Annotated in this window: 93 protein-coding genes, 2 rRNA genes and 3 pseudogenes (2 of these 98 running past the window's edge); 60 read left to right on the top strand and 38 right to left on the bottom strand. The window is 72.9% G+C overall.

The window, feature by feature from the left end; all coding sequences use genetic code 11:
• The 4 genes and pseudogenes from R4Z63_RS06925 to R4Z63_RS06910 form a co-directional block, all read left to right on the top strand.
• Positions 1 to 1033, top strand: a 23S ribosomal RNA gene (locus tag R4Z63_RS06925) (it extends 2090 nt beyond the left edge of the window).
• A gap of 108 nt (positions 1034 to 1141) precedes the next feature.
• Positions 1142 to 1258, top strand: a 5S ribosomal RNA gene (gene rrf, locus R4Z63_RS06920).
• 105 nt (positions 1259 to 1363) lie between these two features.
• Positions 1364 to 2302: pseudogene (locus R4Z63_RS06915) on the top strand (hypothetical protein); the annotation flags it as partial.
• Positions 2303 to 2845: 543 nt separating this feature from the next.
• Positions 2846 to 3697: a tetratricopeptide repeat protein gene (locus tag R4Z63_RS06910; protein ID WP_384454994.1), complete on the top strand. Its 852-nt coding sequence runs from the start codon at positions 2846 to 2848 to the stop codon at positions 3695 to 3697.
• An 89-nt stretch (positions 3698 to 3786) separates the two neighbouring features.
• Here the strand turns inward: R4Z63_RS06910 and R4Z63_RS06905 are convergent, their stop codons facing one another.
• Entirely contained in the window at positions 3787 to 5058 is a 1272-nt protein-coding gene (locus tag R4Z63_RS06905) for a DUF1015 family protein (protein WP_037925601.1), read from the bottom strand.
• Between the two features lie 87 nt (positions 5059 to 5145).
• Between R4Z63_RS06905 and R4Z63_RS06900 the strand changes: the two genes are divergently transcribed.
• From R4Z63_RS06900 to R4Z63_RS06885, 4 genes are read left to right on the top strand one after another with little or no spacing between them, the layout of a single operon-like run.
• Complete coding sequence (locus R4Z63_RS06900; protein WP_037925604.1) at positions 5146 to 6252, top strand: HAD-IIA family hydrolase; 1107 nt, start codon at positions 5146 to 5148, stop codon at positions 6250 to 6252.
• Between the two features lie 48 nt (positions 6253 to 6300).
• The gene (locus R4Z63_RS06895; RefSeq protein WP_384454986.1) at positions 6301 to 7359 is read left to right on the top strand and encodes a FecCD family ABC transporter permease; all 1059 of its coding nucleotides are present in this window, start codon (positions 6301 to 6303) and stop codon (positions 7357 to 7359) included.
• Between the two features lie 41 nt (positions 7360 to 7400).
• Positions 7401 to 8402 (top strand): FecCD family ABC transporter permease, encoded by a 1002-nt coding sequence (locus R4Z63_RS06890; protein ID WP_384454991.1) that lies wholly within the window; start codon positions 7401 to 7403, stop codon positions 8400 to 8402.
• Positions 8399 to 9253, top strand: coding sequence for an ABC transporter ATP-binding protein (locus R4Z63_RS06885; RefSeq protein WP_106967648.1), 855 nt, complete (start codon positions 8399 to 8401; stop codon positions 9251 to 9253). The genes R4Z63_RS06890 and R4Z63_RS06885 overlap by 4 nt, the downstream gene beginning before the upstream one ends.
• Before the next feature lie 32 nt (positions 9254 to 9285).
• On the opposite strand, the gene R4Z63_RS06880 is transcribed toward R4Z63_RS06885, so the two are convergent.
• On the bottom strand, positions 9286 to 9639 hold the full coding sequence (locus R4Z63_RS06880) for an SCP2 sterol-binding domain-containing protein (protein WP_037925612.1): 354 nt from the start codon (positions 9637 to 9639) through the stop codon (positions 9286 to 9288).
• A 65-nt stretch (positions 9640 to 9704) separates the two neighbouring features.
• Between R4Z63_RS06880 and R4Z63_RS06875 the strand changes: the two genes are divergently transcribed.
• From R4Z63_RS06875 to R4Z63_RS06855, 5 genes are all read left to right on the top strand, one after another.
• Positions 9705 to 10016 carry a hypothetical protein gene (locus R4Z63_RS06875; RefSeq protein ID WP_236647768.1) on the top strand — a complete coding sequence of 104 codons (312 nt, stop codon included), beginning with the start codon at positions 9705 to 9707 and terminating at the stop codon, positions 10014 to 10016.
• Positions 10017 to 10023: 7 nt separating this feature from the next.
• On the top strand, positions 10024 to 10839 hold the full coding sequence (locus tag R4Z63_RS06870; protein WP_037925614.1) for a TlyA family RNA methyltransferase: 816 nt from the start codon (positions 10024 to 10026) through the stop codon (positions 10837 to 10839).
• Entirely contained in the window at positions 10836 to 11744 is a 909-nt protein-coding gene (locus R4Z63_RS06865; protein WP_037925616.1) for an NAD kinase, read from the top strand. Before R4Z63_RS06870 ends, R4Z63_RS06865 begins: the two co-directional genes overlap by 4 nt.
• Positions 11745 to 11949: 205 nt before the next feature.
• Entirely contained in the window at positions 11950 to 13674 is a 1725-nt protein-coding gene (gene recN, locus R4Z63_RS06860; protein ID WP_037925618.1) for a DNA repair protein RecN, read from the top strand.
• 256 nt (positions 13675 to 13930) lie between these two features.
• On the top strand, positions 13931 to 15043 hold the full coding sequence (locus R4Z63_RS06855; RefSeq protein WP_037925621.1) for a glycosyltransferase family 4 protein: 1113 nt from the start codon (positions 13931 to 13933) through the stop codon (positions 15041 to 15043).
• A 178-nt stretch (positions 15044 to 15221) separates the two neighbouring features.
• Here the strand turns inward: R4Z63_RS06855 and R4Z63_RS06850 are convergent, their stop codons facing one another.
• From R4Z63_RS06850 to R4Z63_RS06840, 3 genes are all read right to left on the bottom strand, one after another.
• Positions 15222 to 16841: a PucR family transcriptional regulator gene (locus R4Z63_RS06850; RefSeq protein ID WP_384454980.1), complete on the bottom strand. Its 1620-nt coding sequence runs from the start codon at positions 16839 to 16841 to the stop codon at positions 15222 to 15224.
• Positions 16842 to 16863: 22 nt separating this feature from the next.
• Complete coding sequence (locus tag R4Z63_RS06845; RefSeq protein WP_384454978.1) at positions 16864 to 18249, bottom strand: FAD-binding oxidoreductase; 1386 nt, start codon at positions 18247 to 18249, stop codon at positions 16864 to 16866.
• A gap of 123 nt (positions 18250 to 18372) precedes the next feature.
• Positions 18373 to 20202: a glycoside hydrolase family 15 protein gene (locus R4Z63_RS06840; protein WP_172671373.1), complete on the bottom strand. Its 1830-nt coding sequence runs from the start codon at positions 20200 to 20202 to the stop codon at positions 18373 to 18375.
• A 446-nt stretch (positions 20203 to 20648) separates the two neighbouring features.
• On the opposite strand from R4Z63_RS06840, the gene pyrG reads away from it, so the two are divergent.
• The 12 genes and pseudogenes from pyrG (at position 20649) to R4Z63_RS06780 (ending at position 34285) form a co-directional block, all read left to right on the top strand.
• The gene (gene pyrG, locus R4Z63_RS06835) at positions 20649 to 22301 is read left to right on the top strand and encodes a CTP synthase (protein WP_384454976.1); all 1653 of its coding nucleotides are present in this window, start codon (positions 20649 to 20651) and stop codon (positions 22299 to 22301) included.
• 84 nt (positions 22302 to 22385) lie between these two features.
• Positions 22386 to 23018, top strand: a complete 633-nt coding sequence (locus tag R4Z63_RS06830; RefSeq protein WP_304949920.1) for an NUDIX domain-containing protein — start codon at positions 22386 to 22388, stop codon at positions 23016 to 23018.
• A gap of 285 nt (positions 23019 to 23303) precedes the next feature.
• Entirely contained in the window at positions 23304 to 25280 is a 1977-nt protein-coding gene (locus R4Z63_RS06825) for a tetratricopeptide repeat protein (RefSeq protein WP_384454973.1), read from the top strand.
• Positions 25281 to 25433: 153 nt separating this feature from the next.
• On the top strand, positions 25434 to 26549 hold the full coding sequence (gene ald / locus R4Z63_RS06820; protein ID WP_037925632.1) for an alanine dehydrogenase: 1116 nt from the start codon (positions 25434 to 25436) through the stop codon (positions 26547 to 26549).
• 449 nt (positions 26550 to 26998) lie between these two features.
• The gene (locus R4Z63_RS06815) at positions 26999 to 28036 is read left to right on the top strand and encodes a ParA family protein (protein WP_225884681.1); all 1038 of its coding nucleotides are present in this window, start codon (positions 26999 to 27001) and stop codon (positions 28034 to 28036) included.
• Positions 28033 to 28561: pseudogene (locus R4Z63_RS06810) on the top strand (hypothetical protein). The gene R4Z63_RS06815 and the pseudogene R4Z63_RS06810 overlap by 4 nt, the downstream one beginning before the upstream one ends.
• A gap of 195 nt (positions 28562 to 28756) precedes the next feature.
• Positions 28757 to 29776, top strand: a complete 1020-nt coding sequence (locus R4Z63_RS06805) for a segregation and condensation protein A (protein ID WP_491522523.1) — start codon at positions 28757 to 28759, stop codon at positions 29774 to 29776.
• Positions 29773 to 30405 (top strand): SMC-Scp complex subunit ScpB, encoded by a 633-nt coding sequence (gene scpB / locus R4Z63_RS06800; protein ID WP_384456486.1) that lies wholly within the window; start codon positions 29773 to 29775, stop codon positions 30403 to 30405. The genes R4Z63_RS06805 and scpB overlap by 4 nt, the downstream gene beginning before the upstream one ends.
• On the top strand, positions 30405 to 31646 hold the full coding sequence (locus R4Z63_RS06795) for a pseudouridine synthase (protein ID WP_384456484.1): 1242 nt from the start codon (positions 30405 to 30407) through the stop codon (positions 31644 to 31646). Before scpB ends, R4Z63_RS06795 begins: the two co-directional genes overlap by 1 nt.
• Positions 31647 to 31776: 130 nt before the next feature.
• Complete coding sequence (locus R4Z63_RS06790) at positions 31777 to 32541, top strand: AAA family ATPase (RefSeq protein WP_384456481.1); 765 nt, start codon at positions 31777 to 31779, stop codon at positions 32539 to 32541.
• Entirely contained in the window at positions 32538 to 33278 is a 741-nt protein-coding gene (locus R4Z63_RS06785; protein ID WP_384456478.1) for an NUDIX hydrolase, read from the top strand. The genes R4Z63_RS06790 and R4Z63_RS06785 overlap by 4 nt, the downstream gene beginning before the upstream one ends.
• Positions 33275 to 34285, top strand: coding sequence for an ADP-ribosylglycohydrolase family protein (locus R4Z63_RS06780; RefSeq protein ID WP_384456475.1), 1011 nt, complete (start codon positions 33275 to 33277; stop codon positions 34283 to 34285). Before R4Z63_RS06785 ends, R4Z63_RS06780 begins: the two co-directional genes overlap by 4 nt.
• Before the next feature lie 13 nt (positions 34286 to 34298).
• Here R4Z63_RS06780 and R4Z63_RS06775 read toward each other — a convergent pair whose 3' ends face one another.
• The 3 genes from R4Z63_RS06775 to R4Z63_RS06765 all read right to left on the bottom strand — a co-directional run bounded on the left by R4Z63_RS06775 (position 34299) and on the right by R4Z63_RS06765 (position 35969).
• The gene (locus tag R4Z63_RS06775) at positions 34299 to 34979 is read right to left on the bottom strand and encodes a nucleotidyltransferase domain-containing protein (RefSeq protein WP_384456472.1); all 681 of its coding nucleotides are present in this window, start codon (positions 34977 to 34979) and stop codon (positions 34299 to 34301) included.
• A gap of 79 nt (positions 34980 to 35058) precedes the next feature.
• Complete coding sequence (locus R4Z63_RS06770; protein WP_037925645.1) at positions 35059 to 35544, bottom strand: Rieske (2Fe-2S) protein; 486 nt, start codon at positions 35542 to 35544, stop codon at positions 35059 to 35061.
• A gap of 83 nt (positions 35545 to 35627) precedes the next feature.
• Positions 35628 to 35969, bottom strand: a complete 342-nt coding sequence (locus R4Z63_RS06765) for a DUF952 domain-containing protein (protein ID WP_384456469.1) — start codon at positions 35967 to 35969, stop codon at positions 35628 to 35630.
• A gap of 129 nt (positions 35970 to 36098) precedes the next feature.
• Here R4Z63_RS06765 and R4Z63_RS06760 point away from each other — a divergent pair, with 129 nt between their 5' ends.
• The 4 genes from R4Z63_RS06760 (at position 36099) to der (ending at position 40251) form a co-directional block, all read left to right on the top strand.
• The gene (locus tag R4Z63_RS06760) at positions 36099 to 37187 is read left to right on the top strand and encodes a prephenate dehydrogenase (protein ID WP_384446894.1); all 1089 of its coding nucleotides are present in this window, start codon (positions 36099 to 36101) and stop codon (positions 37185 to 37187) included.
• A 173-nt stretch (positions 37188 to 37360) separates the two neighbouring features.
• Complete coding sequence (gene cmk, locus R4Z63_RS06755; RefSeq protein WP_037925648.1) at positions 37361 to 38068, top strand: (d)CMP kinase; 708 nt, start codon at positions 37361 to 37363, stop codon at positions 38066 to 38068.
• A complete protein-coding gene (locus R4Z63_RS06750) occupies positions 38023 to 38712 on the top strand; it encodes a lysophospholipid acyltransferase family protein (protein WP_078556842.1) in 690 nt (229 codons plus the stop codon). The genes cmk and R4Z63_RS06750 overlap by 46 nt, the downstream gene beginning before the upstream one ends.
• Before the next feature lie 75 nt (positions 38713 to 38787).
• Entirely contained in the window at positions 38788 to 40251 is a 1464-nt protein-coding gene (gene der, locus R4Z63_RS06745) for a ribosome biogenesis GTPase Der (protein WP_037925650.1), read from the top strand.
• Between the two features lie 13 nt (positions 40252 to 40264).
• Here the strand turns inward: der and R4Z63_RS06740 are convergent, their stop codons facing one another.
• Both R4Z63_RS06740 and R4Z63_RS06735 read right to left on the bottom strand, forming a co-directional pair.
• Positions 40265 to 40639: a hypothetical protein gene (locus tag R4Z63_RS06740; RefSeq protein ID WP_063890635.1), complete on the bottom strand. Its 375-nt coding sequence runs from the start codon at positions 40637 to 40639 to the stop codon at positions 40265 to 40267.
• A 212-nt stretch (positions 40640 to 40851) separates the two neighbouring features.
• Positions 40852 to 41664, bottom strand: coding sequence for a DUF8842 C-terminal domain-containing protein (locus R4Z63_RS06735; RefSeq protein ID WP_384446897.1), 813 nt, complete (start codon positions 41662 to 41664; stop codon positions 40852 to 40854).
• A 294-nt stretch (positions 41665 to 41958) separates the two neighbouring features.
• On the opposite strand from R4Z63_RS06735, the gene R4Z63_RS06730 reads away from it, so the two are divergent.
• Positions 41959 to 42696, top strand: coding sequence for a LysM peptidoglycan-binding domain-containing protein (locus R4Z63_RS06730; protein WP_491522522.1), 738 nt, complete (start codon positions 41959 to 41961; stop codon positions 42694 to 42696).
• A 31-nt stretch (positions 42697 to 42727) separates the two neighbouring features.
• A complete protein-coding gene (locus tag R4Z63_RS06725; protein ID WP_037925653.1) occupies positions 42728 to 43717 on the top strand; it encodes a helix-turn-helix transcriptional regulator in 990 nt (329 codons plus the stop codon).
• 274 nt (positions 43718 to 43991) lie between these two features.
• Here R4Z63_RS06725 and R4Z63_RS06720 read toward each other — a convergent pair whose 3' ends face one another.
• Together R4Z63_RS06720 and R4Z63_RS06715 are read right to left on the bottom strand one after the other, a co-directional pair.
• Positions 43992 to 45062 (bottom strand): phosphatase PAP2 family protein, encoded by a 1071-nt coding sequence (locus R4Z63_RS06720; protein WP_037925654.1) that lies wholly within the window; start codon positions 45060 to 45062, stop codon positions 43992 to 43994.
• Between the two features lie 240 nt (positions 45063 to 45302).
• On the bottom strand, positions 45303 to 46418 hold the full coding sequence (locus tag R4Z63_RS06715; RefSeq protein ID WP_052031144.1) for a glycosyltransferase family 39 protein: 1116 nt from the start codon (positions 46416 to 46418) through the stop codon (positions 45303 to 45305).
• A 282-nt stretch (positions 46419 to 46700) separates the two neighbouring features.
• Here R4Z63_RS06715 and R4Z63_RS06710 point away from each other — a divergent pair, with 282 nt between their 5' ends.
• On the top strand, positions 46701 to 48356 hold the full coding sequence (locus tag R4Z63_RS06710) for an MFS transporter (protein WP_384446902.1): 1656 nt from the start codon (positions 46701 to 46703) through the stop codon (positions 48354 to 48356).
• A 203-nt stretch (positions 48357 to 48559) separates the two neighbouring features.
• Positions 48560 to 49729, top strand: a complete 1170-nt coding sequence (locus R4Z63_RS06705) for an acyl-CoA dehydrogenase family protein (RefSeq protein ID WP_384446904.1) — start codon at positions 48560 to 48562, stop codon at positions 49727 to 49729.
• 9 nt (positions 49730 to 49738) lie between these two features.
• Here R4Z63_RS06705 and R4Z63_RS06700 read toward each other — a convergent pair whose 3' ends face one another.
• Positions 49739 to 50188: a cell division protein SepF gene (locus tag R4Z63_RS06700; RefSeq protein WP_030030440.1), complete on the bottom strand. Its 450-nt coding sequence runs from the start codon at positions 50186 to 50188 to the stop codon at positions 49739 to 49741.
• A 284-nt stretch (positions 50189 to 50472) separates the two neighbouring features.
• Between R4Z63_RS06700 and R4Z63_RS06695 the strand changes: the two genes are divergently transcribed.
• The 3 genes from R4Z63_RS06695 (at position 50473) to R4Z63_RS06685 (ending at position 54493) form a co-directional block, all read left to right on the top strand.
• On the top strand, positions 50473 to 51819 hold the full coding sequence (locus tag R4Z63_RS06695) for a DUF5685 family protein (RefSeq protein ID WP_384446906.1): 1347 nt from the start codon (positions 50473 to 50475) through the stop codon (positions 51817 to 51819).
• 1211 nt (positions 51820 to 53030) lie between these two features.
• Entirely contained in the window at positions 53031 to 53915 is an 885-nt protein-coding gene (locus R4Z63_RS06690; RefSeq protein ID WP_384446908.1) for a S1 family peptidase, read from the top strand.
• Between the two features lie 98 nt (positions 53916 to 54013).
• On the top strand, positions 54014 to 54493 hold the full coding sequence (locus R4Z63_RS06685; protein WP_037925660.1) for a hypothetical protein: 480 nt from the start codon (positions 54014 to 54016) through the stop codon (positions 54491 to 54493).
• Positions 54494 to 54517: 24 nt separating this feature from the next.
• Here R4Z63_RS06685 and R4Z63_RS06680 read toward each other — a convergent pair whose 3' ends face one another.
• From R4Z63_RS06680 to R4Z63_RS06650, 7 genes are all read right to left on the bottom strand, one after another.
• Positions 54518 to 55414 carry a DUF4231 domain-containing protein gene (locus R4Z63_RS06680; protein ID WP_384447013.1) on the bottom strand — a complete coding sequence of 299 codons (897 nt, stop codon included), beginning with the start codon at positions 55412 to 55414 and terminating at the stop codon, positions 54518 to 54520.
• A gap of 74 nt (positions 55415 to 55488) precedes the next feature.
• The gene (fxsT, locus tag R4Z63_RS06675; protein ID WP_384446911.1) at positions 55489 to 59490 is read right to left on the bottom strand and encodes an FxSxx-COOH system tetratricopeptide repeat protein; all 4002 of its coding nucleotides are present in this window, start codon (positions 59488 to 59490) and stop codon (positions 55489 to 55491) included.
• A complete protein-coding gene (locus R4Z63_RS06670; RefSeq protein WP_157840305.1) occupies positions 59474 to 60865 on the bottom strand; it encodes a TIR-like protein FxsC in 1392 nt (463 codons plus the stop codon). The genes fxsT and R4Z63_RS06670 overlap by 17 nt, the downstream gene beginning before the upstream one ends.
• A gap of 43 nt (positions 60866 to 60908) precedes the next feature.
• On the bottom strand, positions 60909 to 61751 hold the full coding sequence (locus R4Z63_RS06665) for an AAC(3) family N-acetyltransferase (protein WP_037925663.1): 843 nt from the start codon (positions 61749 to 61751) through the stop codon (positions 60909 to 60911).
• Positions 61748 to 64000: a radical SAM/SPASM protein FxsBH, inactivated beta-hydroxylase extension form gene (gene fxsBH, locus R4Z63_RS06660; RefSeq protein ID WP_384446914.1), complete on the bottom strand. Its 2253-nt coding sequence runs from the start codon at positions 63998 to 64000 to the stop codon at positions 61748 to 61750. Before fxsBH ends, R4Z63_RS06665 begins: the two co-directional genes overlap by 4 nt.
• A gap of 28 nt (positions 64001 to 64028) precedes the next feature.
• Positions 64029 to 64250 (bottom strand): FxSxx-COOH-like cyclophane-containing RiPP peptide, encoded by a 222-nt coding sequence (locus R4Z63_RS06655; RefSeq protein WP_384446916.1) that lies wholly within the window; start codon positions 64248 to 64250, stop codon positions 64029 to 64031.
• A gap of 236 nt (positions 64251 to 64486) precedes the next feature.
• Complete coding sequence (locus tag R4Z63_RS06650) at positions 64487 to 64804, bottom strand: hypothetical protein (RefSeq protein WP_384446918.1); 318 nt, start codon at positions 64802 to 64804, stop codon at positions 64487 to 64489.
• 341 nt (positions 64805 to 65145) lie between these two features.
• Here R4Z63_RS06650 and R4Z63_RS06645 point away from each other — a divergent pair, with 341 nt between their 5' ends.
• Positions 65146 to 65838, top strand: a complete 693-nt coding sequence (locus R4Z63_RS06645; RefSeq protein WP_384446920.1) for a hypothetical protein — start codon at positions 65146 to 65148, stop codon at positions 65836 to 65838.
• A gap of 50 nt (positions 65839 to 65888) precedes the next feature.
• Positions 65889 to 66422 (top strand): potassium channel family protein, encoded by a 534-nt coding sequence (locus R4Z63_RS06640; RefSeq protein WP_384446922.1) that lies wholly within the window; start codon positions 65889 to 65891, stop codon positions 66420 to 66422.
• A 428-nt stretch (positions 66423 to 66850) separates the two neighbouring features.
• Here the strand turns inward: R4Z63_RS06640 and R4Z63_RS06635 are convergent, their stop codons facing one another.
• A complete protein-coding gene (locus R4Z63_RS06635; protein WP_037925666.1) occupies positions 66851 to 67753 on the bottom strand; it encodes an alpha/beta fold hydrolase in 903 nt (300 codons plus the stop codon).
• Positions 67754 to 68082: 329 nt separating this feature from the next.
• On the bottom strand, positions 68083 to 69123 hold the full coding sequence (locus tag R4Z63_RS06630) for a YhgE/Pip domain-containing protein (RefSeq protein ID WP_037925668.1): 1041 nt from the start codon (positions 69121 to 69123) through the stop codon (positions 68083 to 68085).
• A gap of 163 nt (positions 69124 to 69286) precedes the next feature.
• Between R4Z63_RS06630 and R4Z63_RS06625 the strand changes: the two genes are divergently transcribed.
• The 3 genes from R4Z63_RS06625 (at position 69287) to R4Z63_RS06615 (ending at position 74849) form a co-directional block, all read left to right on the top strand.
• Positions 69287 to 72832, top strand: a complete 3546-nt coding sequence (locus R4Z63_RS06625; RefSeq protein WP_384446924.1) for a DNA polymerase III subunit alpha — start codon at positions 69287 to 69289, stop codon at positions 72830 to 72832.
• Positions 72829 to 73833: a DNA polymerase Y family protein gene (locus R4Z63_RS06620; protein WP_384446926.1), complete on the top strand. Its 1005-nt coding sequence runs from the start codon at positions 72829 to 72831 to the stop codon at positions 73831 to 73833. Before R4Z63_RS06625 ends, R4Z63_RS06620 begins: the two co-directional genes overlap by 4 nt.
• A 155-nt stretch (positions 73834 to 73988) precedes the next feature.
• Positions 73989 to 74849 carry an esterase/lipase family protein gene (locus tag R4Z63_RS06615; protein ID WP_384446928.1) on the top strand — a complete coding sequence of 287 codons (861 nt, stop codon included), beginning with the start codon at positions 73989 to 73991 and terminating at the stop codon, positions 74847 to 74849.
• A 43-nt stretch (positions 74850 to 74892) separates the two neighbouring features.
• On the opposite strand, the gene R4Z63_RS06610 is transcribed toward R4Z63_RS06615, so the two are convergent.
• Together R4Z63_RS06610 and R4Z63_RS06605 are read right to left on the bottom strand one after the other, a co-directional pair.
• Positions 74893 to 75984 (bottom strand): lytic polysaccharide monooxygenase auxiliary activity family 9 protein, encoded by a 1092-nt coding sequence (locus tag R4Z63_RS06610; protein WP_491522521.1) that lies wholly within the window; start codon positions 75982 to 75984, stop codon positions 74893 to 74895.
• 234 nt (positions 75985 to 76218) lie between these two features.
• Entirely contained in the window at positions 76219 to 76701 is a 483-nt protein-coding gene (locus R4Z63_RS06605; RefSeq protein ID WP_384446932.1) for a ribonuclease FAU-1 family protein, read from the bottom strand.
• 184 nt (positions 76702 to 76885) lie between these two features.
• On the opposite strand from R4Z63_RS06605, the gene R4Z63_RS06600 reads away from it, so the two are divergent.
• Positions 76886 to 77275 (top strand): GntR family transcriptional regulator, encoded by a 390-nt coding sequence (locus R4Z63_RS06600; protein WP_384446934.1) that lies wholly within the window; start codon positions 76886 to 76888, stop codon positions 77273 to 77275.
• Positions 77276 to 77373: 98 nt separating this feature from the next.
• Here the strand turns inward: R4Z63_RS06600 and R4Z63_RS06595 are convergent, their stop codons facing one another.
• Positions 77374 to 78504 carry a DUF5925 domain-containing protein gene (locus R4Z63_RS06595; protein WP_370466586.1) on the bottom strand — a complete coding sequence of 377 codons (1131 nt, stop codon included), beginning with the start codon at positions 78502 to 78504 and terminating at the stop codon, positions 77374 to 77376.
• A 169-nt stretch (positions 78505 to 78673) separates the two neighbouring features.
• Here R4Z63_RS06595 and R4Z63_RS06590 point away from each other — a divergent pair, with 169 nt between their 5' ends.
• Positions 78674 to 79477 carry an SGNH/GDSL hydrolase family protein gene (locus R4Z63_RS06590; RefSeq protein WP_037926423.1) on the top strand — a complete coding sequence of 268 codons (804 nt, stop codon included), beginning with the start codon at positions 78674 to 78676 and terminating at the stop codon, positions 79475 to 79477.
• On the opposite strand, the gene R4Z63_RS06585 is transcribed toward R4Z63_RS06590, so the two are convergent.
• Complete coding sequence (locus R4Z63_RS06585; RefSeq protein ID WP_384446936.1) at positions 79447 to 81156, bottom strand: serine/threonine-protein kinase; 1710 nt, start codon at positions 81154 to 81156, stop codon at positions 79447 to 79449. The two genes, R4Z63_RS06590 and R4Z63_RS06585, sit on opposite strands and share 31 nt — an antisense overlap.
• A 290-nt stretch (positions 81157 to 81446) precedes the next feature.
• Between R4Z63_RS06585 and R4Z63_RS06580 the strand changes: the two genes are divergently transcribed.
• The gene (locus tag R4Z63_RS06580; RefSeq protein WP_172671376.1) at positions 81447 to 81716 is read left to right on the top strand and encodes a hypothetical protein; all 270 of its coding nucleotides are present in this window, start codon (positions 81447 to 81449) and stop codon (positions 81714 to 81716) included.
• 52 nt (positions 81717 to 81768) lie between these two features.
• On the opposite strand, the gene R4Z63_RS06575 is transcribed toward R4Z63_RS06580, so the two are convergent.
• From R4Z63_RS06575 to R4Z63_RS06565, 3 genes are all read right to left on the bottom strand, one after another.
• Entirely contained in the window at positions 81769 to 82965 is a 1197-nt protein-coding gene (locus R4Z63_RS06575; protein WP_037925680.1) for a CaiB/BaiF CoA transferase family protein, read from the bottom strand.
• 95 nt (positions 82966 to 83060) lie between these two features.
• On the bottom strand, positions 83061 to 83849 hold the full coding sequence (locus R4Z63_RS06570) for an ABC transporter permease (protein WP_037925682.1): 789 nt from the start codon (positions 83847 to 83849) through the stop codon (positions 83061 to 83063).
• Positions 83846 to 84826, bottom strand: coding sequence for an ATP-binding cassette domain-containing protein (locus R4Z63_RS06565; RefSeq protein WP_384446939.1), 981 nt, complete (start codon positions 84824 to 84826; stop codon positions 83846 to 83848). The genes R4Z63_RS06570 and R4Z63_RS06565 overlap by 4 nt, the downstream gene beginning before the upstream one ends.
• Before the next feature lie 73 nt (positions 84827 to 84899).
• On the opposite strand from R4Z63_RS06565, the gene R4Z63_RS06560 reads away from it, so the two are divergent.
• A complete protein-coding gene (locus R4Z63_RS06560; RefSeq protein ID WP_037925686.1) occupies positions 84900 to 85625 on the top strand; it encodes a TetR/AcrR family transcriptional regulator in 726 nt (241 codons plus the stop codon).
• 141 nt (positions 85626 to 85766) lie between these two features.
• Here the strand turns inward: R4Z63_RS06560 and R4Z63_RS06555 are convergent, their stop codons facing one another.
• Positions 85767 to 86891 (bottom strand): type ISP restriction/modification enzyme, encoded by a 1125-nt coding sequence (locus R4Z63_RS06555; RefSeq protein ID WP_384447016.1) that lies wholly within the window; start codon positions 86889 to 86891, stop codon positions 85767 to 85769.
• A gap of 145 nt (positions 86892 to 87036) precedes the next feature.
• On the opposite strand from R4Z63_RS06555, the gene R4Z63_RS06550 reads away from it, so the two are divergent.
• Positions 87037 to 87237, top strand: a complete 201-nt coding sequence (locus R4Z63_RS06550) for a hypothetical protein (RefSeq protein ID WP_037925690.1) — start codon at positions 87037 to 87039, stop codon at positions 87235 to 87237.
• A 43-nt stretch (positions 87238 to 87280) separates the two neighbouring features.
• Here the strand turns inward: R4Z63_RS06550 and R4Z63_RS06545 are convergent, their stop codons facing one another.
• On the bottom strand, positions 87281 to 88030 hold the full coding sequence (locus tag R4Z63_RS06545; RefSeq protein ID WP_037925693.1) for a GntR family transcriptional regulator: 750 nt from the start codon (positions 88028 to 88030) through the stop codon (positions 87281 to 87283).
• 64 nt (positions 88031 to 88094) lie between these two features.
• Entirely contained in the window at positions 88095 to 89423 is a 1329-nt protein-coding gene (hmgA, locus tag R4Z63_RS06540) for a homogentisate 1,2-dioxygenase (RefSeq protein ID WP_384446942.1), read from the bottom strand.
• Positions 89424 to 89640: 217 nt separating this feature from the next.
• Between hmgA and R4Z63_RS06535 the strand changes: the two genes are divergently transcribed.
• The 8 genes and pseudogenes from R4Z63_RS06535 to R4Z63_RS06500 all read left to right on the top strand — a co-directional run bounded on the left by R4Z63_RS06535 (position 89641) and on the right by R4Z63_RS06500 (position 101747).
• Positions 89641 to 91821 (top strand): right-handed parallel beta-helix repeat-containing protein, encoded by a 2181-nt coding sequence (locus tag R4Z63_RS06535; protein ID WP_384446944.1) that lies wholly within the window; start codon positions 89641 to 89643, stop codon positions 91819 to 91821.
• Between the two features lie 104 nt (positions 91822 to 91925).
• Complete coding sequence (locus R4Z63_RS06530) at positions 91926 to 92768, top strand: cupredoxin domain-containing protein (protein WP_384447018.1); 843 nt, start codon at positions 91926 to 91928, stop codon at positions 92766 to 92768.
• 250 nt (positions 92769 to 93018) lie between these two features.
• Positions 93019 to 94323 (top strand): hypothetical protein, encoded by a 1305-nt coding sequence (locus tag R4Z63_RS06525; protein ID WP_384446946.1) that lies wholly within the window; start codon positions 93019 to 93021, stop codon positions 94321 to 94323.
• Positions 94324 to 94358: 35 nt separating this feature from the next.
• A complete protein-coding gene (locus R4Z63_RS06520) occupies positions 94359 to 94979 on the top strand; it encodes a TetR/AcrR family transcriptional regulator (protein WP_384447020.1) in 621 nt (206 codons plus the stop codon).
• A pseudogene (locus tag R4Z63_RS06515) lies at positions 94976 to 97436 on the top strand (molybdopterin-dependent oxidoreductase). The gene R4Z63_RS06520 and the pseudogene R4Z63_RS06515 overlap by 4 nt, the downstream one beginning before the upstream one ends.
• Positions 97437 to 97509: 73 nt before the next feature.
• Complete coding sequence (locus R4Z63_RS06510) at positions 97510 to 99057, top strand: CitMHS family transporter (protein ID WP_384446950.1); 1548 nt, start codon at positions 97510 to 97512, stop codon at positions 99055 to 99057.
• Between the two features lie 96 nt (positions 99058 to 99153).
• Complete coding sequence (locus R4Z63_RS06505; protein ID WP_384446952.1) at positions 99154 to 100566, top strand: aldehyde dehydrogenase family protein; 1413 nt, start codon at positions 99154 to 99156, stop codon at positions 100564 to 100566.
• Positions 100567 to 100667: 101 nt separating this feature from the next.
• Positions 100668 to 101747: a zinc-binding dehydrogenase gene (locus R4Z63_RS06500; RefSeq protein ID WP_384446954.1), complete on the top strand. Its 1080-nt coding sequence runs from the start codon at positions 100668 to 100670 to the stop codon at positions 101745 to 101747.
• A 112-nt stretch (positions 101748 to 101859) separates the two neighbouring features.
• On the opposite strand, the gene R4Z63_RS06495 is transcribed toward R4Z63_RS06500, so the two are convergent.
• Positions 101860 to 102510, bottom strand: coding sequence for a TetR/AcrR family transcriptional regulator (locus tag R4Z63_RS06495; RefSeq protein ID WP_037926439.1), 651 nt, complete (start codon positions 102508 to 102510; stop codon positions 101860 to 101862).
• Positions 102511 to 102592: 82 nt separating this feature from the next.
• On the opposite strand from R4Z63_RS06495, the gene R4Z63_RS06490 reads away from it, so the two are divergent.
• The 3 genes from R4Z63_RS06490 (at position 102593) to R4Z63_RS06480 (ending at position 104892) form a co-directional block, all read left to right on the top strand.
• On the top strand, positions 102593 to 103744 hold the full coding sequence (locus tag R4Z63_RS06490) for an acyl-CoA dehydrogenase family protein (RefSeq protein ID WP_384446957.1): 1152 nt from the start codon (positions 102593 to 102595) through the stop codon (positions 103742 to 103744).
• Positions 103745 to 103824: 80 nt separating this feature from the next.
• Entirely contained in the window at positions 103825 to 104112 is a 288-nt protein-coding gene (locus R4Z63_RS06485; RefSeq protein ID WP_037925707.1) for a YiaA/YiaB family inner membrane protein, read from the top strand.
• 141 nt (positions 104113 to 104253) lie between these two features.
• The gene (locus tag R4Z63_RS06480; protein ID WP_384446959.1) at positions 104254 to 104892 is read left to right on the top strand and encodes a TetR/AcrR family transcriptional regulator; all 639 of its coding nucleotides are present in this window, start codon (positions 104254 to 104256) and stop codon (positions 104890 to 104892) included.
• A 65-nt stretch (positions 104893 to 104957) separates the two neighbouring features.
• On the opposite strand, the gene R4Z63_RS06475 is transcribed toward R4Z63_RS06480, so the two are convergent.
• Positions 104958 to 105419, bottom strand: a complete 462-nt coding sequence (locus R4Z63_RS06475; protein WP_384446961.1) for a MaoC family dehydratase — start codon at positions 105417 to 105419, stop codon at positions 104958 to 104960.
• Between the two features lie 104 nt (positions 105420 to 105523).
• On the opposite strand from R4Z63_RS06475, the gene soxR reads away from it, so the two are divergent.
• Entirely contained in the window at positions 105524 to 105967 is a 444-nt protein-coding gene (gene soxR / locus R4Z63_RS06470; protein WP_037925711.1) for a redox-sensitive transcriptional activator SoxR, read from the top strand.
• 25 nt (positions 105968 to 105992) lie between these two features.
• On the opposite strand, the gene R4Z63_RS06465 is transcribed toward soxR, so the two are convergent.
• The 4 genes from R4Z63_RS06465 to R4Z63_RS06450 form a co-directional block, all read right to left on the bottom strand.
• Entirely contained in the window at positions 105993 to 106805 is an 813-nt protein-coding gene (locus R4Z63_RS06465) for a 3-keto-5-aminohexanoate cleavage protein (protein WP_384446964.1), read from the bottom strand.
• Between the two features lie 20 nt (positions 106806 to 106825).
• Positions 106826 to 107407, bottom strand: coding sequence for a hypothetical protein (locus R4Z63_RS06460; protein ID WP_384446966.1), 582 nt, complete (start codon positions 107405 to 107407; stop codon positions 106826 to 106828).
• Between the two features lie 95 nt (positions 107408 to 107502).
• Positions 107503 to 108816 (bottom strand): serine-threonine protein kinase, encoded by a 1314-nt coding sequence (locus R4Z63_RS06455; RefSeq protein ID WP_384446968.1) that lies wholly within the window; start codon positions 108814 to 108816, stop codon positions 107503 to 107505.
• An 83-nt stretch (positions 108817 to 108899) separates the two neighbouring features.
• Complete coding sequence (locus R4Z63_RS06450) at positions 108900 to 110180, bottom strand: exo-beta-N-acetylmuramidase NamZ family protein (protein ID WP_037925713.1); 1281 nt, start codon at positions 110178 to 110180, stop codon at positions 108900 to 108902.
• Positions 110181 to 110275: 95 nt separating this feature from the next.
• Between R4Z63_RS06450 and R4Z63_RS06445 the strand changes: the two genes are divergently transcribed.
• Both R4Z63_RS06445 and R4Z63_RS06440 read left to right on the top strand, forming a co-directional pair.
• Positions 110276 to 111040, top strand: coding sequence for an SDR family NAD(P)-dependent oxidoreductase (locus R4Z63_RS06445; protein ID WP_384446970.1), 765 nt, complete (start codon positions 110276 to 110278; stop codon positions 111038 to 111040).
• A protein-coding gene (locus tag R4Z63_RS06440; protein ID WP_384446972.1) for an AMP-binding protein crosses the window boundary here: on the top strand, positions 111025 to 111135 show its beginning. 1707 nt of this gene lie beyond the right edge of the window; 111 of the gene's 1818 nt are visible here — the first part of the coding sequence; it begins with the start codon at positions 111025 to 111027; the stop codon falls past the right edge of the window. Before R4Z63_RS06445 ends, R4Z63_RS06440 begins: the two co-directional genes overlap by 16 nt.

The raw sequence follows: 111135 nt of genomic DNA, 5'->3' as shown, positions 1-111135 counted from the left end.
GGGGTTGCGAAGCTGAGAACTTAAGCGCCAGTAAACGGCGGTGGTAACTATAACCATCCTAAGGTAGCGAAATTCCTTGTCGGGTAAGTTCCGACCTGCACGAATGGCGTAACGACTTCTCGACTGTCTCAACCATAGGCCCGGTGAAATTGCACTACGAGTAAAGATGCTCGTTTCGCGCAGCAGGACGGAAAGACCCCGGGACCTTTACTACAGTTTGATATTGGTGTTCGGTTCGGCTTGTGTAGGATAGGTGGGAGACTTTGAAGCATCAACGCCAGTTGGTGTGGAGTCGCCGTTGAAATACCACTCTGGTCGTGCTGGATGTCTAACCTCGGTCCGTGATCCGGATCAGGGACAGTGTCTGATGGGTAGTTTAACTGGGGCGGTTGCCTCCCAAAGGGTAACGGAGGCGCCCAAAGGTTCCCTCAGCCTGGTTGGCAATCAGGTGTTGAGTGTAAGTGCACAAGGGAGCTTGACTGTGAGACCGACGGGTCGAGCAGGGACGAAAGTCGGGACTAGTGATCCGGCGGTGGCTTGTGGAAGCGCCGTCGCTCAACGGATAAAAGGTACCCCGGGGATAACAGGCTGATCTTCCCCAAGAGTCCATATCGACGGGATGGTTTGGCACCTCGATGTCGGCTCGTCGCATCCTGGGGCTGGAGTCGGTCCCAAGGGTTGGGCTGTTCGCCCATTAAAGCGGTACGCGAGCTGGGTTTAGAACGTCGTGAGACAGTTCGGTCCCTATCCGCTGTGCGCGTAGGAATATTGAGAAGGGCTGTCCCTAGTACGAGAGGACCGGGACGGACGAACCTCTGGTGTGCCAGTTGTCCTGCCAAGGGCATGGCTGGTTGGCTACGTTCGGGAGGGATAACCGCTGAAAGCATCTAAGCGGGAAGCCTGCTTCAAGATGAGTATTCCCACCTCCTTGAGAGGGTAAGGCTCCCAGTAGACGACTGGGTTGATAGGCCAGATGTGGAAGCCCGGTAACGGGTGGAGCTGACTGGTACTAATAGGCCGAGGGCTTGTCCTCAGTTGCTCGCGTCCACTGTGTTAGTTCTGAAGCAACGAACAGTTGCTGGTTTCTAGAGCTAGAACACATAACTACAGAGTGTGCTTGTTCGCTCGAAACCGATAGGGTTTCGGTGGTCATAGCGTTAGGGAAACGCCCGGTTACATTCCGAACCCGGAAGCTAAGCCTTTCAGCGCCGATGGTACTGCAGGGGGGACCCTGTGGGAGAGTAGGACGCCGCCGAACAATCTTTCAAAGGACCCTTGGTCCAGCGTTCAACGCTGGACCAAGGGTCCTTTTTGTTTTTCGCTTCTTTACGCCGAAGCGCGGCCACGGGTTGGTTGCGCGAGAATGACTAGCGGTACCCCGAAGACAGGAGTCACACCCATGTCCAACTCTCCCGACGATCGTCCGGAGCGCGAGCCTCGTCGCAACGACGGCGGTGACAGGGGCGGCTACCGCGGGGGCCGTGACGACCGTGGCGGCGACCGTCCCCCGTTCCGTCGTGACGACCGCGGGGGCCGGCCGGCCGGTGGTGGCGGTGGAGGCTTCCGCCGCGATGACCGCGGTGGACGTCCCGCCGGTGGCGGCGGTGGCTTCCGGCGCGACGACCGGGGCGGGGACCGTCCGTCCTACCCCCGCCGTGACGATCGTGGCGGGGAACGTGCCTCGTATCCGCGTCGTGATGACGACCGCGGTGGCTACCGGGGTGGCCGTGACGACCGCGGTGGGGACCGTCCGTCCTTCCCCCGTCGTGACGACCGCGGTGACCGTCCCTCGTACCCGCGCCGTGACGACCGCGGTGACCGTCCGTCCTACCCGCGTCGTGATGACGACCGTGGCGGCTACCGCGGTGGCCGTGACGACCGCGGTGGCGAGCGTCCGTCCTACCCCCGCCGTGACGATCGTGGCGGGGAACGTGCCTCGTACCCGCGCCGCGACGACCGCGGTGGCGACCGTCCCTCGTACCCGCGCCGTGACGACCGGGGCGACCGTCCCTCGTACCCGCGCCGTGACGACCGGGGCGACCGTCCGTCCTACCCGCGTCGTGATGACGACCGTGGTGGCTACCGCGGTGGCCGTGACGACCGCGGTGGCGACCGTCCTTCGTACCCGCGCCGTGACGACCGGGGTGACCGTCCGTCTTACCCGCGTCGTGATGACGACCGTGGTGGCTACCGCGGTGGCCGTGACGACCGCGGTGGCGACCGTCCCTCGTACCCGCGCCGTGACGACCGGGGTGACCGTCCTTCGTACCCGCGTCGTGATGACGACCGTGGTGGCTACCGCGGTGGCCGTGACGACCGCGGTGGCGACCGTCCTTCGTACCCGCGCCGTGACGACCGGGGTGACCGTCCGTCTTACCCGCGTCGTGATGACGACCGTGGTGGCTACCGCGGTGGCCGTGACGACCGCGGTGGCGACCGTCCTTCGTACCCGCGCCGTGACGACCGGGGTGACCGTCCGTCTTACCCGCGTCGTGATGACGACCGTGGTGGCTACCGCGGTGGCCGTGACGACCGCGGTGGCGACCGTCCCTCGTACCCGCGCCGTGACGACCGGGGTGACCGTCCTTCGTACCCGCGTCGTGATGACGACCGTGGTGGCTACCGCGGTGGCCGTGACGACCGCGGTGGCGACCGTCCCTCGTACCCGCGCCGTGACGACCGGGGCGGGGACCGTGGAGGCTTCCGTGGTGGGCGTGACGACCGCGGTGGCTACCGCGGTGGCCGCGACGACCGCGGTGGCGACCGCGGGTACCGTTCGGACCGCGACCCCGTCAAGCGGCTTCCGATCGACGAGGACGTCACCGGTCTGGAGATCGACGCCGACGTGCGTCAGGAACTGCTGAGCCTGCCCAAGGGCCTGGCGGAAGAGGTCTCGAAGAACCTGGTCATGGTCGCCCGTCTGATCGACGAGGACCCCGAGCAGGCCTACGCGTACTCGCGCATCGCCCTGCGCCTGGCCTCCCGTGTCGCCGCCGTCCGCGAGGCGGCCGGCTTCGCCGCGTACGCCACGCAGAAGTACAGCGAGGCCCTGGCGGAGTTCCGTGCCGCCAAGCGCATGACCGGTTCCGTGGAGCTGTGGCCCGTCATGGCCGACTGCGAGCGCGGTCTCGGCCGTCCCGAGCGGGCCCTGGCCATGGCCGGCGAGCCCGAGGTGCAGAAGCTCGACAAGGCCGGCCAGGTCGAGATGCGTCTGGTCGCGGCCGGCGCCCGGCGGGACCAGGGGCAGCTCGAAGCCGCCATCGTGACCCTGCAGAGCCCCGAGCTGGCGTCCAGCGCCGTCCAGCCGTGGACGGCGCGCCTGCGGTACGCCTACGCCGACGCCCTGTTGGCGGCCGGTCGTGAGGACGAGGCCCGTGAGTGGTTCGGCAAGGCCCTGGAAGCGGACAAGGACGGGTCCACCGACGCTTCCGACCGTCTCGCCGAGCTCGACGGCGTCGAGTTCGTCGACGCCGCGGACCTGTCGGACGACGAAGAGGACCTGAACGAGGACCTCGCTGAAGGCGACCGGGAAGAGGACGACCAGGACGACGAGGACGACGAGGACGAGGACCCGGCCGAGATCGCCGCGGCCGAGCGCGCCACCGACGTCACCGAGTACTACGACGAGGACGACGAGGAGTACGAGCCGCTGGAGCAGCCCGCGGCTGACGCCGACGTCCGGGGCGACAAGGCCTGAGCCACTTCGGCTCCGGCGTAGCGACGCAGAGGAGAAGGGCGGTACCCCGAACGGGGTACCGCCCTTCTCCGTGTCCGGGCGGGCTCGGCTCAGCCCAGTCCGCGCAGGACCAGGCCCGTGGCCGGCTTCGGGCCGAAGGACGTGGACTTGCGGGGCATGGTGACCCCCTGGCGGGCGAGGTCGCGCACGACCTCCTCGCGTACGGGATGCAGCAGGACGGCGGTGCCCCCGTGCCGTTCGGCCATGGCCACCGTGGACGCGGCGTCGTGGATGTAGGTGATCTGGTCGGGGGCGTCCGGGACGTGCCAGAGGGCGTCGAGCAGCGTCGCGTGCAGCACGGTCGCGTCCAGCCGGCGCCAGGCCTCGGGGCGGTCGTGGCGGACCGTGCGGTCGAGGAGGTCCAGGTCGGGATCGGTGACCAGATGGAAGGTGCCGTCGCCGGCGAGGAGGAAGGCGTTGCCGCGTTCCGCCGCGTCCGAGAGGGCGTCCAGCGCGAGCGGCAGCGGCCCGTCGACCGGGCGGACCCGGAAGTGGCCGGCGACGGCGGCCAGCGCGTCCGCGACCGGGAGGCGGCGCAGCATCCGGTGGATGGCGCGGACCTGGAGCGGGTAGCGGGCGGTGTCCACGAGGAGCACGAGGCCGAAGTCCCACGCGGTGGGCGAGCCGTGCTCCTCCTGGAGGCGCAGGTAGGTCGCCCAACGGTGGTGGCCGTCGGCGATGAGCGCCTGACGGTGGCCGAGATCCGCTGTGACGGTGGCCAGTTCGTCCGGGTCCGTGATGGCCCAGAGGCGGTGCTGGAAGCCGTCCTCGGTGGTGGTCGACAGTAGGGGCTCGCGCTGGGCGGTCCGTTCGACGACCGCCGCAGCACCCGCCCCGGGGTCGTCGCCGCGGTAGGTGAGCAGGAGGGGTTCGAGGTTGGCGGAGGTGGCCCGCATGAGGCCCGCCCGGTCGGTGACCACGTCCGGCATGACGTCCTCGTGGGGGAGGACGATGCCGGCGTCGGCGGTGGACAGGGCGAGGGCTCCGATGACGCCGCGCTGGAGCAGCCCGGCCCGGCGCTGCTCGTACACGTACAGCGCCGGCTCGGGGTCGGCGGACAGGACGCCCTGGGCGAGCCAGTCCCGCAGCGTGCGCGCGGCCTGTTCGTTGCGCGCGGCCGGGGTGCCGGCCTGGGGGAGGATCAGGCGGACGATGTTGTGCGGGTCGGCGGACTCGAGGTGGTCGACTCCGTCGGGGCGCACGACCACGTCGTACGGCGGCGAGGTGACGGCGGCGAGGCTGCCGACACGCTCGGGGACATAGCGCAGCCCATGGAACGGGATGAGGCGCAGCCCGTGGTCCGCGGTGCCAGAAGTGGTCATTGGTGCATGGTAGATCGGGTCTCTCCATGCGGGATGATCGGGGCAGTAGGGAATCGGACACGATCGATCTCACAGGGAGCGGCCAGAATGACCCGGCAGATCAGGACCAGTCCCGCGGCGTGCGACCAGAGCTTGCACCAGGCGTACGACACCGCTCTCCTGGACCTGGACGGGGTGGTGTACGCGGGCGGGCGGGCCATCGGCCACGCCGTGGAGTCCCTCGCTGCGGCCCGCGCCGACGGCATGCACCTCGCGTACGTCACGAACAACGCGCTGCGGACCCCCGAGGCCGTCGCGGAGCACCTGGGCGAGCTGGGCATCCCGACGGACGCGGCCGAGGTGATCACCTCGGCGCAGGCGGTGGCCCGGCTGATCGCCGAGCAGGTGGAGCCCGGGTCCAAGGTGCTGGTGATCGGCGGGGAGGGGCTGCGGGTCGCGCTGCGCGAACGCGGCCTGGTGCCGGTCGAGTCCGCCGAGGAGGAGGGGCTGGCGGCGGTCGCACAGGGCTACGGCGGTCCGGACCTGGCGTGGGGCCGGTTCGCGGAGGCCTCGTACGCGATCAGCCGGGGCGTGCCGTGGTACGCGTCGAACACCGACCTGACGATCCCCGGGGCGCGGGGCATCGCGCCCGGCAACGGGGCCGCGGTGCAGGTCGTACGGATCGCCACGGGCGCGGAGCCCCAGGTGGCGGGCAAGCCCCTGCCCCCGATGCATCGTGAGACGGTGCTGCGGACCGGGGCGAAGCGGCCGTTGGTCGTCGGGGACCGGCTGGACACCGACATCGAGGGCGCCTTCAACGGGGAGGTGGACTCGCTGCTGGTGCTGACCGGGGTGACCGACGCGGAGCAGCTGCTGCGGGCCGAGCCCCGGCACCGGCCGACGTACGTGGACCGGGACCTGCGCGGGCTGCTGGCCGGACAGCCGGAGGTGGTGCCGGCCGCGGAGGGATTCCGGTGCGGAGGCTGGACGGCGGTCGCGCTGAACAGCGGTGTGCTCGAACTGCGCGAGCACGACGAGGGTGGCGACGGCGACGGGGGCGGCGGGGGAGCGAAGGGTGTGGTGATCGGGGACGGCGGAGCCGGCCGGGACCCGCTGGACGGTCTGCGGGCGCTGTGCGCCGCGGCCTGGACGGCCGCCGCGGAGGACGTGTGCACGCTCGACGCGGCGAAGGCGCTGGCCAGGCTCGGTCTTTGAGGCCTCCGGAAGCCCACTCCGGGTGCAGGCTAGGCTAACCTAACCTGCGTGTTGGTTGAGAGTCCCCCCGAACCCGGGCCGCGCACGGTGCCCCCGCCGGACGCCGTCGCCCGCCCTCGCCATGCCGCGCGTGCCGCGGGCCTGGCCGGCGCCCTCGCGGTGCTCGCCCTGATCTCGGTGCTGAGCATCGCCGTGGGCGCCAGGCAGATGCCCTTGGACGAGGTCTTGCACGGTCTCTTCCACTACTCGGGGACCACCTCGGACGTGGTGGTGCGGGATCTCCGGGTCCCGCGCACCCTCCTCGGGCTGATGGTCGGCCTCGGCCTCGGCCTGTCCGGGGCGGTGATGCAGGCGCTGACCCGCAACCCGCTGGCCGAGCCCGGCATCCTCGGCGTCAACGCCGGTGCCGCCGCGGCCGTCGTCTCGGCGATCAGCTTCTTCGGCGCGAGCTCGCTGAGCGAGTTCGTGTGGTGGGCCTTCCTCGGCGCGGCCGTCGTCTCGGTCGTCGTGTACGTGCTCGGCGGCAGCCGCAGCGCCACGCCGGTACGCCTGGCGCTCGCCGGTACGGCGGCCAGCGCCGCCCTCGTCGGCTACATCAACGCGGTGCAGCTGATGGACAGCACGGCGCTGGACAAGCTGCGCTTCTGGACGGTGGGCTCGCTGGCGTCGGCCACCATGGACACCGTCCGCCAGGTCGCTCCCTTCCTGCTGGCGGGTGCGGTGCTCGCGCTGGCGCTCGGCCGGCCGCTCAACGCGATGGCGATGGGTGACGACACGGCCAGGGCGCTCGGCGCGAACCTGGCGCGGACCCGGATCGGCGCGATGCTCGCCATCACCCTGCTCTGCGGTGCGGCGACCGCCGCCTGCGGGCCCATCGTCTTTATAGGCCTGATGATCCCGCACCTGGTGCGGGTCTTCACCGGACCGGACATGCGCTGGGTGCTCGCGTACTCGGCCGTCCTGTCGCCCGTCCTGCTGCTCGCCGCGGACGTCGTCGGCAGGGTCGTCACCCGGCCCGCCGAGCTCCAGGTCGGCATCGTCACCGCGCTCATCGGCGGGCCCGTCTTCATCCACCTCGTCCGGCGCAAGAGGATGGCCCAGCTGTGACCGTGACCGCCAAAGCCCGTCCCCTGCGGCTCCCGGGCGGGATGTCCCTGCGGATCGAGCGGCGCGCCCTGGCCGTCGGCGGCCTGCTCGTCCTCGTCGCCTTCGCCATGTCCGTCCTGCTGATCGGCACCGGCGACTTCGACATCGCGCCGTGGGACGTGGTACGGACCCTGCTCGGCAACGGCACCCCCGCCGACGACTTCATCGTCAACGAGCTGCGGATGCCGCGGGTGCTGGTCGCCCTGCTGGTGGGTGCGGCCCTCGGGATGGCCGGAGCCGTCTTCCAGTCGGTGACCCGCAACCCGCTCGGCTCGCCCGACCTGCTCGGCTTCTCGTACGGGTCCGCGGTCGGCGCCCTCGTCGTCATCATCCTGATGAAGGGCTCGGCGACCGAGGTCGCCGCCGGCGCGCTGCTCGGCGGCCTGCTGGCCGGCGCGGCCGTCTACCTGCTGGCGTACCAGCGGGGCATCCACGGCTACCGGCTGGTCCTGGTGGGCATCGGCGCCTCCGCCATGCTGGTGGCCGTCATCCAGTACCTGATCACCAAGGCCCAGCTCGTGGAGGCCTCGCGGGCGATGGTCTGGCTGACCGGTTCGCTGGCCGGCCGGGACTGGGCACAAGTGTGGCCGCTGCTGGCGACCTGCGCGGTGCTGTTCCCGCTCGTGCTGGGGCAGAGCCGGGCGTTGCGGATGATCGAGATGGGCGACGACGCCGCGTACGCGGTCGGGGTGCGGGTGGAGCGCACGCGGTTGCTGCTGATGATGGCCGCGATCCTGCTCACCACGGCGGCGAGCGCGGCGGCCGGGCCGATCAGCTTCGTCGCGCTGGCCGCGCCGCAGCTGGCGCGACGGCTGACCCGCTCGCCGGGCGCCAACCTGCTGACCGCCTCCCTCATGGGCTCGGTGGTGCTGCTGCTCTCGGACTGGGCCTCGCAGCGGGCCTTCGGCGCGGACCAGCTGCCGGTGGGTGTGGTGACCGGGCTGGTCGGCGGTGTCTATCTGCTCTGGCTGCTCGTCACCGAGCGCAGGGCGGGACGTATATGAACCTCAGGAGTGCGCAAGTGCAGCGGCTGACCGCGGAGAATGTGACCCTCGGCTACGACCGGCGGGTCATCGCCGAGAACCTGTCGGTGGAGATCCCCGACCACTCCTTCACAGTGATCGTCGGCCCCAACGCCTGCGGCAAGTCCACGCTTCTGCGGGCCCTGTCGCGGATGCTGAAGCCGTCCCGGGGGCAGGTGCTGCTGGACGGGCAGGCCATCGGGACCCTGCCCGCGAAGCAGGTCGCCAAGACCCTGGGGCTGCTCCCGCAGTCCTCGATCGCGCCCGACGGCATCACGGTCGCCGACCTGGTCTCGCGCGGCCGCTACCCGCACCAGGGCCTGCTGCGCCAGTGGTCGCCCGAGGACGAGCGGATCGTGAACGGAGCGATGGCCTCGACCGGGGTCGCCGAGCTCGCCGACCGGGCCGTGGACGAGCTCTCCGGCGGGCAGCGGCAGCGCGTGTGGATTGCGATGGCGCTGGCCCAGCAGACGCCGCTGCTGCTGCTCGACGAGCCGACGACGTACCTGGACATCCAGCATCAGATCGACGTGCTGGACCTGTGCGCCGACCTGCACGAGACCCAAGGACGCACCCTCGTCGCGGTCCTGCACGACCTCAACCACGCCGCCCGCTACGCCACGCACCTGATCGCCATGCGGGGCGGGAAGGTCATCGCCGAGGGGCCGCCGCGCGAGGTGGTGACCGCGGAGCTCGTGGAGCGGGTGTTCGGGCTGCGCTGCCAGGTCATCGACGACCCGGAGACGGGTACGCCGCTGGTCATCCCGGCGGGGCGGCGCGCGCGGGCGCGGGCGGCCGCCGAGGTCCCGGAGCCGGCGGCGGGCACGGCGTAGGGCCTGTCCGGCGGATCACGGCCGGGTGGGCACTACGACGAGAGGAGGCTCTTCAGTCGCAGCAGGTCGCGGAATCCGGCCTCCAGCCTGACCCGGCCGGAGGCCCAGGCCTTCGCGAACTTCAGCTCGCCCGCGACCAGGGCGACCAGGTCGTCGCCGGCCATCGCGAGGCGGATCTCCGCCTTGCGGGCCGGCGGGCCGGGCGCCACCGCCTCCACATGGATCCGGCCCCCGTCGAGGCGGCCCGTGAACGTCTGGTCCAGGTCCGTGATGTGGCAGCTGAGGGATCGGTCGAACGCGGCCGCGCCGCGCACGCCCTCCTCGGCCCGCGCGAGGTTGTCGGAGAGTCGGTCGAGTGCTCCACGGCACTCCTGGATCGTAGCCATCGTGATCAGGACGGTACCGCAGAGCCGTGCGGGGCCGTGGGGGCGCTTCGGGGTAGCGTCGTGGCATGACCGACGAAGCAGCCGAGATCCGGGCCGGGACCCAGAGCGCGGACGGAACCGAGGCCGGGGGCGGTGCCGGCGCGGCGGAAGAGCCCGCCGCGCCCGCGGAGCCCGCCGCGCCGGCGCCGCTCGGCGTCGTACGCACCCCCACCGGCCACACCGGGGTGGACGCGTACCTGGCGCGGCTCGCGGACGCGGACCACCTCGGGGCGGACGGACACGTCGAGGTGTACGAGGATGTCCACCGGGGGCTGCGTGAGGCGCTGACGGCGCTGGACGCACCGCCCCTCCCCGGACCGTACGAAAACAGGAGCTGAACCGAACGTGGCAGGAGTGGCACGCCGCCGCCTGGACGCCGAACTGGTACGCCGCAGCATGGCCCGCTCGCGAGAGCACGCCGCGCAGCTGATCGCCGCGGGCCGGGTGACCGTCGGCGGCACCACCGCGACCAAGGCCGCCACCCAGGTCGAGACCAGCGCGGCCCTCGTGGTCCTCAAGGACGACGACGACCCCGACTACGTCTCGCGTGGCGGACACAAGCTCGCGGGCGCCCTCGCGGCGTTCCGGCCGCAGGGGCTGCAGGTCGAGGGCCGCCGGGCGCTGGACGCGGGCGCGTCCACCGGCGGCTTCACCGACGTGCTGCTGCGCGCGGGCGTGGCCCACGTCATGGCGGTGGACGTCGGCTACGGGCAGCTCGCCTGGTCGCTGCAGAGCGACGACCGGGTCACCGTGAAGGACCGCACGAACGTGCGTGAGCTGACGGTCGAGCAGATCGACGGCATCCCGGTCGATCTCGTCGTCGGCGACCTGTCCTTCATCTCCATCGGCCTGGTGCTGCCCGCGCTGGTGCGGTGCACGGCACCGGACGCGGACCTGGTGCTGATGGTCAAGCCGCAGTTCGAGGTCGGCAAGGACCGGTTGGGCAGCGGCGGCGTGGTGCGCAGCCCCGAGCTGCGTGCCGAGGCCGTGCGCGAGGTGGCGGCCAGCGCCGCGGGGCTGGGACTGGGCGTCCTCGGAGTCACCGCCAGTCCGCTGCCGGGGCCGTCGGGGAACGTCGAGTACTTTCTGTGGCTGAGGGCGGGGGCACCGGCACTCGACCCGGCGGATGTTGACCGTGCAGTGGCGGAGGGGCCGCAGTGACAGATTCTTCGGGGGCACGCACCGTATTCCTGCTCGCGCACACCGGGCGGCCGGCGGCCATCCGCAGCGCGGAGCTGGTCGTCAAGGGCCTGCTGCGCTGCGGACTGGGCGTACGGGTCTTCGACCACGAGGCGGTGGACCTGCCGCTGCCGCAGGAGGTGGAGCTCGTCACCGAGTCCACGCCGGGAGTGCTCGACGGGTGCGAGCTGCTCGTCGTGCTGGGCGGGGACGGGACCCTGCTGCGCGGCGCCGAGTTCGCGCGGGCCTCGGGTGTGCCGATGCTGGGCGTCAACCTGGGTCGGGTCGGCTTCCTCGCCGAGGCCGAGCGCGACGACCTGGACAAGGTAGTGGACCGGGTGGTGACGCGTTCGTACGAGGTCGAGGAGCGGATGACCCTCGACGTGATCGTGCGGACGAACGGCGACGTGGTGCACCGGGACTGGGCATTGAACGAGGCCGCGGTCCAGAAGGTGTCCCCGGAGCGGATGCTGGAGGTGGTCCTGGAGATCGACGGGCGTCCGGTGACCGGCTTCGGATGCGACGGGATCGTCTGCGCGACTCCGACCGGCTCGACGGCCTACGCCTTCTCCGCGGGCGGGCCGGTGGTCTGGCCGGAGGTGGAGGCGCTGCTGATGGTGCCCATCAGCGCCCACGCGCTGTTCGCGAAGCCGCTGGTGACCTCGCCGAACTCGGTGCTGGCGGTGGAGGTGCAGAGCGGTACTCCGCACGGGGTCTTGTGGTGCGACGGCCGGCGCACGCTGGAGCTGCCGGCCGGGGCCCGCGTGGAGGTCCGCCGGGGTGCGGTGCCGGTACGGCTCGCCCGGCTGCACCACGCGTCGTTCACGGACCGGCTCGTCGCGAAGTTCGCGCTGCCTGTGTCCGGCTGGCGGGGCGCGCCGCACTGACCGGTGCCTGGGGCTTTCGGCGGGCCGCGGGCGGCGTCCGGGGCGGAAGCAGCCCCGGCGCCCGCAAGCCCCGCCGGGTTCAAGGGCGTTGCCGCCCGGTGCCGGAGCCGAGAGCCCTAATAGCACACGCGTTCGAAGAATTCCGGGCGGGTGACGTCACATGGCACTCGGGAAACCTCGGTATCGTCGTCCCGTGCTTGAGGAGATGCGGATACGGTCGCTCGGGGTCATCGACGACGCGGTGGTCGAGCTGTCGCCCGGTTTCACCGCGGTGACCGGCGAGACCGGTGCGGGCAAGACGATGGTCGTCACCAGTCTCGGGCTGCTGCTCGGCGGGCGTGCCGACCCGGCCCTGGTGCGGATCGGGGCCAAGGCGGCGGTGGTCGAGGGCCGCATCGTCATGCGTCCGGACGCCCCTGCCGCGGTGCGTGCCGAGGAGGCGGGCGCCGAGCTCGACGACGGTGCCCTGCTGATCAGCCGGACCGTGTCCGCCGAGGGGCGCTCACGTGCCCACGTCGGCGGCCGTTCCGTGCCCGTCGGCCTGCTCGGCGAACTCGCGGACGACCTGGTCGCCGTCCACGGGCAGACCGACCAGCAGGGCCTGCTCCGGCCGGCCCGGCAGCGGCAGGCGCTCGACCGGTACGCCGGAGACGCCGTCGCCGTCCCGCTGGAGAAGTACGGCTCGGCCTACCGCAGGCTCCGGGCGGTCGCGGTGGAGCTCGACGAGATCACCACCCGGGCCCGGGAGCGGGCCCAGGAAGCCGATCTGCTGCGCTTCGGGCTCGACGAGATCGCGGCCGTGGAGCCGGTGGCCGGCGAGGACGTCGAACTGGCGGCCGAGGCGGAGCGGCTCGGGCACGCCGAGGCGCTGGCCCAGGCCGCCCAGGCGGCGCACGCCGCGCTCGCGGGCAACCCCGAGGACCCCGAGGCCATCGACGCGAACATGCTCGTGGCGGGAGCCCACCGGGCGCTGGAATCCGTACGGTCGCACGACCCGGCGCTCGGCGCGCTCGCCGAGCGGATCGGCGAGCTCGGCATCCTGATGTCGGACGTGGCGGGCGAACTGGCGGGCTACGCCGACGACCTCGACGCCGATCCGCTGCGGCTGGCCGCGGTGGAGGAGCGCCGGGCCGCCCTGACCCAGCTGACGCGCAAGTACGGCACCGCGGGCACCGTGGACGCCGTGCTGGAGTGGGCCGAACAGGGTGCGGCGCGGCTGCTGGAACTGGACGGCGACGACGAGCGGATCACCGAGCTGACCGCGGAACGCGACGGGCTGCGGTCCGAACTGTCCCTGCTGGCGCAGACGCTGACCGACGCCCGGGTGGAGGCGGCCAGCCGCTTCGCCGCCGCGGTGACACAGGAGCTGGCATCGCTGGCGATGCCGCACGCCCGGGTGACGATCGACATCCGGCAGACGGAGGACCCCGAAGGAGTTGAGGTGGGCGGCCGTCCGGTCGCCTGCGGGCCGTCCGGCGCCGACGAGGTGGAGTTGCTGCTGGCCCCGCATCCGGGCGCCCAACCGCGGCCGATCGCCAAGGGCGCCTCCGGCGGCGAGCTGTCCCGCGTGATGCTCGCCGTCGAGGTCGTCTTCGCGGGTACCGACCCGGTGCCCACCTACCTCTTCGACGAGGTCGACGCAGGCGTCGGCGGCAAGGCGGCCGTCGAGATCGGCCGGCGCCTGGCGCAGTTGGCCAGGTCGGCGCAGGTCGTGGTCGTCACACACCTGCCGCAGGTGGCGGCCTTCGCCGACCGGCAACTGCTGGTGGAGAAGACCAACGACGGTTCGGTCACCCGCAGCGGCGTCACCGTCCTGGAGGGGGAGGACCGGGTGCGGGAGCTGTCGCGCATGCTCGCCGGGCACGAGGACTCCGTCTCCGCACGGGCGCACGCCGAGGAACTCCTGGCCGCGGCGCGCGCCGACGGGTGAACGCGCGCATCCCCGAGGGCCCGGACCGCATGGCGTTCCGGGTCCTCCGTTTGACCGCGAAAGACCGTTTCGGACCCGAAGTGGACCGATCGGCACGTCACTCTCCGGATTCCACTTACGCCCTGTGGGTGAGGCCGTCGGGCCTGCGACCGTATCTCGCACAGGATCCGCACCCGTATGGTCCCGGAACGCGCGTGCGGACTGGCATTCTGGGCGACGTCTCTGCACTCTTCCCTCCCCCCTGGAGCTTCGGCCCGTGAGCAGCTCCCCGGTCTCCACCTCCGCCGCGGCACAGCCCTACGGGCGCCCGCTGCGCACCGTCCACGTACTCGGCGACGGTGCGGGCGCGGGCAGCTGCGCTCACGTCCGATCACTCGCCACCGGGCTCGCCGCGCGCGGGGTGCGGGTCACGGTGTGCGCACCCGTCCGGGCGGAGGGGGAGTACGACTTCACCGGCGCCGGGGCGGAGTTCGCGCCCGACGCGGTGAGCGTGCTGCGGGCCGCGTGCGCCGGTGCGGACGTCGTGCACGCGCACGGGGTGAAGGCCGGCCTGCGGGCCGCGCTGGCCCTGCGCGGGCGCCGGGTGCCGTTGGTGGTGAGCTGGCACGGCGAAGGCCGGTCGGTGCCCGGAGCGCTCGGGCGGCTGAGCCGGATGCTGGAACGGCGCGTGGCGCGGGCCGCCGCGGTGGTGCTCGGCGCCTCCTCGGACCTGGTGGATCTGGCGCGGCAGCGGGGCGCCAGGGACGCGCGGCTGGCACCCGTCGCCTTCCCGTCGGCTCCGGAAGGGGTGACCGACCCAGGCAAACTGCGGGCGGAACTCGGGGTCATGGAGCGGCCGTTGCTCGTCACGGTCGGCAGCCTCGTCGCGCACCGCGGATACTCCGTCCTGCTGGACGCGGCGCGGGAGTGGCGGGCGCTGGAGCCGACGCCGCTGCTGGTGATCGCCGGCGAAGGGCCGTTGCGGACCGAACTCGCCCGGCGGATCGAGGCGGAGGGGCTCCCGGTCCGGCTGCTCGGACGGCGCCGGGATGCGGCGCACCTGCTGGCGGCGGCCGACCTGGCGGTCCTCCCGAGCCGGTGGGAGGCCCGGGCCCTGCCGGCGCAGGAGGCGCTCCGGGCGGGCGTACCGCTGGTGGCCACGGCGGTGGGGGGCGTCCCGGAGCTGGTGGGGGAGGGTGCGGTGCTCGTCCCGCCGGGGGAGGCGGGGGCCCTCGCCTCGGCCGTGACCGGCCTCCTGGCCGATCCGGCCCGCCGGGCCGATCTGGCCGCCGCCGGGCGCGTCCAGGCCGCGACGTGGCCGTCGGAGGACGACACGGTGGCCCAGATCCTGTCCGTCTACGACGAACTGACGGAACGCACCCGCCGCTAGGGTCTGTCCGCCGGCGGCACACCCCCAGCGAAACGGCGGCGAGGCGATGCGGCGAGGCGATGGGGCGGGGCCGATGGGGCGGGGCCGATGGGGCGGGGCCGGGCCGGCGGGTCGGGGACGGCGGGTCCGGTCCGGGACGGTGCGGCTCAGCCCCGGCGGCGAGGGGCGAGAGGACGCGTCAGGAAGGGCCGGCGTGGCGGCGGGCGCGAAGGGCGAGGCTCAGCGAGAGGACCGTTTCCGGGTCGTCCAGATCCGTGCCCAGCAGCTCCGAGATGCGGGCCAGCCGGTTGTAGAGGGTCTGCCGGTTCAGGTGGAGCTCACGGGCCGTCTCCGCCTTGCGGCCCGCATGGGCCAGGTACGTCTCCAACGTGGGCAGCAGCGGCGGCCGCGAGGCCCCGTCGTGCGCGCGCAGCGGGCCGATCGCCCGGTCCACGAAGGCCGCCAGGTCCGGGTGTTCGCGCAGCCGCCAGAGCAGCAGGTCGATGTCCAGACGCCGGGCGTCGTACCAGGGCCGGGCCGGCAGCCCGTGGGCCGCCGTGGCGGTCTCGGCGGCGTGCCGCAGCCCCGACGAGGCGGCCGCCCAGCCGCCCGCCACGCCGACGACCACGGCCGGCGGGGCGGTGGCCCGGTCCAGGCCCGCGCGTTCGACACCCGCCCGCAGCGCCGCAGCGACCCGGTCGGCGACCGCGGTGCGCTCCGACTCGGCCCGCAGCGACACCAGCAGCGGTACCCGGCCCTCGACCGGCCGGACGCCCAGCAGGAACGGGACCCCGACGGACGACAGCTCCTCCAGCACCGCCCTCGCCAGCACGGCCCAATTGCCCGACGGACCGAGGTCCGACAGTCGCATGACCACCGGAAGCAGCGGCCCGGCACCCGGCCTGAAACCCAGCACGCGGGCCTGCGCCGGCGCGTCCTCCGCCGAGATGCGGCCCTCCGCCAGGTCGGTCAGGAAGTCGCCGCGGCCGCGCGCCGCCAGCTCCTCCTCCTGCCGCGCCTGCATCAGGACCACGGCCAGCACGCCCGCCGTACGCTCCGCCGCCATCCGGTGCACCGGCAGCAGCGGGGCCGAGACGCCGACCAGGACGACCCGGGCCCGGACCGAGCCCGAGCCGTGGCCACCGCCCGGTACGTCGATCACCACAGTGTTCGCCGACGGCTCGGCCTCGCGCTGGCCGCGCAGCCCCTCCCACACCTGGAGCGGGTCCGCCCCCGGGTCCCCAGCCGCGCTGGCAGCCGCGTACAGCAACTGCCCCTCGGGGGTCTCCAGGAACACCGGGTTCCCCGTGAAGTCGGCCAGGATGCGCAGGACCTGCGGGATGCCGCCGCCGCCCAACAGGGCCTCCGTGCACCGCCGGTGGACTTCCTCGGCCCGCTGGAGCAGGGCGTAGTGGCCGTTGACGATCTCGGTGTGGACCTCTTCGGTGACCGTGACGAAGGGGACCTCCCGGTGGAGCTGCACCAGAGGCAGTCCCGCGGCGCGCGCCGTCTCCACGATCGTCGCGGGCAGCCGCGTGAACCGCGGGCCCAGCTCGACGACCAGCGCGGCGATGCCCCGGTCCGCGAGGCGGCGTACGAAGGCCCGCTGCTCGGCGGGCCGGGCGCCCAGGCCCAGGCCCGTGGTCAGCAGCAGTTCGCCGCCCTTGAGCAGGGAGGCGATGTTCGGCACCTCGCCCGCGTGCACCCAGCGGACCGTGCGGCCCAGCCGGTCGGCGCAGGCCACCACCTCCGGCAGACCGCTGCGCAGCCCCGGCAGTTCCAGTGCCCGCTGAACGGTGATCCCGCCCTGGTTCTCCATGTCGCGGGACGCTACCAGGGGGTCAGGCCGGGCGGATGTTGTGGTTGAAGCGGAAGACGTTGTCCGGGTCGTACTGGCGCTTCACCCGCCCCAGCCGCCGCATGTTGTCCGCGCCGAGTCCGGAGACCACCCGGTCCGCGCCCTCGTCCCCGGTGAAGTTCAGGTACACCGCGCCGGTGCTCCACGGCTGCGCGTCCGCGCGGACGTCCTTGACCCACTGCCGGCAGCGTTCGTCGTCGGCCGGATCCTCCCAGATCCCGAACGGGTGCACCGCCCAGGGGGAGTCCCGGTACGGCACCGGATAGTCGGCCGGGCCGGAGGCGATCGCGCCGCCCTGCGGGAACAGGATGTGCTGGGTTCCGGTGGGCACCGGCATCGACGAGGCACGGGAGCAGAACACGTCCACGTACGCGTCGGGTGCGCCGGTCAGGTACTCGGCCGACCAGTAGTTCCGCATCCCCGGCGGGTCGTCGATCATGCACTGGAGGTCGGCGTACGCGATGCCGGTGACCATCGCCGCCTCGTGCGGCACCGCGAGCAGCGGCTCGGCGAGCCGCCGCAGCCGCTCCTCCGGGCCCGCGTACGTCAGCAGCGCCGCGCACAGCAGCTTCCCCGCGAGGTGCGGGGGCACGAAGTCGTCGTCCGGAGGGCCGGTCAGGTAGATCACGCCCCCGCTCGCCTCCGCCGGCCCGGCCTCGATGAGGTCCCGGTAGGTCCGCACCACCTCGGGGCCGTTCTCCGGCAGGTACAGGACGAACGCGATCGCCATGGCGGGCAGTTCGTGCAGCCGCAGGGTGATCGCGGTGGCCACGCCGAAGTTGCCGCCGCCGCCGTGCAGGGCCCAGAACAGCTCGGGGTGCTCCTCCGCGGTGGTCTCCACGACCGAGCCGTCGGCGGTCACCAGCTCCACGCCCAGCAGGTTGTCCACGGCCAGCCCACAGGCGCGGTCCAGCCAGCCGCTGCCGCCCCCCAGGACGAAGCCGCCCACCCCGGTGGTGGAGGCCCGGCCGCCGGTGGTGGCCAGGCCGTACGGGGCGCAGGCCCGGTCCAGGTGGCTCATCGTCGCCCCGCCCTCGATCCGAACCGCGCGAGCACCCGGGTGGACGGTGACCTCGTGCATCCGGCGCAGGTCGACCACCAGGGCTCCATCGCCGAGAGCGGAACCGGAGACGCTGTGCCCGCCGCCGCGCACCGCGATCTTCAGGTCCAGGTCCCTCGCGAAGCGCACGGCGGTGACCACGTCCTCCGCGCTCTCGCACTGGGCGATGACGGCGGGCCTTCGGTCGATCATCGCGTTGAAGACGGTCCGGGCCTCGTCGTAGCCCGGATCCTCCGGAGCGAACACCTCGCCGGACAGATCCTCGCGGAGCGCGGTCAGGGCCGCGCCCGCCTTCGAGAGGGGAGCCATGGCTGCCCCCTTCCAACAGACGGAGGGCATAAGACCCTTCCAGCCTAGGCCCGGAGGATCACCGGGGCGCGGTGAACACCGCGCCCGCCCGCACCGCCGTCGGGTCAGGAGCGCGCGGGCCCCTCAGCCGCCGTACGCCCCGCTCGCGGTCAGCCGCAGTGCCGTGTCGATCAGCGGAACGTGGCTGAACGCCTGCGGGAAGTTGCCCACCTGACGCTGGAGCCGCGGGTCCCACTCCTCCGCCAGCAGGCCCAGGTCGTTGCGCAGCGCCAGCAGCCGCTCGAACAGCCGCCGCGCCTCGTCCACCCGGCCGATCATCGCCAGGTCGTCGGCCATCCAGAACGAGCAGGCGAGGAAGGCCCCTTCGTCACCTTCGAGGCCGTCCACGCCGGCTTCCTCACCGGCCGTCGGGTAACGCAGGATGAAGCCGTCTGCCGTGGACAGCTCGCGCTGGATCGCCTCGATGGTGCCGATCACCCGCTTGTCGTCCGGGGGCAGGAACCCCATCTGCGGGATCAGCAGCAGCGAGGCGTCCAGCTCCTTGGACCCGTACGACTGCGTGAAGGTGTTGCGTTCCTTGTCGTAGCCCTTCTCGCACACGTCCTGGTGGATCTCGTCGCGCAGCTCCCGCCACCGCTCCAGCGGTCCGTCCGCGTCCCCGCTCTCGATCAGCTTGATCGTGCGGTCCACGGCCACCCACGCCATCACCTTCGAGTGCACGAAGTGCCGGCGCGGGCCGCGCACCTCCCAGATGCCCTCGTCCGGCTCCGACCAGTGCGTCTCCAGGTAGCGGATCAGCTTGAGCTGGAGCACCGAGGCGTAGTCGCTGCGGGCCAGGCCGGTCATGTGGCCCAGGTGGAGGGCTTCGGTGACCTCGCCGTACACGTCGAGCTGGAGCTGGCCCGCAGCGCCGTTGCCGACCCGGACCGGGCGCGAGCCCTCGTAGCCGGGAAGCCAGTCCAGCTCGGTCTCGCCGAGCTCCCGCTCGCCCGCGATCCCGTACATGATCTGCAGGTTCTCCGGGTCGCCGGCCACCGCGCGCAGCAGCCACTCGCGCCAGGCGCGGGCCTCCTCGCGGTAGCCGGTGCGCAGAAGTGAGGAGAGGGTGATGGCCGCGTCCCGCAGCCAGGTGTAGCGGTAGTCCCAGTTGCGGACCCCGCCGATCTCTTCCGGGAGGGAGGTGGTCGGCGCGGCGACGATCCCGCCCGTGGGGCCGTACGTGAGGGCCTTGAGCGTGATCAGGGAGCGGACCACGGCTTCCCGGTAGGGCCCGTGGTAGGTGCACTGGTCCACCCACTCGCGCCAGAACTCGGCGGTCGACTCCAGGGCCGCCTCGGCGTCGGGGGCCTCGGGTGCCCCGCGGTGCGAGGCCTGCCAGCTGATGCTGAAGGCGACCCGGTCGCCGGGCCCGACGGTGAAGTCCGCGTACGTCGTGAGGTCCTTGCCGTAGGTCTCCGCGTCGGTGTCCAGCCAGACCGAGTCGGGCCCGGCGACGGCCACAGTGCGTCCGTCGACCTTGTGCACCCACGGCACCACCCGCCCGTAGCTGAAGCGCATCCGCAGGGTCGAGCGCATGGGGACGCGCCCGCCGAGGCCTTCGACGATGCGGATCAGCTGCGGGGCGTGGTGCTCGCGCGGCGGCATGAAGTCGATCACCCGGACGCTGCCCCGCGGGGTGTCCCACTCGGACTCCAGCACCAGCGAGTCGCCGCGGTAGCGTCGGCGGGTGGCGCGCGGGGCCTCGGAGCCCGCCGGGAACACCGGCCCGATCCGCCAGAACCCGTGATCCTCGGTGCCGAGAATGCTCGCGAACACGGCATGGGAGTCGAAGCGGGGCAGGCACAGCCAGTCCACAGCCCCGTCCCGGCAGACCAGTGCCGCGGTCTGCATGTCCCCGATCAGTGCGTAATCCTCGATGCGCCCGGACACGTGCATCTCCAGTCGAACGGCCACGTCCGCCCCGAAGGGCGCTTGCATTGCGCGTCTGCGCGGTCTCCTGTGTGCAGGGATCCCCGCGTGAGCCCATGATTCCGTATATCGGCTCGGTTAGGCCGTCCGACGGACTGCCCGGCGGTGATGTGTGCAATATCCGAGCAGGATATGACGGCACCCTAGTGATCTTCTCCAGGCCGCGGGCAATGCCGTTGGGCCGAACGGGTGAGTCGCGCGACTGCCGCCCCGGCGCACTTCGGCGCTCTGCTACGAGCCGTCGACGGCGCGTGGCCGGAGGCGGACCGGTCCGGGCGCTGATAGGCTGGTACCCCGTGGACCGGTGGTCTGCCTGTGCGAATCAGGGGCCCCGAAACCGCAGCTTCGGCGCCCCCTGAAACCCTTCCGGATCGATGGTGGCCGGCGCTGGAAGCACCTCACTTCGCGACCACGGGAGCCCCCTCTTGGCGATGCCGCCCAAATCCATGACGACCAAGCACATCTTCGTCACCGGGGGTGTCGCTTCCTCCCTCGGCAAGGGCCTGACGGCCTCCAGCCTGGGTGCGCTCCTGAAGGCGCGCGGTCTGCGGGTCACCATGCAGAAGCTCGACCCGTACCTGAACGTCGACCCCGGCACGATGAACCCGTTCCAGCACGGTGAGGTGTTCGTCACCAACGACGGCGCGGAGACCGACCTGGACATCGGCCACTACGAGCGCTTCCTCGACGTCGACCTCGACGGCTCGGCCAACGTCACCACCGGCCAGGTGTACAACACCGTCATCGCCAAGGAGCGGCGCGGCGAGTACCTCGGCGACACCGTGCAGGTCATCCCGCACATCACCAACGAGATCAAGCACCGCATCCGCCGCATGGCGACCGACGACGTCGACGTCGTCATCACCGAGGTCGGCGGCACCGTCGGCGACATCGAGTCGTTGCCGTTCCTGGAGACCGTCCGCCAGGTCCGCCACGAGGTCGGCCGGGACAACGTCTTCGTCGTGCACATCTCGCTGCTGCCCTACATCGGCCCCTCCGGCGAGCTGAAGACCAAGCCGACCCAGCACTCCGTCGCCGCCCTGCGCAACATCGGCATCCAGCCCGACGCCATCGTGCTGCGCGCCGACCGCGACGTGCCCACCAGCATCAAGCGCAAGATCTCGCTGATGTGCGACGTGGACGAGGCGGCCGTGGTCGCGGCCATCGACGCCAAGTCGATCTACGACATTCCCAAGGTCCTGCACACCGAGGGCCTGGACGCGTATGTCGTCCGCAAGCTGGACCTGCCCTTCCGCGACGTCGACTGGACCGTCTGGGAGGACCTCCTCGACCGGGTCCACAACCCCGACCACGAGGTCAAGGTCGCGCTCGTCGGCAAGTACATCGACCTGCCCGACGCCTACCTGTCGGTGACCGAGGCGCTGCGCGCCGGCGGCTTCGCCAACAAGGCCCGCGTCCAGATCAAGTGGGTCACCTCCGACGACTGCCGGACCCCCGCCGGCGCGGCGGCCCAGCTGTCCGACGTGGACGCGATCTGCGTGCCCGGCGGCTTCGGCGACCGCGGCGTGAACGGCAAGGTCGGCGCGATCACCTACGCCCGCGAGAACAAGATCCCGCTGCTCGGCCTGTGCCTGGGCCTGCAGTGCGTGGTCATCGAGGCCGCGCGCAACCTCGCGGGTATCGAGGACGCCAACTCCACCGAGTTCGACGCCTCCACCCCGCACCCGGTCATCTCGACCATGGAGGAGCAGCTGGCCTTCGTCGAGGGCGCCGGCGACCTGGGCGGCACCATGCGCCTGGGCATGTACCCGGCGAAGCTCGCCGAGGGCTCCATCGTGCGCGAGGTCTACGGCGACGAGGCCTACGTGGACGAGCGCCACCGCCACCGCTACGAGGTCAACAACGCCTACCGCGGCGAGCTGGAGAAGAAGGCCGGCCTCGTCTTCTCCGGCACCTCCCCGGACAACAAGCTCGTCGAGTACGTCGAGTACCCGCGTGAGGTCCACCCCTACCTGGTGGCCACCCAGGCCCACCCGGAGCTGCGCTCGCGCCCGACCCGCCCGCACCCGCTGTTCGCAGGTCTGGTCAAGGCGGCCGTGGAGCGGCAGCAGGCCGCCAAGTGAGTGCCTGACCGCATAACGTAGACGGCCGGGGTACGGACAAGGATCCGTGCCCCGGTCGTCGCGCGTTGTGGAGGACTTCGGGGCATGATCATCAAGGACACGTCGGAATCCTGGGAGACACTGTCGACCCGGCGGCCCTTCCAGGGCGCCAAGACGGCGGTGGACTCCGACGAGGTCCGGATGCCGGACGGCTCGACCGCCCGCCGCGACTACCAGGTGCACCCCGGCTCGGTGTGCGTGCTCGCGCTGGACGAGGAGGGGCGGGTCCTGGTCCTCAGCCAGTACCGGCACCCGGTGCGGCGCAGGCTGTGGGAGCTGCCGGCCGGACTGCTGGACGTCCCCGGGGAGAACCCGCTGGTCGGCGCTCAGCGCGAGCTCTACGAGGAGGCGCACGTCAAGGCGGAGGACTGGCGGGTGCTGGTCGATTTCTACGCCTCGCCCGGCGGGTCGGACGAGGCGATCCGGGTCTTCCTCGCGCGCGGTGTCTCCGAGGCGGACGGCGAGCGCTACTCCGAGTCCGGCTCGGAGGAGGCGGACATGGAAGTGACCTGGGTGCCGCTGGCGGAGCTGGCCCGGGGGATCCTGGCGGGCGAGCTCGGCAACCCGGGGCTGGTAGCCGGGGTGCTGGCGCTGTCCGCCGCACTCGCCTCCGACGGCGGCGTCGACGCCCTGCGCCCGGCCCTCGCCCCGTGGCCGGCCCGCCCGTACGAGGTGTAGCCGGGCATCCCGGCCGCTATCCGGGCATCCCGGCCGGGCCGCCGCGCCCTCGGCCGGGCGGCGCGGGACCGCGGGGGACGGCGGGGCGGCTGCGTGCAGCGGCGCCCCCGCCCGTCGGCCGCGGTCCGGCCCATCCGGGGCGCCCTGCACGGCGCCGCCGGGCACCGCAGGGAAAAACCGACCATCTGCTGATCCGATTGGGGGATTTCCCCGCCGCGCTCCACACGGGCCGTCGCTCTGCGTGAACTACGCTCGCCATCCGAAGGCAGGGAGAGGAGCGGATCCGTGACGGATTTCGTCGGGCGGCGGCGTGAGCTCAAGGAGCTGCGCGAGGACATCGCGCGGACCGGGCTCGACACCCTCTCCGGCCGGAAGGCCAAGGCCCCCCGGGCGCGCGTGCTGCTCGTCGCCGGACGTCCCGGATCCGGCCGGACGGCCCTCGCGGAGACGTTCGTGCGCGAGGTCCGCGGCCAGTACCCCGACGGGGTGCTGCGGACCAGGCTCACGACTCCCGGCGGGGAGACCGTGGCGACCGAGCGGGCCCTGCGCGGCCTGCTGGCGGGGCTGGGGCACCGCACGCCGCCCGGCGCCGGTGAGGACGAGCTCAGTTCGGCCCTGCGCACCGCGCTCCACGAGCGGCGGGCGATCATCCTGATCGACGACGCGGCCGATCCGCACCAGGTCGACGCCTTGCTTCCGGACACCCCCGAATGCCTGGTCGTCGTCACCGCCGAGGGCCCGCTCACCGGCATCCCCGACGTGCGCCCCTGCACCCTCGGCGGCCTGGACACCGTCTCCGCCGTCGGGATGCTCGCCCGCCGTATCGGCGACACCCGCATCACCACCGACCCGCGGGCCGTGGAGTCCCTGGCCGAGGCGTGCGGGGGCCAGCCGGCCGCCCTGGAACTCGCCGGCGGCTGGCTCGCGGCCCGGCCCAAGGCCGCCGTCTCCGACCTGGCCAAACAGCTCCACGACATGCCCGCCGGCGCCGGCGGGCCGCTCGGCCGCGCCTTCCGGCTCGTCTACGACTCGCTGCCGCAGCCCGCCCAGCGCACCCTGCGCCTGCTCTTGCTCGCCCCCGCAGGCCTCGTCGATTCGCACACCGCCTCCGCGCTGGCCGGCTGCTCCGTGGCCGCCGCCCAGTCCACACTGGACGACTTCGCCGGTCTGGGACTCGTCCGGCACGCCTCCGACGGGCTGTTCCTGCTGCCCGGCTGCCTCACCCCGATGCTCCGGGCGCTGCTGGAGGCCAAGGAGCGTCCTGCCGAGGTCCAGCTGGCCCGGGCCCGGATGCTGGAGCGCACCGTCCGGCTGCTGCACTCGTGCCGGGCCATGGCGGCGGCCGAGGGCGACGGCCTCGACGGCGAACTCCAGGAGCTGCTGGACGGCCTCCCGCGCGCCCTGCGGTTCCCCGACCGGCGGGCCGCCGCCGTCTGGCTGGACACCCGGCTCCCGGCACTCTCGGCCGCGGCCTCCCTGGCGGTGGCCGACGGCGAGCTGGACACCCTGGCCCGCCGGCTGGTCGCCGCCCTCGTGCGGGCCCTCGCGGACCACCGCGGCACCACGGAGGCCGCCCCCGAGCTCTACGGGCTGCACCGCTTGGTCCTGGACGTGGCGGAGCGCCGCGGTCTGCACCGGGAACAGGCCGCGGCCCTGCTGAACCTGGCCGACCTGGACGCCGAGACCGGCCGCACCCAGGAGGCCCTGGAGCGCTACCGGGCCGCCCTGGATGCGGGCCGGGCCGCGAACGACCCGTACGCGACGGGCCGCGCGATGGAATCCGTAGGCGGGGCGTACCAGGAGCTGGCCGACTGGCACCGGGCCTCCGATTGGTTCGGCCGCGCGCTCGCCCAGGCCCTCTCGCGCGGGGAGCGCGCGGACGAGGCCCGGCTGTACGGGCGGCTCGGCAACGTCCACACGTACGCGGGCCGGTACGGGGACGCGCTGCGCAGCTGGCGGGCCGCCGCCGCGGGCTACCGGAAACTGGCCGATGTCCCGGGCCAGGCCAAGGCGTTGAGTGAGATGGCGCGGATCCAGGAGTACGCCGGTCGGCCCGAGGAATCCCTGCACACCTGCCGCGAGGCGGTGGAGCTGGCGCGCCGGGCCGGCGACCAGCGACTTCAGGCCGCGCTGCAGGTCCGGCTGGCCGACACGCTGGACCGGCTCGGGGACCCCGCGGCCGCGAGACTGCACCGCTCCGCCGCGGACAGATTGCTCGGAGATGACCCCGCCGCCTGCGAAATCCGTAGTGGATCCGACTGAGATTATTGGTTTGCAAGGCTAGACAGCGACTCATCCTTCATTAAACTGGGTTCACCACGCCATCTCGTGGTGCATCCCGTTGCGCACTCTTGTGGGCGGGTATGTATGGAAGTGCCCTGTTATTTCCCCCTGAGTCAAGGACCGTGATCGACGATGAAGGTCGGCATCCCCCGCGAGGTCAAGAACAACGAGTTCCGGGTCGCCATCACGCCCGCCGGCGTGCATGAGCTGGTCCGGGGCGGCCACCAGGTCTTCATCGAGCAGAACGCCGGCGTCGGCTCCTCGATCACGGACGCTGAGTACGTCGCGGCCGGCGCGGAGATCCTCGCCACCGCCGACGAGGTCTGGGCCACTGCCGACCTGCTGCTGAAGGTCAAGGAGCCGATCGCGGAGGAGTACCACCGCCTCCGCAAGGACCAGACCCTCTTCACGTACCTTCACCTGGCAGCCTCCCGCGAGTGCACGGACGCCCTGCTGGAGTCCGGTACCACCGCCATCGCCTACGAGACGGTCGAGCTCGCCAACCGCGCGCTCCCGCTGCTCGCCCCGATGTCCGAGGTTGCGGGCCGGCTGGCCCCGCAGGTCGGCGCCTACCACCTGATGCGCTCGGCCGGCGGCCGCGGCGTCCTCCCCGGCGGCGTCCCCGGCACCCACGCCGGCGAGTGCGTCGTCATCGGCGGCGGCGTCTCCGGCTGGAACGCCGCGCAGATCGCCATCGGCATGGGCTTCCACGTGACCCTGCTCGACAAGGACATCAACAAGCTCCGCGAGGCCGACAAGATCTTCGGCACGAAGATCAAGACGATCGTCTCCAACGCCTTCGAGCTGGAGAAGGCCGTCATCGAGGCAGACCTCGTCATCGGCGCCGTCCTGATCCCGGGTGCGAAGGCCCCGAAGCTGGTCACCAACGAGCTCGTCGCCAAGATGAAGCCCGGAAGTGTACTTGTCGACATCGCGATCGACCAGGGTGGCTGCTTCGAGGACTCGCGTCCGACCACCCACGCCGAGCCGACCTTCCAGGTCCACAACTCGGTCTTCTACTGCGTCGCCAACATGCCGGGCGCGGTGCCGAACACCTCCACCTACGCGCTGACCAACGCCACGCTGCCCTACATCGTGCAGCTCGCGAACCTCGGCTGGGTCGAGGCGCTGCGCCGTGACCCCGCGCTCGCGCTGGGCCTCAACACCCATGATGGCCAGGTCGTTTACGGTCCGGTCGCCGAGGCCCACGGTCTCCAGACCCTTGAGCTCGGCACGCTGCTCGGCTGACCCGTCAACGACTGACGTCAATCTCACGTATCCGGCCGGACCTTGCCCGCAAGGTCCGGCCGGACGTGTTTGCCGACCGCCCCGAGATTCCGCTCAACTCGCCTCGAACGTAAGCCTTTAACCCTTTCGCGCACCCGCGAAACTTCGCAGCGACAGCTCGGACGCCCTTGACAGAGCGGTGTTCGGTTGCCGACACATCGTGCCGGGTCCGGCGGATTGTGTTGCCGCTGAGTGGTGACACGCCATAGAGTCGCCAACCGTCGGCATGGTGCCACGCTGACCTATCGATAAGTGTCCTGGTCACGTCCGAGGAGGTAAGACGACTTGTGAATGAGTCGACATTTACTCCTGGGGGTGGTGGAGCAGGCGTCCCTGAGCGGGGCCAGAGTCCTGCCGGGCTCGAAGCTGTCGGCTCCGTCGCAGTACGCACCTTCGCAAACCACCAGCACATGACGACGCCCCAAAAGAGCATGGACGGCCTAGACGTGAACTCCAGGGCCGGCGACCTGAGCGGCGACACGCCCACGGGATTCGCCGACTACGACAATGTGCCCGAGGGGCACTTCTACGACCCCGACGCGGAGTACGAACCGGACCCCGAGTACGCGGCCACCCTCGCCCCCGACGCTGCCCGCCAGCGCCGTGAGCGGATCGGCCCGACCGGACGCCCGCTCCCGTACTTCCCGATCCCGGGTCCGCTGACCGACCACGGTCCGGCAAAGATCATCGCGATGTGCAACCAGAAGGGCGGCGTGGGCAAGACCACGTCGACCATCAACCTGGGTGCCGCGCTGGCCGAGTACGGGCGCCGCGTGCTGCTCGTCGACTTCGACCCGCAGGGCGCGCTGTCCGTGGGTCTCGGCGTGAACCCGATGGAACTCGACCTGACGGTCTACAACCTGCTCATGGAGCGGGGCATGTCGGCCGACGAGGTGCTGCTCAAGACGGCGGTCCCCAACATGGACCTGCTGCCGAGCAACATCGACCTGTCCGCTGCGGAAGTGCAGTTGGTCAGCGAGGTCGCGCGCGAGTCCACCCTGCAGCGGGCCCTGAAGCCCCTGATGGCCGACTACGACTACATCGTGATCGACTGTCAGCCCTCGCTCGGTCTGCTCACCGTGAACGCCCTGACGGCGGCTCACAAGGTCATCGTCCCGCTGGAGTGCGAGTTCTTCGCGCTACGCGGCGTGGCGCTGCTGACCGAGACGATCGAGAAGGTGCAGGAGCGGCTCAACCCCGAGCTGGAGCTCGACGGCATCCTCGCCACCATGTACGACTCCCGCACGGTGCACAGCCGCGAGGTGCTGGCGCGCGTCGTCGAGGCCTTCGACGACCACGTCTACCACACGGTCATCGGCCGGACGGTGCGCTTCCCGGAGACCACGGTCGCCGGCGAGCCGATCACGACGTACGCGTCCAACTCCGTCGGCGCCGCCGCCTATCGCCAGCTGGCCAGGGAGGTGCTCGCCCGGTGTCACGCCGAGTGAGTCTGCCCGGCGCCGACGAACTGTTCCGTACGACCGGGGGGGATGGCGCTCCAGTCGTCCTCGCCGCGCCGCGGGGCCGACGAGGCGCCCGCCGCGGAACACTCGGCCGCTCCGGCCGGGGGCACGTCGGGAGCGGGCCGCAGCCGGGAGGCTGAGGCCGGTACGGACACAGGTGGCCCCGTGGTGGGGCAGCCGAGGCGGGCGCAGGAAGGTTCTGCCAGTCCGGCCGGGCCGACCCCCGGGGCGGCAGCCGCCCCGGCCGGGGCGACCCGGCGGGGCAAGGGCCAGGGCCGCGGCGCCAACCGGCGGCCCAGCGGCCGGGAGCGGCACGACGAGAAGATCACGGTCTACGTCTCCGCCGAGGAGTTGATGGACCTGGAGCACGCGCGGCTGGTGTTGCGCGGAGAGCACGGCCTGGCCGTCGACCGCGGCCGCATCGTCCGCGAGGCGGTGGCGGTCGTCCTCGCCGACCTGGAGTCCCGCGGGGACGCCAGCATCCTGGTCCGCCGCCTCCGCGGCCGCTGACCGCCGGTCCGCGGCGCACGGCGCCGCGTCCGGAGCGCGCCGAGGGGCCGCCGGCCCCGCCGCCGGTCACGCCCGGCCGGCGGGCCGTCCGCCCCCGGGCTCGGCCCGCGGCCCGCCGGGGCGGGAAAACGTTCGGGCAGGGCCTAGGCTTCCTGTGGCCGACCTGCCGTTCCTCCCGTACCCACCTGGACCGCCATGCCCCACCGCCACGACGCCGCCCGCCCGGCCCGCCGGAGCCTGGGGCGCGGGCCCGGCGCGGCCGCCGGGGCCCCGGCGGCCGACCCGGAGGTGCCGGAGGCCGCAGCGGCCACCGGCGGGCCCGGGCGCGCGGATCCGGCCCAGCCCGCCGAGGGGCCGGCCGCGGAGCCGGCGGGCCGGGGCGAGGAGCCCGTGCCCGGAGCGGGAAGCGGTACCGGGGGCGACGGGCGGTTCACGCTGCGGCTGGACAACTTCGAAGGGCCCTTCGACCTGCTCCTCCAGCTGATCTCCCGGCACAAGCTCGACGTCACCGAAGTCGCCCTGTCCAAGGTCACCGACGAGTTCATGACGTACATCCGGGCCATGGGGCCCGACTGGGACCTCGACCAGACCACCGAGTTCCTCGTGGTCGCCGCCACCCTGCTCGACCTGAAGGCCGCCCGGCTGCTGCCGGCGGCCGAGGTCGAGGACGAGGCCGACCTCGCCCTCCTGGAGGCCCGGGACCTGCTCTTCGCGCGCCTGCTCCAGTACCGCGCGTACAAGCAGATCGCCGAGATCTTCGAGCGGCGAGCGGAGAGCGAGGGCCGTCGCTATCCCCGGACGGTGGGGTTGGAGCCGCACCACGCCGACCTGCTTCCCGACGTCGTCATCAGCATCGGAGCGGAGGGGTTCGCCCGGCTCGCCGTCAAGGCCATGCAGCCCAGGGCCAAGCCCCAGGTGTACGTGGACCACATCCACGCGCCCCTCGTCAGCGTGCGCGAGCAGGCCGGGCTGGTGGTGCGGATGCTGAAGGCGCGCGGCGAGGCCACCTTCCAGGAACTCACCGAGGACGCCGAGGACACCCTCACCGTCGTGGCGCGCTTCCTGGCCCTGCTGGAGCTCTACCGGGAGAAGGCGGTCGCCCTCGACCAGGAGGAGGCCCTGCGGACCCTCACCGTCCGCTGGAGCGGCGGGGACGGCGACGGCATGCCGACCGTGACCGACGAGTTCGACCAGATCGTGGAGGCGAAGGATTGAGCAGCGACGCCGGCGCGGTCGCCGAGCTGGAACTGAAGCCCGCCCTGGAGGCCGTCCTCATGGTCGTGGACGAGCCCGCGACCGAGGCGCACCTCGCCAAGGTGCTGGAGCGCACCCCGCGCGAGGTCGCGACCGCGCTGCGCGAGCTCGCCGACGAGTACACCACCGCGGGCAGGGGCTTCGAGCTGAGGCTCGTCGCGGGCGGGTGGCGCTTCTACACCCGGGCGCAGTACGCCCCGGCCGTCGAGGGCTTCGTCCTGGACGGCCAGCAGGCCCGGCTCACCCAGGCGGCCCTGGAGACCCTGGCGGTGGTCGCGTACCGCCAGCCGGTGAGCCGGTCGCGGGTCTCCGCGGTGCGCGGAGTCAACTGCGACGGGGTCATGCGGACCCTCCTCCAGCGCGGTCTGGTGGCGGAGGCGGGGACGGAACCCGAAACAGGTGCGATCCTGTACAGGACGACGAACTACTTTCTGGAGCGGATGGGCCTGCGCGGCCTGGACGAGCTCCCGGAGCTCGCGCCCTTCCTCCCCGAGGCGGACGCGATCGAAGCCGAGACGCAGGAAGGTGTGCCGTCGTTCGATCCGGACGCACCGGACACCGATGAAGACGACAAGACGACGGAACTTTGATGCGAAGCAGCGGCAACGGCAACGGTGGCAACAGGAACAGCGGCGGAGGCTCCGGCGGCGGGCGCGGTGGCGCCCGGGGCGGCAGCCAGGGCGGCGGCTACCGCGGGGGCTCCGGCGGCGGTGGCGGCCACCGGGGAGGGTCCGGCGGTTCGGGCAGCGGTGGCGGCGGCTACCGCGGCGGCCAGGGCGGCGGCCAGGGAGGCTCGCGCGACCGTGACCGCGACCAGGCGCCGCAGCGGCCCCGCAACCCCCGTCCGGAGGAGCGCCGCTACGACGTGGGTCCCGAGGGCGAGCGCACTCGCGGCGCCCGCGGCGCGGCCGCGCGCGGCGGCGCCAAGGGCGGTCCCAAGGCCCCCAGGACGCCCGGCGTCGGTGGCGCCGGCGGCCCGCGCCGCGGTCCGGGCAGCCGCAGCGGCCAGTCCCGGCCGCGCGAGCTGGACGCGCGCATCGAGGAGCGCGTGCGCGACCGGTACGCCGACAAGCCCGTGATCAAGACGCCGAAGACCTTCCCGGGCGCCGAGCAGGAGGGGGAGCGCCTGCAGAAGGTCCTCGCCCGGGCCGGCATGGGCTCGCGCCGCGCCTGCGAGGAGCTCATCGAGCAGGCCCGCGTCGAGGTCAACGGCGAGATCGTCACCGAGCAGGGCAAGCGCGTCCAGCCCAAGGACGAGATCAAGGTCGACGGCCTGACCGTCGCCACCCAGTCGTACCTGTTCTTCGCGCTGAACAAGCCGGCCGGTGTCGTCTCCACCATGGAGGACCCGGACGGCCGCCAGTGCCTGGGCGACTACGTCACCAACCGTGAGACGCGGCTGTTCCACGTCGGCCGGCTGGACACCGAGACCGAGGGCATCATCCTGCTCACCAACCACGGTGAGCTGGCCCACCGCCTCACGCACCCGAAGTACGGCGTGCAGAAGACCTACGTCGCCGCGATCACCGGCAACCTGCCGCGCGATATCGGCAAGCGGCTCAAGGACGGCATCGAGCTGGAGGACGGCTGGGCGCGCGCCGACAACTTCCGCGTCGTCGACCAGGTGGGCAAGAACTACATGGTCGAGGTGACCCTCCACGAGGGCCGCAAGCACATCGTCCGCCGCATGCTGTCCGAGGCGGGCTTCCCCGTCGACAAGCTCGTCCGGACCTCCTTCGGTCCCATCGAGCTGGGCGACCAGAAGTCCGGCTGGCTGCGCCGCCTGACCAACACCGAGGTCGGCATGCTGATGCGCGAGGTCGGTCTGTAAGGACCCCGCCCGGTGCGCGAGGTCGGTCTGTAAGGACCCCGCCCGGACCCGCTCCACGAGAAGCCCGCAGTGCCCACGGCACCGCGGGCTTTTCGCTTGCCCAGGCCCCGCCCTCCTGTTTATAGTCACAATGACTATTAAGGGAGGTGGGGCGGGCATGACCGGGACCTTGAGCTGGAGCGAGGTGCTCGGGTTCGCCACGGGCGCCCTGTGCGTCTGGCTGGTGGCCCGTCAGCACATCGCCAACTGGCCGATCGGCATCGCCAACAACGTCTTCTTCAACCCGCCGCACGCCGGCCACCACCTGGTGCGTACCGCCCAGGACCGCTGCGAGCGGCTGACCGTGCTGGTCTGCGCCGCCTCCGTGGAATCGGTGCCGCTCGCCGACCGCGTCGCCTGGATGCGCGAGGCCCACCCGGACGCGGACGTCGTCGGAGCCGCCGACCCGGGCGCCACGTGGGCGGACCTCTCCTTCACGTCGCAGGAGTTCCCCGTGATCGCCCGCCGCCAGGACGCGGCGGAAGAACGGGCCGCACGCGTCGGCTGCCCGGTGCTGGTCTGCGACACCGACTCCTTCGCCACCGGCATCTGGCACGAGCGGTACACGGGCGGCCGCAGCGCGGAGGTCGAGCGGATCGCCGCGCTCACCCGCCGACACCTGTACCTGCTCACCGAGGACACCGACGTGCCCTTCGAGGACGACGGGCTGCGCGACGGCCCCGAGCTCAGCCCCTGGATGACCCGGCGCTTCCGCGAGGAGCCGGCGGCGACCGGACGGCGCCTCCGGTCCGTGCCCGGCGACCGCCGGGAGCGGCTGGCCACGGCCGTGGCAGCCGTGGACGGACTGCTCGCCGAAGGCTGGCGGTTTGCCGACCCCCTCCCGGAGAACCGATGAGCGGGGCGGCGCGCCCGGGCTATGACCCGTACGCCTTCCAGCCGTTCGCGGTGACCGTCGACCTCGCCGTGTTCACCGTGCGCGGCGGCGCCCTGCACGTGCTGCTGATCCGGCGCGGCCAGGAGCCGTACGCCGGGTCCTGGGCTCTGCCCGGCGGGTTCGTCCTGCCGCGGGAGTCCGCCGAGACGGCCGCCCGGCGCGAACTGGCCGAGGAGACCGGCCTGCCCGGGCGGACCGTGGCGGACCTGCACCTGGAGCAGCTGCGCACCTACAGCGAGCCGGACCGCGATCCCCGGATGCGGGTGGTCTCGGTGGCCTTCACGGTCCTCGTCCCGGATCTGCCCGAACCGGCCGCCGAGGGCGGCGGGGACGCGGCGCAGGCCCGCTGGCTGCCGCTGGGAGAGGCTCCCGACCTTGCCTTCGACCACGCGGTGATCCTGGCGGACGCACGCGAGCGGATCCGCTCGAAGCTGGAGTACACCTGCCTGGCCACCGCCTTCTGCCCGCCCGAGTTCACCCTCGGGGAGCTGCTGGCCGTGTACGAGACCGTCTGGGGCACCGCCCTGGACCGCCCCAACTTCCGCCGCAAGGTCCTGGCGACCCCCGGTTTCGTCGAGGCCGTACCGGGCGCCGCCCGGCTCACCGGAGGCCGCGGCAAACCGGCCGCCCTCTACCGGGCCGGTCCGGCGACCGCCCTCCATCCCCCCCTGCTCCGACCGGAAGGACCCACCCGATGACGAAGCGAGCCGCCACCGGCGCGCTGGTCGGCCTGGCCCTCGGCGACGCCCTGGGCTTCCCGACCGAGTTCAACGACGTTCCCGCGATCCTCGCCAAGACGGGCCCCTGGCGCGAGATGCGCCTGCCCCGCCCGGCGATCGTCACGGACGACACCCAGATGACCCTCGCCCTGGCGCGCGGCATCCGGACCGCGGCGGACCGAGGACGCATAGGCCCGCTGCGGCTGACCCGCCCGGTCCGCGAGGAGTTCGTCGACTGGTACCACTCGCCGGAGAACAACCGGGCGCCCGGCAACACCTGCCTGCGGGCCTGCCACCTGCTGAACGACCCGCAGCGCGACTGGCGCGACGCCAGCCAGACCGGCTCGAAGGGCTGCGGTGCGAACATGCGGGTGGCTCCCGTCGGGCTGGTGCCCGGCTGGACCGACGAGGAACGGGCCGGCGCGGCACAGCTGCAGTCCGCCCTCACCCACGGCCACCCGACGGCGCTCGCCGCCTCCGACCTGACGGCGCGGGCGGTGCACCTGCTGGCCCTGGGCACCGAGGTGACCGGCCTCGTCGGGCTGCTGCGCTCGTACGCCCTGGAGAACCGCACCCGCTACCACGAGCGCTGGCTGGGCGACCTGTGGATGCGCACCGCGAGCGACGCCACCCCGGAGTCCTTCATCGCGCGGGGCTGGGACGAGTGCCTGGCGGTGCTGGACCGGCTCGCGGCGGCGCTGCGTTCCCCGTCCCCGGAGACCGACCCCTGCCTGACCACCGGCGAGGGCTGGATCGCCGAGGAGGCCCTCGCCACCGCCCTGCAGTGCTTCCTGCTCTTTCCCGACGAACCCCTGACGGCCCTGCGGCGCGCCGCCTGCACCAAGGGCGACTCCGACTCCATCGCCTGCCTCGCCGGAGCCTTCGCCGGCGCTCACCTCGGGGCGGACGCCTGGCCGCGCGCATGGGAGGGGCGCATCGAGTACCGGGACGAGATCCTGGCCTTCGGGACCCTCTGGGACGCCTGACCCACGCCGGACCCTACCCGGCTGACGCGCGCCGGGCGCGGGCGAGGAAGTCCTCCACCCGGGCGCGATCCGGTGCCTCGGGCAGGGGGCTGCCGGCCAGGGCGTCCTCCGTCTCCTCCTGCAGGCGGGTCATCCAGGTGTCGGCCTCGTCCCAGGTGAGTTCACCGCGGCGGACGGCGAGCAGGCGGTCGCGGTACGGGCCCGCGTCGATGCTCAGGAGGCCGGTGCGCAGCAGGTCGCGGCAGGACAGCAGCAGGCGCAGCAGGTGCATGGCGTGCTTCCAGCGCGGTGCGCCGTGGAGGCGGACGTCCGCCAGGAGCTTGCCGTGCTGGGAGGCCGCGTACCGGCTGAAGCTGGTGTGGACCCGGCGGGAGAGGAAGGCCCCGCGCAGGGCGAGCAGCTCCCGGCCGACCGGGTCGACGTGCTCCACCAGCGGCGAGTGCAGGCACTCCAGGATGTTCGGGTTGGCCCGCAGGCCGAGTTCGCAGAAGCGTTCGAGCTCCCAGGAGAACTCCTCCTCCCGGGGCCCCTCGACGTGCGTGGGGGGCTTCTCGAACCGCCAGAACAGCGGTGTCGGGGCGAGGTAGACACCACGCCGGTCCGTGTCGCTGGTCTCCGTGGCCAGCCCGAACGCCCGGGATCCCATCACGCACCGGTAGATCGTGTGGTCGCGTACCAGCGTCAGATCGTCCATCCCGGGAGCCTACGACGGGGCACACCCGCCCTGCCGGACAGTTTTCACCGGCCGGCAGGGCTTGGGGGGTGCCGCGCGGCTACGCGAGCGTGATGTTGCCGTCCGCCGCGACGGTGATCTTCTTCTCGGCCAGCCCCTTGGTGGCCGGTCCCTTGACCACCGAGCCGTCCGTGACCTTGAACTCGCTGCCGTGGCAGGGGCAGTCGATGGTGCCGTCGGCCACCTTGTTCACCAGGCAGCCCTGGTGGGGGCAGACGGCGGTGAAGCAGCGGTAGGAGCCCGCCGTGGGCTGCGTCACCACGACCTTCTCGCCCTGGATGACCTTGCCGCCGCCCACCGGCACGTCCGCTGCCTTGGCGATGGCCTTGCCGCCGCCGGCGCCGCCGGTCGCGGACGCGTCGGCGGGGGCGGAGCCCGCGGGCGGGGTGGCGGCGTTGGGCTCGCCCGACGAGGCCTGCCCGCCGTCACCGCCGCCGCTGCCGCATGCGGTGAGCGCACCGCCGGCCAGTGCGGCCGCACCGGCCACCAGTACCTTGCGCCGGGCGGTCTGCGTCAGGTCGCTCATCAGTCTCTCCTCGCTGTGCGGCTGGTTCGGCGTGCAGCATCCTGGCCCGCGGCCGGCCTCAGGTGAAGCCTGCCGCGCCCGTTTCACGAGTCCCGCTGCCACGGTGCCAGTGAGACGGGTGTGCCAGGTGTGCGTACGACCTCCCACACGTGGACGACGGCGTCCCGGTTCAGCGGTCCGAAAACATGTGGGAAACGATCACCGGATTCACCCTCCCGGCGGACCTCCGCGGTCAGCGCGTCCTCGTCGAGCTCGACCGCGAGCAGGGTCCCCGGCTGTTCCCGGTAGTGCCTCTCGGCGATACCGAGCGCCGTCGCGCGGTCCGCCGAACAGTGCACGAACCCGGCGGAGTCGAGTGAGGGCGGGGAGTAGGGGCGCCCGGGGGCGGCGGTCCAGTCGGCGAGCGGGACGATGTGGAAGATCATGGGGTTCGTTCTACCGCAGCGGCCGCGGGTCCGGCCGCCGTCCCACAAGGCGGGCGGCCGGACCCGCGCGGCGTACCGTCTGGCTACCCTGAGTCAGAACCTGTCGTCACGCACCCCGTGGAGCGCCCCGTGAGAACCGCCGTCGTCATCGGAACCGGACTGATCGGCACCTCCGCGGCGCTCGCGCTGACAGCCCGCGGGGTCACCGTGCACCTCGCCGACCACGATCCGGACCGGGCCCGCACCGCCGCCGCCCTCGGGGCCGGCACCGACGAGCCCGCGCAGGAGCAGGTCGACCTCGCGATCGTCGCCGTACCGCCGGCCCACGTCGCCGCGACCCTGGCCGACCTCATAGGGCGCGGCGCGGCGCGGGCCTACGTCGACGTGGCCAGCGTCAAGGGCGGGCCGCGGCGCGAACTGGCCGCGCTCGGCGTGGACGCCACCGCGTACATCGGCACGCACCCGATGGCGGGCAAGGAGCAGTCGGGGCCGCTCGCCGCGACGGCGGACCTCTTCGAAGGCCGCCCCTGGGTGCTCACCCCGACCCGTGAGACCGACCACGAGGTGCTCAACCTCGCCCTGGAACTCGTCGCGCTGTCCCGGGCCGTACCGGTGGTGATGGACGCGGACGCCCATGACCGGGCCGTCGCGCTCGTCTCGCACACCCCCCAGCTCGTCTCCAGCATGGTCGCGGCCCGGTTGGAGGAGGCCGACGAGACGGCGGTACGGCTGTGCGGTCAGGGCATCCGCGACGTGACCCGCATCGCGGCCTCCGACCCGCGGATGTGGGTGGAGATCCTGTCGGCCAATCCGGGACCGGTCGCCGACGTCCTCGCCGGGATCGCCGCCGACCTGGAGGAGACCGTCGACGCCCTGCGCAGCCTCCAGTCCGCTGATGTGGACAAGCGCCGCGGCGGCGCCGCTGGCATCGAGGACGTGCTGCGTCGCGGGAACGCGGGCCGCGTACGGGTCCCGGGCAAGCACGGAGCGGCGCCCACCGTCTACGAGACCGTGGCCGTGCTGATCAGCGACCAGCCGGGCGAGCTGGCGAGGATCTTCGCCGACGCCGGCCGCGCGGGCGTCAACATCGAGGACGTGCGGATCGAGCACGCGACGGGCCAGCAGGCCGGCCTCGTCCAACTCATGGTCGAGCCGAGGTCCGCCGCCGTCCTCACGGCCGAGCTGCGGGAACGGGGCTGGGCCCTGCGCACCTCCTGAGTCCCGGGGGCCGGGAAGGCACGGGCGGGGCGGGGTGCGCAGGGGGTCTCATGGCGGCCGGGGCGGGTGAGCCCGGACTGACCGGCACGACACTCCCTGGGGCCCGGTAACCTTGCAGAGGGGCGCTTTGCCGCGCCCTGACACGCACGCGCAACCAGGAAGGTGCCCGCACCGTGGAAACCGCAGCTCCGTCCGCCGTGATCGTCGCCATCGACGGTCCCTCCGGCACGGGCAAGTCCAGCACCTCCAAGGCCGTGGCCGCCAAGCTCGGGCTGCGCTACCTGGACACCGGTGCCCAGTACCGGGCCATCACCTGGTGGATGATCTCCAACGGGGTCGACACCGACGACGCGCAGGCCGTGGCGGTCGCCGCCGGCAAGCCCTCCATCGTGTCCGGCACCGACCCGGCCGCCCCCACCATCACGGTGGACGGCCTGGACGCCGCCGGTCCCATCCGGACCCAGGAGGTCACCTCCCGGGTCAGCGCCGTCAGCGCGGTCCCCGAGGTGCGCACGCTCATCACCGAGCTCCAGCGATCCATCGCCGCCGAGGCCGCCCGCGACGCGGACGGGATCGTCGTCGAGGGCCGGGACATCGGCACCACCGTCCTGCCCGACGCCGACCTGAAGATCTTCCTGACGGCGTCCGCCGAGGCGCGGGCCGCCCGGCGCAGCGGAGAGCTCCGAGGCAAGGAGGCCGCCGACCTCGCGGCCACCAAGGCGGCGCTGATCAAGCGCGACGCCGCGGACTCCGGTCGCAAGACCTCCCCGCTGGCCAAGGCCGGCGACGCCGTCGAGGTCGACACCACCGAGCTCACGCTTGACCAGGTGATCGAGTGCGTCGTGACGCTCGTGGAAGAGAAGCGGGCGGGCCGCAAGTGAGCCGAGCGCCCTCCCTCAAGGGTGCGGCGGTCGGCAGGCGCATCGGAATCGGCCTCATGTACGGGCTGTGGAAGCCGCGCGTGCTGGGCGCCTGGAAGGTGCCCGCCTCGGGTCCCGTCATCCTCGCCGTGAATCACACGCACAACATCGACGGCCCCATGGTGATGGGCACCGCGCCCCGCCCCCTGCACTTCCTGATCAAGAAGGAAGCGTACGTGGGCCCGCTCGGCCCCTTCCTGGACGGCATCGGGCAGGTCAAGGTCGACCGCTCCGGCGCCGACCGGGCGGCGATAGGCCGCGCCCTCGCCGTGCTCGACCAGGGCGGGGCCCTCGGGATATTTCCCGAGGGCACCCGGGGCGAGGGCGACTTCGCCTCGCTGCGCGCGGGACTCGCGTACTTCGCGGTCCGCAGTGGCGCGCCTATCGTGCCCGTCGCGGTTCTCGGCAGCGCCGAGGACCGCGGCCGCCTGATCTCCGGGCTGCCGCCCTTCAAGAGCCGGGTCGACGTCGTCTTCGGCTCGGCCTTCGACGCCGGGGACGGCAGTGGCCGCCGTACCCGCACCGCACTGGACCAGGCCACCGTACGCATCCAGGACCGGCTGACCGCCCACCTGGCCGACGCCAAGCGCCTGACCGGGCGCTGAGCGAGACTTGACCTAGTAGTGGAACCGCGCTGCGCGGGCACCACCGATCACCACGAACGACGAGGAACGGACTTCATGAACGACCAGCACGACCACGGAGCGCTTGGCGATGCCGAGTACGCGGAGTTCATGGAGCTCGCCGCGGAAGAGGGCTTCGACCTCGAAGAGGTCGAAGGCGCCATCGGGGAGGCGGGTCACGGCCCGCTGCCCGTCCTCGCCGTCGTGGGCCGCCCCAACGTTGGCAAGTCGACCCTGGTGAACCGCATCATCGGCCGCCGCGAGGCGGTCGTCGAGGACAAGCCGGGCGTCACCCGCGACCGCGTCACCTACGAGGCCGAGTGGGCCGGCCGGCGCTTCAAGGTCGTCGACACCGGCGGCTGGGAGCAGGACGTTCTCGGCATCGACGCCGCCGTCGCCGCCCAGGCCGAGTACGCCATCGAGTCCGCCGATGCGGTCGTCTTCGTCGTGGACGCCAAGGTCGGCGCCACCGACAGCGACGAGGCCGTCGTCAAGCTGCTCCGCAAGGCCAAGAAGCCGGTCGTCCTGTGCGCCAACAAGGTCGACGGACAGAGCGGCGAATCCGACGCCGCCTCGCTGTGGTCGCTGGGCCTGGGCATGCCGCACCCGGTCTCCTCGCTGCACGGCCGCGGCACCGGCGACATGCTGGACGCCGTCCTCGACGTCCTGCCCGAAGCCCCCGAGCAGACCTTCGGCGGCGTCGCCCCCGGCGGCCCGCGCCGCATCGCGCTGATCGGCCGCCCCAACGTCGGCAAGTCTTCGCTGCTCAACAAGGTTGCGAAGGAGAACCGGGTCGTCGTCAACGAGCTGGCCGGCACCACCCGCGACCCGGTCGACGAACTGATCGAGCTCGGCGGCGTCACCTGGAAGTTCGTCGACACCGCCGGTATCCGCAAGAAGGTCCACCTCCAGCAGGGCGCCGACTACTACGCCTCGCTGCGCACCGCCGCGGCCGTCGAGAAGGCGGAGGTGGCGGTCATCCTGATCGACACCACCGAGACCATCAGCGTCCAGGACCAGCGCATCATCACCATGGCCGTCGAGGCCGGCCGTGCGATCGTCATCGCCTACAACAAGTGGGACGAGCTCGACGAGGAGCGCCGCTACTACCTCGAGCGCGAGATCGAGACCGAGATGCAGCAGGTCTCCTGGGCGCCGCGGGTCAACGTCTCGGCGCTCACCGGCCGGCACATGGAGAAGCTGGTCCCGGCGATCGAGACCGCCCTCGCGGGCTGGGAGACGCGCGTGCCCACCGGTCGGCTGAACGCCTTCCTCGGTGAGGTCGTCGCCGCCCACCCGCACCCGATCCGCGGCGGCAAGCAGCCCCGCATCCTGTTCGGTACCCAGGCGGGGAGCAAGCCGCCGCGGTTCGTCCTCTTCGCCTCCGGCTTCCTGGAGCACGGCTACCGGCGCTTCATCGAGCGCCGCCTGCGCGAGGAGTTCGGCTTCGAGGGCACCCCGATCCACATCTCGGTGCGGGTGCGCGAGAAGCGCGGCGCCCAGTACAAGAAGAAGAAGTAGCCGCGGTCCGGGGTCAGTAGCCCCGGCGCGGAGCGGGCGGCAGGGCCGCCGGGAGGTGTGTCATCCCGGTCTGGTGCTGCCGCCCGTCCGCGTATCCGAGGCCGCCCGCGTACGAGTAGGCCGGCTGGGTCTGGGGCTGCGACGGCGCCTGCGAGCCGTGGAAGGGCTGCCATTCGGACCGCTGCCACGGTGAGGCGCTCCAGCCGCTGCCGTACGTGCCGCCGGTGTGGCCGCCCCCGTACGAGAAGGCCGTGAACCCGAGGTCCTCCTCACCCGTACGGTCGCCCGGCAGGGCCCGGAAGGCGCGCAGGTACTCCGAGTACAGCGTGTCGTAGATCGGGGTGTGCGAGACGGCCGGCGAGCTGTCCCGATCCCGTGCGGGACGCATGGCGGGGACGGTGCTCGGATAGGACGGGGCGCGGGAGGAGTCGTATGGATGCACGTATCAGCCAACGAAACCGGCGCGCTGCGGATGCGGGGTGAAGAGGCCGGAAACACAGATCGCCGGGGGTGCGCGGGACGGACCGCACACCCCCGGCGCAGGGCCGCCCGGCCCCCACACTGGGGGCCGGGCGGTCATCCACCGGTACCGGCCGGGGATCAGGCGCCGGGCGTCCCCGCCAGCGGCATCGCGGCGGCCACGAGCTTGCCCGCCGCGGCCGCCTTGTCCAGGGCGTCCCGCAGCAGGTCCTCGCGGGGCTGCTGGCCGATGGAGCCGACCGGCGCGGCGTAGATGAGCACGCGCTGGGTCTTCTGGACGGCGGTCCGCCAGCCGTCGGTGACCGACAGCGCCTGGTGCGCCTGCCACCAGGCGACCGGGCCGCCGCCCTCGGTGCCCGGCTGGAGCACGGCGTGCAACTGCCCGGCCGCGAGCAGGACCGACCAGCCGCTGAGGAGGGTCGGCAGTTCGTCCGTGTCGGTCACCGGGATGAAGCCCTGCTCGATCAGGAGCGGCAGGAAGTCGTCGCCGGGGCCGTCACTGCCCGGGCGGGCGATCGGCGCGGTCGGCTCGACGACCAGGGCCGGGTGTAGCTCGCCGCCGATCAGCATGAGGCCGCTGGTGATGCCGAGGACGGCCTGTCCGCCGGGTACGTTCTGCGGCGCGGGCGCGCCCGTGTCCGACGCGGCGGCCGGGCTGTCGCCGGTGATGCTGCGGACCGCGCCCTGGAGCTGTTCCTCGGAAACGGATACGACCTGCGAGGGGATGCAGGTGGCGTGGGCGAAGGCGAGGACGGCGGTCTCCTCACCGACGAACAGCACCGTGCTGGTGCGCTCGTTCTCGGGGTCGCCCGGAGTGCGGCAGGAGGTGCAGTCGTAACTGCGCGGCGCGTCGTCGCCGACGAGCAGCCTGTCGGCTTCTTCGTCGCCGATCTCGGCACGTACCTCATCACTGACGTCGAGCATGCGCGGCACGGGGTGGCTCCTCGGCATAGGTGCGGGTCCGGGAGGCTCCCGGCTCGCCGGGCACAACGCAGGAGCGGCGGCCGGGGTCACGCCATTTGAGGGAACGGATTCGAACCGGACGCCCGGAAGGGTGAACCGTGCGACCAGAGCTTCGGTTCTGTGTCAACTGTTGCCTGGTTGTGTGCAGTTGATAGCCGGGTGTGGCCGTTTCGGGGGGATCGAGCGGTCGGCCGACCGGGTGGGGTGGCGTGACCCGCCGCGTGGCGGTCCCGGGTACCGCGGAGGGCTGCGTAGCGTGACCCGATGCCCAGCCTCCGGATCCCCCGGGCCGCCCGCGCCGCCGCAGCCGCCGTCGTGCTCGCGTTCGTACCGCCCCCGGGGGCGGCGGAAGCGGCACCGCCACCGCCCGCGCCGGGCCCGGCCGGGGCCGCGCACCCGGGCTCGCCGGGCGTGATCGGGAGCGGGCCCGGGGACTGCGGACCGGGCGGGGAATGGCCCTGGGACTGCGTGGCCGACTGCGAGAGCGGCGGGCGGTGGGCGGTCAACACGGGCAACGGCTTCTACGGCGGGCTGCAGTTCTGGCAGCCGACCTGGGAGGAGTACGGCGGCCTGGCCTTCGCGCCGCGCGCCGACCTGGCGGACCGCGTCCAACAGATCCGGGTGGCACAGGAGGTCCTCGCCGCGCAGGGGTGGAACGCGTGGCCGGTCTGCTCGAAGCGGTACGGGCTCGCGGGGCGGATGCACACCGTGCGGAGCGGGGACACGCTCACCACGATCGCCCGCGAGCGACGGGTGAAGGGCGGCTGGCAGGCGCTGTACGAGGCCAACCGGGAGACGGTCGGACCGAAGCCGGAGTCGATCGCCGTGGGCATGCTGCTGCACCTGCCGGATCCGAAGCCGGATCCGAAGCCGGATCCGAAGCCGGACCAGAGGCCGGAGCCGAAGCCGGAGCCGGAGCCGGAGCCGGAGCCGGCAGTTCCGTCCTCGGCCGACGGCATCCCCGCTCCAGTGGGGCCGAGGCCTTCACCCACTCACGGCTGAGCGCCGCGGCACCCACTGGCAGACTCGGGGCATGCTCGAGACCTCCGCACGGCTGCTGCGTCTGCTCTCCCTGCTCCAGGCCCACCGCGCATGGACCGGCGCCGACCTCGCCGACCGCCTCGGCGTCACCGCCCGGACGGTCCGGCGCGACGTGGACCGGCTCAGGGAGCTCGGGTATCCGGTGAACGCGACTCCCGGGACCGGCGGCGGCTACCAGCTGGGGGCCGGCGCCGAACTACCGCCGCTGCTGCTGGACGACGACGAAGCCGTGGCCGTCGCGGTCGGCCTGCGGACCGCTGCGGGCAACGGGGTCGAAGGCATCGGGGAGTCCTCGGTGCGAGCCCTGGCGAAGCTGGAGCAGGTCCTGCCGTCGCGGCTGCGCCGCAGGGTGTCCGCGCTCAACGAGTTCACCGTGCCGATGCTGCGCGGGGCCCAGCACTCGACCGTGGACGCCTCGGTGCTGACCGAACTGGCCTCGGTCTGCCGGGACGCCGAGCGCCTCCGCTTCGGCTACCGGGACCATGAGGGGAGCGTCAGCCGCCGCACCGTCGAACCGCACCGGCTCGTCTGCACCGAGCGTCGCTGGTACCTGGTCGCCTGGGACCTCGACCGCGAAGCGTGGCGGACCTTCCGCGCGGACCGGATCGAGCCCAGACCGCCCCACGGGCCGCGGTTCACCCCGCGCCCGCCACCGGCCGAGGACCTCGCCGCGTATGTCTCCCACGGCGTCTCGCAGCGGGTCTACCCGGCCCGCGCGGTGGTGCGGCTGAACGTATCGCAGCAGGAGGCGGCGCGGATCGTCACGCCGAGCGACGGCGTCCTGGAACCGATCGACGCGCATGCCTGTCTGCTGCGCACGGGGGCCGTGAACCTGGACGTTCTGGTGATTCACATCATGCTGCTCGGTTGTGAGTTCGAAGTGGTCGAGCCGCCCGCCCTCACGGACCGGATGAGGGAGCTCAGAGATCTCCTGGGCAGGGCCGTGGCGGCCGGAGAAGTGACGGGAATGCAGCGGAGCTGAGGGGGATTCAGTAGCTTCGGACCAAGGGGTGCGTGGAAATGTGGTAAGGGAATTCCGTGGTTCTCGGGGGGAATTCGAATACGTCTGCGGCCCGGGCGTGTCGCGGTGCGGTAAACAATGGGCGACTGTAGATATTCTGTGACACAAGCGTGACCCGGGATGGACGAACGTCCGGGCGCGGCGCTGACGAACGCCGAAGGCGGGCCGGGTCGATGACCCGGCCCGCCTTCGCGCCGTGGGGGCGGCCGGTGCGTACCATCCCCGTCCGGGGCGGTCAGCCGCCGGCGACCGGACGGGCCGCGGTGCCCCGCGATCCGGTCCGCTCGGTGTGTGCGGGATGCGCGGGGCGGCGGCTGCCGGCCGGGGTGGCCGGGGTCCGCTCGGAACGGATCAGGTGCGGTCGGTTGACCGGGTGTACGGCAGGACGGTGCGCCGGGGAGTGTCCCGCGGTCCCGGCCCCGCCGGACGCGGTGGTCGCCGCCGGCTCGACGACGGCCCCGGTGGCGGGCTTGAGCTGCCACTTGCCGCCCGCGGAGAGCAGCGGGGTGAGCGCGGAAACCACGGGTGCGGGCATCCGCCCGGTCTCGGCCCGGCGGCGCAGGAGCTCGCGCAGGTCGAAGACGTAGGCCTCGGTCCGCGCGATGAGCGGCTCGAACCAGGGCAGGGCCAGCAGGATCAGCAGACCTGCGGACCAGCCCAGCAGGACGTCGCTGACCCAGTGCGTGCCGAGGTACACGGTGGTGGCGCCCACGCTGAGCGAGACGACCGCGGACACCACGGACAGCACCCGCCGGGTGACCACGGTGGACGCCAGATAGGCCAGGATTCCCCAGGTCACGACGGCGTTGGCGGTGTGGCCGGAAGGGAATATATCGCCGCCCGCGAAGAGTTCGGCCGAGCCGATCTCCGTGGCGTAGTGCGGGCCGAGCCGCCCGAGGCCCAGCTTCACGGACCCGACGGTGACGTTGAGCAGCAGCAGCGCGACGCCGAGGGTGATCAGCGGGCGCAGGGTGTGCTGCCGCCAGGAGCGCCAGCCGAGCCAGGCGGCGACCATGACCGCGGTGGGTCCGCGCTGGCCCAGTACGACCAGGTAGTCGAGGAAGGCGTGCAGCTGCGGCCACTGCTCGTAGGGCCGGAAGAACATGATCTGCCAGTCCAGGCGGACCAGCCAGGACGTGGTCAGCACGGCCACGACGATGGCGAGGTAGAACGCGAGGGTCGATCCCAGGAGCACGACGCGGTGCCGGCTCATCTGCGGAGTCTGCAGATGAGCCGGTCGCTCTGGTTCCCGGTCCAGCCGGGCGAAGACCCGCTCCAGACGGGTCAGGATTTGATCGGTACGCACTCAATCGACGTTACCGCGCGGGGATGGTCGGCCCGGGCGAATCTCGGGCTTTGTGATGACCATGTGATGTGGAGTTGGTCTCACGCGGGCTCTAATTCCCGTTATTCCGCCAGGGGTTGGATGCATCTCGATCCGGCGTCGGGTAATTGTTTGGGCCGCTTATTCGGGCTTTATTGCCGCAGGTCGATTACCGTGCCCGCGGACCGCCGGAAGCGTCCGCTCCGGCGGTCGGCCGGGGGCCTACGGGGGGCCCGAGCCGTTCAGCCAGAACGCTCCGTACACCGCCGAGCCGAGGGCGGCCGCGCCGAGCACCAGCACGGCCCGCCGGGTCCGCCACCGGGCGAGTGCCACCGCAGGCACCAGCATCAGCGGGAAGGCCGGCAGCAGCAGCCGCGGCTTCGAACCGAAGTACCCCGACGCGCACAACGCCAGCGCCACGACGATCCCGCAGTACACCAGCAGCGGCACCGGCTGCCGCTGCCGCACGCACGCCGCGTACAGCCACAGCACCAGCACGACCCCGGCGATCAGCCCCAGCCCGGCCGGGAAGGCGGCGGAGGCCAGCTTCGCACCGACGAAGCGGGCGAACGCCCAGCCGCCGTCGAAGCCGTTGCCCCAGCCGGCCTGCACGTCCAGGTACCCGAGCGGGCCGTCCCCGGTGCGCGCGCCCACCCACAGGACGTACCCGGCCGCGCCGGCCGGAGCCGTCAGCGCCCCGAGTGCCATCCGCCACGACCGCTCCCCCCGCCGCCGGGCCAGTGCGACGGCCACCCAGATCGCCGCCACGACCGCCGCGCCGACCGGGCGGGTGAGACCGGCCCCGGCGGCGAGCAGGCCCGCCGTCAGCCACCGGCCGCGCAGGGACCCGTACAGCGCCCATGCGGCGAGCGCGGTGAACAGCGACTCGCTGTAGGCCATCGACTGCACGATGCCGACGGGCAGCGCCGCCCAGGCGGCGACCGCGAACACCCCGGTGCGGCGGCCGTGGAGCAGGTCGGCCACCGCAAAGATCCCCCACGCCGCGGCGAACCCCGCGACCACCGACACCACCAGGCCCGCCGAGCCGTGGGAGAGCCCCGTCGCCGCCGACACCGCCCGCTCCAGCCATGGCAGCAGCGGGAAGAACGCGAGGTTGGAGTGGACATCGCCGTTGGGCAGGGCGATCTCGTAGCCGTACCCCTCGGCGGCGATGCGGGCGTACCAGAGCGAGTCCCACCGGGCGGACAGCAGCGTGTGCGGGCTGCTGCCCGCCACCGCGCTCCACACCGTGAGCACGGCCAGTCCGAGCAGCCGGACCGCCGCGAAGACGGCGAGCGCGGGCGCGGCCCGGCGAAATCCAAGATCTTCCACGGGCATGATTATCGGTGGCGTCCGACCTGGGTCGACGCCGAGAACCACGGACCGTGAGCGGACGTGTACGCGGGGGAGGGCTTCGGGTGGGGGAGTGGCGCACGCCACACGGGGGGCGCTGCCGCTATGAGAGCTTGGCCACGTATCGGGCACACGAACTCGCGTACGCTGACCGTTCACTCGCGTGTCGATGCCGGACCCCGTTGGATGCCGCACAGCGCACCGCCCCCCGCGGCTCCGCCAGACGCTGGTCCACCGAGCGCGGGGGATCACCTGGGAGGTACATGCATGGCGGGGACGAACGCGGCCACGGCCGGGACCCCTTCGCCCTGGCAGCGGCTGGGAGCGGCCTCCGGCGGTGCCAACCGCTGGGTCGTCCTGGCCGTTCTCTGCGTCAGCCTGGTCCTCGTCGCGCTCGACGCGACGATCCTGCACGTCGCGGTTCCGTCCGTCACGGAGGACCTGAGGCCCGGCCCGATCGAGCTGCTCTGGATCGTCGACGCCTACCCGCTGGTCTGCGCCTCGCTGCTGATCCTCTTCGGCACCCTCGGGGACCGGGTGGGCCGCCGCCGCATCCTCCTGCTCGGCTACGGGCTCTTCGGTGCGGCCTCCGCGACGGCGGCTCTATCCGACAACGCCCCGGTCCTCATCGCCGCGCGCGCCCTGCTCGGCATCGGCGGCGCGATGATCATGCCGGCCACCCTGTCGATCCTGCGCCAGGTCTTCCCCGACCGGCGTGAGCGGGCTCTGGCCATCGGCATCTGGACCGCCGTCGCCGCGGTCGGCGCGGCCAGTGGGCCGGTCCTGGGCGGCTTCCTCGTCGAGCACTTCTGGTGGGGCTCGGTCTTCCTCATCAACATCCCGCTGATGGCTCTGATCCTGCCCCTCGGCCGCTGGCTGCTGCCGGAATCGCGCGGCGGCGCGGACGGACCGTGGGACGTGCTCGGCGCGCTGATGGCCGCCGCCGGAGTGCTCGGCGCGGTGCTCGGGATCAAACGGCTCGGCGCGGAGCGGCACCTGCTCGACGCGGAGGCGGTGGTCCCGCTGCTGCTCGGCGCGGTGCTGCTCGTGCTGTTCGTACGGCGCCAGAAGCGGCGCGAGCACCCGCTGATCGACATGCGGATGTTCTCCCGGGCCGCCTTCTCCACCTCGGTGGCCTGCATCGTGCTCGCCATGCTCGCGCTGGTGGGCCTTGAGCTGATCGCCGTCCAGTACCTCCAGCTGGTGCTGCACCTCAGCCCGCTGGAGACCGGCCTGCGTCTGCTACCGCTGACCTTCGCGGCCATGGCCGCCGGCGCCACCGGCTCCTACACCCTGGCTCGGGTCGGGCCGCGCACCATGGTGTCGCTCGGCTTCGTGCTGACGGGCTGCGCCGTGCTGTTGCTGACGCTGATGGGCCAGCAGGACCGGCCGGTGCTGTTGACCGCCGGCTTCGTCCTGCTGGGCTTCGGACTGCAGACCACGCTCTTCGCCGCCTATGAATCGATGCTGAGCGAGGCCCCGGCCGAGACCGCGGGCGGGGCGGCCTCGATCGGCGAGACCTCCTACCAGTTGGGCGCGGGCATCGGCATCGCGCTGCTGGGCAGCGTGATGAACGCGGCGTACCGGCCCGGGCTGGCCTCGGTGCCGGGGGTCTCGGCCGCGGACTCGGCGGGCGCCGCGAACTCGCTGGGCGAGGCCTACCAGATCGCCTCGGGCCTCGGCGGTCCGGCGGGAGCCGCCCTGTACGCGGCGGCGCGGCACTCCTTCGTACACGGGCTGCACGTCACGCTGCTGGTGAGTGCGGGGCTGCTGTTCGCGGGGGCCGTGATGGCGCTGAAGCTGCCGAGGGCGATGGAGTGCGGAGCGGCCGAGGAGACCGGGGAGGGCGAGCCGGTGCGGCTGCCCGCCCAGGCGAAGGGCGAGGCACAGGCGCGGCCGGCCCCGGTCGAGCAGGCGGGCTGACGGGACCGCCCCGCCCACCGGTGCTGCGCGGCCGCCGGGTGTCGGCCCCGGGCGGCCCCCCCGCCCGAACTCCGACGGGGCTGCGAGGACGCGGGCCGGCCGGCGCCGGAAAGCGGGGCTGGATTTGCCCGCCGCAGCCCCATAGCGTCAGGTGGGCGCACACCCGTGCGCCGCTGGTTCCGCTCAGGCCGCCGGGAGGCCCCGTGTCCTTCGTACCCACCGATCCGCTCGGGCTCGACGAGCTCCTCGGGCCCGAGGACCTCGCCGTCCGGGACACCGTCCGCAGCTGGGCGGCCGACCGCGTGCTGCCGTACGTCGCCCAGTGGTACGAGAGCGGGGAGCTGCCCGCGATCCGCGAGCTGGCCCGCGAGCTCGGCGCCATCGGGGCGCTCGGGATGTCCCTGGAGGGGTACGGGTGCGCCGGTGCCAGCGCCGTGCAGTACGGCCTGGCCTGCCTGGAGCTGGAGGCGGCCGACTCCGGCATCCGCTCGCTGGTCTCCGTGCAGGGGTCGCTGGCCATGTACGCGATCTGGAAGTACGGCTCCGAGGAGCAGAAGCAGCGCTGGCTGCCCGGCATGGCGGCCGGCGAGCTGATCGGCTGCTTCGGGCTGACCGAGCCCGACGTGGGGTCGGACCCGGCCGCGATGCGCACCTACGCCAAGCGCGACGGAACGGACTGGGTGCTGAACGGCCGCAAGATGTGGATCACCAACGGCTCCGTCGCGGCGGTGGCCGTGGTGTGGGCGCAGACCGACGACGGGATCCGCGGCTTCGCGGTGCCCACCGACACTCCCGGCTTCTCCGCGCCGGAGATCAAGCACAAGTGGTCGCTGCGGGCCAGCGTCACCAGCGAGCTGGTCATGGACGACGTACGGCTGCCCGCCGACGCCGTGCTGCCGCTCGTCACCGGGCTCAAGGGGCCGCTGGGCTGTCTCAGCCACGCGCGGTACGGGATCGTCTGGGGGTCCATGGGTGCGGCGCGGGCCAGTTTCGAGGCCGCGCTCGACTACGCCAGGACGAGGGAGCAGTTCGGCAGGCCGATCGGCGGCTTCCAACTCACCCAGGCCAAGCTGGCGGACATGGCGCTCGAACTCCACAAGGGCATCCTGCTCGCCCACCACCTGGGTCGGCGGATGGACGCGGGCACCCTGCGGCCGGAGCAGATCAGCTTCGGCAAGCTCAACAACGTCCGCGAGGCCATCGAGATCTGCCGCACCGCGCGGACCATCCTCGGCGCCAACGGGATCTCGCTCGAATACCCCGTCATGCGGCACGCCACCAACCTCGAATCGGTCCTCACCTACGAGGGCACCGTCGAGATGCACCAGCTGGTGCTGGGCAAGGCGCTCACCGGTCTGGACGCCTTCCGGTGAGAGCCCCGCTCAGCTCTGGTTGAAGAAGTCGCGCGAGCGGCCGCCGGGCTCGCCGCTCACGATCTGGGTGTCGGCCGGGGTCAGCAGGAAGACCCTGGTCGCCACCCGCTCGATGGAACCGCGCAGACCGAAGGTCAGTCCGGCCGCGAAGTCGACGACGCGCTTCGCGTCGGTCGGGTCCATCGACGACAGGTTGACGATGACCGGGACCCCGTCGCGGAACAGCTCGCCGATGCCGCGCGCGTCCCGGAACCCGTCCGGGGTGACGGTCGCGATCCGGCGGCCGTGCTCCACGGCCGACTCGGAGGCCACCTTGACGCGGGGGTCGGTCACCCACTGGTCACCGGGGCCCGCGACGGAACCGTGGGCGGCCTCCGCGTAGTCGTCGTCGTAGTAGCGCTCGTCGTCGCTGTCCTCCACGAGACCCAGCCAGGCACTCGCCTTGCGCACCGAACCCATGGACTGCCTCCTTTCACCGCGGTCAGTCTGTCTTTCTCTCCGCTGCCCCTATGCTCGTCCATGATGCTGACAACGCGCCAAGTGGATAGTCGCCGCGCAGGGGTTTCGTGACGGTACTGGTGCAGAACACCCGTTGCACGGTCAAGGATCCTGGTGGCTACCGCTGCTGACTGAGTGAAAATAAGACCGCCGCCGCCGTACGGGTGGGCCGCGGGGGCGTACGGGTGAAACGCGGGTCGATACGATGCCCGCCAGGCACGCGTACGACACACGGGGGAAACAGCTTGTTCGGCATAGTCAGACCGTGCACGCACCGGCTGGGAGAGCGGTTCAGAGCGGAGTGGATGGCCCATCTGTGCGGGCTGTGCCTGGCACTTCGGGGAGATCACGGGCAGTTCGCCCGGATCGTCACGAACTATGACGGGTTGCTCATCTCTGTTTTGACGGAGGCTCAGTCCGGTCCGGCACCCGGCAACCGGCGCACCGCGGGCCCCTGCCCGCTGCGCGGGATGCGCACCGCCGCGGTGGCCAACGGCGAGGGCGCCCGGCTCGCGGCCGCCGTCTCGCTGGTCCTGGCCTCCGCCAAGGTGCGCGACCACGTGGCCGACCGGGACGGGCTGTTGGCCCGCGCCCCGATCGCCGCCGCCGCGCGCAAGGTGGCCCGCGGCTGGGACCGGGCCGGTGCGCGCACCGGTGCCTCGCTCGGCTTCGACACCGCGGTGCTCGTGGACGCCGTCGACCGGCAGGCGGGCATCGAGACCCTGGCCGGCCCCGGCACTCCGGTGCTCGTCGTGACCGAGCCGACGGAGACCGCGACGGCCGCCGCCTTCGCGTACACCGCGCAGCTGGCCGGCCGGCCGGGCAACGCCCCGGCGCTGGCGGAAGCGGGCCGGTACTTCGGGCGGCTCGCCCACCTGCTGGACGCGGTGGAGGACCGGGTCTCCGACGCGCAGGCGGGCGCGTGGAACCCGCTGACCGCCACGGGGACCCCGCTCGCCGAGGCCCGCCGGCTCTGCGACGACGCCCTGCACGGCATCAGGCTGGCACTGGGCGAGGTCGAGTTCGCCGACGCGGGGCTCGCCCACCAGCTGCTGGTGCACGAGCTGCGCACCTCGGTGGACCGGGCCTTCGGAACCATGAGCTGCGGCCACACCGCCACCGCCTCGGCCGGGCAGGGCCCGAACCCGTACGGCGCGAACCCGTACGACGGCGGGAACGGCGGCAACCCCTACGGCGCGGGCTCCCGCGGGGTGAACACCCCACAGGCGCCGGGCGGCCCGCCGCCCGCGAGGTCCGGCGGCGAGTCGGGCGGCGGGTTCGGCGGCGACGGGTTCGGCGGCGGGGGTGACGGGTTCGGCGGTCTCGGCGGCGGGAGCCGGCAGCCGCAGCGCCCGCGCCGCGGCCTGCTGGCCGGCTGTGCGGTGGCCATCGGGCTCTTCTGCACCTGTCAGATCTGCTGCACCGAGCACGAGGGCCCCTGGTCGCGCAAGAAGCGGGACCCGTGGTGCGACTTCTGCGAGTGCTGTGACTGCTGCGGGCCGAACTCCTCGGGGGCCGGAGGTTCCGGAGGAGGCTCCGGTGGTGGCGACGGCGGCTGCTGCGACTGCAACTGCGGCTGCTGTTGCGACTGAGTCCGCCGAGTCCCTGAATTCGCGTCAGCTGCACGCGCCCGGACGGCGTATGCCGGGATTCCCGTCCGGGCGGGCGTGGAAGGGCTGAGCGGGATGAGCGGGATGAGCGATGACGCAGACGATCCGCACGCGGCCGGGCGGATGCGGCGCGGGCGCGGTGCCGTGACGGAGGGCACCGCACCCGTCCGGCGCGACCTCCTCGCGCCGGGCGGCCTCCGCCCCGCCAACGGATACCCGGAAGGTCGAATTCCGGCCGTTCCGGCCCCACGAGACCCCTCCTCGGGCCGCCGCCCGGGCCCCGGCCCCCGCGGCACCGGGCACCGTGCCCCGCCGTGTCTCCCGGCGTACCGCGTGGGCCCGGCGGGCGGGCGGCCCACCGCCTCGCCGACCCGGGGAGGCCGCACGACGTCCGACGCCGCGGGGCCCGCGCCCGGGATGGCCGGCGGCGCCGGGCGCAGGGGTTCCCGCAGTGTCCGCGCCGGCGCCGCGCCCCGGACCGCCACCCCCGCCGCGGACCGCGCGCCGCGCGGCGGTGCGCCCGCCGCGGACGGGTCCGTCCCGGCCGCCGGGTCCGTTCCGCCGGCACGGTTCCGGCTTCCGTCCGCGCCCCTCCGGGCGGCCGCCGGCCGGCACGAAAAGCGTTGGGCGGCGGGTGCCTTCGTCCTCGTCACCGGCGGTGCCGAGCCCTTCCGGAACGTACCCGCGACCCCGCGGCCGGGACGTTCCCCGTCGTCCGCGAGCGACCGCACCGTCCCGGCGGCGTACTCCGGGGGGTGCTCGCGCGGTTCCCGCGGAGAGCCGCTCGGCCGCCCGGCGGGCGCCGGGGTGGTGCTGCGGGCCGCCAGCGGCGTCCCGTGCCGGTGCGGCCGACACCCCGCGGGCCGCCCGCGGGCCGGCATACCCGGGGCGCGGGGCGCCGGTGCGGAGGCGGCCGGACCGGATCCCGCCGCGCCACCCGACCGCGCCGTCGCGCACTCCTTCCCCCGGCCCCTCGCACCGCCCACCGGAACACGCAGCCCCGCACGGTGAGAGGCGGCGCGGGGAGGCCGAAACCCGCTCTTGCGACCGGTATCCGACGACAGGACACTCCCGACAGCGCTTGTCAGGGGCACGGCCAGAGTCCATGCGCCCGCCGTGCCCCCGGCTGCGCCTCACGGGCTCCGGCACCCCCACGACCGTCGGGCCCCCGACCCTCTCCAGGAGGACGAAAAGTGAGGATCAAGCGCACCACCCGCAACAGGCTGCTCGCGGTGGCCACCGGCCTGGCCGCCGCCGCAGCGCTCGCCGCTCCCAACGCGGCGAACGCGGCCCCGCAAGACGGAGGATTCAGCGCCGACCGGCTCGCCACAGCCGGCGCCTCCGTCCTGCGGGCCGACGTAGCGGGCACCGCCTGGCACGCCGACCCCGCCACCGGCACCCTCGTGGTCTCCGCCGACTCCACCGTCTCCGCCGCCGCCCTCGCGAGAATCAAGCGTGAGGCCGGAACCGAGGCCGGAGCCCTGCGCATCGAGCGCATCCCGGGCAAACTCACCAAGCTCGCCTCGGGCGGGGACGCCATCTACGCCAACAGCTGGCGCTGCTCGCTCGGCTTCAACGTCCGCAGGGGAAGCACCTACTACGCCCTGACCGCCGGGCACTGCACCGACGGCGCGGGCACCTGGTGGACCAACTCCGCCCGCACGAACGTCCTCGGCTCCACGACCGGGTCGAGCTTCCCGAACAACGACTACGGCCTCATCAAGTACGCCAGCAACACGCCCACACCGCCCGGGACCGTCGGCAGCCAGGACATCACCAGCGCGGTCAACGCCACGGTCAACATGTCCGTGACCCGGCGCGGCTCCACCACCGGCATCCACAGCGGCCGGGTGACCGGCCTCAACGCCACCGTCAACTACGGCGGCGGCGACATCGTGTACGGCATGATCCGCACCAACGTGTGCGCCGAGCCCGGCGACAGCGGCGGCCCGCTCTACTCGGGCACCCGCGCCGTCGGCCTCACCTCCGGCGGCAGCGGCAACTGCTCCTCCGGCGGTACGACCTTCTTCCAGCCCGTGGTCGAAGCGCTCAACGCCTACGGGGTCAGCGTCTACTGACCGATGCCCCGCGCGCCCCTGTCGGCACCCTGGACGTCCTCCCGCCTTCTGAGAGGATGTCCAGGGCGGCCGTGTCCCCGGGGGAAGCAGGTTCCTGCATGAAACGCATTGGCGTGACCGGGCACCGGTCCATCCCGGACGCGGTGCTCGGCCATGTGGAGAGCGGCCTGCGGACCGTACTGGGCGGCCACGAAGGGCCGCTGGAGGCCCTCTCCAGCCTCGCCGACGGAGCGGACCAGCTCTTCGCGGCCATCGCGCTCGAATGCGGCGCCGACCTCACCGTGGTGATCCCCAGCGAGGACTACGAGGAGGGCTTCGACGGCGCCGAAGCGCTCGACCGCTACCGGCGGCTCAGGCTCCGGGCCACCCAGGAGATCCGGATGGACTTCGCCCGCTCCACGGACGAGGCCTACTACGCCGCGGGCACCTACATCGCCGACTCCTGCGACCGGCTCGTCGCCGTCTGGGACGGCCGGCCCGCCCGCGGCCACGGCGGCACCGCCGAGATCGTGGCCTACGCCCGGGCCCTCGGCAAGCCGGTCACCGTCCTGTGGTGCGAGGGCGTGACCCGGGACTGAGCCACCCCTCCCACCACCGGTACCTCAACTGCTGTGCCGGGCGAGCCAGTCCGTGTGCTGCGGCGAGACGTACCGCTCGGTCTCGTACACCGACGAGGGCCACTGGGACTCGGTGATGGTCGTCTGCATCACCACCATCATCGCCGCGAGGTCCTGCTCGATCAGCGTGTGCGCCTCGATCAGCGGGTGGTGGCGGCGCACCTCGTTCCAGGCGATGCCGGCTGCCGCCGCCGTGCTCAGCAGCCCCGTCAGACCCGCCCCCGGACCCGAGCCGAACGACCTCATCAGGGCGAACAGCAGCGCCAGACAGGTCAGGAGGACGATCGTCCACGACCACAAGGCCGTCGCCCGCCGGGACACCTCCGTGCGCCGCCGATACCAGTTGCGTTGCTCGATCAGCCGGTCCCGGACGTACGTCTCCCGCCGCACGTGGTAGTCCCTGCCGCGCAGCCGGTGCATCGCGCCGGTGATCTCCGCGCCCTCCGGCACCGCGCCGGCCGTGCGCGGATCCTCCCAGCCCATCTTCCGCAGCTCGGCCAGCCCGGCCTCCAGACGGGTCCGGTAGGTCTCGCCCGGATCGTCCACGTCACTGCCGAACGGCGCACCGTGGACCGCGTACCGCCAGGCGAGCGACTTGATGAACTCCGCCGCGCTGCGGTTGAGCTGCCACTGCGGGCGGGCCCGGCGCCTGGTCGCCCGCATGCCGACGACCAGCACCCCCGCGTAACAGAGCACGCTCAGCAGCGCGAACAGGTGCAGCGAGCCGAGCTCCGGCCCCGGCGGCAGCGCGGCGGCACCCGCAGCCGCGACGAGCAGCAGCAGTTGGCTCCTCGTGGCCTGCGTGGACTCCCGCTGCCGGGAGATCGCCGCCTGGTCCGTGTGGTGGAAGAGGGCCGGCAGGTCCTCGTTCCGAAAGGTCATGCTGTCGGTCACAACGCCCCCCTCGAATCGGGTGGCCGGCGACAGGGCCCCCGGCCCCGCCGCCCGCCGTCGGATCACACGGCGAGGGGCTCCAGGTCCCGGTGGACCCGCCGCTCGTCCCGTGCGTACCGGGTCAGGCTGTGGTCCTCGCCGAGCATCCTGGCCAGTTCGACCACCGCCTCGGTCCGCACCCGGGCCGCTTCCTCCGTGCGGCCCATCGAGTCCAGGCTCACCGCCATGTTGGAACTGCTCGCCAGGGTCTCCGGGTGGAGCGCACCGAGCGCCTCGCGCAGCCGAGGCACCGCGAGGCGCTCCAGCTCCAGGGCCCCCTCCGGGTCGCCCTGGTCGGCCCGGGCGTTGGCCAGGTTGATCGTGGCGAAGGCGGTGTGCGGGTGATCCGCGCCCAGCACCTCCCGCATCAGCCGGATCGTCTGCCGCAGCATCACCTCCGCCTGCTCCGCCGCCCCCGTGCCCCAGAGGAAGACCGCCAGGTTGTTCACGGCCGCGAGCGTGTACGGGTGCCGCTCGCCCGGGACCTTCATGTACTCGTCCACCGCCTCCTGCGCCAGGTCCCGCGCCCCGCCCGGGTCGCCGGTCGCGAACAGGTCCGAGGCCAGGTTCAGTTCGCAGGAGAGCAGGTCCGGGTTGACCGAGGTGTACTTGGCCCGGTAGCGGGCCCGGGTGGCCGTGGTGAGCCGCAGGGCGTCCTCCAGCTGGCCGGCCCGGCGCAGCGACACCGCCAGGTTCTTCGCCGCCGACAGGGTGCCGGGGAAGCCCCGCCCCAGCGTCCGCTTGTAGATCTCGTACGTCCGGCTGAGCAGCTGCACCGAGTCCTCGTACCGGCCCACCTCGCGCAGGTCGCGGGCGAGGTTCTGCGCGGACGACAGGGTGTAGGGGTGCTCCGGGCCCAGCACCTCCGTGCGCAGGTCGTACACCTCCTGGTCGATCTCGCGGGCCCTGCTGTACTGGCCCACCAGCCGCAGGTTCAGCGCCAGGTTGTTCGCGGCGGCCAGGGTGCGCGGATGCGCCTCGTGGAAGATCTGGCTGAACCCCTCGTGGGCCTCGGTCGCCAGCTCCATGGCCTGCGCGTACTGGCCCAGCGCGCCCAGCGTGTTGGCCAGACCGCTCGTCGTCATGTAGGTGTGCGGGTGCGAGGGGCCCAGGACCGCCTTCTGCCGCTCCAGGGTGATCTCGTCCAGCTCCTTCGCCTCCACGAACCGGCCCTGCGAGCGCAGGATGTTCGACAGGTGAAAACGCAGGTACAGGTACTGAAGGTCGTCGTTGCCCAGCATCTCCTTCCAGGCTTCGCGCAGCTCCTCGCCGAGCTGGTAGGCGGCCTTGAAGTCGCCGCGCTTCCAGAGGTAGCGGACCCGGTCGATCAGCAGCCTGCGCGTCTCCGGTTCCTTGCAGTACCGGGCCTCGGACGGGGTGAGGTGCGACCAGATGGTGTTGAACCGCGGCCACGTCTCCGGGTTGTCGATCGGCTCGTCGTCGTCCGGCCGGGCACCGGCCAGGATCCGGTGGACGGCGTGCCGGGCCTCCCGCTGCTCCTCCTCCGGCATCTGCGACCGGATCACGGCCTGCACCAGCCGGTGCACCTGGATGCTGTTGCTGACCTGGTCGACCTTGGCCAGCGCGAACCGGCCGATCTCCCGGATCACCCGGCCCAGCACCAGCTTCTCCTGGAGCGAGGCGTCGTACGGCTTGAGGGCGTCGATCATCTCCTTGCTGTAGAGCAGGTTCGCCGAGATCGGCTCGGGCGCCAGGAAGGCACACAGCTGCAACAGCCGCACAGCGGCCGGCGAACGGGACTGGAGCCGCTCTATGGAGATGTTCCAGGTGGCGGCCACCGGCTCCGGGTAACCGGGCGGCTGGTTGAGGGCCAGCACGCTCGCCGCCTGCTGGGCCAGCTGCTCCAGGTACGCGGCCACCGGGGTTGCGGTCTCCGCGATCCAGGCACCCGCCTGCTCGACCGCCAGCGGCAGGTCGCCCACCGCGATCGCCACCTGCTCGGCGTCGTCCGTGGTGAGCCCGGGGGCCCGGCGCTGGAGGTGCTCGACGGACTCCTCGCGCAGGAACACGTCCACCGGGAGCGCGTCGCCGTACTGCGACCAGGACTGGTTGCGGGAGGTCACCAGCACGTGCCCCGGACCGCCCGTCGGGAAGAACCGCTTCAGGGACTCCGGATCGTCCGCGTTGTCGAAGACCAGCAGCCACCGGGAGGAGGGCACCCCGCGCCGCAGCAGGTCGATCGCCTCCTGTGAGGCGGCCGCCATGTCCTCGCCCGTCTGCACCCCCAGCCGTACGGCCAACTCCGCGAGCGCGGCGACCACGTCGTCGGTCTGCTCCGAGGAGATCCACCACACCAGGTCGTAGTCGGCCATGAACCGGTGCACGTACTCCAGGGCCACCTGGGTCTTGCCGACGCCGCCGAGGCCGAACAGGGTCTGCGGCTGCGGGAGCACCACGGCCATGCCGCCGCCGAGCTGGTCGCGCATCCGCTCCAGCACCATGCTGCGCCCGGTGAACCCGGGATTGCGGGGCGGAGCGTTCCAGATCTTCGGAACCGTCCCCGGGAAGCGGGGCCCGGCGTGCGAGGAGCCTGCCACGCTGTCCGGCAGGGCCATGGGCCGCTCCACCGCGCGCAGCAGGGCGGCGGTGGCGTGCACCTCGTCGAGCCGGAAGAGGTCCACCGGGTTGCGGTCGATGTACGGCGTGGACAGCCGCACGTCGCCCACCCTCAAGGGCACCAGCTGGCGCCGGCCCCCGGTCGGGTCCTCGGCGGCCGCCCGCTCCCACACGTCCACGGCCCGGGCGGACTTCAGGTAGGCCGTGGAGAGCAGCACCACCGTGCGCGCGGCGGTGTCGACGCTGATGCCCGTGCCGCCGCCCAGGGTGTCCCCCGCGGAGCCTGTGCCGCCCGACGGCGGCGGCCGCTCGGCCGAGACGTCCTTGGGCACCACCCGGAAGCCCGCCCGGGTGAGCACCGACTCGATCCAGTCGGCCCACATCCGGTTCTCGGCGACATAGGACAGGAACAGGTCGGCCGGCAGCGCCGGGCGGCGCCGGGTGAAGGCGTCCCTGATGCGCAGGCGGACCTCCTCGCCGATGGCGGGCATGGAGGTGATCTCGCCGTCGGTGACCACGGCGGTCAGCCGCTCGAACGCCGAGAGCAGGGAGTTGGTCAGCCCGGCCTCGTCGCCGAAGGTGGCCAGCGTCTCCTCGTAGGCGTAGTAAGGCCGGTAGGGGATTTCCACCGCGCCCCAGTAGGACGTCAGCTCGTCCCCGAGCAGGCCGCCCGGGAACCGGTCGAACTTGAGCCGGGCGAGCGCCCGGCCGGCGTCCGCCTTCTCCTTCTCGCCCTCGTCGATCCGCATCGGGACCGGGTAGATCTTGATGCCGCGGTCGTTGAAACGCTCGTCGATCTGGCGGGCCACGGCCGCGGCGCCGTCGATGGACTGGTCGGACAGGGTGAAGCAGTCGACCAGGACGTCCGGGAGGTGAACGGTGCAGATGTCCGCGATGTCGGACAGACCGGTACGGCTGTCGATCAGGACGTAGTCGTAGTTCCGCTTCATGTCGGCGCGTAAGGCGTCGAAGAACAGGCCGCCGCCGAGCCGGTCATAGAAGTTGTCCCAGTCGAAGGTGGACACCGTCGCCGAGTACTCGCGGTTCTGCCGTCCCGCCGAGACGAAGTCCAGGGTGCCGCCGTCCGGGAACTCCCAGCCCAGGATCTCCGGCGTGAGCGAGACCGCGTGCGGCTGGATACGCGCGTAGTCCTTGTGCCAGTCGTCGGCACGCGCCACCGGACTGGTCGCGGCCCACGCGTACTCGCTGATCAGGTCGATCACCCCGGTGGTGGCCCCGAGCGTGGAGGGGTCGAGGAAGGGGTGGAAGAAGCGGTGCAGGCCCGGGGCCTCCAGGTCCCAGTCCACGGCCAGCACCCGCTTGCCGTTGGCCGCCAGGATCCAGGCGGTGTTGGCCAGCGCCATGGTGCGGCCCGTGCCGCCCTTGTACGAGTAGAAGGTGACGATGCGCCCGTCACGGCCTTCGCTGCTGTCACGACTCGCTGTCATCCGCGTCCCCCCGGTCGGTGTCGTTGCTGTCGTTGCCGTCGTTGTGGCCGCCGAACGCGTCGGGCGGAAAGGGCGCCCTGGGCGGGGAGGACGCAGGTCCGTCCATCCCCATCGGCCCCAGTAGCCGCGGTCGTTCGATGCGGGTGTTCCCGGCCGGCAGGTAGACCTGGGCGTGTCTGAGGAACTGCTGCGCCGCGGCCTCGACCACCTGGGGCAGGATCTGTCCGAGGGTCTCCATGTTGGCCACCCCGTTGGCGGCGGCCCGGCAGGCGGCGCGGCCCTGTCCCATCTTGACGGGCAGGGTCTCCTCCAGCCGCCGTGCCAGTTCGAGCTCCTTCGCGCGGCTCTGGCGGTCGTAGCGGTTCCACGGCACGACCACGTTGACCCAGGGGCGGGACTCCTGGTCGAAGGCGGCCAGGCGCTGGCGGCGGTGCTCGTCCTCCACCACCCAGCGGTCGACGATCAGGATCTCCGGCCGGGTCGGCGGCTGCTTGCTGTCGTAGTGCCCCGCCTCGTCGTCGAAGGAGCCGATGCTGGTCTGGTAGTTGAGGTTCTTGACCAGGTCCTCCGCGACGTACGCGATGGGCCGCTGGGCCACCGGATGGTACGGATTCCACTCCAGTGCGCTGTCCCCGTAGTACTCGGGGCTGCGCCCGTCCGGCAGGTCGTGCCGGGAGGCCGCGGCCACGGTCACGTGGAGGGTGCGGGCGGGGCTGCTGCCGGTGGGGCCGAAGGCGCTCGGCACCCCGCGGTAGTCCAGCGGGCGGACGGGTTCGAGCCGGACCGTCTCGGCGACCCGGACGATGCGTTTGGCGAGCTCGTACACCGCCCGCTCGTACTGCTCGGCGTACCCGCGCAGTTTGATCAGCCCGTACAGCCCGTCGGTGACATAGCGCTCGCCGAAGGTGTTGTGGTTGAACTGCAACCGCTCAGCCGGGCCCGGCAGTTGCGAGGGGGGGACCGGCACCCACAGCGCGGGCACGATGGCCTCGGCCGGCTGGTTGCTCAGCGCCCCCTGGTGGATCGCCCGCTGCGCGAAGGCGTACCACTCCTTGCCGCACATCTCACTGGCGAAGTACCGCGGCGAGAACAGCGGGACGAAGACCCGGCAGGTGGCGAGCGCCGCCCCGAGCCGCTCCGACCAGCCCTCGCCGCTGCGTATCTCCCGGTCCATGAAGCCGGCCTCGGCCCCGGCGGGCAGGTCCGTCAGCGCCATGACATGGCTGCAGAGATCACGGAACAGGCGCTCCACCCACATGTCGGGGTCGGGCCCCCCGGCCCCGAACCTCGGTGTATGCGCGTAACTGAGAAAAAAATACGGCTGCACTGATGCGGGCACACGCCCCCCGTCCCGAAGATGCGAGCGAAGAAACATCATTCCGGAGCTGCTTCGCCACATCCCCTCATCGTTCAGTCAATCAGCATCGGTTTTCGGTCATCCAGTCAAGGGCGTGGTCAACGGCTTCCGGGACGGAGAAGAGCATGGCCGACGCCCCGCCGACCCGCCCCCTGCGCACCCGCGAATCCGGGAACGCCCTGCCGATCTCGGCGAAATCGCCGTCATCCAGTGCGACGTCCTCGTATGCGGTCCACTCCCCCTCCTGGCGGGACCCCTGATACCCCTCCGAAAGATTCACCTTCACCACACACTCGTACATGCGCAAGGGGGGCTTCGGAATTCGATACTCCGCGAGATGGAAAGCGGTGCAGACGGAAAACCCCACATTGATCATCAGTACCTGTCCGCCCTCCCAGCACAGCTTTCCCAGGGGTGACTCCTCACCCAGGTGGCTTTCCAGGCGGTGCCCGTCGCAGAGCCGCTCCGCGTCCGCGCCGAGCGCGGCGAAAGAGGTCTGCGGGTGGGAGCTGCGTGCGGCGCCCGGTGCGGTGCGGACGGCCTCGGCGAGCGAGCCCATGCCCTGGCTGGGGGTGCTCGCCGGGTCGAAGGCGGGCATCCGCTCGACGAAGGCCCGCACCTCGGCCTCGTCCATCCCGGCGATCCGCTCCAGGTGGGCGTCGGAGGTCCGGGAATTCTGCGGGGTGAACGCGGGCACGACCAGGGTCCCGCGCGGGCCCAGGACGCCCGTCAGGGCGTCGCGCAGCTGCTCCGCGCGCAGCCCGGTCCCGCGCAGCGAGGCGTGGACCAGGAGCTGCATCCCCGGCCGTACGCCGAGCAGCCGCAGCTGCACCGCGAGCTGGAGGGTGCCCGCGGCCCGGCGGCCCCGCCCCGGTCCGGACGGGGCGGGGGAGTGGCCGCTCATGCGTCGACCGCCTTCAGCTCGTAGCGCAGCTCGGCCACCAGCTGTTTGCCGGTGACCGTCAGCTCGGCCGCGGCCGAGAGCCGGTCCAGGGCCTCGTGGATGAGGTCCGAGCCGCCCGGCTCGGGCCCCGCGGTGGCCCGCCGGTACGCCTCCACCGCCACCCGCTCGTGCACGTCCGCCAGCAGCCGTGACACGGGTACCGGGCGCGACCGCCACGGCGACGGGTGCTGCCACTCCCCGTCCAGCGCGTACAGGTCGGTCACCTCGGTCAGGGCGCGCAGCCGGGTCCGCCGCCGTCCGGTCAGCAGCGCGAGCGCGGTCTCCCGTACGCCCGCCGCGTACGGCACCCCGAGCGCCCCCGGCCCGTGCCGGCCGGCCTCGCCCCAGCCGCCGGCCCGCGGGCCGCCCGCGAGCGGGGTGAGCGTGGTCAGCCCGACCGCCGCCGCCCGGGCGAAACCGGGCACCGCCTTGTGCAGCAGCGCCCAGGCGCGGTCGAGCCGACCGCGCCACTCCTCGGTCTCGCCCGCGCCGAGCCGGAGCCGGGGCGGGCGGGGGAAGCAGTTGCGGTAGGGGTCGAGGTCCTCCAGCGCCACCGGCGCCGCGCCCGGGCCGGGAGACCAGGTGCGTACGGGCTGCCAGCGGGCGTCGCCCGCCGCCGGTCCGAAGCGGTGCTCGGAGCGGCCGTCCCGGGCGGCGTAGCCGTCGTCGGTGACGCGCAGGGAGGCCCGACCCTCGGTGCCCGGCTCCCCGAGCCGCAGCAGGCCGAGCGTCGGCAGGTACACCTCGCCGTCCCGGTAGGCCACCTCGGCCGGCAGGTCCAGCCCGCCGCGCAGCACGGCTGCGGCGGCCAGCGCGGTGAGCCTGCGGGCCGCCTCCGCACCGCCGGGCCGGCCGTCGCGCGCGGCGTCCAGCGACGCTAGCACCCAGGTCCGGGTGTACGGGTGGTCCAGTACGGCGTCCAGCGCGTCGGCGCCCGTCTCTCCGGCCCGCTCCACGGCGGCCACGAGCTCCCAGGCGTGCGCCCATGCGGGGTCGCGGGCCAGGTCCGTGTTCAGCCGGGCCAGCAGGATCCGGGTCAGCTCCTCCTGGGAGCGGGTCAGTTCGGCCGGGTCGGACAGCTGCGGGGCGGTCTCCCGGTGCGCCGTGCGGCCCTCGACCCCGTCGACCAGTTCGCGCAGGTCGGTGCAGTACACGGAGGGGTTGTCGAAGCCGTTGGGGTCGCGGTAGCGGTGGGTGTAGAGGCCGCCGCCGCACGAACGTACGACGGGGCAGCCGCGGCACGACTCGCTGACGCCCGCCAGGCCCAGCTGCCGGGCGCGGACCCCGGGATGGGCCGCGACCTGGTCGAGAGCGTGGTCGAAGACGTTGAACCCGGTGGCCGCGGCCCCCTCGAAGGCGCTCTTGAGGGAGTCCACCTGTTCCAGGGTGCCGTCGGTCTCGACGACGACGAGGTCGGTGGGGGCGAGGCCGAGCGACTCGGTGAGGCTGGGCCCGCCGCGCAGCGTGGACAGGAGGGACTCGAAGAGGCGGACGGGGACCGGGCGGCCCAGCCGCTCCCAGTGGTCGAAGACCCGCAGGAGCCAGCGGGCGTAGGCGTCCGGGGCGTCGTCGGGCCGGGCGGGCGGCGTTTCCCAGGTGGCGTGCGGGAGGAGGAAGTCCACGCGTGGGGGTTCGAGTTCGACCAGCGCGTCGAGCACGGCGACGGGGTCGTTGGCCACGTCCACGGTGCAGAGCAGGCCTTGGTAGAGGTGGCGGTAGGGCGCGGAGCGCAGCAGACCCACGGCCGCGAGGACCAGCGGATGGCTCGTCCGGCCGTCCGCGAAGCGGCGGTGGCGGTCGTTGGCGGCGCGGTCGCCGTCGAGGGAGACTCCGACCCGGACGCCGTACTCGGCGAAGAGGTCGAGGTATCGGGTGCTGAGCTGGAGCCCGTTGGTGTGGATGCGCAGGTCGAGTGCGGCGATCCCGGTGAGCGCCCGGCTGAACTCCTCGCAGACGAGTCGGAGCCGGGCCGTGCCCGCCAACAGGGGTTCCCCTCCGTGGAGAATCACCGTGACGGAGGGGAGAGCATGGTCACGGGCATGTTCGGCGAGCCTCGACGCGGTCTGTGAAACAACCTCCGGCGAGATCACTTTCGGCCGGGCTCGCCAGCTCTGATCTGCGTGTTCGTAGACATAGCAATGATCACAAGCAAGATCGCATCTGCTGTGAACTTTCAGGACGATCTCGCGAAATGCGATCAGGCCGGTCATTTGGCCAGTCTAGAGCTCTCGCTCCGCCTCAGAGTGCGGAGTTGAAGATCGGTGCCTGAACCGGACGGCCGGATTCTGCCGGGAGCACGCGATCGAGCGTCGCGACCGCGGACGCGGTTCCGATGTCGATCTTGGCGAGCGGGACCCGGCGGGCCTTGACCGTGCTGGTCGGGGGGGTTGCGGAAGTGTTCACGACACCGTCCTCGGGGAAGCCATAGGGAATGGGCATGTGAATGACAAACAGCGGCATGCTGCCGTCAAGCGTGGACTTTACTAGGCCACACCCCATTGGCAACCGAGACATGACGCCTGGTCAACCGTTCTATAGCGAGTGAGGCGTATTTCCCGAGGTGGCTTGTTCGGCCGTTCGCCGGACGGCAAGATCCAATTCTTCCGGCGGTGGAACCGGCAGGGGTTCGCGTCGGGCCGGACAGGGCTTCCGGGCGGGCCCGGCGCCGGGCGGGAACCACCCGTGACCTGGGCATTTCAGGGGGCGGTCGAAGTCCTGGCCGGCCCGGAGGCCGTGGTCACCGGCCCCGACGCGGGGTCAGGAGCCGCCGCGATGCCCGTCGAGGCCGCGGAGACCGCCCGGCCCGAGGGCCGGGGTTCGGCTGCGGCCGGCTGCCTGCCGTCGCCGCCGAACAGCAGCATGAGGACCGTGACGACCGCGGTGCCCGCGCCGATCGCGCCCACGAGGTCGCCCTTGGGTGCGGTGCCGGACCGCGCGTGCTTGTGGACGGCGTACCCGACGAGGAGTCCGGCGCCGAGTACCGCCATGCCGATGTCGTCGATGTGCCGGATCATGGGAGTGGCCTTCCAGGCTGGTGAAGTTCGGCCATGTCGAGCCGCATGCCGGCTTGCGGGGACTTCAATCCTCTCGCCTGTTCGTCGATTCCTTCCAGCGCCCGCCAGGCTGTGGGCAGGAGAGGCGAGCGGTTCGAACGACTCGCCTTGATCCCTCAGCAGCGCCGGATCCGGACTCGCTTCGTGCGCACGCAAGGCCGCGATCCAAGATCGCCGCGGGGTGGTGGGTCATCGGGGTTGCTGCGGGGCCCATCCGGTGAACCGTGCGGCTGCCGGCCACGCATGTGGCGTCCATTCCGAGCGGCCCCGGATAGGCTTGCGATCCGCCCATAACAGTCAAGGTGTTGCAGACCCGGCAAAGGATCACCGTGAAGTATCCCTCCGAGCCCGTGGGTGGGTCTGGCGGTTCTGAACAGGACGATCAGGCTCGCGGCGCTTCCGAGGCGGGCTCTGCCTCGCCGCCTCCTGGTGAAACCGCCTCCTTGGGGGCGGACGAGCTATGGATCGTCCTTGCGCTCCTTCCGACCAGCGGCGCCGCCGAGCGTTCGGTCGTGCACCTGGGCCGGGCGTTTCGCCGCAAGGCCCGCCACGGTCAGGCCGGAGCGTTCATCGTGACCCGCAATGGCGACGGTGCGTTCCAGCTCGTCCAATCCCGGTTCGTCACAGCCAGCGGCGTGCTGGCCGCCATGATGACCATGTCGGTTTCCGTCATGCTCGGATTCCATGGCCTGACCTCGGCCTTCAGAGGGGTGCAGGCCGGAGCCGCAGCGGTCCGCGCCTACAACACGGGGGTGGGGGCGGGGGCCGAGCGGGTCCGGGAGTTGCTCGATCAGGCGGGTGAGCAGGGAGCAGGCCTGGTGATCCGCTGCCCGGATGGCACGACCGCACGAAAAGTGGAGGACGACGTGGCGCGCTATGCCACCGATCACTGGCGCGGCCCACGCTCGGTGTTTATCGATGCTCTTGTGCACCGGGGCGGCGAGTACGACTGGCTGCGCCCGGCCGCCGGTGAGCCCGCTCACCGCAGGCGGTAGGCGATGCCGGTCCTGGGAACGCGAGAGCAGGCGCCGTGAGCCCGCGGCGCGTGCTCGAATTGGAGCGTGATCCTCGACGGCGGGCGATCCTGCTCGCCGTGCTGTCGATCGCCCTGACCTGGATCGTGCTGACAGCTGTCTACTACGTTCTTCCCATCGGCAGCCACCTCACGGGGAGCGCCGCCACACGCCTGACCATCGGGCTGCTGCTGTTCGCGTTGCTCCTGCTGTACAAGGCGGGAAGGGTCTCAAGGTCCGAACTGCCAGGTCTGCGCGCGGTTGAAGCCTTGGCCAGTGTGATCCCACTGTTCCTCGTCGTCTTCGCGAGCACCTACCTGGCCATCGCCTCGCCGTCCGCCTTCAGCGAGCCGCTCGACCACACCAAAGCCCTCTACTTCACCATTACGGTGTTCTCTACTGTGGGATTCGGCGACATCACGCCGAAAACCGACACCGCTCGTCTGCTTGTAAGCGTTCAGATGCTTCTCGACCTCGTGGTGCTCGGCGCCGTGGTGCGGCTGTTGACGACGGCCGCCAGGACCGGCCTCGCCCGGAGCCCGCAGGAACCCCCGGCCGAACAGTGAAGCGGTGGTCGATGCCGACCGGGCCGGCCTGAGCGCGACAGCGTCGAGCCCGACCGGGGCCTCAGTACATAAGGCGGCGCAGACCGGGAGAGCGAGTAGTTCAAGGACTCTCGGTCCCCGCTGCCGCATCGATGTGAACGCCCCGGAGAACCACACCTTGTGCGTCGGACGTGACCGCCAGCCCAGGCCCGACGTTGTCGTCTTTCACGTGGAAAATGCTCCCGCTTGGAACGATCTGTGTCGTGAGCATTCAGATCACGCCAGATCAGAAACACGTCTGCCTCCGGCCTCAAGATCCGGACTCGCATCGTGAAGCAGCCGGGCCGGGCCCGTCCGCCAGTGGCGGCCGACACTTGGCAGTTGATCAACCTTTCCACGGCGAGCGCCGCCACGTGCCCCTCGGAGGGTCCTGTGAGGGTGAACTGCCCTCAGGCGGGCTGCTGTTCGCTCAGCTCCGGTGCGGGGAGGTCGCGCAGCAGCCAGTTGAGCACGTCGGGCAGTGCACGCAGGGCCGCGAAGTGGGCGGCGGTCGGCTCGATCGTGGCGGTGGCCCCGGGGATCCGGCGCGCCAGCCAGCGGGAGTGACCCACGGGGGAGAACACGTCGAGCTCCCCGTGCCAGATCAGCACCGGACAGCGGATGTCGGCCGGGTCGAAGCCCCAGGAGCGGCTGGAGGCGAGGACGTCGTCGATCCAGCCGTACGCCGAACGGCGCAGCCCCTCACGGTAGTTCCGCAGCAGCATCGACCGCAGCCCGGCGTCCGAGACGATCATGCGATCGTTGGCGGTCAGTTCCCGGCGCAGTTCGTCCAGCAGCCGCCCCGGGTCCTTGCGGATGCCGGCGGCGCGCGGGATCAGCCGGGCGGCCAGTTCCTCGGGGTCGGCGAAGGCGGTGGTGTACTCCTTGACGTTCGACGCCGCCATCCCGGCGAACCAGTCCAGGTCCTCCGCGTCCCGGGGAGCCAGCCCGACCATGGCCGCGGTGCGGGTGACCCGCTCCGGCAGCAGGGCGGCGCAGGCGAGGGCGCCGGCGGCGCCCCCGGAGCGGCCCGCCACGGCGAACCTGTCCAGACCGAAGGCGTCGGCCACGGCGGCCACGTCGTGGGCCACGTCGGCGACGGTGCGGCCCGGATGACGGTCGGAGCCGCCGTAGCCGGGTCTGTCATAGGCGATGAGCTGCATCCGGCGCTGGTAGAGGACCATGCCCCGGGGGGCCGGTCCCAGGCGGCTGCCGGGCATGCCGTGGAGCAGGAAGACGGGTCTGCCGTCCGGATCGCCCCAGCGCTCCACGGTCAGAGCGCGCCCGTCCGCTGTGCGCACCTGATCGCGCACGCGCTCCCTCCCTCACGATCGGTGTGGGTCGTCATGCCGATTGTGCTCGCTGGGGGAGGAGTGCGGTAGGGCGCACTTCGGGGGTGGTTCTTGTGGAGGTTCCCGGGTGCGTGCGCCGTCGTCCGGTGGGGTTCGCGCTGCGGGAGCGCTCCGGCCGGAGGCGGCCGGAGGGGCGGGGTCGGCCCGGAGGGGCGGAGGCGGCCGGGGCGGCGGCCCGTGCCCGCGGGGCGGTTCGGTGCGGTCGGGGGCGTGGTGGAGGGGCGGTGCCCGGTCGGACGATCGATCCCCGCCCGGTGGCATCGCGCACCGGCTCGCCGGTGCCGGCGGCCTCACTGTCGGTCGAGGCCCACCGGGGAGCCCGGACGGCCTCGGCGGAGGGCCGCGCAGGCCAGGGTGACCGCCGAGCCGACCGCCGCCCAGGCGGCCAGCACCAGCATCGGCCCGCCGGCGCCGTTGCCGCGGAAGTACGTGATGGAGCGGGCGGCATACGTACCGGCGCCCGGTGGCAGGGCCGGCCCGATGGTGCTCCAGAACGGTGGCAGCAGCGGGTAGGGGTAGGCGCCGCCCGCGCTCGGGTTGCCGAGCACCACGACCAGCAGGATGGCCAGGCCGATGCCGACCACCCCCGCCAGCCCCTGGAGGGCGAGGGTGATCGCGCCGACCGCGAAGACGACCAGGGTGCCGAGCCCCCACAGGCCCCAGATGCTGCCGGGCAGTGCGTCCAGGACCGGGCCGGCGATGACCGTGCCGAGCAGTCCGGCGGCGATCGCGTACGCGAGCAGCGCGCCGAGCCGGATCACGGCGCGGTGCGTGTTGGCGGGCCGCGCACCGGCGCTGATCGCGAGGATCGCGGCGCACAGGTAGCCGCCCACGCACCAGCCGATGACGAGGTAGAAGGAGCTCAGGCCGCGACTGTCGCCCTTGGCGGCCGGGGCCACGTCGGTGACCCGCACGGTCCGCCCCTGGGCCCGTTCGGCGGCGCCCACGACCTCTTCCAGGGCCTGGGACAGCGAGGCTCCGGCGCCCGAGGCGACCAGCAGCCGGTCGGTCCGGCCGGCCGGGTCGATGATCAGCGCGCCGTCGACGTCCCGGTCCCGTACCCCGGCGAGCGCTGCTGCCTCGTCCTCGACGACCCGGGGGGCGAGCGGGTCTCCGGGCAGGGCGCCGAGCTGCTGCGCGGACCGCTCGGCCACCGGTGCGGCAGGCGCGGTCACCGCGATGGGGATCTCGCTGGGCCTGGGATGGTGGAAGGCCCCGATGTACGAGGTGATGAAGGCGAGCTGGAGCACCAGCACACCCAGGACGAGCAGCGCCGCCCGGGTGGTCACGGCGTCCTTGATCTCGGCGAGGAAACCTTGGGACGGGGTCATGTCTCACACGCTCGGCGTGCGGGGGACGGGCCGCAGCAGGGGCGGGCCGAACGGATGACACACCCCCACCCAGGTGCTCGAACAAGTGTTTCGCACGGATATTCGATTTGCTCTATGGTGGAGAGCGGGGGTGGTGTTCGACGAGCGAAGCAGGAGGCCGCGGGTGCCTGGTTTTACGCATCTGCACACCGTTTCGGGGTTCTCCGTGCGCTACGGAGGCTCGCACCCGGAAAGGCTGGCGGAGCGTGCCGCCGGGCGGGGTATGGACGCCCTCGCCCTGACCGACCGCGACACCCTCGCGGGCGCGGTCCGGTTCGCGAAGGCGTGTGCCGGCGTGGGCATCCGGCCGCTGTTCGGCGCGGACCTGGGGGTGGCCCCCGCCGCCCCCTCCGCGGCGGGCCCGGCCGGGCCGGGGGGCTCGACCGTGTCCGCCGCGGGCGGCGGTCCGGGTGAGGCCTCGTATCGGCGGCGCACCCCCGTCAAAGGTGGGGCCTTCCTGGACGAGTCCGCAGCCCGGGCCGTCTTCCTGGCCCGGGACGGGGCCGCCGGCTGGGCCGAGCTGTGCCGGATGGTCACCGCCGCCCACGCCGGGGCCGCCGAGGTGCCGCTCGTCCCCTGGGACGCCCTGCGCGGGGAGGGCGTCTTTGTCCTGCTCGGGCCCGGCTCCGACGTGGGGAGGGCACTCGCGGCGGGCCGCCCCGACCGCGCCGCCCGGCTGCTCGCACCCTGGCGGGAGGTCTACGGCGACTCCCTGCGCCTGGAGGCCGTGCACCACGGCCGTACCGGCACCGGCCCCGGCTCGCTGCGGCTGGCCGCCCGTACCGTCGGCTTCGCCGCCGAGCAGGGCGTCCCGGCCGTGCTCACGAACGCCGTCCGCTACGCCGACCCCGGCCAGGGGCCGGTCGCCGACATCCTCGACGCGGCCCGCCGCCTGGTGCCCGTCGACCCCCGTGGCCCCCTCGACACCGGCGAGCGCTGGCTCAAGGCCCCCGCCGCCATGGCGGAGGCCGCGGACCTGATCGCCCGGGCCGCCGGTCTCGGCCCCGCCGACGCCCGACGCCTGCTCGCGCAGACCCGGCACACCGCGGAGGCCTGCTCCGTGGACCCCGAGGACGACCTCGGCATCGGCTCCGTGCACTTCCCCGAGGCCCGCCTCGTCGGCGCCGCCCACCGCAGCGCCCAGCGGGTCCTCACCTCCAGGGCCTCCGCCGGCATGGTGCTGCGCGGCTACGCGGGCGACCCCGCCTACTGGGAGCGGATGCACCACGAGCTCGACATCATCGCCCACCACGGCTTCGCCTCCTACTTCCTGACGGTCGCCCAGGTGGTGGACGACGTGCGGGAGATGGGCATCCGGGTGGCGGCCCGCGGCTCCGGCGCCGGCTCACTCGTCAACCACCTGCTCGGGATCGCGCACGCCGACCCCGTCGAGCACGGCCTGCTGATGGAGCGCTTCCTGTCCAAGCGGCGGCGCGTCCTGCCCGACATCGACATCGACGTGGAGTCCGCCCGCAGGCTGGAGGTCTACCGGCGGATCATCGACCGGTTCGGTGCCGAGCGCGTCGCCACCGTCTCCATGCCCGAGACCTACCGGGTCCGTCACGCCGTCCGCGACGTCGGCGCCGCCCTGTCCATGGACCCGGCCGTCGTCGACCGGCTCGCCAAGGCCTTCCCGCACATCCGGGCCCGCGACGCCCGCGCCGCGCTGGAGGAACTGCCCGAACTGCGCGACGTGCGCGGGCAGTCGTACGGGCGGCTGTGGGAGCTCGTCGAATCGCTGGACGCGCTGCCGCGCGGGATCGCCATGCACCCGTGCGGGGTGCTGCTCTCCGACGCCTCGCTGCTCGCCCGCACGCCGGTGGTCCCCACCAGCGGGGAGGGCTTTCCGATGTCCCAGTTCGACAAGGACGACGTGGAGGAGCTCGGGCTGCTCAAGCTGGACGTGCTGGGGGTGCGGATGCAGTCCGCGATGGCGCACGCGGTCGCGGAGATCCGGCGCGGCACGGGGGAGGAACTCGACCTGGACGACCCGGTGCAGGTGCCGCCGGGCGACCGGGCCGCGTACGAGCTGATCCGCTCGGCCGAGACGCTGGGCTGCTTCCAGATCGAATCACCGGGCCAGCGGGACCTGGTGGGGCGGCTCCAGCCGTCGACCTTCCACGACCTGGTCGTCGACATCTCCCTCTTCCGCCCGGGACCGGTGGCCGCCGACATGGTGCGGCCCTTCATCGAGGCCCGGCACGGACGGGCCCCGGTGCGCTTCCCGCACCCGGACCTGGCCGACGCGCTGCGCGAGACGTACGGGGTGGTGGTCTTCCACGAGCAGATCATCGAGATCGTGGACGTCATGACCGGCTGCGGCAGGGACGAGGCCGACCGGGTGCGGCGCGGTCTGTCCGACCCGCCGTCACAGGCGCGGATCAAGGTCTGGTTCGCGGCGAAGGCGACCGAACGCGGCTATCCGGTGGAGGTGATCGCCCGTACCTGGGAGATCGTGGAGGCCTTCGGGTCGTACGGCTTCTGCAAGGCGCACGCGGTGGCCTTCGCCGTGCCCACCTACCAGTCGGCGTGGTTGAAGGCGCACCACCCGGCCGCCTTCTACGCCGGGCTGCTGACGCACGATCCGGGGATGTACCCGAAGCGGCTGCTGCTGGCGGACGCGCGGCGGCGGGGCGTGCCGGTGCTGCCGCTGGACGTGAACCGGTCGGCGGCCGCCCACCGCATCGAACTGGTGTCCGAGGAGGGTGGTGTGTGGGGGCTGCGGCTCGGGCTCGCCGACGTCCACGGCATCAGCGGGGCCGAAGCGGCCCGGATCGAGTCCGGGCAGCCGTACGCCTCCCTGCGCGACTTCTGGGACCGGGCCCGTCCGGGGCGCCCGGTCGCCGAACGGCTGGCCCAGGTGGGCGCCCTGGACTCGTTCGGCGCCAACCGGCGCGATCTGCTGCTCCACGTGACGGAACTGCACGGCGCGCAGCGGGCCGCCGGCGCACGCGGCTCCCAGCTCCCGCTGGAGGGCGGCCGGTCCACGGCCTCCGTCGGGCTGCCCGACCTGACCGATGCGGAACGGCTCAGCGCCGAGCTCGGCGTCCTCGGCATGGACACCTCACGGCACCTGATGGGCGACCACCATGCCTTCCTGGCCGAGCTGGGAGTGATCCCGGCCCGCCGGCTGCGGGAGACCGAGCACGGGCGGACCGTACTGGTCGCGGGCGCCAAGGCGGCCACCCAGACCCCGCCGATCCGGTCCGGGAAGCGGGTCATCTTCACGACCCTCGACGACGGCACGGGCCTGGTCGACCTGGCCTTCTTCGACGACAGCCACGAACGGTGCGCGCACACCGTCTTCCACTCCTTCCTGCTACTGGTGCGAGGTGTCGTGCAGCGCAGGGGCCCGCACAGCCTGAGTGTGGTCGGGGCGGCCGCGTGGAACCTGGCGGAGCTGGTGGAACTGCGGTCGGCGGGCGGCCTGGACGCGGTCGCCGCCCGTCTCGCCGAGCCGGCCGGCGGTCCCTCTGGCGGCCCCACCGGCGAACCGGCCGCCGCGGGCCGGAATGCCGCCGACGGGGAGCCGGCCGCGAAGGAGCCCGGGCGCACGATCCGCATGTCCACGGGATACGAGATGAACCCCTGGGCCGATCTCCGGCCGCCGGGCACCGGCCCCGCGACCGGCCGCAGGCTGTGGCACTCCAGCCCGGGGAGCGCGGGATGAGCGCCACCGGGAAGACCGTGATGTGCCTGCGGCTGCGCCCCGCCGGCGGAGGACCGCTCGGGGCCGGGGAGTACGCCGGGGTGCTCGCGCTGCTCGGCGGGATCACCCCGGCCGTGCAGGCCCTGCCGCCCGACACCGCCCTCGCCGACGTTCGGGGCGCGCTGCGCTACTTCGGCTGCGACGCCCGCCGGTTGGCCGCCCTGATCCGGGTCCGGGCCCTCGCCCTGCACGGGGTAGACGCCGCCGTCGGCGTGGCCGGCAACCCCATGCTGGCCCGTGCGGCGGCCCGCGAGGCCCGGCCCGGCGGGACCCTGGTGCTCCCCGAAGACCCGGCCGCCGTGCGGGACTTCCTGGCGGACAAGCCCGTCACGGCACTCGACGGGGTCGGCGCCGGGGCTGCCCGCACCCTGTGTTCCTACGGCCTCGACTCCGTCGGCCGGGTCGCCGCGGCCCCGCCCGCAGCCCTGCGGCGGATCCTCGGCGCCCGGCTCGGCCGCGAGGTGCACGAGCGCGCCCTCGGGATCGACCGGACCCCCGTCCGGCCGGGCTCGGTCGCCCGGACCCTCGCCGCCGAGCGGCTCTTCGACCGGGACGAGCTGGATCCCGCACGGCATCGGCGGGCCCTCCTCTCGCTGACGGAGGAGCTCGGCGCGAAGCTTCGTACACAAGAGGGCGGGCGGGTGTGCCGCGTCCTGACGCTCGGCGTCCGCTGCGCCGACCGCACCACGCTCACCCGGACCCGCACCCTGGGTGAGCCCACCGCGCACTCGGCCGCCCTGACCGCCGCGGCCTACGCCCTCTACGGCGGCCTCGGCCTGCAACGGGCCCGGGTCCGCGCGCTGTCCCTGCGGGTCGAGGGCCTGATCCCGGCCGAACGGGCCGTGCGGCAGCTCAGTCTCGACCCCGAGGACGAGAAGGCCCGCCGCCTGGAGGCCGTCACGGACCGGGTCCGTACGCGGTTCGGACCACACGCCATTGCCCGCGGCACGCTGGCCGCCTGACGGATGGTCGGACGACACACCAGTTTTTACCGACGCGTAACTTCCCTGTTTTGCTACTGGCCCGTAATTTAGCGGCAGCAGCCCCCCTTGTGATCCGGATCACGGGACGAATCCCCACGCTCATCCCCTTGAGTCGACCGCAAGGAGATCACACGATGCTGCCCTGGAGACGCCTGCTCCGCCCGCTGGCCGTCCTCGTCCTCACCGCCGCCGCGCTCGTCGCCCCCACCGGCGCGGCGCAGGCCGCGTCCGCCCCCAGCAGTGGCTGGAACAACTGGTCCTGCAAGCCGTCCGCAGCCCACCCGCGCCCCGTCGTCCTCGTCCACGGAACCTTCGGCAACTCCTGGGACAACTGGCTCGGGCTCGCCCCCTACCTCGTGCACCGCGGGTACTGCGTCTACTCGCTCGACTACGGCCAGCTGCCCGGCGTGCCCCTCTTCAACGGGCTCGGCCCCATCGACAAGTCCGCCGAACAGCTCGACGTCTTCGTGGACAAGGTGCTCGCCGCGACCGGCGCCCCCAAGACCGACATCATCGGGCACTCGCAGGGCGGCATGATGCCGCGCTACTACCTGAAGTTCCTCGGGGGCGCGCAGAAGGTCAATGCCCTGGTCGGGCTCGCCCCCGACAACCACGGCACCACGCTGCTCGGTTTCACCAAGCTCCTCCCGTACTTCCCCGGGGCCGGCGACCTGATCAGCAGCGCGACCCCCGGCCTCGCCGACCAGATCGCCGGCTCCGCCTTCCTGCAGAAGCTCAACGAGGGCGGGGACACCGTGCCCGGGGTCAAGTACACGGTGATCGCCACCAAGTACGACGAGGTGGTGACGCCGTACCGGAGCGGCTTCTTGGAGGGGCCGAACGTACGCAACGTCGTGCTCCAGGACCTGTGCTTCCTGGACCTCTCGGAGCACGTCACCATCGGGCTCACCGACCGGATCGCCTGGCACGAGGCGCTCAACGCCCTCGACCCGGCCAACGCCGAACGGACCACCTGCGCCTCGGTGTTCGACTGACACCGGGTGCGGGCGGTCCGCTCCGGGGACCGGTCCGGTTCGGCTAGCGCCCGTGGCGGCCCGCCGTCGTCGCACGGCGGCGGGCCACCGCGAACAGCACGGCCGCACCGGCGACCAGGGCGCCGGCCCCGGCGATCGCGATGGACGGGGTGGCACTGTTGCCGCCGGTCTCGGCCAGGTTGCCACCCGCCGAGGAGCCCGAGCCCGCCGGGTCCACGGAGCTCGCGGAGGCGGGCGAGGACGTGGACGGGAGGGGCGCGCCGGCCGCGCCGGCCGCGCCGTTCGTCTTCGGGTCGTTGTCGCCGTGGCCGTTGTGCTCCACCGAGGACTTGCCGGCGCCGTCGGAGATCTGCTCGTCGGTCGGGGCGGAGGGCTTGTCGGACGGCTTCGACCCGTTGCCGTTCCCGTTGCCGTTCCCGTCGCCGGACCCGTTGCCGGACCCGTTGCCGGTGCTGGGCCGGGTGCTCGGCGCGGCCCCCGTACCGCCGTTGTCCTTGCCGAAGACCACGTCGGAGCAGGTGTAGAAGGCCTCCGGGCTGTCGGAGCGCTGCCAGATGCTGTAGATCAGGTGGCGGCCGGACTTGTTCGGGACGGTCCCGGAGAACACGTAGTCGCCGCTCTGCATGCCCGGGTCGGTGGCCTTCGCGAACGGCGCGGGCTCCAGATCGGACCACTTCAGCGGCTTCGACGGGTCGTAGCCGTCCTTCGTCACGTACAGCTCGAAGGAGCCCTTGTGCGGGGCCGTGCCCTTGTAGCGGAAGGTGTGCGGACCGGCGGACATCGGGCTGGCCGGCCAGTCGCCGCGGGCGAGGTCCAGGCCCCGGTACTTGTCGTTGCCGGCCGAGCACAGCCGGCCGTTCGGGATCAGCGTCCGGTGGTTCCCGGCCGCGTTGGCGATGTTGACGGCGTTCCAGTCGTAGAACGCCTGGGTCCCGCTCGCGGCGACGGCCGCCTTGCACGCCGCCGACTTCGGTGACTCCGGTCCCTCCGCGTAGCATGCCGCGACCCGGCTGACCGGGTCGGTCATCGAGCCGTGGGCGGCCGCGGGAACGGCGGCGTACGCGGCCAGCGCGAGCGGGGCGAGACCGGCGGCGGCGATGCGGATCGGCGTCACGGTACGGCGGCGTGCGGGCATGAGCGGGTCTCCTTCGGGCAAGGCGGGGGCGCGCCTGCGGAAGCGGGCTCGGCGGCGCCGCCCCCCGGCGGCGCCACGACCGGCCCTTCCTGTCCTGGCCCCGCCAAGCTAGCCCCCGGACCACGCCTTTTCGCCGCACGGACCCCCCAGAGGAGGATCCTTAGGCTCCGCTTAAGGCAGGGACAAGCACCGCCTCAGGAACCGCCCCCGACCCGCGCGGGAAGGCCGCCGCAGCTAGGGAAGGAGCGCGGCCAGGCCGGGCTCCGAGCGGGCCAGTTCCTCCAGGGCGTCCAGGGCGCGGACGGCCTGGCTCGCCGCCTCCGGGTCGCTCGTCGCGAGCCCGCTCTCGGCGAACTCGTCCTCGTCCAGCCGCAGGACGGTTGTCCCGTCCGCCGAGACCCACAGGTCGAGGTCCAGGTCCTCCACGAGGATCTCCCCGCTCTGGATGTGGACCGGGCGCGTCACGTCGCAGTACCAGCCCTTCAGGACGCCGTCGCCCGTGCGCACCTCCTTGACCGCGTACCAGCGGGTCCGCCAGAAGTGCTCGGTGAACACGTCGCCCGGCTCGAAGCGGACGAAGCCGAAGTCCCGCACGCCCTCCGCAGCCCACGGGGCCCGCACGGAGATGCGGTCGCCGTCGTCGGCGACCCGCGTCGCCGGATAGCGGATCTTGGTCCGGCCCGCCTTGGTCAGGACGACGGTCAGCTGTTCGGTCACGGTGTCCCCGGCCTCCTCGTGCAGTGCGTCTCGGTCGCGTAGATCTCGTACCCGAACCACCGGCTCGGCGCCCGGAGACTGCCCGGACGGAGATCGCGGATCGACCCGGTCATGCGGCAGACGCTACGGGCGGCACCCCGGCCGGCGCCTCCCAATTGACCGGCGATGGTGGACAATCACCCCCGTGAGCTCGACGAACCTGAAGATCACCATCGACGGCACGGCCGGGTCGGCCGCCCCGTACGAACAGCTGCGCGCGCAGATCGCCGCCCGGGCCCGGTCCGGGAAGCTGCCGGCCGGCTTCAAACTGCCGACGGTACGGGGGCTGGCGGAGGACCTGGGGCTGGCCGCCAACACCGTCGCCAAGGCCTACCGGGCACTGGAGGCCGACGGGGTGATCGAAACGCGGGGCCGCAACGGGACCTTCGTCGCGGCGGCGGGGGAGGGGGCGGCGCGCGAGGCGGCTTCGGCCGCGCAGGCGTTCGCGGAGCGGGTGCACCGGCTGGGGCTGACGGAGGCCGAGGCGATCGCCGCCGCCACCGAAGCCCTCCGGGCCCGGTACGCCGCGAAGTAGGCCCGGCCGCGGCCCGGCCCGTGACCAGGCCCGCGGGGCTCCGCCCCGGACCCCCGCGCCTCTAACACCGGCGGGGCCGGATTCGGGCCGCCGGAGGCTTACAGGTACAGCCCCGCCTCCGAATGGGGCTGCGGGGGCAGCACCGCGGCCGGGCCCGCGCCACGGCGCAGGGCGAACAGTTCGGCCAGGGTGGCGCCCTCGCGGGAGACTCCCTCGTCGGTGCCCAGCCAGTCCACCGCCTCACGGTGGGTCAGCCGCCCGACCTCGATGCGGGCCAGGCAGCGCCCGGGGCGGACCACCGCCGGGTGGAGACGTTCCAGGTCCTCGTTGGTCGTCACGCCGACGAGGACGTTGCGGCCCTGCCCGAGCAGTCCGTCCGTCAGGTTCAGCAGCCGCGACAGGGCCTGGCCTGCCGTGTGCCGGGCCTCGCCGCGGATCAGTTCGTCGCAGTCCTCCAGCAGCAGGAGCCGCCAGCGGCCCTTCGCCGTGCCCTCGTCCTCGCCGATCGCGATGTCCATCAGGTAGCCGACGTCGTTGAACAGCCGCTCCGGGTCCAGGACGCAGTCCACCTGGCACCAGTCCCGCCAGGACCGGGCCAGCGTGCGCAGGGCCGAGGTCTTGCCCGTGCCCGGCGGCCCGTGCAGCAGGAGCAGCCGCCCGGCGATGTCGTCCGGGGTCACCTTCATCAGCCGGTCCATGGCTCCGGCGACCGGCGCGGTGTAGTTGGGCCGCACCTCCGCCCAGGTCCCTGCGGCGATCTGGCGGGTCGTCCGGTACGGGCCGCGGCGCGGCGAGACGTACCAGAAGCCCATCGTGACGTTCTCCGGCTGGGGTTCCGGCTCGTCCTGTACGTTCTCGGTGGCCTCGCCGAGCACGCTGGAGGCGAGTTCGTCGCTGACCGCCGTCACGGTCACGTCCGCGCCCCGGCTCCACCGGGAGACGAGCATGGTCCAGCCCTTGCCCTCGGCGAGGGTGGCGCTGCGGTCGCTGTCGCGCGCCGAGCGCAGCACGGTGGCCTCCGGCGGCAGGAGGGTCGCCTCCGCCTTGACCCGTTCGATCGAGACGCTGTGCGAGTAGGGCTGCTCGCCCGAGGCGAACCGGCCGAGGAACAGCGCGTCGACGACGTCCGACGGTGAATCGCTGTCGTCGACGTTGAGCCGGATCGGCAGCGCGTCATGCGGGTTGGCTGGCATGGCGCCCATGATCCGGCACGAGGTGCCCGCGTGCACGCGTGTTTCGCCGGATCGGGTGCCAAGTTCCCTCTTCAAACGCGGGGCGGGTGAAGATTCCGGCCGCAACTCCACTCCGAACATTCTTGGCATGGACACTTCCGGCGACTCCCGGCTGCTTGTACCAACGACTCAGGAGCAACCCCCACAAGGAGCCGCACACATGAGCATGAGAATGTCGCGCTTCGCTGCCCTGACCTCCTCCCTCTTACTCGCCGCGGGCGCCGTGCTGTTCGGCGCCGGCCAGGCGGCCGCCGCCCAGGCCGACTTCGGCTACGTCGCCCTCGGCGACTCGTACTCCTCCGGACTCGGTGCCGGCAACTACGACGGTGCGAGCGGCAACTGCAAGCGCACCAACCGCGCCTACCCCGCCCTCTGGGCTGCGGCCCACTCCCCGCAGACCTTCGCCTTCACCGCCTGCTCGGGCGCCCGTACCGGTGATGTGCTCTCGGGTCAGCTCGGCCCGCTGAACTCCGGGACCGACCTGGTCAGCATCACCATCGGCGGCAATGACGCCGGATTCTCCGACGTCATGACGACCTGTGTGCTCCAGTCCGAATCCACGTGCGTCAACCGGGTGAACCAGGCCAAGGCCTACGTGGACTCCACCCTTCCCGGACTGCTCGACCGCGTCTACGACGCCATCGACAGCCGGGCTCCCTCCGCCCGCGTCGTCGTCCTCGGCTATCCCCGCTTCTACAAGCTGAACGGCACCTGCATCGCCGGTCTGACCGAGGGCGAGCGCACCGCCATCAACGGCGCGGCCGACCACCTCAACGCCGCCATCGCCAAGCGCGCCGCGAGCCACGGCTTCACCTTCGCCTCGGTCGTCGGCTCCTTCACGGGCCACGAGATCTGCTCCGGCAGCCCGTGGCTGCACAGCGTCAACTGGCTGAACATCCCCGAGTCCTACCACCCGACCGCCGCCGGACAGTCCGGCGGCTACCTGCCCGTCCTCACCAACGCCGCCTGATCCGGCAGACCGGCCTCCGGTGTCGCCGCGGCGCTCGGCGTCGGCGACACCGGAGACGGGCTCGCGCCGGGCGAGGAGGCCCCGCCCGACGGCGTCGCCTTCTCGCACGTCACGGAGGTCGCCACCCAGGAGGTGGCGACCTCCGCCGGGCCCCGCACCTCCAGCCGCACCGCGTCCTCGAAGACCCCGTCGGGCAGGTGGGTGAACTCGGTGTGCTCCAGCCGCCGGCTCTTCGGCCCGGCGGCCTCGTACGTGACGGACTGCCAGCCGGGCCCGGAGCTCCGCCCGCTCCGCGTGGCCCAGCGGTACTCCAGCACCACCGGGACCCGCTCCACCTCGACGGTCGCGCTGAAGGCGGGCGCCTGCCCCGGGGGCGGCGGGCAGTTCCCGGCGTACGCGGTGCGCACCGCGTCGACGTACACCGACACGTGCCCGTCCGCGCTCGGCGAAGCCGGAGCCGGGGACGATGCGGGCGCGGAGGCCGGCGCCGTCCCCGTGGAAGCCGTGGCGGGAGCCCCGGCGGTGGTGGCCGGGCCCGTCGGGGCACCCCCGTTCCCACCGCCGCCGCCCGTGTCCCCGAGGTCCTTCAGCAGGACCCAGCCCAGCGCGGCCAGGGCGAGCAGCAGCAGGGCGATCCCGGCGACGAGCACCGGTCCGGCCGCGCCCCCGCCTCCGCCCGCACCCCCGGCCGCGTCTCCGCCCGCACCCCCGGCCGCCGGAGTCCGGCCGGGTGCGGGGGGCGGTGCGGGCCGGGGCCCGTACGGCCCGCTGCCCTGTGGTTCGTGCCCGAGGCGGGCCGTCGGCATCGCCGGGGTGGGCCCCGACACCGGTCCGCCGGAGGCCCGTACGGTTCCGCCCGCGCCCACCACCCGCAGCATCCGGGCCGCCTCCGCCGCGTCCAGTCGCTGCGCCGGATCCTTGCGCAGCAGCCCCGCCAGTACGGGCTCCAGCGGACCGGCCCGGCGTGCCGGGGGCGGATCCCCGTCCACCACGGCCCGCAGCGTGTCCAGTGCGGTTGCCTGTCGGAACGGCGAGACCCCCTCGACGCAGGTGTAGAGCATGACGCCGAGCGACCACAGGTCCGACCCCGGGCCGGGTTCGCGTCCCAACGCCCTTTCCGGGGCGAGGAACTCGGGGGAGCCGACCACCTCGCCCGTCATGGTGATGGCGGAGGAGCCCTCCAGGCTCGCGATCCCGAAGTCGCCGAGCACCACCCGGCCGTCGTTGGCGACCAGTACGTTGGCCGGCTTCACGTCCCGGTGCAGCACCCCCGCGTCGTGCGCCGACCGCAGGGCGGCGAGGACCTGCTCGCCGATGTGGGCGGCGCGCTGCGGGGGCATCGGCCCCTCCGCCTCCAATACGTCGGCCAGCGAGAGCCCGCGCACCAGCTCCATCACGATCCAGGGGCGGCCGTCCTCGGAGGCGACGTCGTAGACCGTGACCACTCCGCGGTGCGAGACCCTGGCGGCGGCCCAGGCCTCCCGCTCCAGGCGCCGGTACATACGGGCGAGTTCGGCGGGGTCCAGCCCGGCCGGTGCGCGGACCTCCTTGACGGCCACGTCTCGGGCGAGCACCTCGTCCCGGGCCCGCCACACCACGCCCATGCCGCCGTGGCCGATCTGCTCCAGCAGTCGGTAGCGGCCCGCGACGACATGATCGGAGTTGGATTCCTCACTCACGCGAGCCCCCCGAATGCTTCCGTGCGCCCATACGTCATCGTCCGGTCACTCCAAGTTAGCGCAGTGTGCATGAAGTGGCCCCTGTCGTGACGAGACTCGCGCCGGGCTCTTCCGGAGCGTGATGTCCGTACCGGATCCTGTGCGGAGAGTAACGGACAACTCCGCTGAGTAATCGTCAACTCCCCGTCGTGGCAGGGGTAATTCACACCACCGGGATACCCGGGGGCAATGCGGGGACGATAGGGTTAACCTGCCCGGGCCGGGTGCCCTCGTACGGGTGGGGAGAGATCATGGAACAGATAGCAATGCGCAGCAGGCCGCCACGCGTGCCTGCCATCACCTGCGGCAGCAGTGCGACCAGCTCGCGCCTCGACCGCCATCTCGCCGTGCTGGGCGGACCCGCCGTCCCGCACCGGGAGGCCGCGGAGGCGACCCTGCTGATGCGCGAACTCACCTCCCGCGACCATACGCACCGTCTGCGGAGCCGGAGCGCGCGCGTCTCGCTCTTCGCGCCGCTGCGCCGCCTGCGTCGCACGCTCTTCGGCAGCCGCCGCTCGTAACAGCCCTCGCACCCGCGGTCGTTCGCCCTTCCGGGCTCCGGCCGCCCCGGCCCTAAGCGATCACACCGTCCCGGCGCAGTTCCGAGATCCGTGCGCCCGCCATCCCCAGGGCGCGCAACAGGTCGTCGGTGTGCTCACCCAGCGCGGGCACCGCACCCATGTGCGGTGCCGCGCCGCCCGGCAGCCCGATCGGCGGCAGTAGCGCACGCAGCGGACCGACCGGCGATCCCACCTCCCGCCACCGGCCCCGGGCCGCGAGCTGCGGATGCCCGGCCAGCTGTGCCACCGAGTTCAGCCGCGCACAGGCGATTCCCGCCGCCTCCAGCCGGTCGATCGCCTCGTCCGCGCCCAGTCGGCCCAGTGCCTGCGCCACCACCGCGTCGGTCCTCTCCCGGTTCGCGGTGCGCGCCGTATTCGTCGCGTACGCCGGATCCTCGGCCAACTCGGCCCGGTCCAGCACCTGCCGCGCCAGACGCCGCCACTCGCGGTCGTTCTGCACGGACAGCAGCACCCGGTCCCCGTCCGCCGTCGGGTAGGCGTCGTACGGGGCGATCACCGCGTGTGCGAGCCCCGTGCGCACGGGCTGCTCCCCGCCGTGCATCGTGTGGTGCAACGGGTGCCCCATCCATTCGGCGAGCGCGTCCAGCATCGACACCTCCACCCGGCCGCCACGCCCGGTGGCGCCGCGGCGCAGCAGCGCGGCCAGCACCCCCGAGAAGGCGTACATGGCGGCCGCGATGTCGGCCGCCGGGATGCCCGCCTTGACCGGCTGCTCCGGAGTGCCGGTCACCGACACCAGCCCCGCCTCGCACTGCACTAGCATGTCGTAGGCGCGCTTGTGGGCGTACGGGCCTTCTGCGCCGTAGCCGGACACGTCCACGGCGACCAGCCGCGGATAGCGGTCGCACAGCGCGGCCGAGTCGAGTCCGAGGCGGGCGGCGGCCCCCTGGGCGAGGTTCTGCACGAAGACGTCCGCGTCGGCCAGCAGCCCGTGCAGCACCTCGCGGCCACGCGGGTCCTTCAGGTCGAGCGCGATCGACTCCTTGCCGCGGTTCGCCCACACGAAGTGCGAGGCGAGGCCGTGTGCGGTGGTGTCGTAGCCGCGGGCGAAGTCGCCGCCGTCGGGACGCTCGACCTTGATCACCCTGGCGCCGAGGTCGGCGAGTTGGCGGGTGGCGAAGGGGGCCGAGACGGCCTGCTCGACGGCGACGACGGTGATGCCGTCCAGGGGCAGCGGTTCGGTGCTCATGAAGCCCTGCCTACCTGGTCGGACGGGGGTCTGTCACCACCCGGCGGGCGATGTGTGCCGCTGAACGTCCGGGGTGGTCCTTCGTGAGGCCCGTGTCAGGCTCCGCCGCGGGCGAACCGGCGGGTGGCCGCGGGTACGGACACGGCGAGGAGCAGCGCCGACCACAGCAGTGCCGCGGCCACCGGATGCGCGGCCGGCCAGGCGGCGTCCGCCCCGGCCCGCCCCCCGGTGTTCCCGCACAGCTCGCGCACGGCGGTGGCGACGGCGCTGATGGGGTTCCATTCGGCGACCGTGCGCAGCCATCCGGGCAGGCCGGCGGTCGGCAGGTAGGCGCTGGAGAGCATCGGCAGGACGAAGGTGGCGCTGCCCAGCTGGCCCGCCGCCTCCTCGCTGCGGCTCAGCAAGCCCAGGTACGTGCCCGTCCAGGCGGCGGCGAAGCGGAACAGCAGGAGCACGCCCAGGGCCCCCAGTGCGCCGGGCAGGCCGTTCTCGGTTCGCCAGCCCATCGCCAGCCCCACCAACATCAGCGGCACCATCGACCCGGCCGTGGTGAGCAGGTCGGCCGCGGTCTGCCCGAGCGGCACGGCGCAGCGGCTCATCGGCAGGGTCCGAAAGCGGTCCGTCACCCCGCGGTGGGCGTCCTGGGCGGCCGTGAACATGCCGGTCATCAGGCCGTTCGCGGCCGTGGCGGCGAGCAGCCCCGGCACCAGGAACTCCCGGTACTCGGAGCCCGGCATGGCGAGCGCGCTGCCGAAGACGTAGCCGAAGAAGAGCAGCATCGTGAGCGGCATGGTCTGGGTGAGGACCAGGAGCGCCGGTGCGTGCCGGGCCTTCTGCAACTGGCGGACGAGGACGGCCCCGCCGTCGGACAGCAGCGTGCTCATGCGGCGGCCTCCTGCTCCCGGAGGGCGGTGCCGGTCACGGCGGGGGATCGGGTGAGGCGCAGGAACACCTCATCGAGGGTGGGCGGGCGCAGGCGCGCGTCGGTGACCGGGACGCCGGCGTCGTCGAGCGCGCGGATGATCCGCGGCAGGGTGATGCCGGCGTCGAGGACGGTCACGGCCACGGTCAGCCGTTCCTCGTCCAGCGCGGGCCGGCCGCCGGTGAGCCGGTCGAGTACCCCGGCCGCGCCGGCGAGTTCCTCCCGCGCGGTGACGGCGACCTCGGCGCGGGAGCCGATCCGCGCCTTGAGTCGGGCGGGAGTGCCGCCCGCGAGGGCCCGGCCCTCGGCGACCACCACGACGTCGTCGGCCAGCCGGTCGGCCTCCTCCAGGTACTGGGTGGTGAGCAGTACCGTCGTGCCCTCTTCGGTGAGTGCGCGCACCGCCGCCCAGATGTGCTCGCGGGCCGCCGGGTCCAGGCCGGTGGAGGGCTCGTCGAGGAAGAGCACCCGGGGCCGGGTGACGAGTCCGGCGGCCAGGTCCAGGCGCCGCCGCATGCCCCCGGACCAGGTGGAGACCACCCGGTCGGCGGCCTCGCCGAGCCCGAAGCGCTCCAGCAGCGCGTCGGCGCGGGAGCGGACCGTGGAGCCCCGCAGCCCGGCGAGCCGCGCGAACAGCCGGAGGTTCTCCCGGCCCGTCAGGTCCCCGTCCACGGAGGCGTACTGGCCGGTCACGCCGATGGCGCGGCGGACGGCCGCCGGGTCCCGGGCGACGTCGTGGCCGGCGACGCGGGCGCGGCCGCCGGTGGGTGCGGTGAGGGTGGTGAGGATCCGGACGGCGGTGGTCTTGCCGGCGCCGTTGGGTCCGAGGAGTCCGCAGACCGAGCCCTCGGGAACGGCGAGGTCGAGGCCGCGCAGGGCGTGGATCCGCCCGTAGCTCTTCTCCAAACCTTCACTAAGTACAGCGTACGTAGTCGTCATGTGCGTCACCGTACCGCATTACGTACGGCGTACGTAACTAAGATGGTGTCGAGACGACGAGGTGATCTGAGCGATGACAGCCGGCGGGCGACCCGCTGAACCCGAAGTGATCTGGTCCCGCCCGCAGCGGGCCGGCCGCGGCCCCAGGCCCGCGCACAGCCGCGAGTCGATCGCGGCCGAAGCCGTGCGGATCGCCGACGCCGAGGGGATCGACGCGGTCTCCATGCGGCGCGTCGCCGCGGGCATCGGCGCGGGGACCATGTCCCTCTACAACTACGTGCCGCGCAAGGAGGAGCTCTACGAGCTCATGGTCGACGCAGTCAGCGGGGAGTACGCGTTCACCGCGCCGACCGGCGACTGGCGGGCCGACCTGTTGGCCCTGGCCCGCCAGACGCGGGCGCTGATGCACCGCCATCCGTGGCTGCCGCGCCTGCTGACCCCCCTGTACGGCTTCAGCCCCAACGCCCTGCGCTACCTGGAACACAGCCTGGAGTGCCTGGCTCCGCTGGCGGCGCCCGACGGGGAGAAGCTGGAACTCGTCGCCGCCGTCAACGGCAGCGTCGCGACCTACGTGGCGGGCGAGCTGGCACTGGCCGAGCGGGCCCGCGCGTTGCCCTGGAGCGAGGCCGAGGAACAGGCCGTACGGACGGCCTGGCTCGGCTCCCGGCTCGCCACGGGGGAGTATCCGAGGCTGGCGGCGGCCGTCTCGGGCAGCGGTCCGGTCCCGGGAGCGGGCCTGGACATGGACGCGGTCTTCGACCGTTCGGTGACCCGGCTGCTGGGCGCCTGGGCGGCGTAGGCCGCGTCCCGCGGATCAGCGCACCGTCCGCCGTCCGGGCTTCCGGCGGCCCGGCGGCCCGGCGGCCCGGCGGTCCGGCGAGCACGCGCTCCGGCGGCCCCGCGGTCCGGCGCCGGCCCGCCGTACGTGGCGCCCGGCCGGTCACAGCAGGGCGAACTGGCCGCCCGGGCCCTCCTCCTGGTGGTCCAGTACCGAGGCGGGGCGCCGGCTCCAGGCCGGCGGCGGCAGCACCCCGGCCGCGTGCAGCTCCGCGGCCGACAGGCCCGGACCGGGCTCGAAAGCCGCCCGCTCCGGCGCCAGCTCGGCCAGCAGGGCCAGCGTCGTCACCAGCGCGAGCAGCTCGGAGGTCCAGTTCTGCGGCCACTCGGCGGGGCCCAGCGCCGCCAGCCCGTCGGCCTCCGGTCCGCGGTGCGCCGTGCGTGCGGCGAACCAGCTCTCCAGCACCCGCACGCCCTGCACCTCGTACTCCCACGCCCCGGCCGGAACGGGCGAGACCGCCCCACCGCCCAGCCCGAGCGTCTCGCTCGCCGCGTCGTACGAGAGCTCGCGCGGCCACCCCCCGACCGCCGACCGCACGTACGGGCGGCGCCCACCGGGCAGTCGGGGCGCCTCCGCGCCGCGCGCCCCGCGCAGCTGGACGGTGAGCAGCCGGTGACCCAGCTCCAGCCCGGCCCGCCAGCGCCCGGGGTCGGCCGCGAGCGGGACCTCGTACCCCCGCGGACCGGGACGGCCGGCCGCCAGGATCCAGCACAGGACGTCCTCGGGGGTCACCCAGCCGCCGTGGCGCTCGCCCAGCAGCGGCAGCAGGCCGGGGGCGAGGTTGGGTTCGGCACCGCCCGGGCGCCGGTGCAGCGGACGGATCGGGCCGACCCGGCCGACCGGAAGGTGCGCGGTGACCAGCAGGTCGGAGATGCCGATGAGGAACAGCTGGTGCTCGTCGCGGACCCGCCAGAGCTCCGGCCGGGCGGTGTCGATGAGCCGCTGGTCGGGCAGGAGCCACTGCTCGTCGAAGGGCTCGCGCAGCACCCGTACGGGGTCGGGGCAGGGCCCGGGCGCATCGGCGAAGCGTGCAGTGGCCGCCGATCGCTGCCCCGGCAGCGCGGCCGCCGAGGTGGCGGGGGTGCGGCTGCGACTCGGCCGGAACAACCGGTCCCGCTCGGCCCCTTCGGAGTCCGCCAGGAGGGCCCAGCGGGTGCGCAGGGCCGCCGGATCGGGTGCGGCCACCCAGTCGCGGCCCAGGCGCAGGCTGCCCACGGCCCAGGGCATCAGATCGTCCAGCAGCGGGTCCGGCTGCGGTGTGTCAGCGCTCACGCCGCCGATGGTAGCGACGGGCTCCGATGGCCGGGCCGCGTCGAGGCCGAAGAGCTACGCTCCTTATGTGTGGGTACGTGCGGTAGGTACCGTCCGTACGGTGTCGACCGAGTCAACCGAGTCGACCGAGGAGACGGCCATGAGCCAGTACGACGAATACTCGACCCCGTCCCAGGCCGAGGGCGAACGCCTCGACGAGGACATGGACGAGGCGCAGCGCAGGCAGCGCCACCCCCAGACGATGCGCACCACGCCGTCCCAGGCGGAGGGCGAGCGCACCGCCGACGACGAGAAGAAGTGACGGCACGGCGGCCGGGAGCGGCGCGGGTGCGCGCCGCCGCCGTTCAGTGCGCGTCGACCGTCACCGTGAAGGAGAACCGGTCGCCCCGGTAACGGATCCGCGCCACGTCCACCACCCGCCCGTCCTCGCCGTAGGTGACGCCCGTGTAGTGCAGGATCGGACTGAGCAGCGGGACCTGGAGCAGTTCGGCCGTCTCCGGGTCCGCGAGCCGGGCCTCCACGGTGTCCGTGATCCGGCTGATGCGCACCCCCACGACGTCCCGCAGCACCTTCGTCATCGGCCAGCGCTCCAGATCGGTGACGTCGACCGCCTCGGCGAACTCCGGCAGGACCGCGTTCTCCGCCCAGTTGGTCGGCTCGCCGCTCTCGCGGTCGCGTCGCAGACGCCGGAACGTCACCACCTCGGAGGTGTCGGGAAAGTGGTCCAGCAGCTCCCCGGCCACAGGCGTGCGCCCGTGGCCGAGGACGGTGGTGCGCTCGCCCGACTGCTGGGCCACGATCGCGTCGACCGAGCCCAGCAGCCGGACCGGTGTGCTGCGCAGCGCGCCCGCCTCGATGAAGGTGCCCCGCCTCCGGTGCCGGCTGATCAGGCCCTCGCCCTCCAGTTCCTTGAGGGCCTGCCGCATGGTCAGCACGCTCACCCCGTAGTGCTCGGCCAGCTGCTCCTCGGTGGGCAGGCGCAGGGAGGCGTCCGGGGTGCGCCCCAGTATCGAGGCGCGCAGTGACTGCGAGACCTGGTACCAGAGGGGGAGCTTCCGGTTCAGGACCAGCGAGTCGGGGGCGAAGGCGGTCACGGGTGGATCTCCGAACGGCTGGACGGTGGCGACGTGCGGCGCATTGCAGGGTAGGCGGCGCAGGTCAGGCGCGGAAGTGGCGTTGCAGACCCTGCCACACGTCGTCGTACCCGCGCTGGAGGTGGTCGGCGGCGGCGGCCTGGGCGGTGGCGGTGATCGGCCAGCGGGTCTCGAACATGAAGGCCAGGCCGTCGTCGATCTTCTGCGGCTTCAGCTCGGCGGCGCTGGCCTTGTCGAAGGTCTCGTGGTCGGGGCCGTGCGCGGACATCATGTTGTGCAGCGAGCCTCCGCCGGGGACGAAGCCTTCCGCCTTGGCGTCGTAGGCACCCTCGATCAGGCCCATGTACTCGCTCATCACGTTGCGGTGGAAGTAGGGCGGGCGGAAGGTGTCCTCGCCGACCAGCCAGCGTGGAGCGAAGACCACGAAGTCCACGCCCGCCAGGCCCGGGGTGTCCGAGGGCGAGGTCAGGACGGTGAAGATCGACGGGTCCGGGTGGTCGTAGCTGATCGTGCCCAGGACGTTGAAACGGCGCAGGTCGTAGACGTACGGGACGTGCGTGCCGTACCAGGCGACCACGTCGAGCGGGGAGTGGCCGTAGACGGCCGACCAGAGGTTGCCGCAGAACTTGTTGACCACCTCCGTGGGCCGCTCGACGTCCTCGTACGCGGCCACCGGGGCCCGGAAGTCGCGCGCGGCGGCGAGGCCGTTGGCGCCGATCGGGCCGAGGTCGGGCAGGGCGAAGGGCTGGCCGTAGTTCTCGCAGACGTATCCGCGGGCGTCGCCGTCCAGCAGCTCGACGCGGAAGCGGACGCCGCGCGGGATGAGCGCGACCTCACCGGGGCCCGCGGAGAGCAGGCCCAGTTCGGTGCGCAGGAGCAGGCCGCCGCGCTCGGGAACGATCAGCAGCTCTCCGTCGGAGTCGCTGAACACCCGGTCCGTCATCGACGCGTTGGCGGCGTAGAGGTGGACGGCCATGCCGGTGCGCTGGGCCGCGTCGCCGTTGCCGCCGAGGGTCCACAGGCCGGCCAGGAAGTCGGTGCCGGGGGCCGGGTCGGGCAGCGGGTTCCAGCGCAGCCGGTTCGGGTCCGCGGGCGCCTCGGTGAAGGGGGCCGTGCGCAGGGTGCCGTTGTCGATCCGGGTGAAGGGCGGGTGCGCGGCCGAGGGGCGGATCCGGTAGAGCCAGGAGCGGCGGTTGTGGCTGCGGGGCTCGGTGAAGGCGCTGCCGCTGAGCTGCTCGGCGTACAGGCCCAGGGGTGCGCGCTGGGGCGAGTTGCGGCCGAGCGGCAGTGCGCCGGGGACGGCTTCGGAGCTGTGTTCGTTGCCGAAGCCGGTGAGGTACTCCAGTGCCCCGGCCGTCTTCCGGGCCTGCTCGCTGCCGGCCTGCTCGCTCATGTGCTGCTCCCGCTCCGTCGAAGTAATCCTATGGTCGACAGTAGGATTCAGCGGCCCGCGCGTCAACGGCGCCCCGTTGGCATCCGCCGAGAGTCCGGGATCGGGGCGGGAGGAAACGGCAGGATCCGGGAGGAAGGGCTGCGAGGCGGCCGGCCCGGGGTGCGGATTCAGTCCCGGGGGGATCACAAAAGATGAACATTGCTCTACTCTCACGCGCATGTCGTGGACCCGCAGGTTTCCTGCCGTGCCGGCGGCGCTCCTCGCCGCCCTCCTCGCCCTCCTGTCCCTCTTCGCCGCCGCGCCCGCCGCCCGTGCGCACGAAGAGCGCCCGGTCACCTTCCCGGACGGCTCCGGATCCGTTCCGGAATACCGCGAGACCGACCCCGACCTCATCGTCTGCAAGACCGACCGGCCGGCCTTCGAACGCCGGATATCCGCCTTCCCCGAGGCGCTCAGACAGCGCAACCTCGCCCTGTACGAGCGCTGCGAGGCGAGCGGGTACCGGCACCTCCAGGAGGCCGTCGACGCCGTGGACCGGCCCGGGATGAACATCGCGATCCTCCCCGGCCTGTACGAGGAGGAGCCCTCACTGCCCCAGCCGACGGGGGAGTGCGCCGCGCTTGAAGCGCCGGACTCCGCGCTCGGCTACCAGATCCTGTCGTACGAGCAACAGGTGCGGTGCCGGCACAACCAGAACCTCGTCGCCGTCCTCGGCAAGAGGAACCTGCAGATCGAGGGCACCGGCGCGACCCGCCTGGACGTGGTGATCGACGCCAAGTACCAGAAGCTGAACGCCATCCGCGCCGACAGGTCCGACGGCGTCTACTTCCGCAACTTCACCGCCCAGCGCACCACCTTCAACTCGCTGTACGTCCTGGCCGCCGACGGCTTCGTCATCGACGACGTGCTCACCCGCTGGAACGACGAGTACGGCTTCCTGACCTTCGCCAGCGACCACGGGCTGTACAAGAACTGCGAGTCCTACGGGAACGGCGACTCGGGCATCTACCCCGGCAGCGCCTCCAACATCAACGACGGCCGCGGCTACGAGGTCCCCCGCTACTCCATCGAGATCACGGGCTGCCGCAGCCACCACAACATGGTCGGCTACTCGGGCACCGCGGGCGACTCGGTGTGGGTGCACGACAACGAATTCGACCAGAACATGGGCGGCGCCTCGATGGACAGCGCCTTCCCCGGCCACCCCGGACTCCCGCAGAACCACGCCAAGTTCGAGCGGAACCTGATCCACGACAACAACCAGGACTACTACCGCCACGTCGCCGACGGCACCTGCGCCAAACCGCCCATCGAGCGCGGCTACGAGCGCGGCGTCGTCTGCCCCCAGATCTCCATGCCGCCGGGCACCGGCATCATCACCGCCGGCGGCAACTGGAACCTCTACGAGGGCAACTGGGTGTACGGGCACGAGCGCGCCGGCTTCTTCCTCAGCGCCGTCCCCGCCTTCATCCGCGGCGAGGAGGCCTGGTCGAAGCAGACGGACACCTCCCACCACAACCGGTACGCAGGCAACGTCCTCGGCAAGGACCGGTCCGGCGCCTCGCGCCCCAACGGCATGGACGTCTGGTGGGACGGCCAGGGCAGCGGCAACTGCTGGCAGGACGGACCCGACGGCTCCACCCCCGGCACGGTCCCGCGGTGCGGCGAGCGACGGGGCGACGTCACGGGGGCGTCGGCCCGCCTGGTCGGCGAGCCGGTCAAACTGATCCAGCTCCTCGTCTGCGCGGACTACAACGTCCAGGCGCGCAAACTGCCGGCCGGCTGCGACTGGTACGGGGCGCGCGGACTGGAGCGGGTGGAGACCCAGCTCGCCCTGGGTGTGGCGGCGGTACTGCTGCTCGTCGGCGGGGTCCTGTGGTGGCGCCGCCTGCGCGGCTCCCGCCTGGGCGCCGCGGCCACGCTGCTCGGCCTGGCCGGACTGGCCCTCGACGTGGCCGGCTCGACCATGACCCTGACCTCCACCTTCGTCCCGGCCCTCGCCCTCCTGCTGCTCGGCCTCTGGTGGACGGGGGCCGGCCTGGTGCTGCGGTCCGGCCGCCCCTGGCTGGCGCGCCTGACCCTGCTGCTGGCTGGACTGACGCTGCTGGACGCCTTCGACAAGGCGGTCCTGATGATTCCGTGGACCCCGCTGAGCCCCGCCTGGGTGAGGTCCCTGGTCGCCGTGGTCTGGGTCCTGTGGGCGGTCGCGGCCTCGGCCCGGCCGGGTGCCGCCCCGGCCCACCCCGCCGGTCCGGGCGACGCCCCCGACGGCGACCGCGCCCCGGTCCCGCCCGGCCCTGCCCCGGACCGGCGCGAGGGCGCGGCGGCCGAGGCGGTTCCGGGAGCCCCCGGAGCCGGGGAGGCCCGGACGCCTCGGGCCGCAGGAGGCCGGCCGTGACCGACCGGACCGACGAGGGGCTCGACGGCCGCGCCCGGTGCGACGCGTGCCGTGCGCCGCACCGCCCGGCCCGCGGGGCGCGCCGCACCGCCCGCACCGCGGCCCTGCTCGCCCTCGCCCTGCTCCTCGCGGGCGGCGCGGCGACGGGCTGCGGCGGGCGGGCCACCACCCACCACAAGCCCGGCACCAGCCACGAGCAGGCCTCCGGCAGCGTCGGTACCCTGCTCGCCGCCGCCGACGCGGCCGGCCACACGCTCCGCGAGGTCCCGGCCGAGGGGGCCCCGGACGTCCGACTGGCCCTCCGCCCCGATTCCGAGGACGGCTGGAACCTCCAGCTGACCGTGAACAACTTCCGCTTCACCCCCGACAGCACCGGCGGCGCCGCCCTCCCGGGCGCCGGCCACGCCCACCTGGAGCTCGACGGACGCAAGATCGCCAGGTTGTACGGCCCCTGGTTCCACCTGCCCGCGGCCCAGGTCCCCGAGGGCGCGCACACCCTGACCGTCCGCCTCTACGCGGACGACCACACGGCCTGGGCGGTCGCCGGCAAACCCGTCGAGGTCGCGGCCCGGCTCACCGCCCCGCCGCCGGGCGCGTCCGGCGGCCACCACCACGGTCAACCCCCCGGGCCGCCACCCCAGCAGCCGCCGTCACCGCAGCCGCCGACACCGGGCCCGGAGCAGCCGGACCGCACGGTCACCATCACCGTCCGCGGCGGCAAGGTCAGCCCCGCCCCGGCCCGCACCGAGCTGCGGCGCGGCGAACGCGTCGCCCTGCGCGTCACCAGCGACCGCGCGGACACCCTCCACGTCCACGGCTACGACAAGGAACTCGCCCTGCCGGCAGGCCAGGAGGCCACCCTGATCCTGACGGCCGACCGCACGGGCCTCTTCGAGGTCGAGACCCACGAGACCGGCCTCGTCCTGACCCAACTCCTCGTCCGATGACGGCCCGCCACGCCCCGCCCGCGGCCCGCGCCCTACTCGCCGCCCGTTCCGTATCCGCCGTCGACGTCCCGGCCCTGCCGACCGCGCCCGCACCGGCACCCGCACCGGCACCCGCGCCCGCACCCGGGCCCGTGCCCGCATCCGGGTGCGGTCGAGGTCCTGGTCGCGGGCCGCAAGGCCGAACCGTCGGCGGTACGCGGTGCCCGGCGGTCCGACGGTGAGCCCGGCTCCCTTCGGCCACGGCCGGGACGTGATCCTTCACCCGGCCGAGCCGTTCACCGTGCTCGCGCACGGCATTGGATCCCGGCACGATCTGCCGATCTCTCCCTTCTACGCGTTCGCCGGGGCCTTCGCCGCGCTATTCGTCTCCTTCCTCGCGCTCGGCCTGCTCTGGTCCACCTCCCGCTTCCGCGGCGAGCGTTCGGGCCTCGCCCTGCCCGCCGCCCTCCAGCGGGCGGCCGCCGCACCGGCCACCCGGACCGCCCTGCGCGGGCTCGGACTCGCCGCCGCGCTCCTCGTCCTGCTGCACCTCCTCCTCGGTCCCGACGACCCCGCGCGCAACCCCGCTCCCGGTGCCGTCTACGTCCTCCTCTGGGTCGGACTCGTACCCGCCTCCCTCCTCCTCGGCCCCGTATGGCGCCTGCTCAACCCGCTGCGCACCGTGCACCGCCTGCTCTCCCTGGCCCTGCGCCGCCCCCGTACCGGCCGCCACCCCCTTCCCACCCGGCTGGGGCTGTGGCCCGCCGCCGCCGGACTGTTCGGCTTCACCTGGCTCGAACTCGTCTCGCCCGATCCCGCATCCACCACCACCCTCCTGATCGCGCTCACCGTCTACACCACCGCCCAACTGCTGCTCGCCGCCCGGTACGGCGAGAGCTGGTTCGCCGAGGGAGACGCCTTCGAGGCGTACTCCACCCTCCTCGCCCGCCTCTCCCCCCTCGGCCGCCGAAACGACGGCCGTCTCGTCCTCCGCAACCCCTTTCACGGACTCGACGCGACGCCGGAGCGGCCGGGACTCCTCGCCACCGTCTGTGTCCTCCTCGGATCCACCGCCTACGACGGCTTCTCCGACAGCCCCTCGTGGATCAACACCCTGCAGACCTCCCCCCTCGGCCACACCCCCGCGGCCACACTCGGACTGCTCGGCTCCATCGCCCTCGTCGCCACCCTCTACTGCCTGTGCGCGATGGCCACCCGTCTCGTCAGCGGTCCGCACCCCGGCCCGCTGACGGCCTTCGCCCACTCACTCGTCCCGATCGCCCTCGGCTATCTCATCGCCCATTACTTCTCCCTTCTGGTAGTCGAAGGATCACGCACGGTAAGCATGACACTCGGCACTGACAACGTCCCGGAACCCGTCCCGCCCTTGGGCCCCGGGGGTCTCGCCGTCCTCCAGGTCGTCGCCGTCGTCGCCGGCCACGTCCTCGGCGTCATCGCCGCCCACGACCGTTCGGTGCGCCTCTTCCCGCCGGCGAAAGCCGTGGCTGGACAGCTGCCGCTGCTCGCCTTGATGATCGTTTACACGATCGGGGGCCTCGGCCTCCTGTTGAACTGAGGCCCCCGCCGGGCCCGGAAGCGAGGAGCGGCATGATGGACCACGTGCCTCCCGCCCACTCCCTGCGCCGTACGCCGATCCAGCAGCGCAGCGCCGACCGGCTCGCCCGGATCCTCGACGCCTGCGCCGAGCTGCTGGACGAGACCGGGTACGAGAACCTCAGTACCCGAGCCGTCGCCCTGCGCGCCGGCGTGCCGATCGGATCCGTCTACCGCTTCTTCGGCAACAAACGGGCCATGGCCATCGCCCTCGCCCACCGCAATCTGGACCGTTACGCCGACGGCATAGCGAACCGCCTCGGCAGCCTCCCCGCCACCGACTGGCGACCGGTCGTGGACGCCGTACTGGACGAGTACCTGGCGATGAAGCGCAGTGTGCCCGGCTTCGCGCTCGTCGACTTCGGTGTGCCGGCGCCGCCGGTCGGGGAGCCCGAACCGGATCCCAACCACCAGGTCGCCGACCGCCTGACCGAACTGCTCTGCGGACACCTGGGCCTCACCCCCGACGCCGCGCTGGAGCGGGCCGTCCTCGTCGCCGTCGAAGCCACCGACGCCCTCATCCAACTGGCCTTCCGGGCCGATCCGGCGGGGGACCCGGGGATCGTCGACGAGACCCGCGCGATGATGCACGCCTACCTGGCCCGAGTGCTGGGCTGAGCCCGCCCGGGCGTCCCACCTCCCCGGCCCCGGCGTCCTGCCTTCCCGGCCCGGCGCCTCCACCCGCCTCCGCGTGCCGTCCCGGTTTCCGGGGTGCCGCCCCGCCCCCCAGGGGGCCGTTCACTGCCCCGCCCGCATGGGCGCCGGCCGGCCGCGTGGCACGCGAACCAGGTCCGTTCCCTCGCCACCGTGCCTACCGGTCGGTATGCTCGGTGTTCCCCGCATGCCCGTGCCGCAGCCTGCCGCCCTGGAGGGCCCATGCCCCGCACCGCCCTGCGCATCTGCCCCCTCTGTGAAGCTACCTGCGGCCTCACCCTCACCATCGAGGGCACCGCGGTCACTGGTGCCCGCGGCGACCGCGAGGACGTCTTCAGCCGCGGCTTCATCTGTCCCAAGGGCGCCGCCTTCGGCCAGATCGACGCCGACCCCGACCGCCTGCGCACCCCTCTCGTCCGCCGCGACGGGCAGCTCCGGGAGGCCACCTGGGAGGAGGCCTACGATGCCGTCGCCGCCGCCGTACCCCGCCTCGCCGGGGAGTACGGGCCCCAGTCCGTCGGCGTGGTCCTCGGCAACCCGAACGTGCACACCATGGCCGGCGCCCTCTACCCGCCGCTGCTTCCTGAAGGCCCTCGGCACCCGCAACCTGTTCACCGCCAGCACGCTCGACCAGATGCCCAAGCACGTCTCCAGCGGCTTCCTCTTCGGCGACCCCCTGGCCATCCCGGTCCCCGACCTCGACCGGACGGACTTCCTGCTCCTCCTGGGCGCCAATCCGGTCGAGTCCAACGGCTCGCTCTGTACGGCCCCCGACTTCCCCGGCCGCCTCAAGGCCCTGCGCGCCCGGGGCGGCACCCTCGTCGTCGTCGACCCGCGCCGCACCCGGACCGCCGCACTCGCCGACCACCATCTCGCGCCGCGCCCCGGCACCGACGCCTCCTGCTCGCCGCCCTCGCGCGCACCCTGCTCGTCGAGACGTCCGCCACCCCCGGGTCGCTCGGGGAACACCTCGAAGGACTCGGGGAACTCGGCGCAGCTCTCGGGAGTTTCACCCCTGAGGCCGTCGCACCCGCCTGCGACCTCACGGCCGACGAGATCCGCGGCCTCGCCCGCGAGCTCGCCGCCGCACCCACCGCCGCCGTCTACGGACGGATCGGCAGCTGCACCGTCGAACACGGCACGCTCGCCAGCTGGCTGGTCGACGTACTGAACATCCTCACCGGCAACCTCGACCGGCCCGGCGGGGTCCTCTTCCCGCTCTCCGCCACCGACCGCGCCCCCGGGCCGGCCGGCCCCGGAAAGGGGTTCGCGGTCGGCCGCTGGCACAGCCGGGTCAGCGGACATCCCGAGGCCAAGAGCGAACTGCCCATCGCCGCTCTGGCCGAGGAGATCGAGACACCGGGGGAGGGACGGATCCGCACCCTGATCGCCATCGCCGCCAATCCCGTCCTCTCCGCACCCGACGGCGACCGCCTCGACCGGGCGCTGGCCGGCCTCGACTTCATGCTCTCGGTCGACCCGTACCTGAACGAGACCTCCCGCCATGCCCACGTCGTGCTCCCGCCACCACCGCCTGCGCAGAGCGCGCACTTCGACTTCGCCTTCAACGCCTTCGCCGTACGCAACCAGGCCCGCTACTCACCGCCCGCGGTCCCGCTGGAGGAGGGGCGGATGGACGAGTGCGAGATCCACGCGCGCCTGATCCTCGCGGTGTCGGGGCTGCACGGAGCCCCGCCGGCAGCCGTCGACGAGCGCGTCATCTCCGACGCGCTCGCCCGCGCCGCCGCGGACGCCCGCTCGCCACTGCACGGCACCGACCCGTCCGCGCAGGCGGGCAGGCTGACCGGACGTACGGGCCCGGAGCGGCGGCTGGACATGATGCTGCGCCTCGGGCCGTACGGGCTCGGCCTCGACGACCTGCTCAAGGCGCCGCACGGCATCGACCTGGGCCCGCTGCGGCCCCGGCTCCGGGAGGTGCTGAAGACGCGCAGCGGCAAGGTCGAGCTGCTCCCGGAGCCGATCGCGGCCGAGCTCCCCACGCTGCGCGCGGCGCTCGCCGACCGCCCCGCCGCCCTGGTCCTCGTGGGCCGCCGCCACTTGCGGTCCAACAACAGTTGGCTGCACAACGTCCCGGCCCTCACCGGAGGTTCCAACCGGTGCACCCTCCAGGTCCACCCGCAGGACGCGGCGCGGCTGGGTCTCACCCACGGAGGCCGGGCCAGGGTCGCCGGCGACGGCGGGAGCCTGGAGGTCCCCGTCGAGGTCACCGACGCCGTCCGCACGGGAGTGGTGAGCCTCCCGCACGGGTGGGGCCACGACCGCTCGGGCGCCCGGCTCGGCGTCGCCTCCGCCGTCCCGGGCGCCAACGTCAACCAGCTGCTCGACGGGACCCGGATCGACCGCCTCTCCGGCACGGCCGTACTCAACGCCTTCCCCGTAGAGCTGACACCTCTGCCCTGAGCTGGGGTTTTGCTCATACTGCTCACGCGCTGACGTCTTGTTGGCCACAGGGGGCGGCTCCTACCGTCCCCCCATGCTGACCTTCCTCGGCTTCGCCATGATCGCGACCTTCCTGGTCCTGATCATGATGAAGAAAATGTCGCCCATCGCGGCGCTCGTCCTCATCCCGGCACTGTTCTGCGTGTTCGCGGGGGAGGGCGCACACCTCGGTGACTACGTCATCGAAGGCGTCGGCAAGCTCGCACCGACCGCCGCCATGCTGATGTTCGCCATCGTCTACTTCGGCCTGATGATCGACGTCGGACTCTTCGACCCGATTGTCAGAGGCATCCTGCGCTTCTGTGGGGCCGATCCGTTGCGCGTCGTGGTCGGCACGGCCGTTCTCGCCGCGATCGTCTCCCTCGACGGCGACGGATCGACCACCTTCATGATCACCGTCTCGGCCCTGTATCCGCTCTACAAGCGGCTGGGTCTCAGCCTGGTCGTCATGACGGGCGTCGCGGCCACGGCCAACGGCGTCATGAACACCCTGCCCTGGGGCGGCCCCACGGCCCGCGCCGCCACAGCCCTCCAGCTCGATGCCGCCGACATCTTCGTCCCGATGATCCCGGCCCTCGCGGTGGGCCTGCTCTTCGTGTTCGCCCTGGCGTACGTCCTCGGGCTGAAGGAACGCCGCCGCGTCGGAGTGCTCGCGCTTCCCGGCCGGGAGGCTCCCGGGGGTGCCGGGGGCCCCGCGGACGCCCGCGAGGACCTGGTCGGTGCCGCCGCCGGAAGCGCCGCCGGGCCGGTCCCCGTCGGACCCGCGGTGCCGGGCGCGGCCACCCGGCCTGCGTCCGCCGCCGACCCCGTGTCCGCCGGCGGAAACGCCGACTCAGCGCAAGCTCCCGCCCCCGACACGGGCCCCGGGACCGCCCTCGGTTCCATTCCCGGTTCCGTTCCCGCCTTCCTGCCCGGCGCCACGCCCGGGGACGAGGACGGCTTCCGGGGCCTCGACCCCGACCGGCCCACCCTGCGCCCCCGCCTCTACTGGTTCAATGCCGGCCTGACCCTTGCCCTCCTCACCGCGATGATCATGGAGTGGCTGCCCATCCCGGTGCTGTTCCTGCTCGGCGCCGCCCTCGCTCTCACGGCCAACTTCCCGCACATGCCCGACCAGAAGGCCCGGATCGCCGCCCACGCCGACAACGTCCTTAACGTCGCCGGCATGGTCTTCGCAGCCGCCGTCTTCACCGGGGTCCTCAGCGGCACCGGCATGGTCGAGCACATGGCCGACTGGCTCGTCGGCGCCGTCCCCGAGGGCATGGGCCCGCACATGGCGCTGGTCACCGGCCTGCTCAGCCTGCCGCTCACCTACTTCATGTCCAATGACGGCTTCTACTTCGGGGTCCTGCCCGTCCTGGCCGAGGCCGGCGCCGCCCACGGGGTCTCCGCGGTCGAGATCGCCCGTGCGTCCCTCGTCGGCCAGGCACTGCACATGTCGAGCCCACTGGTTCCCGCCGTCTACGTCCTGGTCGGCATGGCCAAGGTCGAATTCGGCGACCACACCCGCTTCACCGTGAAGTGGGCGGCCCTCACCTCGCTCGCCGTCCTCACGGCGGCGATGCTTTTCGGCATCATCTGACCCTTGCCGCCTCCGCCCGGCGAAACCGCCGCCGCCCGTTTGTAGGGTGGCGGGGAGGTCGGATCCACGCGCACGCGCGCACTCGGGAGGAATGCCATGAAGGCCCAGGACGGGATGTACATCGACGGCGCATGGCGGCCTGCCGTCGGGACCGGCCGGATCGACGTCGTCAACCCGGCCGACGGCCAGGTCATCGCCCAGGTCCCGGCCGGCACCGAAGAGGACGTGGACGCGGCCGTGCGCGCCGCCCGCGCGGCCTTGCCCCTCTGGTCGGCCACGCCTCCCGCCGAGCGGGCCGCCCTGATCGGCGCGCTCCGTGACGCGCTCCAGGCCCGCAAGGCCGAGCTGACCGAGACCGTCACCTCCGAACTCGGCGCCCCGCTGCCCTTCGCCAAGGCCGTCCACGTCGGTTCGTCGATCGCCGTGGTCTCCACCTACGTCGAGCTCGCAGCCTCGTACGCTTTCGAGGAGCGCATCGGGAACTCCACCGTCCTCATGGAGCCGGTCGGTGTGGTCGGGGCCATCACGCCCTGGAACTATCCGCTGTACCAGGTCGTTGCAAAGGTGGCGCCCGCTCTCGCCGCCGGCTGCACCCTCGTCCTGAAGCCGGCGGAGGACACCCCGCTGACCGCGCAGCTCTTCGCCGAAGCCGTGCACGAGGCGGGGATCCCGGCCGGAGTCTTCAACCTGGTGACCGGCACCGGCCCCGTCGCCGGCCAGGCCCTGGCCGCCCACGAGGGAGTCGACTTCGTCTCGTTCACCGGCTCGACCGCCGTCGGCAAGCAGGTCGGCGCCACGGCCGGCGCCGCCGTCAAGCGCGTCGCCCTCGAACTGGGCGGCAAGTCGGCGAACGTCATCCTGCCCGGGGCCGACCTGCCCAGGGCCGTCGCGGCGGGCGTCGGCCACGTCATGAACAACACCGGCCAGAGCTGCAACGCGCTCACCCGGATGCTCGTCCACCGGGACCAGTACGAGGAGGCCGTCTCGCTCGCGGTCGCCGCCGTGGCCGACCACCCCACCGGCGACCCGCGCGCGGCGGGCACCCGCGTCGGCCCCGTCGTCAACGCCAAGCAGTACGAGCGCGTCCGCGGTTTCATCGCCAAGGGCGTGGAGGAGGGCGCGCGCCTGGTCGCGGGCGGACCGGAAGCGCCGCACGAGCAGGGCTACTTCATCTCCCCGACCGTGTTCGCCGACGTCACCCCCGACATGGCCATCGCCCAGGAGGAGATCTTCGGCCCCGTGCTGTCGATTCTGGCCTACGAGGACGAGGAGGAGGCCCTGCGCATCGCCAACGGCACCGTCTACGGCCTGGGCGGCGCCGTCTGGGCAGCGGACGAGGAGACCGCCGCCGCCTTCGCTCGCCGCATGGACACCGGGCAGGTGGATATCAACGGCGGGCGCTACAACATCCTCGCGCCCTTCGGCGGTCACAAGCAGTCGGGTGTCGGCCGCGAGCTGGGCCCGCACGGCCTGGCCGAGTACCTCCAGACCAAGTCCCTGCAGTTCTGAGCCGCAGTACCCGCGCCACCCGCGCCGGCCGCAGCACCCGCCCCGCCTGCGCCGTGCGCAGTCCCGCATCCGCCCCAGCACCGAAAGTCGAGACGACGCCCATGGTCCGCGCCGCCATCCTGCCCGCCGTCGGAGCACCGCTGGAGACCAGGGAGATCGTGCTGCCCGATCCCGGTCCCGGGCAGGTCCGCGTCAGATTGGCCGCGGCCGGCGTCTGCCACTCCGACCTGTCGCTCTCCGACGGCACCATGCGGGTCCCGGTGCCCGCCGTCCTCGGCCACGAGGGCGCGGGCACGGTCCTCGCCGTCGGGGAGGGCGTCACCCACGTCGCTCCCGGCGACGGCGTCGTGCTCAACTGGGCTCCGTCGTGCGGGAAGTGCCACCACTGCGGCATCGGCGAGGTCTGGCTCTGCGCGACCGCACTCGCCGGGGTCGGGGACGTCTACGCGCACGACGCCGCGGGCGTCGCACTGCATCCCGGGCTGAACGTGGCCGCGTTCGCCGAGGAGACCGTCGTCGCGGCCAACTGCGTGCTGCCCGCACCCGCGGGCATCCCGCTCGCCGAGGCCGCCCTGCTCGGTTGCGCCGTCCTCACCGGCTACGGGGCTGTCCACCACAGCGCCCAGGTCCGTCCGGGCGAGTCGGTCGCCGTCTTCGGCGTCGGCGGAGTCGGCCTGGCCGCGCTCCAGGCCGCGCGGATCGCGCAGGCGGGCCGGGTCGTCGCCGTCGACGTGTCACCGGCCAAGGAGGAGCTGGCACGCGCGGCCGGAGCCACCGAGTTCGTGCTCGCCTCGGACACCACGGCCCAGCAGATCCGTGCGCTCACGGGCGGGCACGGTGCGGACGTCGCCGTCGAGTGCGTCGGCCGGGCCGAGACCATCCGCGGGGCCTGGGAGTCGACCCGCCGCGGCGGCCGCACCACGGTCGTCGGCATCGGCGGCAAGGAACAGCGGGTCACCTTCCACGCGCTGGAGATCTTCCACTTCGCCCGCACCCTCACCGGTTGCGTCTACGGCAACAGCGACCCGGCGCGCGACCTCCCGGTGATCGCCGAGCACGTCCGCGCGGGCCGCTTCGACCTGGGCGCCATGGTGACCGACCGGATCACCCTCGACGACATTCCGGCCGCGTTCGATGCCATGCTCGCGGGCACGGGCGGCCGCTCGCTCGTCGTCTTCTAGGCGCGGACCAGCCAGAGCGCGGACGCGCGACCCTCCGCGCCGGGCCCTGCCGTCTGTCGCCGGTCCTGCCGTCTGCCGCCGGGCCCTGCTGGCCGCCGCGCCCGAGCGGGAGTCAGCCGCCGCGGCTCGCCTGCGTCAGCGCCTCGTACTGCAGGGCCAGTCCGTCCAGCAGTGCCTGCAGGCCCGTCTCGAACGCGCCCTCGTCCACCTCGCGCTGCCGCTCGGCCAGCAGGTGCGCCTGGCCCAGGTGCGGGTAGTCGGCCGGGTCGTAGGCCGCGCGGTCGTCCACGAAGCCCCGGGCGAAGGACCCCACCGCCGAGCCCAGGATGAAGTACCGCATGAGCGCGCCGATCCGGGTGGCCTGCGCAGCCGGCCACCCCGCTTCCGTCATGGCGCCGAATACGGCGTCCGCGACCCGCAGCCCGGCCGGACGGCGCCCGGGCCCGCGTGCCAGCACCGGCACGATGTGGGGATGGTCCGCGAGGGCGTCCCGGTACGAATGCGCCCACGCCTGCAGGGACGCCCGCCAGTCGGTCCCCCCGTCGAACATCGACAGGTCGACCCGCGAGCTCACCGCGTCGGCCACCGCGTCCAGGATCTCGTCCTTGGTGCGGAAGTGGTTGTAGAGGGAGGGGCCGCTGACCCCGAGGGCGGCCGCCAGCCGCCGGGTCGACACCGCCTCCAGCCCCTCCGCGTCGACCAGCGCCCCGGCCGCCTCGACGATCCGGTCCCGGCTGAGAAGGGGCTTGCGCGGTCTGGCCATGCGCCACATAGTAAAGCCTGCCCACCGAAAACTACCGGTGCTAGTTAAAGTGCTGGCCGCCACCCGCCCGGAGGAGGTCCCGGTGAACCTGGAGCTCAGCGAGGAGCAGAGCGCCGTACGGCGTCTCGCCCGCGAGTTCATCGAGCGCGAGATCGTCCCCCACGCCGCCGAGTGGGACCGTGCCGAGAGCGTGGACCGGGCCATCGTGAAGAAGCTGGGCGCGCTCGGGTTCCTCGGCCTGACCGTCCCCGAGGAGTACGGAGGCTCGGGCGGCGACCACCTCTCCTACGCCCTCGTCACCGAGGAACTGGGCCGCGGTGACTCCGCGGTGCGCGGGATCGTCTCCGTCTCCCTCGGCCTGGTCGCCAAGACCGTCGCTGCCTGGGGCACCGAGGAACAGAAGCGGACCTGGCTGCCCGGCCTGTGCTCCGGCGACGCACTCGGCTGCTTCGGGCTGACCGAGCCCGGTACCGGTTCCGACGCCGCGAACCTCACCACCCGGGCCGTGCGCGAGGGCGACTCGTACGTCCTGCACGGGACCAAGACGTTCATCAGCAACGGCACCTGGGCCGACGTCGTGATCCTCTTCGCCCGCACCGGCGAGGAGCCGGGCCACCGCGGCGTCTGCGCCTTTCTCGTCCCCACCGGCACGCCCGGGCTGACGCGCCGCGAGATCCGCGGCAAGCTCGGCCTGCGCGGCCAGGCCACCTCCGAACTGGTCCTCGACGGCGTCCGCGTGCCCGCCTCCGCGATGCTCGGCCCGGCGGGCAAGGGCTTCTCGGTGGCCATGTCGGCACTTGCCAAGGGCCGCATGTCGGTCGCCGCGGGCTGCGTCGGTATCGCGCAGGCCGCACTGGACGCGGCCGTCTCGTACGCCGCTCACCGCGAGCAGTTCGGCAAACCCATCGCCCACCACCAGCTGGTCCAGGAGCTCATCGCCGACATCTCGGTCGATGTGGACGCGGCTCGGCTGCTGACCTGGCGTGTCGCCGACCTCATCGACCGAGGGCGGCCCTTCGCCACCGAGTCCTCCACCGCGAAGCTCTTCGCCTCCGAGGCTGCCGTGCGTGCCGCGGGCAACGCCCTCCAGGTGCACGGCGGTTACGGCTACATCGACGAGTACCCGACCGGCAAGCTGCTCCGTGACGCCCGTGTGGCGACCCTGTACGAGGGCACCAGCCAGATCCAGAAACTCCTCATCGGACGTGCCCGCACCGGGGTTTCCGCCTTCTGAGCCGCCCGCGGGCCCGGCTGAGTATCCGCATGAGTATGTGCGCGGATGTGCTCTCCAGCGGCCGGCCCGATGCTCGACGCATGAACGAGACACCGGTCAAGCAGCAGAGCACGGGGGCGTACTACGGACAGGCCGTCGCCTCCTTCGCCGTCGCCCTCGTGGCCGTGGCCGTGGGGATCTACCGCCTGGAGGCGGACGGCTGGGTCCGCGCCTTCCTCGGGATCGCGGTCCTCTACCTCACCACCTCGGCCTTCACGCTCGCCAAGGTGATCCGCGACCGCCAGGAGGTCACACAGATCGTCAGCCGCGTGGACCAGGCAAGAATGGAGAAGATGATGGCCGAGTACGACCCCTTCGCGCCAAAGTAACCGAAATTGCCGAAATATCCGAAGCGATCGAGGTGGCCGAGATGGCTGCACGGGCCGGGCCGGCGGGCGCGAACGACCTAAGCGCTTGCTCACCTTCCGTGTAGGGTGTTCACTTCCGAACGGTGAAGAGGTGAGTGGGCGATGGACAGCGCGGAGGACACGGCCGACGGCTACCGACCGTGGTCCGAGGTCACCCCGGACGCCGCACGGCGGCTGCTCGTCGCCGCCGTCGCCGCCTTCGCCGAGCGCGGTTACCACGCCACCACCACGCGTGACATCGCGGGCCGCGCCGGCATGAGCCCGGCCGCGCTCTACATCCACTACAAGACCAAAGAGGAACTGCTCCACCGGATCAGCCGCATCGGGCACGACAAGGCGCTGGAGATCCTCACCACCGCCGCCGACGGCCCGGGCTGCGCCGCGGAGCGCCTCGACGCCGCCGTGCGGTCCTTCGTGCGGTGGCACGCCGCGCACCACACCACCGCCCGCGTGGTCCAGTACGAGCTCGACGCCCTGGCTCCCGAGCACCGCTCCGAGATCGTGGCGCTGCGGCGGCAGAGCGACGCCGCCGTGCGCCGCATCCTGGCCGACGGTGTCGCGGCGGGGGAGTTCGCCGTCCCCGACGTGCCGGGCACGACCCTCGCCGTGCTGTCGCTGTGCATCGACGTGGCCCGCTGGTTCAACACGGAGGGACGCCGGACGCCCGACGAGGTCGGCGCGCTCTATGCCGACCTCGTCCTGCGCATGGTCGGCGCGCGGCCGGACCCCCGGGCGCGGTAGACCCGCCGAGCCGTGGACCCGCCAGGGGTGAACCCTGCAAGCGGCAGCCCCGACGGGGGCGGTCCTCAGAAGTAGTAGCGTGACACCGACTCCGCGACACACACCGGCTTCTCGCCGCCCTCGCGTTCCACGGTCACCGTGGCGGTGACCTGTACGCCGCCGCCGGCCTCGGTGACCTCCGTGATCACGGCGGTGGCGCGCAGCCGTGAGCCGACCGGCACCGTCGCCGGGAAACGCACCTTGTTCGTACCGTAGTTGAGGCCCATCCGCATGCCGTCGACCCGCATCAGCTGGGGAACCAGGCTGGGCAGCAGGGACAGCGTCAGATAGCCGTGCGCGATCGTGGAACCGAAGGGTCCGGTCGCCGCGCGCTCCGGGTCCACGTGGATCCACTGGTGGTCGCCGGTCGCGTCCGCGAAAAGGTCGATCCGCTTCTGGTCCACCTCCAGCCACCCGCTCGGGCCGAGCCGTTCGCCGATCCCGGCGCGCAGCTCGTCGGCGGACGTGAAGACCCTCGGCTCGGCCATGCCTGTTCCTGTCTCTCGCGGACCACTGACGGACGAATAAGCGCTTGCTCAGCATGCTGGGACCGCATGTGTATGTCAACGGACCTCCGACTACCCTCGGCCGGGTGCCGCAGATTCCCGAGAAAATCCACGAACTCACCGTCGGCCAGCTGTCCGCCCGGAGCGGCGCCGCCGTCTCCGCGCTCCGCTTCTACGAGGCCAAGGGGCTGATCAGCAGCCGTCGCACCGCCGGCAACCAGCGCCGCTACACCCGTGACGCGCTGCGCCGGGTGGCCTTCGTCCGTGCGGCCCAGCGGGTGGGCATCCCGCTCGCCAGCATCCGCGAGGCGCTCGCGCAGCTCCCCGAGGAGCGCACCCCCAACCGTGAGGACTGGGCCCGCCTGTCCGAGGCCTGGCGCGCCGAGCTCGACGGAAGGATCGGTCGACTCACCCGCCTGCGCGACCACCTGACGGACTGCATCGGCTGCGGCTGCCTCTCGATGGAGACCTGCGCCCTGTCCAACCCCGACGACGTCTTCGGCGAACGGCTCACCGGCTCGCGGCTCTGAGGTGCCCGCCGCCGGCCCGGCCCCCTCAAGGAGCGTGGTCCGGCGCTGTGAGCCCGGCCTGGTCGGCAGGGTGCCCGCCAGGGGCATGTGGTTGCGAGCAGTGGTTTCTTGGCAGCAACTCCCTGGCCGCCGACACCAGTTCGGCGTTCGACCGGGCCGGCCGCCCGTCCGGCAGGTGGAGGACGTCCCCTACGCCGGTACGTGCAGCCGTACCGCACCGGGCAGCCAGCCGCAGCGCCGGCCACGAGGCGCCGTCCCGGCCGAACAGCAGGAGCGTCTCCGGGGGCAGTCCGCGCAGACCGGCCGGCAGGGCGGGCCCGGTCGCCGGCCCGTCCTGATGCCCCGAGGTGATCTCGGCCACCACCCGGACCCCGCCCCCGCGGCCGCCCGGGCTCCGTGCCAGCCAGGCCCGCAGCCGCTCCAGCGGCTCCGGACCGGCCCGCAGGCCCAGCGGGGCCACCGCGTCCACCCCGACGCCCCGCGCCAGCAGCGCCTCGGCGAGCCCGGCGGCCCCCGGGTCCGCGAAGTGGACCACCGCCCGGTCCGGCAGCACCGTCCAGGCGCCGACCCGCGCCAGCCGCTCCGCCGGATCCGGCTCGGCCGCGATCCCCGCCGGCACCGCCAGCGGTACGCCCACCCCCGCGCCCCGCAGTGCCTCCAGCACCGGCCCGACCACCCGAGGCGAGAGACTCTCCCGCCCGCACGGCGTCCGCGGGTGCACGAGCACCTCGCCCGCCCCGGCGGCGACCGCCCGCACCGCCGACTCCGTCAGATCCTGCGGCGACATGGGCACGGCAGGGCCGTCACCGGCGCAGCGCGAGCCGTTCAGTGCCACCACGGCAGGCCGACCTCCACCCCTCACGCGGCGTCCGTCGCAGGGAGGTCCGCCAGGGCCGGTCTGGGCACCACGATCCCGCAGCCCGCGCACACCGGCCCGTCCCAGGCCAGAGCCCCCTCCCAGGGGCCCACCGGGCGCATCTCGGGCCACCGCAGTTCGGTGTCCCCGCAGACCGGACACGCCGTTCCCGGCTCCGACTCCAGCGCCCGGACCAGCCGCCGCAGCACCTCGCCCAGCGCCCCCTCCGGCCGCACCCCCGGGTCCGCGCAGCGCACCACCGCGTCCCCGCTTCCGCCCCACGCCCACTCCGGCCGGCGCAACCCGTGGTGCTTCTCCCGCCGCCGTCGCTCCGCGAACTGGCGCTCGTACTCCAGCCAGACCGTCCGCGCGTCCTCCAACTCCTCCAGCGCGGCCACCAGCCGCAGCGGATCCGCCCCGCGGTCCTCGGGGGCGATGCCGTGCCGGTCGCACAGGTGCCACCACGTGGCCCGGTGCCCGTAGGGTGCGAACCGCTCCAGACAGCGACGCAGCGAGTGGCGCCGCAGGGCCCGGTCATTGCGCGCGTCGCGCACCTGATAGGCCAGACTCCGGAATCCCGCCATCACACCATCACCTCCGCCGATGTGCCCAACATGCCCGGTCGGCGGTGGGCGCATGCGGGGGCGGACGAGGCGTGCGGGTGGCACATGGCCGGATCTCAGCGCCCCATGCGCCCCGCCGACACCACCACCCGGGCCAGTTCCTCGTGGCAGATGTCGCTGTGCGCCCCCGAGGGCGCGCCGCCGCGCCGAACCACGGAGCCCGCGTCCACGCTGACGCAACCGTCCGCGGGCAGCCCCTCGCGCAGGACGGTGGCGAGGCTCAGCCGGGGCGCTCCCGGCACCGCCCGGACCCCGTCGTGCCCGATCGCGCCCCACCGCTCGTCGAAACCGAGCAGACCGGCCGAATCGCCTGCCATCCGGGACGCCAGCGGATAGAAGACCCGGAGCGCCGAGTCGTGCGGGGAATGGCAGGCGACCACCGGCCCGTCGACCTTGCGGTGGAGGCCGCGCAGGGCTCCGCCGCGCCTTCTGTCGTGCGGCAGCCGATCGGCGAACGCGTAGTGGGAGAAGGCCCCCTGGAGCAGGGTCACGGACCTGACGTACCGGGCCCCGTCCGGCACCGCGCGCAGCGAGAAGGACACCACGCGAGCCCCGAAGCTGTGTCCGACCAGATGGAACCGCAGGGCCGGGCGGGCCGCGGCCAGTTCGGCCAGGACCGGGCCCAGCCCCCGCTCGCCGACCACACCGGCCCTCTTCTTCATCGTGTAGTAGGTGGCCTGTCGCAGCAGTTCCTTGGCGCCGCCCCACAGCCCGCGCAGGCCGCCGCCGATGGTCATGCCCGGCCCGCCGGTGCCGGCGGCCGCGGCGCCGGCCCGGGCCAGGGCCTGCGAGAGGGCCCGGCAGACCTCCAGCACGTCGTCCGCGAAGATCGCCGGTACCGCAGGAGCCGTCACCGCGTGCACCCCGTCGAGGCCGGCCAGCTCCCTGACCAGCGCGCCGAACTCGATGAGCGCCACCGCCGATTCCGGCTGCTCCGCCAGCAGTTCCGCCAACCGGTCCAGCTCCGTGCGCCGTCCGGGCCAGAACTCCCCGAGCGCCTGCCGGGTGAGAGGGTCCAGCGCGCAGCCGTAGGTCGGCTCCGCGAGGGCGCCGGCCGCCTCGAAGTCGGGTATCGGCTCGTCGGAGAACCGCATCGAGGGCCACACGACACCCACGTACCCCAGCCGTACCCCCTGCCCCACCAGGGCGGGGAAGGGTGCGAAGAACCGGTCGTAGAGCCGGGTGGCCGTGGACCGGTCGCTGTTCCAGCCGTGCGCGAAGACCAGAACGTCCGTCGCCTCCATCCGGGACACCGTCCCCTGCGCGGCGCGGTCCACGTCACCCTCGGAGTCGAAGGTCAGCTCCGCGTACGGCCCCACTCCGATCCCGGTTCCCGCTCCGAAGCCGAATCCGCCACCGATGTCCGTCATGACGTCCCCCTTCACGCCGTGCCTCCGGTGCGGTCAGCATCCCGCTGCGGTGCCCGTCCGGCCAGCCCTCCGGCGCGGCCGGTTCAGGAGTAGAGCAGGTACTGCGCGCGCACCGCCTCGAAGCGGGCCAGCCCGGCCGTCCAGTCGCCCGCGACCTCCGCCACCCCGGCGCCCGCGTCCACCAGCCTGCGCACCCGGTCCGAGCCGGTCAGCCGGTCGATCCAGTGGTCCGCGCGCCAGCCGAAACCGCTCCACACCCGGCGGGCGGTCACCAGCAGCCCGATACCGGACCGTACCGGGTCGAAGGCCTCCCGGTCGTGCACGATCAGCCGGACCCCGCCGCACAGCTTCCCCGCGTGCTTGGAGAACGCCGGGGTGAAGTACGCCTCCCGGAACCACACGCCGGGCAGCCCCAGCCCGTTCGCCGCCTCCGCCCACCTCCGGTCGATGCCCTCCGCCCCCAGGACCTCGAAGGGCGTGGTCGTCCCTCGCCCCTCCGAGAGGTTCGTCCCCTCGAACAGGCAGGTGCCGGCGTACGCGAGGGCCGTGTCCGGTGTCGGCATGTTCGGGCTCGGCGGCACCCAGGGCAGTCCGGTCTCCCCGAAGAAGGATCCGCGCCGCCACCCGGACATCGCCACCGTCTTCAGCCGCACCGGTCCGGCGGGGGCCGGACCGGCGGCCAGGAACTCGCCGTTGAAGAGCCGGGCCAGCTCCGCCGCCGTCATCCCGTGGGCGAGGGCGATCGGCTCCCGGCCCACGAAGCTCGCGTACGGCCGCTCCAGCACCGGGCCCGCGGCCCGCAGGCCGCCCACCGGGTTCGGCCGGTCCAGGACCACCACCGTCCGGTCCGCGAGGGCGGCCGCCCGCATGCAGTCGTAGAGGGTCCAGATGTAGGTGTAGAAGCGGGCCCCGACGTCCTGGATGTCGAAGACGACGGTGTCGACCCCGGCCGCCGCGAACACGTCGGCGAGTTGCTGCCCGCTCTTGCCGTACGTGTCGTACACGGGCAGCCCGGTCGCCGGGTCCCGCGAGGCTCCCTCGGAGTTCCCGGCCTGCGCCGTCCCGCGGAAGCCGTGTTCGGGCCCGAACACCGCAACGAGGTCGACCCGGTCGTCCGCGTGCAGCACGTCCACCAGGTGGCGTGCGTCGGGGGTGATCCCGGTCGGGTTCGTGACCACCCCGACCTTCTGCCCGGCCAGGAGGGCGTACCCGCCTGCCGCGAGCCGCTCGAAGCCGGTGCGCACCCGTCCCGCCGCCCGCGGCGCGGCGGACCCGCCGGTCCCCGCCGTGCCCAGGGCGCCCGCAGCACCCGCCGATCCCACGGCCCCGGCCAGCCCCAGCACCCCGCGTCGCGACAGCGTCATCCGGCCACGCTAGGCACCGAGCCCCTTCCACCTCGACATACCGACTGGTTAGTCTGCCCGGATCCGCAAACCCGCCGCGTGAGAGGTGTGATCCCGTGAGCGCGTACCAGGACCAGCGAGTCGTCGTCACCGGCGCGGGCGGCGGCATCGGCGCCGCGCTCGCCCACCGCTTCGCGGCCGAAGGCGCCACGGTGGTCGTCAACGACCTCGACCCCGCCAAGGCCGCGGCCGTCGCGGGCGCCATCGGCGCCCGGGCGATCCCGGTGCCCGGCGACGCCTCGCAGGTCGCGGCCGAGGCCCGCGAAGCGCTCGGCGGGACGGTCGACGTCTACTGCGCCAACGCCGGACTCGCCGCGGGCGGCGGTGCGGACGCCGACGATGCCGTCTGGGAAGCCGCCTGGAACGTCAACGTGATGGCCCACGTCCGCGCCGCCCGGCTGCTACTGCCCGATTGGCTGGAGCGGGGGAGCGGCCGCTTCGTCTCCACCGTCTCGGCCGCGGGACTGCTCAGCATGATCGGAGCCGCCCCGTACAGTGTCACCAAGCACGGTGCGCTCGCCTTCGCGGAATGGCTCTCGCTGACCTACCGGCACCGCGGTGTCCAGGTCCATGCCGTCTGTCCGCAAGGAGTGCGCACCGACATGCTGACCGCCGCGGGCTCGGCGGGCGAACTCGTCCTCGCGCCGACCGCGATCGAGCCGGAAGCGGTCGCGGACGCGCTGTTCGACGGCATGGAGAAGGGCCGTTTCTTGATCCTCCCGCACCCCGAGGTCGCCGACCACCACGCTGCCCGCGCCACCGACCCGGACCGCTGGCTGAGCCGCATGAACCACCTCCAGCAGACATGGGAGACCAGGTGACCCCCGCCGCCGGCCCGACTCCGATCCCGACCCCCGCCTCCGCCTCCCGGCCCTGGCGCGGACTGCTCTCCCCGGCCCAGCTGGCGCCCGTCGCA

The organism is Streptomyces sp. PL-29 (assembly GCF_058344425.1).
This window is presented reverse-complemented; position numbering and strand designations above follow the sequence as displayed.

Excerpts from the sequence above, each read along its gene's own strand:
- R4Z63_RS06905 (WP_037925601.1), bottom strand. The coding sequence starts at position 5,058 with ATGACCACTTCTGGCACCGCGGACCACGGGCTGCGCCTCATCCCGTTC.
- R4Z63_RS06900 (WP_037925604.1), top strand. The coding sequence starts at position 5,146 with ATGACCCGGCAGATCAGGACCAGTCCCGCGGCGTGCGACCAGAGCTTG.
- R4Z63_RS06890 (WP_384454991.1), top strand. The coding sequence starts at position 7,401 with ATGTCCCTGCGGATCGAGCGGCGCGCCCTGGCCGTCGGCGGCCTGCTC.
- R4Z63_RS06885 (WP_106967648.1), top strand. The coding sequence starts at position 8,399 with ATGAACCTCAGGAGTGCGCAAGTGCAGCGGCTGACCGCGGAGAATGTG.
- R4Z63_RS06880 (WP_037925612.1), bottom strand. The coding sequence starts at position 9,639 with ATGGCTACGATCCAGGAGTGCCGTGGAGCACTCGACCGACTCTCCGAC.
- R4Z63_RS06875 (WP_236647768.1), top strand. The coding sequence starts at position 9,705 with ATGACCGACGAAGCAGCCGAGATCCGGGCCGGGACCCAGAGCGCGGAC.
- recN (WP_037925618.1), top strand. The coding sequence starts at position 11,950 with ATGCGGATACGGTCGCTCGGGGTCATCGACGACGCGGTGGTCGAGCTG.
- R4Z63_RS06850 (WP_384454980.1), bottom strand. The coding sequence starts at position 16,841 with ATGGAGAACCAGGGCGGGATCACCGTTCAGCGGGCACTGGAACTGCCG.
- R4Z63_RS06845 (WP_384454978.1), bottom strand. The coding sequence starts at position 18,249 with ATGGCTCCCCTCTCGAAGGCGGGCGCGGCCCTGACCGCGCTCCGCGAG.
- pyrG (WP_384454976.1), top strand. The coding sequence starts at position 20,649 with ATGCCGCCCAAATCCATGACGACCAAGCACATCTTCGTCACCGGGGGT.
- R4Z63_RS06830 (WP_304949920.1), top strand. The coding sequence starts at position 22,386 with ATGATCATCAAGGACACGTCGGAATCCTGGGAGACACTGTCGACCCGG.
- ald (WP_037925632.1), top strand. The coding sequence starts at position 25,434 with ATGAAGGTCGGCATCCCCCGCGAGGTCAAGAACAACGAGTTCCGGGTC.
- R4Z63_RS06815 (WP_225884681.1), top strand. The coding sequence starts at position 26,999 with ATGACGACGCCCCAAAAGAGCATGGACGGCCTAGACGTGAACTCCAGG.
- R4Z63_RS06805 (WP_491522523.1), top strand. The coding sequence starts at position 28,757 with ATGCCCCACCGCCACGACGCCGCCCGCCCGGCCCGCCGGAGCCTGGGG.
- R4Z63_RS06795 (WP_384456484.1), top strand. The coding sequence starts at position 30,405 with ATGCGAAGCAGCGGCAACGGCAACGGTGGCAACAGGAACAGCGGCGGA.
- R4Z63_RS06790 (WP_384456481.1), top strand. The coding sequence starts at position 31,777 with ATGACTATTAAGGGAGGTGGGGCGGGCATGACCGGGACCTTGAGCTGG.
- R4Z63_RS06785 (WP_384456478.1), top strand. The coding sequence starts at position 32,538 with ATGAGCGGGGCGGCGCGCCCGGGCTATGACCCGTACGCCTTCCAGCCG.
- R4Z63_RS06780 (WP_384456475.1), top strand. The coding sequence starts at position 33,275 with ATGACGAAGCGAGCCGCCACCGGCGCGCTGGTCGGCCTGGCCCTCGGC.
- R4Z63_RS06775 (WP_384456472.1), bottom strand. The coding sequence starts at position 34,979 with ATGGACGATCTGACGCTGGTACGCGACCACACGATCTACCGGTGCGTG.
- R4Z63_RS06770 (WP_037925645.1), bottom strand. The coding sequence starts at position 35,544 with ATGAGCGACCTGACGCAGACCGCCCGGCGCAAGGTACTGGTGGCCGGT.
- R4Z63_RS06765 (WP_384456469.1), bottom strand. The coding sequence starts at position 35,969 with ATGATCTTCCACATCGTCCCGCTCGCCGACTGGACCGCCGCCCCCGGG.
- der (WP_037925650.1), top strand. The coding sequence starts at position 38,788 with ATGAACGACCAGCACGACCACGGAGCGCTTGGCGATGCCGAGTACGCG.
- R4Z63_RS06740 (WP_063890635.1), bottom strand. The coding sequence starts at position 40,639 with ATGCGTCCCGCACGGGATCGGGACAGCTCGCCGGCCGTCTCGCACACC.
- R4Z63_RS06730 (WP_491522522.1), top strand. The coding sequence starts at position 41,959 with ATGCCCAGCCTCCGGATCCCCCGGGCCGCCCGCGCCGCCGCAGCCGCC.
- R4Z63_RS06725 (WP_037925653.1), top strand. The coding sequence starts at position 42,728 with ATGCTCGAGACCTCCGCACGGCTGCTGCGTCTGCTCTCCCTGCTCCAG.
- R4Z63_RS06715 (WP_052031144.1), bottom strand. The coding sequence starts at position 46,418 with ATGCCCGTGGAAGATCTTGGATTTCGCCGGGCCGCGCCCGCGCTCGCC.
- R4Z63_RS06710 (WP_384446902.1), top strand. The coding sequence starts at position 46,701 with ATGGCGGGGACGAACGCGGCCACGGCCGGGACCCCTTCGCCCTGGCAG.
- R4Z63_RS06700 (WP_030030440.1), bottom strand. The coding sequence starts at position 50,188 with ATGGGTTCGGTGCGCAAGGCGAGTGCCTGGCTGGGTCTCGTGGAGGAC.
- R4Z63_RS06685 (WP_037925660.1), top strand. The coding sequence starts at position 54,014 with ATGAAACGCATTGGCGTGACCGGGCACCGGTCCATCCCGGACGCGGTG.
- R4Z63_RS06680 (WP_384447013.1), bottom strand. The coding sequence starts at position 55,414 with ATGACCTTTCGGAACGAGGACCTGCCGGCCCTCTTCCACCACACGGAC.
- fxsT (WP_384446911.1), bottom strand. The coding sequence starts at position 59,490 with ATGACAGCGAGTCGTGACAGCAGCGAAGGCCGTGACGGGCGCATCGTC.
- R4Z63_RS06670 (WP_157840305.1), bottom strand. The coding sequence starts at position 60,865 with ATGTTTCTTCGCTCGCATCTTCGGGACGGGGGGCGTGTGCCCGCATCA.
- R4Z63_RS06665 (WP_037925663.1), bottom strand. The coding sequence starts at position 61,751 with ATGAGCGGCCACTCCCCCGCCCCGTCCGGACCGGGGCGGGGCCGCCGG.
- fxsBH (WP_384446914.1), bottom strand. The coding sequence starts at position 64,000 with ATGACCGGCCTGATCGCATTTCGCGAGATCGTCCTGAAAGTTCACAGC.
- R4Z63_RS06655 (WP_384446916.1), bottom strand. The coding sequence starts at position 64,250 with ATGCCGCTGTTTGTCATTCACATGCCCATTCCCTATGGCTTCCCCGAG.
- R4Z63_RS06650 (WP_384446918.1), bottom strand. The coding sequence starts at position 64,804 with ATGATCCGGCACATCGACGACATCGGCATGGCGGTACTCGGCGCCGGA.
- R4Z63_RS06630 (WP_037925668.1), bottom strand. The coding sequence starts at position 69,123 with ATGACCCCGTCCCAAGGTTTCCTCGCCGAGATCAAGGACGCCGTGACC.
- R4Z63_RS06620 (WP_384446926.1), top strand. The coding sequence starts at position 72,829 with ATGAGCGCCACCGGGAAGACCGTGATGTGCCTGCGGCTGCGCCCCGCC.
- R4Z63_RS06615 (WP_384446928.1), top strand. The coding sequence starts at position 73,989 with ATGCTGCCCTGGAGACGCCTGCTCCGCCCGCTGGCCGTCCTCGTCCTC.
- R4Z63_RS06610 (WP_491522521.1), bottom strand. The coding sequence starts at position 75,984 with ATGCCCGCACGCCGCCGTACCGTGACGCCGATCCGCATCGCCGCCGCC.
- R4Z63_RS06590 (WP_037926423.1), top strand. The coding sequence starts at position 78,674 with ATGAGAATGTCGCGCTTCGCTGCCCTGACCTCCTCCCTCTTACTCGCC.
- R4Z63_RS06580 (WP_172671376.1), top strand. The coding sequence starts at position 81,447 with ATGGAACAGATAGCAATGCGCAGCAGGCCGCCACGCGTGCCTGCCATC.
- R4Z63_RS06575 (WP_037925680.1), bottom strand. The coding sequence starts at position 82,965 with ATGAGCACCGAACCGCTGCCCCTGGACGGCATCACCGTCGTCGCCGTC.
- R4Z63_RS06570 (WP_037925682.1), bottom strand. The coding sequence starts at position 83,849 with ATGAGCACGCTGCTGTCCGACGGCGGGGCCGTCCTCGTCCGCCAGTTG.
- R4Z63_RS06565 (WP_384446939.1), bottom strand. The coding sequence starts at position 84,826 with ATGACGACTACGTACGCTGTACTTAGTGAAGGTTTGGAGAAGAGCTAC.
- R4Z63_RS06560 (WP_037925686.1), top strand. The coding sequence starts at position 84,900 with ATGACAGCCGGCGGGCGACCCGCTGAACCCGAAGTGATCTGGTCCCGC.
- R4Z63_RS06555 (WP_384447016.1), bottom strand. The coding sequence starts at position 86,891 with ATGCCCTGGGCCGTGGGCAGCCTGCGCCTGGGCCGCGACTGGGTGGCC.
- hmgA (WP_384446942.1), bottom strand. The coding sequence starts at position 89,423 with ATGAGCGAGCAGGCCGGCAGCGAGCAGGCCCGGAAGACGGCCGGGGCA.
- R4Z63_RS06535 (WP_384446944.1), top strand. The coding sequence starts at position 89,641 with ATGTCGTGGACCCGCAGGTTTCCTGCCGTGCCGGCGGCGCTCCTCGCC.
- R4Z63_RS06520 (WP_384447020.1), top strand. The coding sequence starts at position 94,359 with ATGGACCACGTGCCTCCCGCCCACTCCCTGCGCCGTACGCCGATCCAG.
- R4Z63_RS06510 (WP_384446950.1), top strand. The coding sequence starts at position 97,510 with ATGCTGACCTTCCTCGGCTTCGCCATGATCGCGACCTTCCTGGTCCTG.
- R4Z63_RS06505 (WP_384446952.1), top strand. The coding sequence starts at position 99,154 with ATGAAGGCCCAGGACGGGATGTACATCGACGGCGCATGGCGGCCTGCC.
- R4Z63_RS06500 (WP_384446954.1), top strand. The coding sequence starts at position 100,668 with ATGGTCCGCGCCGCCATCCTGCCCGCCGTCGGAGCACCGCTGGAGACC.
- R4Z63_RS06495 (WP_037926439.1), bottom strand. The coding sequence starts at position 102,510 with ATGGCCAGACCGCGCAAGCCCCTTCTCAGCCGGGACCGGATCGTCGAG.
- R4Z63_RS06485 (WP_037925707.1), top strand. The coding sequence starts at position 103,825 with ATGAACGAGACACCGGTCAAGCAGCAGAGCACGGGGGCGTACTACGGA.
- R4Z63_RS06480 (WP_384446959.1), top strand. The coding sequence starts at position 104,254 with ATGGACAGCGCGGAGGACACGGCCGACGGCTACCGACCGTGGTCCGAG.
- R4Z63_RS06475 (WP_384446961.1), bottom strand. The coding sequence starts at position 105,419 with ATGGCCGAGCCGAGGGTCTTCACGTCCGCCGACGAGCTGCGCGCCGGG.
- R4Z63_RS06460 (WP_384446966.1), bottom strand. The coding sequence starts at position 107,407 with ATGGCGGGATTCCGGAGTCTGGCCTATCAGGTGCGCGACGCGCGCAAT.
- R4Z63_RS06455 (WP_384446968.1), bottom strand. The coding sequence starts at position 108,816 with ATGACGGACATCGGTGGCGGATTCGGCTTCGGAGCGGGAACCGGGATC.
- R4Z63_RS06450 (WP_037925713.1), bottom strand. The coding sequence starts at position 110,180 with ATGACGCTGTCGCGACGCGGGGTGCTGGGGCTGGCCGGGGCCGTGGGA.